This window comes from Xanthomonas arboricola pv. guizotiae (genome assembly GCF_002940205.1).
GTDB lineage: Bacteria > Pseudomonadota > Gammaproteobacteria > Xanthomonadales > Xanthomonadaceae > Xanthomonas > Xanthomonas arboricola_C.
The window spans coordinates 1-113,805 of sequence record NZ_MDSK01000014.1 but is presented as its reverse complement, the minus strand read 5'-3'; the positions used below and the strand labels follow the sequence as shown (position 1 = coordinate 113,805).

The following is a 113,805-nucleotide window of genomic DNA, read 5'->3' as shown; positions in this document are numbered from 1 at the left end:
TGCCAGTTGTCCTTGTGCAGTTCCATCAACTTCTGGGTCATGTCGACCGAGTCCTTGAAGAACACGTTGTCGTCGACCATGCCGTGCGCGATCAGCAGATGGTCGCGCAATCCGTCGGCGTAGTTGATCGGCGAGGAGGTCTTGTAGGCGTCGGGATCGAGCTCGGGCGTGTTGAGGATGTTGGAGGTGTACTCGTGGTTGTATTGCATCCAGTCGCCGACCGGGCGCAGCGCCGCGCCGGCCTTGAAGGTGCCGGGGCTGCGGAACAGCGCCATGTAGGTCATGAAGCCGCCGTATGAGCCGCCGTAGATGCCGGCGCGCGCGCGGTCGCCCTGCTTCTGCGTCACCAGCCACTCCAGCCCGTCCAGATAGTCTTCCAGCTCCGGGTGGCCCATGTTGCGGTAGATCGCCGTGCGCCAGTCGCGGCCGTAGCCTTCGGAGGCGCGGTAGTCCAGATCCAGCACGATGTAGCCCTGCTGCACCAGCAGGTTGTGGAACATCTGCTCGCGGAAATACGGCGTGTAGCGCTCGGAAACGTTTTGCAGATAGCCGGCGCCGTGCACGAACATTACGATCGGATATTGCTTGCCGGGCTCGGGGTTCTGCGGCCCGTAGTACTTGCCCCAGACCGTGCCGGCGCCATGCCTGGACGGTACCTGCACATACTGCGGCGCGATCCACGGCTGCGCCTTGAACGCGGGCGTGCGGGTGTCGGTCAGCAGCGTCGCCTGGCCGCCTGCGGCCGGCACCACCGCCAGCTGCGGTGGCAGGTAGCTGCCTGAGTAACGCACCAGCAACTGCTGCCCGTTCGGCGACAGGCTGAAGCCTTCCACGCCATTCAACGCAGTGACTTCGCTGAGCTGGTCGCTGCGCAGGTCCAGCTTGCACACCTCGTAATCGCCCGGCCATTTCTGGTTGCACAGGAAGAACATGCTGCTGCCGTCGGCGCTGGGCACCGGCATCGACACTTCCCACTTGCCGCGCGTGCGCTGGCGCGGCTTGCCGTTGCCTTCCACCGTGTACAGCTGCGAATAGCCGGATTCTTCCGACAGCAGCCACAGCGTGCGGTTGTCGGGCAGCCAGCCGAAATCGTTGAAGTCCCAGTTGATCCAGGCGCTGTCGCTGAGGCGGTGACGCGGCTGCAGCTTGGCGTTGTCCAGGTCCACGCTGGCGATCCAGCGGTCCTTGTTGTCCACCGCGCGGATCTCCACCGCCACGTTGCGGCCGTCGTCGCTCCAGTGCACTGACGGCCCGCTGCCATCGCCGTCGCTTTCCACGCGCACGGCGCGGTTGCCCTTGAGGGCGTCGCGCTTGGAGGCCTTGCGCAGCGCCGCCAGCGGGTCGGTGGCAATGCCTGGCAGGCTGTCGAAGGACAGCGGTCTTGCAGTGCCGGCGCCCACATCCACCAGCCACAGCGTGTGCGCCACCGGTGCGTTACGACCGACGCGGGTGCGCACTTCCTGGAATTCCTCGTAACCGGATTCGGTGACGTATTTGGGCATCTTGCCGGCCTGGCCCTCTTCGGCACCCTTGGCCTGGGTGACCACCAGCAGGTGGCGGCCGTCCGGCGACAACGCGCTGTCGACGATCTCCACCTCATCGCCCAGGTACACCGGCGCTGCCGCACGTGTGGCATCGGCGCGGCGCCAGGCGTCTTCCTGCGTGCGCAGCGCGTCGCGTTGCTGCTTGTCGCGGCGCAGGGTGGCCAGCGTGGCCAGTTGCTGCTCGCGCAGCACATCGGCCTTGGGAGCGGCGTTGGGGTCGCGCTCGGCCTTGACCACCGCCACCTGTGCGGTGCCGCCGTCGGCGCGCCAGTGGTACCAGTTGTTGCCAGCGCGCCAGATCGCGCCGCCGTCGCTGGCGAACTGCGGCCGCGATTCGACCTCGTTGCTGCGGGTCAGCTGGGTCAGCGCGCCGGAGCGCAAATCGCGCAGGAAGATGTCGCCATTGCGCGCGAACAGCATGCGTTGGCGGGTCGCGTCGTAGCTCGGGTCATCCGCATCCAGGCCGGCACGTGCAGTGTCGGCCACGCGTTCGGCGCCGCCGCCGCCGGCGCCCTGGCGATAGGTGTCGCGTACCGGGGAACCGTCGCGCTTGAGCAGGTATTGCGCCTGTTTGCCGTCCCACTGCCACCAGGCCTGATCCACCGACGGCCCGATCCAGTCCGGATCGGCCATCACCTGTTCGATGGTGAGCGGTGTGGCGGATTGCGCATGCGCGGTGACAGCCAGCAACAACAAGGACAGCGGCAACAATCTGGGCATCGGTAACAACTGCACGCAACGAGGAGCGCACAAGCCTAGCAGCTCGCTTCCGTCGGGGACTTGGGCCACAGGTCATGTGCGCGCTGGGCGAGTGCGTCATCGACGGGCAAGGCACGGGCCAGTGGCGAACGCGACCACAAGCAGGTGAGCGCACGTTGGCCCGCAGGCTGCGGACGCGCCTGCGGGCCAATGCACTCCAGCTGCGATGCGCAGCTGCAATGAGCTGGAATGCGCCTGGCGCACGGGCCTCGCCGAAGTTCCCGAGCGCGGCCCTCGTGACCCAGCCGGAAACCGCCCGACTTGCCAGCAGGGCAGGTGGCGGCCAAGCTAACGCGCTTTTGCGATCGTCGGTTCCCATGTCCAGCCTGCCTGTTGCTGCCTTTTCCCACCCGATGGCCGTCGGTGCGCCCGGCCGGCCGCTGGCCTGGCGCGCGGGGCAGGCGGTCGATCTGGCCACCTTCATCGCACACGTGCACGGCCTGGCGCAGCAGCTGCCGGACGCTCGCCACGCGGTGAATCTGTGCGAAGACCGCTACCGCTTCATGGTCGCGTTCTATGCGTGCGCGCTGCGCGGGCAGGTGTCGTTGCTGCCGTCCTCACGCGCGCCGGCCGTGGTCGGCGAAGTGCAGGCGCGGCATGCCGATGCATATTGCCTGGGCGATCTGGCAATGGAGTTGGCGCCGCCGCGGTATTGGCAACTGCCGGCCGAATTGCCGCAGGCCGCAGGCCCGATCCCGCAGCTGGCCGACGACGCCCTGGTGGCGATCGGCTTCACCTCCGGCAGCACCGGCAGCCCGCAGCCCAACCGCAAGACCTGGGGCAGCTTCCTGACCAGCACGCGCCAGGATCTGGTCGCGCTGGAGAGCCTGTGGGCGCACACCGACGGGGTGCCGCACGTGGTCGCCACGGTGCCGCCGCAGCATATGTACGGCATGGAATTGTCGGTCCTGCTGCCGATGGTGACCGAGCTTGCGGTGCATGCCGGCCGCCCGTTCTTCCCGGACGATGTGGCGCGTGCGCTATCGGACATTCCTGCCCCGCGCGTGCTGGTGACCACGCCGGTGCACCTGCGTGCGCTGGTGGAATCCGGCGTGGCGTTGCCGCCGCTGGTGGGCATCGTCTCGGCCACCGCGCCGCTGGCGCAGGAGGTGGCCGCGGCCGCCGAAGCGCGGTTTGGCGGCGAGGTGCGCGAGATGTTCGGGTCCACCGAAACCTGCGTGTTCGCCGTGCGCCGCACTGCGCTGGAAGCGGCATGGACACCGCTGCCGGGTGTACGCCTGGAAACGCAGGCGGCAGGCACCTTGGTGCACGCACCGCATCTGGCCACGCCGGTGCTGTTGGCCGACATGATGGACGTGGCTGCCGACGGCCGTTTCCAGGTGCGCGGCCGGCAGGCCGATCTGCTGGAAATCGCCGGCAAACGCGCCTCGCTGGCCGACCTGACCCGTCGCCTGCTGGCCATCCCGGGCGTCGTCGACGGCACCATCGTGCAGCTCGCACCCGAGCCCGGTCAGGCGGTCGGCCGCATCGCCGCACTGGTGGTCGCCCCGGCCCTGGACGAAGCGCAGATCCTCGCCGCCCTGCGCGTCGGCGTCGACCCGGTGTTCCTGCCGCGCCGCCTGCGCAAACTCGCCGCCCTGCCACGCAACGAAACCGGCAAGCTGCCACGCGATGTGGTGCTGGGCTTGCTCAACGGCTGAGCGCAGGCCTCGCCACCGAGCATTGCCGCTGCGTGGCTGCAGCGGGCATCAGTACTGATGCCCGCAATCGCTCACCCATGCACCCCATCGATCTCCACCGCCAGCTCGTCGCGGCAGATCACCGCGTGCAGCAGCAGACGCGGCACCGCATCGCCGAAGCGGGCGTCCAGTGCCTGCGCGACCTTGGGCAGGTCGTCCTGCTCGCGCACGTAGACCTTCAGGCGGGTACCGGCGCCGAACTGCGCGGGCAGCGCGGGGGTGTGCTGGCGGGCGGCGCCAAGCAGGGCGTCGAAGTTGGCGAAGGTCTCTTCCAGCTGCGCCAGCAACTGGCCGGTGTGCATCGAGGCATGCCCGACCACGGCGGCGGTGCCTGACAGCAGCAGCGGCATGTCGCTGCCGGCCGGCGGCAGCATGGCGCGCGCGAAACTCGGCGGTTGCGGGCCGTATTGGCGCGGGTAGTTGTAGGCGCTGACCTGGCGCGGGTTTTCCAGCGGGGTGCCGGCGTCGCTGGCGGCCAGCCAGTAGATCTGGATGATGCGTTCGGCATCGCAGCGTCCCACCGCGGTGGCGGCCGGCAGCTGCGCATTGTCGAAGGCGCCCAGGCCGCGCGCACGGCCCACGCAGAACTGCCGGTAGCGTTCGCGGTCGCCGCTGCCCAGGGTGATGGCGTCCAGATAGTTCCAGATACGCAGCAGGCGCGGAGTCCGGCTGCCGGTGACGAAGGCGGTGATTTCCGCATAGGCCCTGGCGGCGGCGGCTTCGATATCGACATCCTGCTCGTCGATTTCGATCACGCCGAACTGCAGGCGGCCGTCGCTGGCCCAGGCGATGTTGCCATCGCGGCCGCTGTGTACCGCCGCATCGCTGCGCCACACTTCCAGCACGTGGGCCTGATACGGCTGCAGCGGTACGCGCAGGTAGCGCGGGTCGTGCAGGCGCGGCGCCGCCGTGCCGAAGCCGAACACGGCCAGCACCTGTGGGTCGGCCAGCAAGGCCGATGGGTCGGTCTGATCGACATAGTCGACCTGCAGGCGGGGATGGCGCACAGGGTGCGTGGTCTGGGCCTGGGAAGCGGTCATCGCGTATCTCGTTGTTGCGTATCGTGTTGCAAGGTGTCGCCGTCGAAGCCGAGCGTGGCCTGACGTCGGCGTTGGCGCCAGGACTGCCAGGCGCGCGGCATCATCGACAAGGTGGTCAGCGCATAGATGGCACGGAACGCGCGCAGGCGCAGGCGCACCCTGGGGCTGTCGAACACGTCGCCGGCCAGCATCGCCACCACCGCTTGCTCGATCTGCCAGGTGTTCTGCGGTTGCGCGAACAGGGCGCGCATGGTCGGCGAGGTGAAGCGGTAGATGAACCACTTGAACTCGTCCACGCCGCGCTTGAGCTCGCGCTGCAAGGCGCGCTGCAGTCTTGCCTCGTGCTGCGGCATGCGCAGGGCCTGGTCCACCATCGCCGCGCCGCGCTCGGCGCTGTGCATGGCCAGGAACACGCCCGACGAAAACATCGGGTCGACGAAGGTGTAGGCATCGCCCAGCAGCGACCAGCGCGGGCCGGACATGCGCGTGCATTCGTAGGCGTAATTGCCGGTGGCATGCACCGGGGCCACGCGTTCGGCGCCGAGCATGCGCGCGCTCAGCTCGGTGTTGAGCGCAAGCGTGCACATGAAGAAGCCTTCGCTGTCGCCTTTGCGGGTCTTCATGTATTCCGGGTAACAGACCGCGCCCACGCTCATGATGTCGTCCGGCAACGGGATCAGCCACATCCAGCCGTGCGCATGGCGGTAGATGCTGATGTTGCCGGCATCCTCGCCCGGTCGGCGCGTCACGCCGCGGAAATGGCTGAACAATGCGGCCGATTGATGCCTGGCATTGGCGCGCTTGAGCTTGAGGCGGTTGCCCAGGAAGGTGTCGCGGCCGCTGGCATCGAGCAGATAGCGCGGGCGGAACTGCTGCATCCCCGCCACGCCCTGCGCCTGCAGCACCGGCTGCTGCCCGTCGAACTCCACCGCGTCGACCTTGACCTGGTCGCGCGCATCCACGCCCACCGCGCGCGCGCGTTCGAACAGCATCTGGTCGAACTGCGCACGCGGCACCTGGAAGGCGAAATCGGCCTTGGCCTCCAGCGCATGCGAGAAGCGGAAGGTGTTGTAGCCGCCGCTGTCGTTGGGGAAGTCCGCGCCGCGCTTGAGCACGCCGATGCCGCGCACCTCTTCCAACACGCCCAGGCGTTCGAGGATCGGCATGTTCATCGGCAGCAGCGACTCGCCGATATGGAAGCGCGGATGCTGCGCCTTCTCCAGCAAGGTCACCTGCCAGCCCTGCTGGGCCAGGACGATGGCGGCCGCGCAGCCCGCCGGCCCGCCGCCGATGATCAGGACATCCGGGCACTCGGGTCCGGGAGCCGGCCCGGCTGCCGGCTTGGCGGTCGGGGTAGGGCCAACAGCGGTGGAAGTCATCCTGGAACGAACCTGCAGCGGGCGAGCGTCATGCAGTCATGATAGCCTGACCGGCCGCCCGGACAGGTATGCCGGCCGCCGACTCGCTGTTGCACAACCATCGACATCCTCGCAATACGGCCTGCGCGGTCGGCGTGGCGGGTGCTCGGAATCGGCCGGCCCGGCAACGTACACTTGTCTGTACTCCGCAGCATCGCCGATGCCGACCTGACGGTTGTCTGCGCCGCTGTGGTGGTTGTTCTGCAATTTCGCTGTGAATCTATCGCCCGCCCCTGACCTGGAAGCTCTCTGGATGTCCTCGCAAACCGCTGCCGAACGTGAACTGGCCGAACTCCTGGTCGAAAGCCTGAACCTGGAAGACGTCCAGCCCGCCGACATCGACCCGGAGGCGCCGTTGTTCAACACCGGGCTGGGACTGGATTCGATCGACGCGCTGGAACTGGCGCTGGCGATCAGCAAGCGCTATGGCTTCCAGCTGCGCTCGGACAATGACGAGAACCGTCGCATCTTCGCGTCGCTGCGCGCATTGTCGGCGCATGTCGAAGCCAACAAGACCGTCTGAGGTTGCGACCGCCGCGCCCGGCGATGCGCCCCCGTGGGTGCTGGGGCTGGGCGTGTTGCTGGCGGTGGCGTATTCGCCGCTGGCGCATTGGGCCAACGCCAGCCATCGCCCGGAGTTGGCCGTCATCGCCGGTGGTTTGCTGGTGCTGATGGTGCTGATCGAACCGATGGTCGCGCGCCGGGCCTGGGCCTGGGCGCTGGCCGTGCTGACCCTGCTGGGCCTGAGCGCGTTGTGGCACTCGCCGTACGCGATGCTGGTGCTGGCCGCGCCGCCGGTGGTGTTCACCGGCTGGATTGCCTGGTTCTTCGGCCGCAGCCTGCGCCGTGGGCGCACCCCGTTGATCACGCGGATCGTCGAAGGGCTGTATCGCCAGGCCGGCATGCCGATCACCCCGGAGCAGTACCGCTACACGCGCCGCCTCACCCTGGCCTGGGCGCTGCTGCTGTGCCCGCTGACCCTGGTCAACCTGGTGCTGGGCCTGTGCGCCGAACCCGGTGGCGTGCTGACGCAACTGGGCCATGCCTCGCCGCTGCCGATCAGCGACGCGCGCGCATCGCTGTTTGCCAATCTGCTGGCGTACGGGGTGGTTGGCGGGTTCTTCGTGGGCGAATATCTATTGCGCGGCCGCTGGTTTCCACAGCGCCCCTATCGTAATCTGCCAGACTTCTTGCGCCAGATGGCGCGGCTCGGGCCGGACTTCTGGCGCGATCTGCTGCGCTGAGTGCGTGGCCAGGGGCAGCGACGTACGTGCACATTTTCGGGGACAAGACAAAGATGCCGCTGGCAAGGATGCCGTCGCGCCTGGCGTGGGCCGTGTTCAATCTGCTGCAACTGGCCTTTACGCTGACGTTTACCGCTGGCGGAATCGTCTACGCCCTGGCGTTGCTGGCGATCACGCGCGATACCGACCGCCTGCTGCGCATGGGCGCGTGGATGTGGGCGCCGGTGCTGTTTCGCGGTGCCGGCGCCACGGTGATCGTGGAAGGCCGCGAGCGCGTGGACTGGTCCAGGAACTATCTGTTCGTCAGCAACCACCAGTCGATCATCGATATCTGCGCGTTGTTCCACGCCTTGCCGGTGCCGCTGCGCTTCCTGCTCAAGGACGAAATGCTCAAGGTGCCGTTCGTGAACTGGTATGCGCGCGCCACCGGCATGCTGTTCCTGGACCGCGACAGCCGCCGTGCCGGGGCGATGGTGCGCCGGCAGGCTGCCGCGCTGCTGCGCGAGGGCAAGCAGTTGTGTCTGTTTCCCGAAGGGACGCGCAGCCGTACTGGCGCATTATTGCCATTCAAGGCCGGGCTACTGCAGGCCGCTATCGATGCTGGCGTGCAGGTGGTTCCTGTGGCGCTGGATGGCTGCGGCAAGGTGCTGCCGGTGGATGGTGTGTTCAGGGTGCGTCCCGGCATCATCCGGGTACGGATCGGCGATCCGATCGCGGTGACCGGGCCGGATGCGCCGGATCGCCAACAACTGACCGAGCAGGCCCACAAGGCCGTGGCTGCAATGCTTCAACCCAGGATCTGAGTTTCGCGCTTATGGATTTCGTCGTGCCGCATGATCATCCCTGCCTGCCCGGGCACTTTCCGGGGCGTCCCGTGGTGCCTGGGGTGGTCGTGCTCGACCATGTGCTGCAGGCCGTGGAAGCGCTGCATGGCCCGCGTGCGGCGGCACGCCTGCCGCAGGTGAAGTTCGTGCAGCCGCTGCTGCCGGGGCAGACCGCCTCGGTCACGCTGGATGGCGCCGGCCCACGCTGGCGCTTTCGCGTGCAGCGCGCCGACGAGCTGCTGGTCAGCGGCGAACTGGTGGCGGAGGCGGCGCGATGAGCAGTCAGTGGAAGCAGCGCCCGGAAGGGGGTGGACGTTTCGCGTTGTGGCTGATCCGCGGCATCGCCCGGCACGCCGGGCGCGCGGTGGGACGCGCGCTGCTGTATCCGATCACGCTGTACTTCCTGCTGGTGCGTGCGCCCGAGCGCAGCGCCTCGCGTGCCTATCTGACGCGCGTGCTGGAGCGCCCGGCCACGCTGCGCGATGTGGCGCGGCATATCCACACCTTCGCTTCGACGATTCTGGACCGCGTGTACATGCTGTGTGGGCAGATGCAGCGCTTCCGGGTCGACATCACCGGGCTGGACCAGCTGCATGCGCAGATGGATCGCGGCCGCGGCGTGCTGATCTTCGGCTCGCACCTGGGCAGCTTCGATGCGCTGCGCGTGCTGGCCACCGAGCGGCCGGACGTGCAGGTCAAGGTGGTGCTGGACAAGGCCCACAACCGCGCCATGACCGAGCTGCTGGGCGCGCTGAATCCGCAGCTGGCCGCCAACATCATTGACGCCGGCATGGACGCCACCTCGATCGTCATGGCGATCAAGGACGCCACCGACGCCGGTGCGCTGGTGGCGCTGCTGATCGATCGCCCGCGCGAGGGCGACCCGGCGTTGCCGGCGACGTTCCTCGGCCGCAACGCGATGTTCCCGACCTCGCCGTGGCTGATCGCCGCGGCGCTGAAGGTGCCGGTGGTGCTGGCGTTCGGCCTGTACCGCGGCGGCAATCATTACGAGCTGGCGTTCGAGACCTTCAGCGAGGGCCTGGACGTGCCGCGTCGCCAGCGCGCACCGGTGCTGGCGGTACTCATGCGCGATTACGCCGCCAGGCTGGAACATTACACACGCTACGCGCCGTACAACTGGTTCAACTTCTACGATTTCTGGAACACCCACCATGCCGATGTGCCGCACCCTGCCGTGGATGCTGATACTGCTGTTCAGCGCCGCACCGCTATGCGCCGCACCGCCTGAGGCGCTGGACGTCGGCCAGGTGCTGCAGCGCCTGGCACGCCCCGCACCGGTCAGTACCGAGTTCGTCGAACTGCGCGGCTCGGCGCTGCTGAAGACGCCGTTGCGCGTGCAGGGCCATTACCGTCGCCCGGACGCGCAGACCCTGGTGCGCGAGGTCAGCGCGCCGTATCGCGAGACCACCACGTTGCAGGGCGACGAGGGCGTGCTGGAACGCGAAGGCAAATCGCCGCGGCGTTTTTCGCTGAGCCGGGTGCCCGAACTGGCCGGCTTGAAGTCCGGCTTCGGCGCGTTGCTGGGCGGCGACCGCGCGCTGCTGGAGCAGCACTACCGCATCGGCGGGCAGGGCCAGCCGCAGGCCTGGCAACTGACGCTGCAGCCCAAGGACGCCGCCGTGGCCAAGCAGGTACGCGAGTTGCGGCTGTACGGGCGCAATGACGAGTTGCGCTGCATCGAAAGCGTGCCGGCCAAGGGCGACGTGCAGCGCACGCTGCTGGCCGGCGCGGCGCGCGAGGCGGCCAGCGTGACCGATGCCGCCGCACTGACCACGCTCTGCCACGGTGCGGGCGCGTGACTGCGCACAAGATGATTGCGTCGGTCGTCTCCAGAAAAATCACACCATTCGCAGCCAAAACGCGCGTGCTGCCGAAGACATCGCAAGCCGCGCGCGCGGCCGGCGGGCGTTCGGTCGTTGCTGCAGGGCATGCACACCATGGCGCTTGAATTGAACGCAAACCGCCGCATCGGCCTGGCGCTGCTGTGGCTGGCATTGCTGGCGGTGGCCGGGTTCTGGTTGAGCGAGACGCTCAAGGTCACCGGCGATCTGCGCAAATTCATGCCCGCCCTCAGAAAGAAGAAAGCGCCGTTGCAGCCCGATGCCGCGCGCGCGGCCGGTGGACGTTCCGCTGGCATAGCGAGGCTTGCGCATGGCGTTTAAGTTGAACGCAAACCGCCGCATCGGCCTGGCGCTGCTGTGGCTGGCATTGCTGGCGGTGGCCGGGTTCTGGTTGAGCGAGACGCTCAAGGTCACCGGCGATCTGCGCAAATTCATGCCCGCCCCGCGCACGCCGGCGCAAAAACTGCTGATCGAAGAACTCGGCGAAGGCCCTGGCTCGCGGTTGCTGCTGATGGCATTGTCCAACAGCGACCCGGCCGTGCTTGCCGAGCAGTCGCAGCAGTTGCAGCAGGCCCTGGCCGCACAGCCGCAGCTGTTCGAGCTGGTCGGCAACGGCGGCACTGCGGGGCTGGATGCGATCCCCGAGCGCCTGCTGCCGTATCGCTATCTGCTCAGCGACAGCTTCGACACCACGCCGCTGGATGCGCACACCCTGCAAGCGGCATTGCAGTCGCGCGTGCAGGATCTGGGGTCGCCGGCAGCGGCCATGGTGGAGCCGTTGCTGCCGCGCGACCCCACGCTGGAAGTGCTGCATCTGGCCGACACCCTGCAGCCGGCCGCGGCGCCGCAGACGCGCAACGACGTGTGGTTCGATCGTGCCGGTAGCTCGGCGCTGTTGATCGTGCAGACGCGCGCGGCCGGGTTCGACCCCACCGGCCAGCAGCTGGCCTACGACGCCGTGCAAGCGGCCTTCGCGAAGGTCAGCAAGGGCACCGCCACGCGGCTGACATTGACCGGGCCGGGTGCATTCGCGGTGGAAATCACCGCGCGCACGCAGGGCGAGGCACAGTGGATCGGCACGCTGGATACGGTGGGCCTGGTGCTGTTGCTGCTGGTCGCCTACCGCAGCTGGAAGATTCCGGTGCTCGGCGTGTTGCCATTGGCCAGCGCCGGCCTGGCCGGTCTGGCTGCGGTGGCGCTGCTGTTCGATGGCGTGCATGGCATCACCGTGGCCTTCGGCTTCACCCTGATCGGCGTGGTGCAGGATTACCCGATCCACCTGTTCAGTCATCAACGTCCGGGTCTGGATCCACGCGACAACGCGCGGCATCTGTGGCCGACGCTGGCCACCGGGGTGGTGTCCACCTGCATTGCCTATGTGACCTTCCTGTTTTCCGGTGTGGACGGCTTGCGGCAGCTGGCGGTGTTCACCATCGCCGGGCTGGCGACCGCCGCGATCACCACGCGGTGGCTGTTGCCGTCGTTGATTGACCCGGCACCGCGCGACTACGCCGATTCGCGCATGCTCGCCGCGCTGTGGCGCGGCATCGCGCGCCTGCCGCGGCCGCGCATCAGCCTGGTGGCGATTGCGCTGGTCGGCATCGCGGTGATCGCGTTCGCGCCGGGGCAGTTCTGGCAGAACGATCTGTCGAAATTGACCCCGGTGCCGCCCAAGGCACTGGCGCAGGACACGCATCTGCGCCAGGAGCTGGGCGCGCCCGACGTGCGTTACGTGCTCGCGCTGCCTGCAGCGAACGACGAAGCTGCGTTGCAGGCCAGCGAGCAGCTGCGCCCGCGCCTGGATGCGCTGGTGCGCGACGGCGCGCTGACCGGTTACGACATGGCCGCGCGCTATTTGCCCAGCATCAAGACCCAGCGTGCGCGCCAGGTCGCGTTGCCGGATGCTGCGCAGGCGCGCGCATTGACCGACACTGCGGTGGCCGCCACGCCGTTTCGCAGCGATGCGTTCGCGCCGTTCCTGCAGGACCTGGACACTGCCAGGCGCGCTGCGCCGCTGGTGCTGAAGGACCTGGCCGGATCGCCGCTGGCGACCTCGGTCGGCGGGCTGCTGCTGGGGCGTGGCGATCGCAGCACCGCGTTGGTGTCGTTGACCGGCCTGCGCGATCCGTCGGTGCTGGCCGCCGCCGTGCAAGGCAGCGGCGCACAGTTGCTGGATCTGAAGGATGCCTCCGAATCCCTGGTGGCCGCGTATCGCGGGCGTGTGCTCGGCGCGCTGGTGCTGGCCGCGCTGTTGCTGGCGGTGACGGTGGCGATCGCGTTGCGCAGCCCGCGCCGGATCGTGCGCGTATTGCTGCCGATGGCGCTGACCACGGTGCTGATCCTGGCGATCCTGCGCGGCATGGGTGTTGAGCTCAATCTGTTCCATCTGATCGCGCTGATCCTGGCAGCAGGCCTGGGCCTGGATTACGCGTTGTTCTTCGACCATGCCGGCGACGATCACGCCGACCAGCTGCGCACATTGCACGCGCTCATCGTGTGCAGCCTGATGACGCTGCTGGTGTTCGCGTTGTTGGCCGCTTCCAGCATTCCGGTGTTGCGTGCGATCGGCAGCACGGTGGCGCTGGGGGTATTGTTCAATTTCATCCTCGCCTTGCTGGTATCGCGCGAGCCGGCGCTGGAGCGCGCAAGACACGGAGATGTACATGCAGGGACGTGAGGCGATCGCCGCGCTGATTCCGCACCAGGGCAGCATGTGCCTGTGGGAAGCAGTGCTGGACTGGGATGCGCAGCGCATCGTGTTGCGCAGCGATGCCCATCGCAGCGACACGCATCCACTGCGGTGCAACGGACGCCTGCGCGCGCTGCATCTATGCGAATACGGCGCGCAGGCCATGGCCGTGCATGGCGGCTTGCTCGGCCGGGAATCGGGCAAGCCGGTGCGCCCGGGCATGCTGGTGGCGCTGCGTGCGGTGGACCTGCATGTCGCGTATCTGGACGACCTGCCCGATGCGATCGTCTGCGAAGCGCAGGTGTTGCTGCAGGGCGAGGACAGCCAGCAATACAGTTTTCGCCTGAGCCACGGCGCGCAGTTGCTCGCCGAAGGGCGCGCCACGGTGATGCTGGGCGCCGCGCAGGCCCCGTAGGAGCGCGCTTGCGCGCGATGAAGCGTCACCGCTAAAGCCTCATCGCGCGCAAGCGCGCTCCTACCGAATGTGGGCGATCAATGCGGGCGATCTATTCCTGTGCCTGCTGCGAGTCGTTAGGATGAGGCTCTTTCCGCCGTCGTGTCTGCGGCTTTCATCGAGGCTTCCATGCGCACTTCCATTCCACAGCGCCGCGCCCTGGTCACCGGCGGCAGCGGCGATCTTGGTGGTGCGATCTGCCGTCAGCTGGCGGCGCAGGGACGCCATGTGATCGTGCATGCCAATCGCAATATCGCCCGCGCCGATGACGTGGTTGCAGCGATCGTGGCCGACGGCGGCAGCGCCGAGGCGGTGGCATTCGATGTGGCCGATGCGCAGGCCAGTGCGGTGGCGCTGGCAAGCCTGCTGGAGGGCGGCCCGATCCAGATCGTGGTCAATAACGCCGGCATCCACGACGATGCGCCGATGGCCGGCATGAACGCCGAACAGTGGCATCGGGTCATCGACGTGTCGCTGCACGGGTTCTTCCATGTCACCCAGCCGCTGCTGCTGCCGATGGCGCGTACGCGCTGGGGCCGCATCGTCAGCGTGTCGTCGGTGTCGGCGGTGCTGGGCAATCGCGGGCAGACCAACTACGCCGCGGCCAAGGCCGCCTTGCACGGCGCCAGCAAATCGCTGTCGCGCGAGATGTCCAGCCGCGGCATCGCCGTCAACGTGGTCGCGCCAGGCGTGATCGAAAGCGAGATGGTCGGCGAAAGCTTCGCGCCGGAAGTGATCAAGCAACTGGTACCGGCCGGCCGGGTGGGGAAGCCCGACGAAGTGGCCGCATTGGTCGCGTTTCTGTGTTCGGAGTCAGCCGGCTACATCAACGGCCAGGTCATCGGCATCAATGGTGGGATGGGTTGAGCGCAGCGGATCTGCGACGTTCGCTGCAGGGCCCTTGCCCACCCACCATCGCGGGACACGCTGCAAGTACGTCCTTGTAAGCTCTTACGCGGCATCCATGCCGCGTAAGGTCCCGCGACGGTGAGCCGGCAAGGACCAGTCGAGATGGTCGGTGTGCATGGTTGCGAGCAGTGCAGACCGGCTTGGTTGCCGGTTTGGTCGATCTTCATCACCAGCTCGCGCTCGTGCAGCACGCGAGCGCCAAGCAAACAAACAGCAAGCAAAAACGCGCCGTTGCCGGCGCGTTCGATCAAGCTCACGCCGCGTCGGCGTACCAGGCGGCGGTGAGGATCGGCTCGCCGATGGCGTTGGCGGTCAAGGCGTCCAGCCCGTGGTCCGGCAGCGCGGCATGACGCTGGCGTGCCTGCTGCAGGATCTCGCGTGCCAGCACCGCCATCTGCGCCACGTTGCTGTGGATGCGTGCGGCAAAGGCATCGTCGTCGAGGGTGTCGTTCAAGGCGCCATTGAGTTCGTTGAACCAGCCGATCAGGTATTGATCGAGCAGGCGCCCATCGTCGGCGGCCAGGCCGCGTGCAGTGTTGTGCTGGCCCCAGTCGTGCAGCACGCGCTGCATGGCCAGATTCATGTCGCGCGCATAGAAGAAATCGGACTTCATGCGTGAGAGCAGGCTGAGGTCGGCGATGCGTCCGCTGCAGAACAGCGGCGCCAGCAGCGACCAGTAATAGGTGTAATCCCAGATCACCTTGACCGGCATCACCTGCGCATCGCCGAACAGCGCGTACTGGTCCTGGTACAGGGTCAAGGTGTTTTCGTAGAACGAAAAATACAGCTGCTGATACAGCTCGACATACGGGCTGAGCGATCTGCCGGCGCGGTCGCGGCCGATCAGTTCGCAGATGTAGGTGTTGGAAATCGCAATGAAGTCGCTGCCGGGCGAATAGAACGGGTCCAGGAACACGCCCGCTTCGCCGGTCAACGCCCAGCGTTGCGGCGAGAACACCTGCTTGCAGCCATAGGAGAAGTTGCGCAGGAACAGGAAGTCCTGCAGCCGGTAGTCGGCCTGGTCGAGCGTGGCGGCGACCTGCGGCTGATGCGTGCGCAGCCAGGTCATCGCCTTGTCGTGGGTGTTCATGGTGTCCAGCGGATGCATCGACGCATCGCAGACGATGCCCAGCGAATGCGCGCCGGACGACAGCGGAATCAGCCAGAACCAGTAGCCCGGCCCGCACATGTGGTTGGTCGAGCGCCAGCGGTCCGGCGGCGTGCAACGCTGCAGCCAGCTGCTGTCCTGCGACCAGCCATTGGGGTCGATCAGGCCTTCCACGCGCCACCACACCGCATTGGCGTCGTGTGCGTTGTCCTGCGCCAGGTCGAGCTTGCGCTTGAGCAGGCCGGCGCGGCCGCTGGCATCCACCACCCAGCGTGCGCTCAGCGTGCCGGCCTCGCCGGCGCACTCGTAGCGCACGGCGTGGTCGGCCTGGTCATCGGCCAGGTCCACCCCCTTGACGCTGCAACTGTCGAGGAAGGTGATGCCCTGCGCACGGGCGCGCTCGCCGAGGAAATTTTCGAAGCGGCCGCGGTCGATCTGCCACGACGGCGTCGGCAGGATCCGGCTGACGCCCAGCTCGGTGCAGCGGTCGATGTCCTCGCGCTTGTCGGAGAAGAAGAAGCGGAACCCGAACTTGCGGATCTGCTCGGTCTCCAGATGCTCGCGCAGGCCCAGCACCTCGGCAAAATAATGCGCGCCGATTTCCACCGTGGATTCGCCCACCTTGAACGCCGCCTCGCGCACCGGGTGCGCGCGCCGTTCCAGCACGGTGATCGCCAGCGCGGGATCGCGTTGGCGCAGCTGCAGGGCCAGACTCAGGCCGGCCAGGCCACCGCCGGTGATGACGACATCGGCACGCTGTGCATTCATGGGGACGGCTTGCTCCTGGTGACCGCCGGCACAGTAGCAAATTCGCCGTCAGCGTCGTCGATCAGCACCGGGTTGGCGCGCACGCGGCGGTACTCGCGCCAGATATGCCCGTAGCTCCAGGCCTGGACCACCACATGCGAGGTGATTTCCCACAGATCGCGTACCAGGCGGAAATGGCTCTTGCGGAACGCGCCCGGCGAGGTGCCGGCGTAGCGGGTTTCGATCGGCACCGCGACCACGCGCGCGCCGGCCTGGCGTGCGGCGGAAATCAGCAGCTGCGCCTCGAACACGAAGCCTTCGCCGGGCACGTCGGGCAGGGTGAACACCGAGGCCGGATACAGGCGCTGGCCGCTCTGGCTGTCGACCAGCTGGAAGCCGCAGGCCCAGGCGATGCCCCAGTCGCCGAAATCGTTGCCGATACGGCGGATGGTGGGCTGGGTGGCACGCTTGCGCATGCGGGCGCCGACGATGACGCAGCCGGGGTGGCGGTTGGCCGCGGCCAACAGGCGCGGGAAATCGGCGGCCTTGTGCTGGCCGTCGCCGTCCATGGTCATCACCGCGCGCATGCCCATCCGCTGCGCCTGCGCAAACCCGCTGCGCAGCGCGGCGCCCTTGCCCTTGCGCTGCGGGTGCCGGATCAAGGTGATCGGCAGGCCGGCGATGCAGTCGGCGGTGCCGTCGTCGGAGCCGTCGTCGATCACGATCACGTTGGAGCAATAGGTCAGCGCATCGTTGACCACTTCGCGGATGCGCAGCGACTCGTTCAGCGCCGGCACCAGGATCGCGGTGTCCTCGCGGGTCAGCGGCTGCCGGCTCACTGCTGGAGCTCCACGCGCAACACCCGCCCCGGGCCGGCGTACAGCGCCACGCTTGCGCCGCCAGTGGCGATCAGGTCGAACAACGGCAGCATCGGCGCCATCGCATTGGCGGCGACATGCCGCGCCAGCGGGCCGGCGCCCGGCGTCGGCGTGCCGTCGTCCAGCCGCGCCCGCAACTGCGGCTTGCCGGCCTGGCCGGGCGTGCCCAGCACCAGCGCACCGCCGAGCAGCCCCTGGCTGGGCGCGACCCGGCCCAGCGGCCCGACCGAGCGGGCGTCGTAGCCGGCCAGCAGCACCGCGTCCATGCCGGCGGCACGTTGGACCAGCGCCTCCAGCAAGCCCTGCGCAAAGCTGCCCAGGCTGGCGCTGATCGCGGTGGCCGGAGTCATCGCCCCGGCGCCGATGGTCCAGTAGCCGGCCGCGGCGTTGTGCACCGAGTTGTGGAACTTGGTCGGCGAGATCGCCGTGGGGTCGCTGGCCAGGGTGGTGCACATGTAGTCGGAGATGGCCAGGTCGCCGTACGTGGAAGTGAAGATCGACGGCAGGCTGGCCGGCTCGCGGCCGGCGGCGGTGCAGGCGGCCAGCGCGGCCTCCAGCGAGACCGCCACCGTGTCCGGTGCGCGACGGCGCTCGTTGGCGGCCAGCAGCTGCGGCGCCGGGCGTGCCCCGGTGTCCTGCAGCGCGCCGCCACGCACGAACGCCGCCGCGGCGTCCCAGCTCGGCAGGCCCTGGGTCCAGAAGCCGATCCCCTCGATGCTGGCAGCCAGCATCAGCGGGCCTGCCCGAACAGCAGCGAGCAGTTGTTGCCGCCAAAACCGAAGGAGTTGTTCATTGCGTAATCGATCTTGGAATGGGCATTGTCGAAACGGATCTGCGGGCCGCAGGCGGGGTCGGGCACTGCGCTGTTGAGCGTGCCCGGCAGCACGCCGTCGCGCAGCGCCAGCAGCGCGATCACCGACTCGACGATGCCGGCTGCGCCCAGGGTGTGGCCGGTCCAGGCCTTGGTCGAGCTGGCGTGCAGGGTGGCCGGGAAGATCGCCGCCACCGCGGCGGCTTCGACGCTGTCGTTGGCCGGGGTGGCGGTGCCGTGCAGGTTCAGATAGCCCACCGCGGCCGGCTCCAGGCCGGCGCGTTCGAGTGCGCCGCGCATCGCCAGCTGCGCGCCCAGGCCCTGCGGATGCGGGGCGGACATATGGTGCGCATCGCTGGATTCGCCATAGCCGTACAGCCACAGCGTTGCGTCCGGCGCGGCGGCGGTGCGTTCGAGCAGGGCAAAGCCGCCGGCCTCGCCCAGGCTCAGGCCGACCCGGCGCGCATCGAACGGCTGGCACAGCTCCGGCGCCACCACCTGCAGCGAGTTGAAGCCGAACAGCACGCTGCCGCACAAGGTGTCCACGCCACCGACCAGGGCGGCATCCACCACCCCGGCGTCGATCAGGCGCGCGGCCTGGGCAAACACCTTGGCGCTGGACGAACAGGCGGTGGCCACGGTCACGCTCGGGCCGCGCAGGCCGGTGGCGTGCTGCACGAAGTCGCCCAACGAGTGCGGGGTGTGCACGATCGGGCGATCCAGGTCGTCGGGGAAGCGCGCGCCGTCGGCGTCTTCGAGCAGCCGCGTGTAGGCCTCTTCGCTGGCACCGATGCTGGAGGTGGAGGTGCCGATGATCACCGCCACGCGCTCGGCGCCGTAGCGCTGCGCGGCGGCCTGCACCGCCTCGGCCATGCCGTCCTGCTGCAGGGCCAGCCAGGCCAGGCGATTGTTGCGGCAGTCCCAGCCTTGCAGGGCCTCCGGCAGCACCACGTCTTCCACGCCGTCGACGCGGCCGATCCAGCACGCCAGCGGCTGCGGGCCGAAATCGTTGCGACGCATGCCGCTGCGGCGAGCAATCAGGGCGGTGGCCTGGGCATCGAGCCCGGCGCCGAGCGCGGTGGTGGACGTAAAAGCGGTGACGGCGACCGGCGCCATCTGGGACGAATGCTGCGCGTGGCTCACGGTGGTCTGGCTGGCAAGAAGTGGGCTCAGTATATCGATGGCGGGTGCGGCTCCCGTCGATGGCGCAACTGAACGTGCCGGTCATGTCGCTGACGGGGCTGGAGTTTTCGCGCGTTGCCGCGCTTTCGCCATCGGCGCAATTGGGACACAATCCTGCGACACACTTGCCGATCGAGCGCGACCACGCGCGCATGCACGCCTACGTCTATAAAAGCCAACGCAAGCAGGACACCTTCGTCTATCTCGCCACGCGCGACGACTTCTCCGGTCTTCCCGCCGCCGTGCATGCGCAGCTGGCGCCGTTCGCGTTCGTGCTGGAGGTGGCGTTGACGCCGGAGCGCCGGCTGGCGCAGGCCGACGTGGCCACGGTGCGCGAAGCGCTCGCCAGGCACGGCTTCTATCTGCAGTTGCCCAAGACGGTGGTGCTGGCGGGCGAGTGCGACCATGACTGAGGCCGCGCGGGCCGCACGCTTGCGGGCCGCAGCGCTGGCCGGCCTGGCCGGCGTGGCGTTGTCGTTGCTGGGCGGCATCGGCGGCGGTGTCGCCGCGGTGACGCTGTGGCTGGCGCAGCCGGCCTTCGCGCTGGCGGTGTCGTGGGCGCGCGGTAGCCGCGCATTGCCCAGCCGGCCGCGCGCGGTTGCGCAGGCCTTGCCGCCGCTGCTGGCGATCTGGGGCGTGGGCCTGCTGGCGCTGGCCGCGCTGATCAGCTGGCCGCTGACCGCCCTGCGCGACAGCGGTAGCCTGGCCGCCGCGTTGGCCTTGAGTGTGGCGGTCAGCGCCGCGCTGCTCGGGCTGTGGCGGACCTGGCCGCTGTGGGGCGAGGTCGAACGCGATGGCGGCGCGCTGGCCCCGCGCTGGCATGCGCTGGCGACGCAGGAGTTGCACGCCTGGCGCGGCTTGCTGGCCGCAGCCCTGGTGCTGGCGATGTGCACGCTGGTGGTGGCGCTGGCCTGGCCGGGCTGGTTGACGGGCAGCCTGCGCTGGAGTCTGGCGATCGCCGCCAGCGTGCTGCTGCCCGCCGCCCACCTGCTGTTGCAACGCACCGCCATCCCGGCGCGCAGCGATGCGCCGGCGGCCTTGCAGGCGGCCGATTTCTTTTCCGAAGCGGCGGCCGAGCCGCGTCCGCTGGAGCCGGTGGCCCAGCACCAACTGGTGCCGGAACTGTTCGAGGCCGCGCGCAGCGGACGCGTGGACCGTGCGCTGCAGCTGCTCGACGCCGGCGCCGATCCGCAGGCGATGCCGCTGCCGGAGTGGCGCGACCAACGCAGCCTGCCCGCGCTGGCCGCGGTGTTGCCGGATCTGCGCCTGCTGCGCGAGTTGATCGTGCGCCGCGTCGACGTCAACCAGCCGCATCGCGGCATGACCCCGCTGCTGGCCGCCACCCGCGACAGCTGGCACGGCCGCCCGGACGCGGTGATGACGCTGCTGGCCAACGGGGCCGACCCGCGCGCCAGCGACAACGACGGCAACACGCCGCTGCACCACGCGGTGCGCAGTTCCGACCCGGGCGTGGCCGCGCTGCTGCGCGATGCCGCCGCCGAACTCGATGCGCTCAACAACGAAGGCCACTCGCCGCTGGCGATGGCCTGCCAGGTCGGCAACTGGCGGCTGGCCAAGTTCCTGCTGGAACGCGGCGCGCACTCCGAACCGGAGGGTGGCGCGCCGGTGCTGCTGGCCGCGGCCGGCACCGAGGAAGACGACCCGGCCGGCGTGCAGCTGCTGCTCAAGCACAAGGCGCGCGTGGATGCGCGCGACCGCCAACGCCGCAGCGCCCTCCACGAAGCGGCGTTGGCTGGACACGGCGACATCGTCGAGGCGCTGCTGGCAGCCGGCGCCAATCTGGAAGCGCGCGACCTGCTCGGCCGCACGCCGTGGCTGGATGCGGCGCGGCAGGCGCGCAGCGGCGTGCTCGAACGTCTGGTCGCACGCAAGGCCGATGTGCTGGCCACCGACGGCGAGGGTCGCAATGCGGTGATGCTGGCCTGCGCCGCCGACAGCGTGTCGCCGGCGCTGATCCGGCGCCTGCTCGAGCTGCAGGTGCCGGCCGACAGCGCCGACGCGCACGGCCGTCGCGCGGTGGATGTGGCCGCCGAAGCCGGGCGCTGGGCGATCGTGCAGTTGCTCGATCCCGGCTATCCCTTGCCGGCGGCGGTCAGCGACGCGCACGGCGAGACCCCCGGCGTGGCGGTGCTGCCCGATCGCCCGCCACTGGTGCTGCTGCGCGAAGGCCTGCAGTTCGGCCAGCGCGATGGTCTGGTCGCACTGGCCCGCCTGTGCGGCCCGGAAGAACTCGGCGGCCTGCTGCACGACGCGCATCTGGCCTTGAACGCCGATGCAGTGGACTGGCTGTTGCGCCACGGCGCCGATGCCGAAGTGCGCGATGCCTGCGGCGATGTGCCGATGTTTGCGCTGCTGTCGCGCGGCGTGGAGGCGGTGCCGGCGCTGCAGGCGCTGCTGCGCCATGGCGTGTCGCCGGCCGGGGCCGGCGGCCTGACGCGGCTGCTCAGCGCCTGCGTGCAGCACGATGCGGCGTCGCGCGGGCTGGAACAGTTCGCGCTGGAACTGCTCGAACGCGGCGCCGACCCGTTCGCCGCGTCGGCGGCCGGCGATCCGCCGTTGTCGCTGGCGGTGCGGCTGGGCTGGCTGCGCCTGCAGCAGTGGCTGCTGGAGCACGGCGTGGACCGCGAGGCACGCGACAGCCACGGCATGACCGCGCTGCACCTGGCCACCGCGCTGGGCCGCGAGGCGTCGCTGAAATTGCTGGTCAAGCAGGGCGCCTCGCCGGAAGCGCGCGCTGCCGACGGGCAGACCCCGCTGGGCGTGGCGCTGTCGATCGGCCGCCGCGACCTGGCCGACTGGCTGGACTGGCGCATCTGGTCGCTGCCGCAGCGCAGCCTGCGCGAGGCGGACGTGCCGGCCGCCGCGATGGTCGGCGACACCGATGCGGTGCGTCGCCTGATCGATCTCGGCCTGCCGGTCGATGCGATCGATGCCCAGGGCTGCACCGCGCTGCTGCGCGCCGCCGGTGGCGGCCATCTCGGCGTGGTGACGCATCTGCTCGGGCGCGGCGCCGACCCGCAACGCGCGGCCAATAGCGGCGCCACGCCGTTGTCGGCGGCGGTGAGCATGCGCCAGACCGAGATCGTGGCCGCGTTGCTGCGGGCCGGCGCGCAGATCGAACACCGCCTGCCCGGCGGCGTCACCGTGCTGATGCTGGCCTGCGCGCTGGGCCTGCCGGATATCGTGGCGCGCCTGCTCACCGCCGCGGCCGATGTGCACGCCAACGACGATCAAGGCCTGGCGCCGCTGCATTGCGCCGCGCTGTACGGTTTCACCGCGCGCGACAAGAGCCGTTTGCTGGCCTTGCTGGACACCTTGCTGCTGGCCGGTGCCGACCCGGACGACCTGGCCGGTGGCCGGGTCAGCCCCTTGCTGCTGGTGCTGGGTGCGCGTGCCGAGCCGGGCACCGCCTGCGACGAGCAGGTGGTGCTGGCTGGCGTGGAACGCCTGCTCGACGAGGACGTCTCGCTGGACGTGGCCGATCAACGCGGTTTCGGGCCGTTGCACCTGGCCGCCCTGCACGGCCTGCCGCTGCTGGTGCAGCGCCTGCTGCGTGCCGGCGCCGACGCCGACCGCCGCGATGCGCTCAACCGCACCCCGCGCGAGATCGCGATCATGCGCGGCTTCATCGATGTAGCCGGCCAGTTCGAACCCGCGCTGCCGGGCGTTTCCTCGATGGCGCGCTTCCTGCGCGAAGGCCGCTGAGCCAGCGCGCCGGCGCACCGCTGCGGGTGCTGTTCGTGTGCAGCCGCAACCGCCTGCGCAGCCCCACTGCCGAGCGCGTGTTCGCCGACTGGCCGGGCGTGCAGACGCAATCGGCGGGGCTGGCCGCCGATGCGGAGGTACAGCTCACCCCGGAGCTGTTGCAGGAAGCGCAGCTGGTGCTGGTGATGGAACGCCGCCATCTGCAGTTGCTGCGCAAACGCTTCGCCGCGCACCTGCGCCATTGCCGGGTGATCTGCCTGCAGATTCCCGACGACTATGCGTACATGGATCCGGCACTGATCCGTCGCCTGGAACACACGGTGCCACCGCTGCTGCGTCTGCCCGCGCAGTCGTAACCTGATCCCGACACCGCGCATGCAAAACTGCGCGCTCTTTCGCCGGAAGGAAGCGCCCCACCAATGAGCGTGCGTATCGAGGACCACGCCATGCTGGGCAATTGCCACAGCGCGGCCCTGGTTGACCACCGCGGCACCATCGACTGGCTGTGTCTGCCACGCTTCGATTCCGATGCGTTTTTCGCATCCCTGCTGGGCGACGAGCAGCACGGGCAATGGGCGTTGTCGCCGGCCGGCGACTTCCGCAGCGAGCGCGCTTACGAAGACGACAGCCTGGTACTGCGCACGCGCATGACCACCGATACCGGCACGGTGGAGCTGGTCGACTTCATGGTCGCCAGCGAAAACGGCGAGATCCACCAGCATCTGGTGCGCATCGTTCGCTGCGTGAAGGGCAGCGTGCCGATGCACATGCGTCTGACCTTCCGCTTCAATTACGGCCGCACGGTGCCGTGGGTGACGCGCATCGTCGATGGCATCCGCGCCATCGCCGGCCCCGATCAACTTGCATTGCGTTCGCCGCAAACGCTGCATGGCGAAGACATGGGCACCGAAACCGACTTCACCCTGGGTGAGGGCGAAAGCACCTGGTTTTTGCTCAGCCACGGCGCATCGCATCAGGCCACACCGCCATTGATCGATCCGGAACAGGCACTGCAACGCACGACCGCGTTCTGGCACGGCTGGGCGCGGCGCTGTACCGATGTCGGGCCGTGGACCGAGCAGGTGCGCCGCTCGCTGGTGGTGCTGAAGGGGTTGAGTTATCTGCCCACCGGCGGCATCGTCGCCGCGCCGACTGCCTCGCTGCCCGAGCACCTGGGCGGCAGCCGCAATTGGGATTACCGTTACTGCTGGCTGCGCGATTCGGTGTTCACCCTGATTGCGTTGTTGCAGGCCGGGTATCGCGACGAAGCGGCGGCATTTCGCGACTGGGTGCAACGCACCATTGCCGGTTCGCCGGATCAATTGCAGGCGCTGTACGGCATCGCCGGCGAACGCCGCCTGCAGGAATGGGAAGCGCACTGGTTGCCCGGCTATGAACATTCCGGCCCGGTGCGGATCGGCAACGGTGCGGTGGATCAGTTCCAGCTCGACGTCTATGGCGAGTTGGTCGGCGCCTTTCACTACGCGCGCGAAAAAGGCGTGCCGCCGCCGTCCGATGACGATGGCTCCTCTGCGTCGCTGCTGGAAAAGATCCTGGATACGCTGGAAACGCTATGGCGCGAACCTGACGAAGGCATCTGGGAAATCCGCGACGAGCGCCGCCACTTCGTGCATTCCAAGGTCATGGCCTGGCTGGCCTTCGATTGCGGCGCGCGCGACGGCATCACCAATGCAGATGCTGGGAAACGCGCGCACTGGGGCCGGCTTGCCGAAGAAATCCGCGCCGAAGTGCTGGAAAAAGGCGTGCACCCGGACGGCTATTTCGTACAGAGCTACGGCTCGGATCGGCTGGATGCCTCGCTGCTGTTGATTCCCGTCGTGGGCTTTTTGCCGCCGGACGATCCGCGTATCGCCGCCACCGCCGATGCGATCGCACGCGATCTGACCATCGACGGACTGGTCGAACGTTATCGCGCCGACGACAGCGCCGACGGCCTGCCGGCCGGCGAAGGCACCTTTCTGGCCTGCAGTTTCTGGCTGGTGGAAAACTATGCATTGATCGGCCGCACCGACCAGGCGCGCGCGCTGCTCGAACGCCTGCTCGGGTTGTGCAACGACGTGGGTCTGCTCGCCGAAGAATACGACCCGCGCAGCAAACGTATGCTTGGCAACTTCCCGCAAGGGTATTCCCACGTGGCCCTGGTCAATGCAGCACTGCGCCTGCATGGACGCATGGGCGAAAAGGAAACGCATCCATGAGTGAGCAAGAGACCACCCCGCCGTGCATCATCGTGGTGTTCGGCGCGCGCGGCGATCTGACCAAGCGCCTGGTGATGCCGGCGCTGTACAACCTGCGCCGCTCCGGTGCGCTGGGCGAGCAGTTTGCCATCGTCGGCATGGACCATGGCGATATCAGCGAGCGTTCGTGGCGCACGACGATGGGCCAGTCGATGACCGAGCTGCTCAGCAGCCGCGATGCCGAATTCCAGACCGACGAGTTCGACACCGACACCTGGGAATGGCTGCGCGAGCGCATGCATTATCTGCGCGGCGATTTCACCGACCTGGGCGCCTATCACACCCTGGGTGGCGCGCTGGAGAAGCTGCACAAGCGCTACGGCACCCAGGGCAACGTGCTGTTCTACCTGGCCACCGCCGCGCGCTTCTTCGAGCCGGTATTGCTCAACCTGGGCGAAGCCGGGCTGGTCAGGCAACGCGAGGGCGCGGGCTGGCGTCGGGTGATCGTGGAGAAACCCTTCGGCCACGACCTGCCCAGCGCCGTCGCGCTCAATGCCACCGTCGCCAAGGTGCTGCACGAGGACCAGGTGTTCCGCATCGACCACTTCCTCGGCAAGGAAACCGTGCAGAACATTCTTGCATTCCGTTTCGCCAATGGCCTGTTCGAGCCGGTGTGGAATCGCGACCGTATCGATCATGTGCAGATCACCGCCGCCGAAACCATCGGGGTGGAAGGGCGCGGACGCTTCTACGATCCCACCGGCTGCCTGCGCGACATGGTGCCGAACCATCTGTTCCAGCTGCTGGCGATGATTGCCATGGAACCGCCGGCCGCATTCACCACCGAAGCGATGCATCGCCGCCGCGCCGAAGTGATCGAAGCGGTGCGCCCGATCAAGCCCGAAGACGTGGTGCGTGGCCAGTACGCCTCCGGTGCGGTCAACCGCAGCGCCGTGCCCGGCTACCGCGAAGAAGACACGGTGCCGGACGATTCGGAAACCGAAACCTATGTGGCGATGAAGCTGCAGGTCGACACCTGGCGCTGGGCCGGCGTGCCGTTCTACCTGCGCACCGGCAAGCGTCTGCGCGAGCGCACCACCGAGATCGCGATCCGCTTCAAGCCGGCGCCGCTGGCGCCGTTCCGCAGCACCGAAGTGGGCGGCTACGGCCCCGACTGGCTGGTGCTGCACATCCAGCCCGACGAAGGCATCTCGCTGCAGTTCGACGTCAAACGCCCCGGCGCGCAGGTCAGCCTGGCACCGGTGCGCATGGACTTCCGCTATCGCGACTGGTTCCCCAAGGAATACACGGTGGGCTACGAACGCCTGCTGCAGGACTGCATGAACGGCGAGGCCGGCCTGTTCCAGGATGCGGCGATGGTGGAAGGTGCCTGGCGCATCGTGCAGCCGATCCTGGATGCCTGGAAACAACCGCCCAGCGATTTTCCCAATTACGCTGCAGGCAGCGCCGGCCCCTCGGCCGCCGACGCCTTGCTGGCCATGAACGGCGGCCACGCCTGGCGCGCGCTCACCCCCGGGCGCAAACCACCACCGCGGCGGCCGCCGGAAGCGCGTGCTGGCGCTGCCACGCCGATCAAGAAAGCCACCAAGAAGACCGCGAAGAAAGCGAGTAAGGCGACACCCAAACGTGCCGCCGCACCTTCTGCAAAATCCACTCAAGGCGCAGCCGGTTCGCCCGGCAAGGCGGCAAGGACATCGGTCACCAAGCGCGCGACGAAGAAGGTCGCAAAAGCAGCTGCAAAGGCCGTGAGCAAGGCTGCGGCTGGCAAGAGCGCAGCAAAGAAGTCGGCCAGCAAGACCGCAGTGCGCACACCGCGCAGCTGAGTGATGCGATCAACATGCAGCCGCTGCGATCGTGCGGCGGCTGTGTGTGCAGAACATCCCTGTAGGAGCGCGCTTGCGCGCGATGAGGGGTTGCCGATAACGCCTCATCGCGCGCAAGCGCGCTCCTACGCAGAGCTCAGCGATCGGGCGTTACCGGCGCCGGCTCAGTATCCACATCCGCCTTGACGTCGGCTTCGAACAGATGCATCAGGTCGGCGCGTGCGTCGCGTGAGGTCTGGATCACCTTGGCTTCGTCGTCGTAGACCAGGTGCTGGCGATGCAGCAATTCTTCATCGTGCTGGCGGAAGCGCTTGACGTGATCCTTGGCAACCGTCTCGTCCAGGCCGAGCGAGGTCAGCACGCGTTCGCTCAGTTCCAGGCTGGAGGCAAACACCTCGCGGAACGGTTCGGCGCCCAGGTCCATCAGCTTCCAGGCGTGCTGGCGATTGCGTGCGCGTGCCAGCACGGTGGCCTGCGGGTACAGGCGGCGGATCAGCCGTACCGCCTTGATGTTGGTGTCCGGGTCGTCCACCGCGATCACGAACACCTTGATGCGGTCGGCGCCGGCGGCGCGCAGCAGTTCCGGTCGCGTGGGGTCGCCGTAGTACAGCTGGCTGCCGAAGCGGCGCAAATCTTCCACGGTGTCCGGGTTGTGCTCCAGCGCCACGAACGGCACATGCCGCGCAGTGAGCAGGCGCGCGACCACTTGACCGAAGCGGCCCATGCCGGCGACCAGCACCTTGGGCGTCTGCGCCTCGATGGTGTCGAACGGGCGGTCGGACTTGGGCGCATGCAGCCGCAGCGGCCCGTTGAGGATGCGCTGCATGCCGAGCAGCAACAGCGGGGTCAGCGCCATCGACACGCCGACAACGGCCACCAGCCGATCGTGGTTGGCGCGCTCCAGCAAGCCGACCCGATCGGCCTCGTTGAACACCACGAAGGCGAACTCGCCGCCCAGCCACAACACGCTGCCCAGCATCAGGCTGCTGCGCAGCGGCAACTTCGCCACGCTGCCGATGCCGACCAGCAGCGAGAACTTCACCACCAGCAGGATCGCCACGCCGCCGGCGATCAGGCCTGGCTCGGCGGCCACCCGGTTCAGATCGATGCCCATGCCGACCGAGATGAAGAACAGCCCCAACAGCAATCCTTCGAACGGCTCGATCTGCGATTCGAGCTCGTGGCGGAATTCCGAATCGGCCAGCAGCACGCCGGCCAGAAACGCGCCCAGGCTGGCGCTCAATCCGGCTTCCTGCATGATCCAGGCGGTGCCCAGCACCACCAGCAGGGCGCTGGCGGTGAACACTTCCGGCATGCGCGTACGCGCCACCACGTTGAACAGGCGGCGCAGCACGAAGCGCCCGCACAGGATCACCAGCGCCAGTGCCGCCATCGCCTTGGCCACGTCCGGCCATGCCAGCGTGGCGTTCTTGCTGCCGCCCAGCAGTGGAATCGCCGCCAGCAACGGAATGGCGATCAGATCCTGGAACAGCAGGATGGCGAATGCCAGGCGCCCGTAGTCGCTATTGAGCGCCTTGCGCTCGGCCAGCAGCTGCAGGCCCACCGCGGTGGACGACAGCGCCAGCGCCACGCCGACGACCAAGGCGCTTTTCCAGCCCAGCTTGCCGAGCATCAGCAGGCCGCCCAGGATCAGCGCGGTCACCACCACCTGGGTGGCGCCGGCACCGAACACCGAATGACGCATCACCTTCAGGCGGGCCGGCGACAGTTCCAGGCCGATCACGAACAGCAGCATCACCACGCCGATCTCGGCCGCGCCGCTGATGCGCTCGGCATCCTGCACCACGCCCACGCCATCGGGCCCGAGCACCACACCGGCGACCAGATAGGCCAGCACCGCGCCCAGGCCGAAGCGCTTGAACACCGGTACCGCCACGATGGCGGCCAGCATCAGCACCAACGCCAGTTCCAGACCACCGCTATGCATGCACGTTCTCCGTTGAGGGTCTCATTATGCCGCCGGCGGTCGGCTGCTGGTCCGGATCGGCGTGTCCTGCCTGCAACTGTGTGGATTGGCGGTGTGCGCCGGTTCGGTGATGCAAGCCGGCAGCCTCTCGTCGCGGGCAGCAATTCGCCACGTCGTTCCACATCGCCAGGCGTGCAGGCGTGCACGCAGGCCACCGGTGCAGGCAATGACAGGCCGTCTCGGTGGGTAGCGCACGGCCGGTACCCGGGTGCACTGCAGTCGCTTGCCGACATGACAGACCGCGCGTTGCGGCGTCCGCCTGCACGCCCGCTGAGCATGGCCTGCGCAGGGCATTGACCGGGCTGGCGCAGGCGCGCAGACTGCGCCGCGCCGCCGCCCGGATCACCGGTCGGTGCGCACCTTTCGGAGCCCATCCTCATGTCCAGCGACAGTCACCCTAGACCCGGGTCGATGACCCCGCTGGCGCGCGCCTGAGGCTCAGGTTCGCCGGCTGTCATCGACGACGGTCGTCACCAGGCGAACCACCATGTACAACGAAACCCTGCGCCTTGCCCAAGGCGTCGATGCCCTGATCGCACCCATGGCCGACTTCAACACGGCCGATGCGGTGGAATACCTCAATACCCTCGACCGCGACGAGGCCGCACAGGTGCTGGCCGCGCTGCCGCAGCCGCGTGCGGTGAAATTGCTCGAACAGCCCGAGCTGCACGCCGCCAGCGCGCTGGTCGCGCTGCTGCCGGCCGCGCAGGCCGCCTCCCTGCTCGGGCAGATGGCCGACGACCGCGCCACCGACATCTTCCATGGCCTGGATGCCGAGCAGCGCCAGCCGCTGCTGTGGCTGCTCAGCGCCGAGGCGCGGCTGTCGATCCAGGCGTTGATGCGCTACCCGCCCACGACCGCCGGCGCGCTGATGACCACCGAGTTCGTGGCGGTGCCGGCCGACTGGACGGTGGGCCGCACCCTGCAGCACATCCGCGAGGTGGAGCGCAGCCGCGAGACGGTCTATGCGATCTATCTGCTCGACCCGCACAGCCGCGTGCTGACCCAGGTGGTCACCATGCGCCGGCTGATCACCGGCGCGCCGGAGGCGCCGATCCTGGAGGTGGCACAGGTCAACCCGCCGGTCACGGTGGACCCGGCGCTGGACCAGGAAGAAGTCGCCCGCCTGATCCGCCGCCACGACCTGCTGGCGATCCCGGTGGTGGATGCGCACGGCCATGTGCTCGGCATCGTCACCGTGGACGATGTGCTGGACGCATTGATCGCCGAATCCACCGAGGACGTGCACAAGTTCGGCGGCATGGAAGCGCTGGACAAGCCCTACATGCAGATCGGCTTCGGCCAGATGATCAAGAAGCGCGCCGGTTGGCTGAGCGTGCTGTTCCTGGGCGAAATGCTCACCGCCAGCGCGATGCAGCATTTCGAGGACGAGCTGTCCAAGGCGGTGGTGCTGACCCTGTTCATTCCGCTGATCATGAGCTCGGGCGGCAACTCCGGCTCGCAGGCCACCTCGCTGCTGATCCGCTCGCTGGCGTTGCGCGAGCTGCGCCTGGGCGACTGGTGGAAGGTGGCGCTGCGCGAGCTGCCGACCGGGCTCACCCTGGGCACCATCCTGGGCCTCCTGGCGATCGTGCGCATCACCATCTGGCAGACCGCCGGCCTGTACGACTACGGCCCGCACTGGCAGATGGTGGCGCTGACCATCGGCGCGGCGCTGATCGGCATCGTCACCTTCGGCTCGCTGTCCGGATCGATGCTGCCGTTCGTGCTGCAACGGCTCGGCTTCGACCCGGCCAGCGCCTCGGCGCCATTCGTGGCCACGCTGGTGGATGTCACCGGGCTGGTGATCTATTTCAGCATCGCCGCCGCCATCCTCAGCGGCACCTTGTTGTAGCGCAGCGGGCGGGGCGCGCGGAAGTTGCGCCCCGCCATGCCCTGGATGAGGACTGCGATGGTCGAGGTGCCGCAGGTGTTGCGGCACCTCTGACCTGATGACTGACTCCGCGGACCGGCACCCGGCGTAGCGCGGCGTGTGCAGGCTCAGGCCGTAGTGGCTGGTCCACCGCGCATCGCTGCACGGCAGTCCATGCAGCGATGCACAGCGGCGATCGCGTCAGAAGGTCACATACAGCGTGGCACGCAGGTTGCGCCCCGGTTCGCTGTAGCGGCCGATGCCGTCGTCGGTGGCATAGCCGTACAGGTAGAAATCGCCGCGGGTGACATTGCGGATGCGCGCCCACTGGTAGTAGCGCTTGTCGAACAGGTTGTAGACGCCGAGATTGACGCGCACGTGCGCGTTGACGCGGTAGCTGCCGAACAGGTCGACCACGCTGTAGGCGTCGCTCAGGAACGGCTCGGCCGCAGCGCCGAAGATGTCGTTATCGACATTGACGTCCTTGGCTTTCTTGGCCAGCGCGTGGGTGATGTTAGCGGTGACGCGAAGGCGCTCGTCCAGGCCCTGCCAGCTCAGGCCGAGCACGCCGCGATCCGGATTGATGCTGTCCAGCGGGCGGCCATCTTCCAGCTCGCCCTGATTGTGGGTCCATGCCGCGCGCAGCAGCCAGGCGTCGCCGAGCTTGAACTGCGCATCCAGTTCCACACCCTTGACCTCGACCTGGCCGACGTTGAGCAGCGTGGTGTAGGCGTAGCCGTTGCGCGTGGTGCACACGCCGCGGGTGCAGGTCTGGTAGAGCGTGCCGGCATCGGTGGTGACGGTCTCGCTCTGGATGAAGTCGTCGTAGCGGTCGCGGAACACCGACAGGCCGACGCGCGCCCAGTCGCTCTCCCAGCGCCAGCCCAGTTCCAGGTTGAGGCTGCGCTCGGCGTCGAGCGCGGGATTGGCGGCCACCGTCGGCACGTTGACGGTGGCGCCGGTGTCCAGCCGGGTCAGTGCGGTGATGCTGGTCGGGGCGTACATCTCGGCGGTGGTCGGCGCACGGAAGCCGCGCCCGGCCTGGAACCACAGCGTCTGCTGCGGGGTGAAGGCGTAACTGATGCCGGCCTGCCAGGTCGGTGCGGCGAAGGTCACCTCGCGCACCGTGCCGGTGACATCGACGAAGGTGGACGACAGCGTCGGCGCGTAGCGGTAGTGGTCGTAGCGCGCACCCAGGGTGAGCTGCAGGCGGTCGTCGAGCAGGCCGATGCGGTCGCGCAGGTACACGCTCCAGGTATCGGCATCGGTCTGGGGCACCTGCGCCGGGTCGACGGTGGCGGTGTCCAGCGTGCCGGCGTTGTTCCAGCGGTAGTCGATCGCGCTGAAGTCGATGCTGCGGCGCTGCCAGGCCGCCCCGTACAACAGTGCTTGCGACCAGCCGCTGCCATGCAGCTGCTTGTCGAAGCCGACCGCGAGGCGGTCCAGGGTCTGCTCGGTGTCGCGGTCCTCGGCACGGCGGCACGGCAGCGCCACCGTGCAGCGCGTGGCGGCGGCGGTGGCCGGCGTGCTCGAGCTGCCGCTCTGGGTGAGGATGCGGGTGGTGCCGCGGCTGTCGGTCTGCTGGCGGTCGAGCTGCGCCTCCAGGGTGTCGAACAAGGCGTTGTCGGCCTTCCAGAAGTAGCGCAGGCCGTAGCGGTCACGGTCGTTGCTGTCTTCGCCGATGCGCTCGGCGTAGCTGGGCGCGCTGACGCGGCTGAGGTTGTCGACCCGGTTCTGCGAGCGGTTGCGTTCGTACACCACGCCGAAGCGGTGCTGTGCGTTCGGCACCACGTCGAGCTTGGCCAGCACGTTGTCGCTCTGGCTGTCGACCGGGTCGGGCGTGCGCCGCGCGCTGCCGGTGTCGATGTCGGTGCTGGAATACCAGCCTTCCGATTCGTGGCCCTCGCGGCGGGTGTAGCTCAGCATCGATTCGACGATGCCGCTGCGGTTGGCGACGGTGAGGTTGCCGAGCAATTGGTCGTTATGCCCGGTGTAGCCGGTCTTCAGGCCGATATAGCTGTCGTTGCCCTGGGCCTTGAGGTAGTCGTAGGGGTCCTTGGTGGTGAACACCACCGCGCCACCGAGCGCGCCGCTGCCGGCGCTGATGGAGTCGGCGCCCTTGACGATGTCCACCCGCTTGAGCGAATCGACGTCCACGCCGCCGCGGCCGGCGCGGAAGAACTCGTAGTCGCGCGCGGTCTCCACGCCCTCGGCCATCGACAGGCCATCGATGGTCATCGCCACCCGGTCGCCTTCCAGGCCACGGATGTTGAAGCCGTTCTCGCCGAAGCGGCCCATGTCGGCGATGCTCACGCCGGGGATGTAACGCATCAGGTCTTCCATGCTCTCGGCCTGTTCCTGCTGCAGCTGCGCGGTGTCGAGGGTGGTGACGTTCTGGTTGCTGGAGGCGCGCTTGTCGCGCGCGGCCTTCACTTCGACCGGGTCGAAGGTGGTGGCGTCGGCGGGTGCCTGTTCGGCATGCAGCGGGAAGGCCAGGCCGGCGGCGATCGCCAGGGCCAGCAGGGTCGGTGTCGAGGTCATCGTGAAGTCCACAGTCAGGAAAGGGGAAGGGGCGCCGGAAGGCGCGGACCTGGCTGCGGGCGGCAAGAGCGGTCGCGTGGCTGGGTGGGCCCGCCGGTGGCGGGCCAGGGGCGCGGGCGGCAAGGCCCGCGTCGGGAGGTCAGTCGGCCCGGGCCGGCGTGGTGGCCGGCGCAGTCGCTGGCGCGGTCGCAGGCGACTGCGGCGGCAACGCGGCATCGCCGGCATCGACCACACCGTCGTGGTTGCGGTCGACGCGGGCGAAGGTGCGCAGGCCCGAGGCCTGGTACTCGGCAAAGCTCATGCGCTGGTCCTTGTCGGTGTCGAGCACGGTGAAACGCACATGCACCTGGCGGTCGTCGGCCTGTTCGAGCGCGGTGAGGCGGCGGTTGAGGCGGTCTTCGAATTCCACCCAGTACTCGTCCAGCGACAGTGCCGCGTTGCGGTCGGCATCGGCACTGGCGAGCTGCGCCGCGCGCAGGTCCGCGTATTCCTTGCGGCCCACCTTGCCGTCGCCGTTTTCGTCGTACAGCGCGAGAAAGCCCTCGGCCGAGCCGCTGTCGGGCAGGCCCGGGCGGCCGCCGTTGCGGTCGAAGGCCTGCGTCCGATCGGCAGGCGCATCCTTGGCTGCTGCCGCCAGCGCCGCCTGGCCGCGCGCCCAGTCCTGCGCACCGGCCGCGTCGAATTCGGCGCGCGACACCTGCCCGTCGCCATCGGCATCCAGGGCGGCAAAGCGGGTCCGGCCCTGTGCCGCCTGTGCGCCGCGTTCCTGCTCCAGCGCACGCTGGCGGCGCTGGCGGAACTCGGCCACGTATTCGTCCTCGTCGACGCTGCCGTCGTGGTTGCGGTCGGTGGCGTCGAAGCGGGCGCGGCGGAAGGCCGCAAAGTCGGCGGTGGTGATGCGGCCGTCGCGGTCGTCGTCATGCTGGGTGATGAAGGCCTGCACGTTGTTGCCGTGACCGCCGAGCAACGGGCGCGGGTCAGATTGGGCGAGAGCGGTGGCAGGAAGTAATAGCGCGCACAGATACGCGCCGGCCAGGGAGCCAGTGTTCATGGATTGCCTCTTGAGGGGAGAAACGGTGCCGGGCCGTGGCGCTGGCTGGGCCTGCAGGTGGAGTGCGGTGCCGGGCGGATGGCCGCGCCGGTAGTGTCATGCTGCCAGGGCGATGCAACCGCGGTTAGCGGTTGCGCAACGCTATTGTTCGAGCACCTGGAAGGTGAGCGTGGTGCTGTTGCTGTATTCGCGCACCGGGGCATCGGCCGGGGCCGGGGTGCGGTGACGGGTCAGCGCCAGCCAGGTGCCGGCGTGGTCCAGCTTCAAGGTCGCGCGGCCCGAGGCGTCGGTGGTCACGCTGACCTGCGTCGGCTTGCGGTCGGAGGTCCAGACCGCCTCGCTGATGTCCACGCTCTGCCCAGCCAGCGGCACGCCGTCGTACTGCACCGTGAAGGCAAAGCTCTCGCCGACATACAGATCGTTGGGGTGCGTCACCGGCACCAGTTCCAGCCCGCGGTTGCGCGGCGCCAGCGCGCGGCGATCAGGCTTGCCGACGCTCAGATAGGTTTGCGCCAAAGTGCGCGACTGGAAGCTGGAGATCAGCGTGGCGCCCTTGGGCATGGCTACGTTCGGGTCGCGCACGGTCTGCCGCTTGCCGTCCAGCTCCCAGGTGCGGAACTGCGCCCCCACGCGCAGGCCGCTGCTGACCCGGTAGGTGCCGGGCTGTTTGCCCAGGGTATGTTCGAGCACGGTGCGGGTGTCGAGCGCCTGCACCCGGGCCGGTTCCACATCGCGGCCGTCGGGCCCGGTGATGCTGAAGTGGCTCTGGTCGAAGGCCGCCTCCGGGACGAAAAAGGTCTCGGCGAAGGCTGCGTCCAGGGTCACCGTCTGGCCGGGCTGGGGCGCGAAGGTATTGGGTGCCAGATAAGGGGTATGCGCAGAGGCGGAGGCAGCGAGCAGCAGCGCCGACAAGGTCAGCAGTTTCATGGGGGGCCCTGTTCCGAGTAAGTCGCTGGCGGAGGGGCGCGGGGCGGCGCAGGAAGCTGGCTGACCACGGGATATTAACGAAAATGGGAATCGTTCACAACAATAGCAGGCGCTGCGTCGCGCTTCTCCGCCGCGTGATCGATGACGTGCGCTCGGGCCGACGTGTACCGTGTCCGTTTCCCGTTGTCTCTTTTAGCCATGAGTACCTACCACCTGCAGCAGGTCTTTCGTCCCGGCACCGTGGCGGTGGTCGGCGGCAGTCCGCGCGATCGCTCGGCCGGGCGGGCGGTGGTGCGCAACCTGCGCGCGGCCGGGTTCCCTGGTCAGATCGGCTGGGTCAGCCCGCGCTACAGCGAGATCGACGGCGTGCGCACGGTGGCGCGGCTGACCGATCTGCCGTGGGTGCCCGACCTGGTGGTGATCACCGCGCCGGCGCGCATCGTGCCGCGCATCGTCTCCATCGCGGCGCGGCGTGGCGTGGCCGCGGCGATCATCCTCACCGCCGGGCTGGGCAACGGCCCCGGCTCGCCGGCCGCGCGCATGGAGGCGGCCGCGCGCGCCAAGGGCATGCGCATCCTCGGCCCGCACTGCCTGGGCGTGATCGCCCCGCATGCGCGGCTCAATGCCAGCATCGCCGCGCATTGTCCGCAGGCCGGCGATCTGGCGCTGATCTCCGAATCCAGCGCCATTGCCGCCGCGCTGGTGGAGTGGGGCGTGGCGCGCTCGGTGGGGTTTTCCGCAGTGGTGTCGCTGGGCGATACGCTGGATGTGGATTTCGGCGATCTGCTCGACTACTTCGCCACCGACTACCGCACCCGCGCGATCCTGCTGTACGTCGAACGCATCGGCGATGCGCGCAAGTTCATGTCGGCCGCACGCGCCGCCGCGCGCGCCAAGCCGGTGGTGGTGGTCAAGTCCGGGCGCCAGTTCCGCATCAATCCCAATGCCGACACCCACGCGCAGGCGCTGGCCGGTTCGGACGCGGTGTATGGCGCGGCATTTGCACGTGCCGGCCTGTTGCGGGTGGGCGCGCTGGACGAATTGTTCGCAGCCGCCGAAACCCTGGGCCGGCTCGGCAGTTTTCCCGGCCGGCGCCTGGCCATCCTGAGCAACGGCGGTGGGGTGGGGCAGCTGGCGGTGGACCAGCTGGTGCTGCGCGGCGGCACCCTGGCCGAGTTGTCGGCCAAGACGCTGGAGCGGCTGGATCAGTCGCTGCCGCAGGGCTGGTCGCGCAGCAACCCGGTCGACATCATTGTCGACGCCGACGGGCCGCGCTATGCCGCAGCGATCGAAGCGCTGCTCGACGATTCGGAAAACGACGCGCTGCTGGTGGTCAACGTGCCCACTGCGTTTACTTCTTCAGCCGATGCGGCCAAGGCGCTGACCCGCGCGCTGGAGCAACGCAACCGCTATCAGCGCGAAAAACCGGTGTTTGCGGTGTGGCTGGGCCAGGACGATGCGGCGATCGCCGCGCTCAATGCCGCGCGCGTGCCCACCTATGCCACCGAGTCGGACGCGGTGCGCGGCTTCACCCACCTGGTGCGCTACCGCGAGGCGCAGGCGGCGTTGATGGAGACCCCGCCCAGCCTGCCGGAAGATTTCGTGGTGGATGCCGGCATCGCCCGGGCGGTGGTCGACGACGCCCTGGCCGCCGGTCGGCGCTGGCTGGACCCGGTCGCCACCAACCGCCTGCTGGCCGCCTACGGCATCCCGATCGTGCCGCTGCAGGTGGCTGCCACCGCCAACGAGGCCGCGTTGCTGGCCGACCCGCTGCTGGCCGTCGGCCGCACGGTGACCTTGAAGGTGCTGTCCAGCGACATCGCGCACAAGTCCGATGTGGATGGCGTGCGCCTCAACCTGTCCAGCGTGGCGGCGGTGCGCGAAGCGGCGACCGGCATCCTGGCGCGTGCGCGCGCCGCGCACCCCAATGCGCTGATCGAAGGAGTGATCGTGCAGCCCACCGTGCTGCGGCCCAAGGCGCGCGAACTGATCGCCGGCATCGCCGACGACCCGGTGTTCGGCCCGGCGATCGTGTTCGGGCGCGGCGGCACCGCGGTGGAAGTGATCAACGACCGCGAGCTGGCGTTGCCGCCGCTGGATTTGCGCCTGGCCCACGAGCTGATCGGGCGCACCCGGGTGTCGCGTATCCTCAAGGCCTACCGCGACGTGCCGGCCGCCGACGAGCGCGCGGTGGCGCTGGTGCTGGTCAAGCTGGCGCAGCTGGCCGCCGACATCCCCGAGATCACCGAGCTGGACATCAACCCGCTGCTGGCCGACCGCGATGGCGTGATCGCGCTGGACGCGCGCGTGGCGGTGGCGCCGGCGCGCAAGCTGCACAAGGGCCGCGGCCATCCACGCTTTGCGATCTTTCCGTACCCGAAGGAATGGGAGCGCCAGATCGGGCTGGGCGATGGCACGCATGCGCTGGTGCGCCCGGTGCGCCCGGAAGACGACGCGCTGTTCCGCGCGTTCTTCGCCCGCGTCACCGACGAAGACCTGCGGCTGCGCTTCTTCCAGTCGGTGAAGCATTTCAGCCACGAATTCATCGCCCGGCTGACCCAGCTCGACTACGCCCGTTCCATCGCGCTGGTGGCCATCGACCCCAAGACCGGCGACATGCTCGGCGCGGTGCGCCTGCATGCCGACGCCGATTACGAGCGCGGCGAATACGGCATCCTGATCCGCTCCGACCTCAAGGGCCACGGCATCGGCTGGCAGCTGATGCGCATCATGATCGAGTACGCGCGCTGGCTGGGCCTCAAGCAGATCGAAGGCCAGGTGCTGCGCGAAAACCGCACCATGCTGGCGATGTGCCAGAGCCTGGGCTTCGGGATACGCCCGGATCCGGACGATGCGACCCTGATGGCGGTGACACTCCCTATAATGGGCGAGCCACGCCCGGCCTGACCTAGCGTCACGCCGCGGTCCCCATCCTCCACCGCATGCCGGATCTGCCGGGCCTCACCCTGGCCGGTTGCTTCGGCTGTCGTCTCGGCCCGCCTGGGAGTGTCAATGTTCCGCGATTTCAGAATGTCGTTTTTGGTCACAGCGATCTGCCTGGGCCTGGCTGCCTGGTGGGGTCATACCTCCGCGATGGGCATCTGGCAGGCGCTGTGGCTGTGCCTGGTGCTGAGCGTGCTGGAGGTGTCGTTGTCGTTCGACAACGCGGTGGTCAACGCCGGCGTGCTCAAGCACATGAACGCGTTCTGGCAGAAGCTGTTCCTCACCGTCGGCATCCTGATCGCGGTGTTCGGCATGCGCCTGGTGTTTCCGATCGTGATCGTGTCGGTGGCCACCGGCATGGGCCTGGTGCCGGTGATGCAGATGGCGCTGAAGGAGCCGGACCGCTACAGCCAGGTGCTGACCGACAACTACCCGTCCATTGCCGCCTTCGGCGGCATGTTCCTGCTGCTGGTGTTCCTGAACTTCCTGTTCGACCAGGAGCGCAAGCTGCACTGGCTCGGCCCGGTGGAGCGGCTGGTCGGCAAGCTGGGCAAGGCCGACGCGATGTCGGTGATCGTGGCGGTGACTGTGCTGCTGTGCACCAAGCTGTTCCTGCCCGAGGCGATCTTCCAGAGCGTGCTGTTCGCCGGCCTGGGCGGCATCCTGCTGTATTTGCTGGTGGGCAGCGTGGATGCCTTGTTCGAGTCCGAAGAGAGCGAAGACGGCAGCATGGGCCCGGCCAAGCGCTCGGGCATCGCCGCCTTCCTGTACCTGGAAGTGCTGGACGCCTCGTTCTCGTTCGACGGGGTGATCGGCGCGTTCGCGATCACCCGCGATGTGGTCATCATCATGCTGGGCCTGGCGATCGGCGCGATGTTCGTGCGCTCGATGACGGTCTACCTGGTGCACAAGGGCACCCTGGACGAATTCGTGTTCCTGGAGCACGGCGCGCATTACGCCATCGGCGTGCTGGCGATCATCATGCTGGTGGGCACCGTCTACCACGTGCCGGAGGTGCTGACCGGCCTGATCGGCGTGGCGTTCATCGCCGCCTCGGTGTGGTCGTCGATCCGCTACCGCAAGCGCCATCATCTCGGCCCGACCGAGATCTGATCCTGCGCGGCCGCGCTCAGGACGTCACGCTGTTCACTTTAGAGCGGCCTGACAGCGCCTTCGCGGGCATCGGGCGGGCGTCGCTGACGGACGGGCGCCGCTGTTCTGCGGCTCGGCTGCAGGGCCCTTGCCCGCCCACCATCGCGGGACACGCTGCAAGTACGTCCTTGTAAGCTCTTACGCGGCATCCATGCCGCGTAAGGTCCGGCGACGGTGAGCGGGCAAGGACCAGTCGAGATGGTCGGTCTGCACGGTAGGGGCAGTGCTTAATGGGCGTTGTTCGATCATGACGCGCCGGATCAAGTCTGATGCGCAACGCGCTACAAGCAGCTTTCACGCGACCACCGACCAACTTTCTGGTGCGGTGTCCTTGCCGCTTGCGGGACCGTGTGGCGGCATGGATGCCGCCACCGAGCCCTCAGGGACGGGTTTACGGCGTGTCGCGCGAGCGGTGAGGGCACCGCGCACTCGACCTGGATTCGGCAGCGGCAAGTTCCTCTCACTGCCGGGCCGGGGCAGGCCCCCAAGGCGTGCGGTGCCGCCTGCGGCAGGGGCACAACTGTGACCAGCTTCAGTCTCGATGGGTGTCGCAGCCAACCCAACCGGACCCAACTGATCGACAGAATTGCCGGTTTGGGCCTTGACTGCGCAACCAAATTGGCGGGTTACAGGGAGCGGCATCGACCGTTCGTCAGACAGTGCTTTGTGCTGTAAGGGTTTTCGGGATTTTCCTACATTTGGTGTTGACCCCTCCGGGTGACCCCACTATCTTGGGGGAGTCGGTGGTTGGTCGCACAAGGCGGCCGGACCAGTGGGAGCACGTATCGCGGCAGGGCCGCGGTCGAAATGGCCTCCCTGCCGCAGTCGCAACGATGACTACAGCCATCCAGGCGTTGCCTGGAGTTGGCGGCGTGGTCTTGTTGCGCCGCGGTTGTTTCGCCACCGACCACTGCGCGACAGCACACCGCGCGGTGGCGGCCGTGGAATCTCCGGAAAGGAGATGGCTGGTGAAGGCGATGCCGCCGCAGACCGTGGGTCTTGCGTGCTGGTCGTCGCGCACCGCCATCGCTGTCCAGGGAGTCCGGATCCGGCCGCAGCCCGTCCCCAGCCGGGTTCGTGTGCCTACGCATGGAGGACGCATGACCACCAACGACACCCTTGCCGCGATCGCCGCCGGTACCGCAACACCCACCAGCGTTCCCGCCAGTGTCAGCGTGCCCGGTTGCGGCGCGCCGGAATTGACCGACCCGTCGGACATCGTGCCGCCTCCCCGCCAAGCCATCGCAATGCACGCACAGACCATCGAAGAACAAGCCGTCGCCACCTGGATCACCAAGGAAGCCGGCAACCGCCGGATCCCGTTCGAGCCGGAGCGCCTGGAGCGCGCCATCGACCAGATCCATGCCGAATTCCCGCAGCTGGACGTGGCCGACTACAAGCGCTCGGTGTTCGGCTTTGTCGAGCGCAAGGACAGCGTCAACGCCGACGACCTGGTCGACCACCTGATCCGCGAGGCCGAGGCCCGCGTCGATCTGACCACCCCGGAGTGGGAGCACTTTGCCGCGCGCCTGTACCTGCGCCGCCTGTACAAGCGCGCCAGCCGCAACCGTTTCTACGACGCCAGCCAGAAGTACGGCTCGTTCGTCGGCCTGCAGGAGAGCCTGGCCGACCGCAATGTCTATTCCAACGACATCCTGCGCCGCTACTCCAAGGACGAGCTGATCGAAGCCGGCAAGATGATCGAGCCCGAGCGCGACAAGCTGTTCGCCTACAACGGCCTGTACCTGCTGGCCACGCGTTACCTGGCCACCGACAACTCGCGCGGCGTGTTCGAGCTGCCGCAGGAGCGCTGGCTGACCATCGCGCTGTACCTGATGCAGGACGAGATCGGCACCGGCAAGGGCAGCCGCGAGCGCCGCATGCAGCTGGTGGGCGAGGCCTACTGGGCGCTGTCCAACCTGTACATGACGGTGGCAACGCCGACCCTGGCCAATGCCGGCAAGGTCGGCGGCCAGCTGTCGAGCTGCTTCATCGACACCGTCGACGACAGCCTGCAGGGCATCTACGATTCCAACACCGACGTGGCGCGCGTGTCCAAGCACGGCGGCGGCGTGGGCGCGTACCTGGGCTATGTGCGTTCGTCGGGTTCGGCGATCCGTGGCGTGTCCAACTCCTCCGGCGGCGTGGTGCCCTGGATCAAGCAGCTCAACAACACTGCGGTGTCGGTGGATCAGCTGGGCCAGCGCAAGGGCGCCATCGCGGTCTATCTGGACATCTTCCACCGCGACATCGAGGCGTTCCTGGATCTGCGTCTGAACAACGGCGACCAGCGCCTGCGCGCGCACGACGTGTTCACCTCGGTGTGCATCCCCGACCTGTTCATGGAAGCGGTCGAGCGTCGCGGCGACTGGTATCTGTTCGACCCGCACGAAGTGAAGCGGATCAAGGGCTGGTACCTGCAGGACTTCTACGATGAGAAGAAGGGCGACGTCAACAGCAGCTTCCGTCGCAAATACGAGGAAGTGGTCGCCGACGAGCGCATCACCCGCAAGACGGTCAAGGCGATCGAAATCTTCAAGCGCATCATGGTCAGCCAGCTGGAAACCGGCAATCCCTTCATGTTCTATCGCGATGAAGTCAATCGCAAGAACCCGAACAAGCACGAGGGCATGGTCTATTCGTCCAACCTGTGCACCGAGATCCTGCAGAACATGAGCCCGACGCGGATGATGCAGGAGATCATCAGCGGCAATCAGATCGTCACCACCAAGAAGGCCGGCGACTTCGTCGTCTGCAACCTGTCCTCGATCAACCTGGGCCGCGCGATCACCGTGCAGGCCGACCAGGCCGATCTGCTGGGCGCCGACGTGCTGGAGCGGTTGATCCCGATCCAGGTGCGCATGCTCGACAATGTGATCGATCTGAACCAGTTGCCGGTGCCGCAGGCCACCATCACCAACCAGAAGTACCGCGCGATTGGTCTTGGCACCTTCGGTTGGCACCACCTGCTGGCGCAGAAGTCCATCCACTGGAATGCCAAGGAAGCCGAGGATTACAGCGACGAGCTGTACGAGCGCATCAACTACCTGACCGTCCAGGCGAGCATGGAGCTGGCCAAGGAAAAGGGCACCTACAGCGTGTTCCGCGGCAGCGACTGGCACACCGGCGAATACTTCCGTGCGCGCGACTACAACAGCCCGCAGTGGCTGGAGCTGTCCGCACAGGTGGCGGTCAACGGCGTGCGCAACGCCTGGATGCTGGCGGTTGCGCCGAACATGAGCACCGCGCAGATCGCCGGTTCCACCGCCTCCATCGACCCGATCTACAGCGCGTTCTACTACGAAGAAAAGAAGGACTTCCGTCGTCCGGTTGCCGCGCCCGGCCTGTCGCTGGAAACCTGGCCGTACTACGAGAAGGGCGCCTACAAGGTCGACCAGTTCGCCAGCGTGCGCCAGAACGCGCGTCGCCAGCGTCACGTGGACCAGTCGATCAGCTTCAACTTCTACGTGCCCAGCACCATCCGTGCGAGCACGCTGCTGGACCTGCACATGACCGCCTGGCGCGAAGGGTTGAAGACCACGTACTACGTGCGCTCCAACGATATCGACATCAGTGAGTGCGAGTGGTGTTCGAGCTAAAGCGCATTCGCGCTTCAGCTCCCCACGGTTCGCCTTGCGAACCGTGGGCCCCGGCTCATTAGGATCCACACCCCGCGCCTTTGGCGCGCCCCCTGACTCAGGGGGCTTTCCTCCAGATTGATTTGTTGCGCCGCCGTTGCTGTCTGTACGCGCGACGCCTGTAACACGAGTGGAAACCCATGTCCGCAACACCGCTTGAACGCATCAAAATTCTTGAGCCGCGCCACCCGAACCGTTCGACCGGCATCATCAACGGTCAGACCTCGGGCATCCTCAACTGGAACGACATCCCGTACCCGTCCTTCTATCGGGCCTACAAGGAACTGTCGACCAACTTCTGGATCCCCGACGAGGTGGACATGAAGGGCGACGCGCGCCAGTACAACGAGCTGTCGGCGCGCGAAAAGAATGCCTACGATTCGATCATCGGCTTGCTGGCCACGCTGGATTCGCCGCAGACGCGTTTCATCTACAACGTCGCCGAATACATCACCGACCCGGCCGCGCATGCCAATGCCGCCATCATCGGCCAGCAGGAAGTGATCCATAACGAGAGCTACAGCTACGTGCTGGCCTCGATCACCGGCCTGGCCGACCAGAACCGCGTGTTCGAAATCGCGCGCACGCACCCGACCATCATCAAGCGCAACGCGCCGATCATGGGCGCCTACGAAGACTTCATGCGCGAGAAGACGGCCGAAACGCTGATCCGTTCGCTGATCCAGTCCTCGATCCTGGAAGGCATCAACTTCTATTCCGGCTTTGCGTATTTCTACAATCTGGTCCGCCAGAACCGCATGACCGGCACCGGCAAGATCATCAGCTTCATCAACCGCGACGAACTGGCCCACTCCAAGTTCATCAGCGAGCTGATTCGCGCCATCATCGGCGAGAATCAGGCGCTGCAGGGCGACCAGCTCACCGATTACGTGCACAAGGCCTTCGAGCACGCGATCGACCTGGAAACGGTGTGGACGGCCGAAGTGCTGGACGGCATCGACGGCATCGACGTCGACGAGATGATCCGCTACGTGAAGTACCGTGCCAACAAGATGGCCGGCATGCTCGGCATCGAGAAGCTGTACGAAGGCGCCAACGACAACGTGATGCCGTGGATCAAGGCCTACGCCGACAACTTCACCGAAACCAAGACCGACTTCTTCGAAATGCGCAATGCCTCGTACAAGAAGACCAATTCAGATAACGGCTTCGACGATCTGTGAGTAATAGAGAATAGGGAATCGGGAATGGTAAGAGCGAAAGCAGACGCGTCCCGCTGTTCCGATTCCCTATTCCCGACTCCCCATTCCCAGACTCCATGAACATCCTGCTCGCCCTGGCATCGTTGAGCGGCAACACGCGCGATGTTGCGCGCAGTGTTGCGTTGCGCTGCGAAGCGGCGGGGCATGTGGTGACCTGGCTGGAAACCGACGTGCAGCGGCTGGAACAGGTGCCGCATGCGCCGGGGCAGTACGAGCTGTTTCTGCTTGGTAGCTGGACCGACAACGGTGGGCGTACGCCGGCGGAGATGAAACGCTTCATCGTCGAGTTGGTCCAAACGCTGGGCAAGCCGCCGCGTGTCGCGGTGTTCGGCACCGGCGAAACGCAATGGGGCGAGGAGTATTTTTGCGGCGCGGTGCATCGCATCGCCCAGTTCTTCGCCAGCCCGTTTGCCCGTTTGACCATCGAACAGATGCCCCACGGCCAGCGCGACGCGCAGGCCATCGCCGCCTGGACCGACGAAGTCCTGGCCCAATGCAAGAACGATCCCAATGCAGACCATTACCGTCACGTCGCCTGAGCACTACACCCAGACCCTGGCCGCGCATCCGCGCGCGCTGGTGGATTTCTACAAGGACAACTGCCCCGGTTGCCGCATGCTCGACATGTCGCTGGACAAGTTCGCCAGCAGCGATGCCGCTGCGGGCGTGGCCTTGTTGAAGGTCAAGCTGGAAGTGGTGGGCGAGGAATTCTTCCGCGACCTGGGCCTGCGCCAGACCCCGACCCTGGCGCTGTACCGCGATGGCAGCGAGGTGGCGCGCCTGCCCGGCTTCCAGTCGCCCGCGCAGGTGGAAACCGCGGTCAAGACCAGCCTCTGAGCCAGCGTGGCTGCGCAGCCGGCTGCGCGCCTGCGGCTGCACGTCATCGCATCGGAAAGGTGGCTGCATGCCGCCGCCTTACCCGGTGATCGCGATGCCATCTTGATGCTCCCGTAGGAGCGGCCCCGGCCGCGACCGCCGTCCCGATAAACCCCATCACGCCTGCGACAGCCACGCCGCATGCCGGCCGCCGGCCACCCGCCCACGCCAGCCGCCCACGCCAGCCGCCCACGCCAGCCGCCCACGCCAGCCGCGCGCAAACGCAGTACAGCGCCCGCGTCGGCAAGATGGCTGCCCATCACCGCTGCGCGTCGTTCCGGCGTACGCCGCTGCGGCTGACCGCCTATCCTGTCTGCGCCGGGCTGCTGCAATCGCCCTGGCGCGACGCGCCCCCTTTCCCTGGAAACCCCTCATGTCAGACAGCCTGCAGACCCAGCCACCGATCGAAGTCCGCATGGCCGAGATCGTGTTCCCCAACCACACCAACCACATGGGCACGCTGTTCGGTGGGCAGGCGCTGGCGTGGATGGACAAGGCCGCCTTCCTGGCCGCCTCGCGCTATGCGCGGCGTGCGGTGGTGACCGCGCGCTCGGAGCAGGTGGATTTCAAGCTGCCGATCCGCCAGGGCCAGATGGTGGAAACCATCGCGCGGGTGGTGTCGGTGGGGCGCAGTTCGATCAAGGTGGAAGTGGAGCTGATCGCCGAGGATCTGCTCAGCGGCGCGCGCGAGCTGTGCACACGCGGGCACTTCGTGATGATCGCCCTGGATGCTGACGGCAAGCCGACCTCGGTGCCGCCGCTGCCAGCCGTCAGCAGCTGACCGCGCTTGAGCAACTGACAAAACGACTACGCTCACCGCCAGGCGGGCGCGACCGGTGCTCGGTGCGGCATATAACACTCGTACACTGCGGTTCCTCCGCGCCGCCCACTCCCACCTGACGACTGCTCGCTACGTTTTGTTAGCCGCTCTTATTCCTCGACCTCGCGGTCTTCGCGCTTGGTCTCTTCCATCGCTTCGGGTTCCGGCTCCTCGGCGCTGCGATTGAGCTTGACGAACACGCCCCAGGCGACCAGCAACAGCGCCGCGCACAGGCCCACCGCCGCCGCATACGGCAGCTTGGCCGGGTCGTCGTGCATCAGCTCGAAGATCGACACCAGCGTCTCGATCGCCAGCGCAATCACGATTACCACGAAGAACCGCGACAGGTAGCGGCGCACGCGGGTTGGGCCGCTGACCTTGACGTCGCGCAGGATCTCTTCCTCGAAGATGGTCTGGCCCAGTTCCAGCGTCACCAGCGCCACGGTGAGCAGGCCGATTGCCTCCAGCACCACGTTGAAGCGGTCGCGCACCACCATGTCGCCGCCGGGGGTAAAGCCATGCCACAGCTCCAGCCCGGCCATCGCCACCAGACCGGCCGCGCACAGTACGAAAAACGCCAGAATCACGAAATGACCGGCACGGAACAAGTGGCTGAGCAGCTTCATGGATGGCGACGCGGGCGATGGGACGCAGAGCATCGTGGGCGCCGCGTCGTGATGGCGCGAAGGCAACGACACGATGAGCGTTGTGTACTGCAGGCTTATACGTAGCCACCCGGGGGCGGATGGGGAAGTTGGTCGCGCCAGGCATGCGCGCGGCCATGCCTGGTTGCTGCAGTTTCCATCGCGCGCCTGGGGACGTGGACGGAGCCTTGTGCTGATCAACCCAGCCGGCCTCCACCCTCATCCGGCGCTGCGCGCCACCTTCTCCCGCATGCGGGAGAAGGGATTGGTGGTGTGTGCCTTGTGCGGTGATGGCACTGCGGTCATGCGTCGCGCGATGCGGTATCTCCGGCCGGCGTCCACCCTCATCCGGCGCTTCGCGCCACCTTCTCCCGCATGCGGGAGAAGGGATTGGTGGTGTGTGCCTTGTGTGGTGATGGCACTGCGGTCATGCGTCGCGCGATGCGGCATCCAGCGATGCAATCAATGCAATGGAACCACCCGTTCCCTTCCCCCGCATGCGGGGGGAAGGTGCCCGAAGGGCGGATGAGGGGCGCCGTCGCGTCACGCCGCCCACCAGTGCCGTCCCTCTGGCCGCGTCAGGCCTGGCGCAGCACCTGATATGCCTGCAGATGCACGTGTGCGGCCATCAACAACGGCGCGTTGCGGCCGGTCTCGCGCACGCGCCTGAGCATGTCGCCGACGATCTGCGCCGCTTCCACGTCCTGGCCGGCTTCCAGGTCGCGCAGCATCGAGGCCTTCAACGGCGAGTCGACCTGCAACAGCGTCTGCAATGCCTTGGCGCGCGCGGCTTCCGGAATCGACTGGCCGGCTGCATCGGCGGCCCACAGGCATTCGTTGTACAGGCCGTTGATCAGCGCACGGCCGTCGTCGGTGGCCACGATCGCCCCGACCGGCGCACGCATCAGGCAGGTGGCCGCCGCCAGCGCGGTGAGGAAGCTGTACTTGATCCACTGCTCCTGCGCGATCTGCTCGCTGGCCACATGATCGATACCGGCCTGCGCGCAGGCCGCCGCAAGCGCCTGCACGCGTGCCGATGCGGCGCTGCCATCGCGCTCGCCAAAGGTCATCGCCGCCGGCTTGCCCAGGTGCAGGATTTCGCCGTGCTCGCCCTTGGCGGCACTGATGAAGCACAGCCCGCCCAGCACCCGCGCCGCACCGAAACGCTCGTCCAGCGGCGCGTAATGGCGCAGGCCGTTGAGGATCGGCAGCACCGTCGTGTGCTCGCCCACCGCCGGTGCAATCGCCTCGATCGCGCTGTCCAGGTCGTAGGCCTTGCAGCTGAGGATCACCAGATCGAACGGCCGCTGCGCCACCAGGGCCGGCAGGTCCTGCGCGGTGACATGCGCCACCGGCAGATCCGCATCGCCGAGCGGGCTGCGGATGCGCAGGCCATCGGCCTGCAGCTGCGCCGCACGCGCCTCGCGCACCAGGAAGGTGACGTCCACGCCGGCCTGCGCCAGGCGTCCGCCGAAATAGCCGCCGGTGCCGCCGGCGCCGAGAATGAGCATGCGCATGAAGTGATCTGTCCTCAGTCAATCTGGTCTTGCCTTCCCCCGCAGGCGGGGGAAGGTGCCCGAAGGGCGGATGGGGGTTAGCGCGTCCGCCAGCCACCGGCGTTCCCAATGAAATCCGCGCCCGGCGTCAGCTACGCAGCCCGACACCGCGCCGCAGCAACCACAGCGCCAGCGCGCCGAGCACCGCGACAAAGCCCAGCATCAGCGCGTAGGCGACCCAGATCGGCACGTCGGAGCTGCCGAGCAGGCCGTAGCGGAACGCGTTGACCATGTAGAAGATCGGGTTGGCGTGGGTGGCCGCTTCGGCCCACGGCGGCAGCAGCTTTACCGAATAGAACACGCCGCCCAGATAGGTCAGCGGGGTCAGGATGAAGGTCGGCACGATCGCCACGTCGTCGAACTTCTTGGCGTAGACCGCGTTGACGAAGCCGGCCAGCGAAAAGATGGTCGCGCCCAGCAACACCGTGGTCAGCGTGACCAGCGGATGCGGGATGCGCACCGGGGTGAAGAACATCGCGATGATCAGCACCAACGCGCCGACCATCACCCCGCGCAGCACCGCGCCGGAGACGTAGCCCCACAGGATCACCCAGTTGGGCATCGGGCTGACCAGCAGCTCTTCCACATGCCGGCCGAACTTGGCGCCGAAGAAGCTGGAGGAGATGTTGCCGTAGCTGTTCTGGATCACGCTCATCATCACCAGGCCCGGCACGATGAACTGCATGTACGAGTAGCCGCCCATGTCGCCGACGCGCGAGCCGATCAGCCCGCCGAAGATCAGGAAGTACAGCGTCATGGTGATGGCCGGCGGCACCAGGGTCTGGCCCCAGATGCGCAGGATGCGCTGCACTTCGCGGCGCACGATGGTGCCCAGCGCAATCCAGTTGCGGCGCGCGTTGGTGGGTTCGGTCACGGTGCGGATCTCGTTCATGGCTGGCCTCCGCTGCGCGGCTGCGCGGGCGGTGTGCCGTTGGGGACGACAGGCGTGGGGGCAGTGGCCGGTACCGGGGCGTCACCGGTCAGGCGCACGAACAGCTCTTCCAGGCGATTGCTCTTGGTGCGCATCGAGCGCACCCGGATGCCGGCGCTGCCGAGCGTGGCGAACACGCGGTTGAGGTCCATCGCGCGCGGCATGTCCAGGTCCAGCGTGTGGCCGTCGATGGCGGTGAGCGTGGTGCCTTCGATCACCGGCAGTTCGGCCGGCAGGTCGCCGTCGATATCGAACAGGAAGCCTTCCACGTCCAGCTTGGCCAGCAGTTCGCGCATCGGCCCCTGGGTGACGATCTGGCCGTGGTTGATGATGGCCAGGTTGCGGCACAGGTGCTCGGCTTCTTCCAGGTAATGCGTGGTCAGGATGATGGTGGTGCCGGCGGCGTTGATCTCCTTGAGCACGCGCCACATGTCGCGGCGGATCTCGATATCCACGCCGGCGGTGGGCTCGTCCAGGATCAGCAGCCGCGGCTGGGTCATCATGGCGCGGGCGATCATCAGCCGGCGCTTCATGCCGCCGGACAGCGTGCGGCTCATCACCTGGGCCTTTTCCCACAGGTGCGAGCGGCGCAGCTCGGCTTCGGCCAGACGCTCGGCCTCGGCGCGCGGCATGCCGTAGAAACCGGCGTAGTTGACCAGGATGTCGAAGGGTTTTTCGAACAGGTTGAAGTTGACCTCCTGCGGGACCAGGCCGATCAGCCGCATCGCGTCGCTGCGTTGGCCGACCAGGTCGGTGCCGAACACTTCCACCTGGCCGGCGGACAGGTTCACCAGCGAGCTGATGATGCCGATCAGGGTGGATTTGCCGGCGCCGTTGGGGCCGAGCAGGGCGAAGAAATCGCCTGGCGCCACGTCCAGCGAGACGCCCTTGAGCGCCTGGGTGCCGTTGTCGTAGGTCTTGCGCAGATCGCACACACGCAGCGCGGGTGCGGTGGTCGGAGATGGGGAATTCAAGATGTTCCTTCGCGTCAGCGTGACGGCGCAGCGAGTTGCAGGCCGTTATTATAGAAGCCCGCGGGGGCAAGCCCCGATCACAGACTGTCCCAAATACGTTCGTGCCCGTTCAATTCCCCCTCAAGCTTGTCGACCGGCGCATGATTGCGCCCACCGTGGCCCACTGCCAGTTCCTGCGTGACGACGGGCAGCCGCTGGATTTCCAGCCCGGGCAGTTCATCCAGATCCATTTCGATGCCGCCGACGGTACGCCGACCAAGCGCAGCTATTCGCTGGCGACCATCCACGACCATGCACTCGGACCGGGCGAGGCGGTGGATATCGCGGTGAGTTTCGTGCCCGGCGGTTCGGCCACCGCGCTGTTCGAAGGCCTGCAGATCGGCGACCAGTTGCAGGCCAGCGGCCCCTACGGGCGCTTCTGCCTGCCGCCGGGCGACCACAACCGGCGCTATGTGCTGATCGCCACCGGTACCGGCGTCACCCCGTACCGGTCGATGCTGCCGCTGCTGGCCGAGGCGATCGCCACCCGCGGCGTGCAGGTGCTGCTGCTGCAGGGCGCACGCACGCCGGCCGAGCTGTTGTACGGCGACGACTTCCGCGCGTTTGCCGATGCGCACCCGCAGTTCCGCTATGTGCCGTGTTTTTCGCGCGCACTGCCCGAGCAGCCGCATGCGGATGTACGGCAGGGTTACGTGCAGCAGCAGCTGGCCGGGTTCGCGCCCGATGCGCAGGGCGACATCGCCTACCTGTGCGGCAACCCGGACATGGTGGACAGCTGCATCGAGGCGTTGAAGGCAGCCGGCCTGCCGAACGCGCAGATCCGCCGCGAGAAATACGTCAGCCCGGCCCCGGCAAAACCCTGAGTCAGTCGCACGCTGCCCGGCCGTCTTGCGCGGCCTCGCTGATCACGCCTGGTGCGCCTGCGCCGGCACGTTCAAGGCCCGTCGACAGCATCGCGATGCCCGCCGAACACGCGCCGGTATTGGGTTGGCGATAACGCCAGCGCGCGGCGGAAGTGGTGCCTGAGCGTCTCGGTCGAGCCGAAGCCGCAACGCGTTGCGATCTGTTCGATGTCGGCGCCGGAGGTTTCCAGCATCTCGCGCGCACGGTTGAGCCGTTCGTTGACGATCCATTTGCCCGGCGACATGCCGGTGGTGGCCTGAAACCGGCGCAAGAACGTGCGGCGGCTCATGCCTGCCGCGCTGGCCAGCGCGTCCACACAGTGGTTGGCGGTGAGGTCCTGGGCGATGCGCTCGAGCAGCGGCCCGAGCCGGGTGCTTTCGTGGATGGGTGGCACCGGGCGCTCGATGAACTGGGCTTGCCCGCCGTCGCGATGCACCGGCATCACCAGCCGTTTGGCGACCTGGTTGGCCACTGCCGGGCCAAAATCCGCGCGCACGATATGCAGGCAGAGATCGATGCCTGCAGCGCTGCCGGCCGAGGTCAGGATGTCGCCCTCATCGACGTAGAGCACGCCCGGCTCGACGGTGATTTGCGGGTAATGGCTGGCCAGCACCTCCGCGTTGCGCCAATGCGTGGTGGCCCTGCGCCCCTGCAATAGACCCGCCTGGGCCAGCACGAAGGCGCCGGCGCAGATCGAGACGATCCGGGTCTTGCGTTTATGCGCACGTTGCAGCGCCTTGATCAGGGCATCCGGTGCCGACGCACTGGTATCTCTCCAGCTGGGAATGACGATGGTGTGGGCGGCATCGAGCAGATCGAGTCCGCCATCCACCGCGATGCGGAGTTCGCCCAGCGCACGCAGCGGGCCGGGTTCGGCCGCGGCAATGGCAAACCGATACCAGCCCGGGCCCACTTCCGGCCGCGGCAGTCCGAAGATTTCAGTGGCGATCCCGAATTCGAACAGGCCGAGCTGGTCGTACGCGACCACCACCACCAGGGGCGGCGACGCATCGCGACGCAGGCGTTTTTTCGAAGTTGGCATGAAATGACCGATAGATGGCGTTTACGCCACTTTCACCCATTGCCTGCTGCTGCGCAACATGGCGCCTGGTCCTCGTCATGCGAGCTGAGCCATCGGCTGGTTCGCAGACACTCCCGGAGAGCGATCGGTGAGCAACCCGTTAGTGCGCGACACCTTATTCCTGGCCGACACCGCATTCGCGGTCGACGGCGCTGGCCCTTTCTACTGCGGCGACTGCATCGCCATCGAAGGCTTGCTCAGCATTGCCCCGGCCATTGCGCAGGGGCTGGAGATCCGGCGGCTGGCATTTCCGCGGCCAAGGCAGGTGCTGGTCGATCTGCTGGGCGAGCAGCACCAATCGCTGCCGGTGCTGGTGTTGGCCGCCACCGATGCCGAGGTGGTTGGCAGTAAACCCGCTGCGCATTACCGCGTGATCGACGACGAGGCCGCCATTCGCGCCTACCTCTCGCAGCGTTTCGCGGTTGCGCGGCAGCGCTGAGGTACGCACCCGGTCTTCCACCTGCCTCCCTGGAGAACGCGCATGACGTGCACGCAAGCCATGCTGCTGTCCTTGTCGATTGCCGCCGCACTGGGCTGCATCGGCGCCGCACGCGCGCAGCAGACAGCCACGGTGCAAGCCACCGAGGCGACCACGCTGGACCAGGTGGTCGTGAGCGGCCGCCTGCGTTCGCTGGAGCAATTCACCCCGACCGGCAGCCGGCTCAATCTGTCCGCGCGCGAGACGCCGGGCACGCTGGATGCGATCAACGCCGCCGCGATCGAAGCACGCGGCCTGCGCAGCGTGGAGAAGGCGGCCGAGAGTTTGCCGGGCATCAACACCGGCGGCTCGCCGGGAAATCCGGCGACCTTCTCGATGCGCGGCTTCACCGACGGGCAGATCACCATCCTGCACAACGGCCTGTATCTGGGGCCGTCGAACATGACCAACCGGCCGCAGAACAACTTCAACCTGCAATCGGTCGAAGTGTTGAAAGGCCCGGCGTCGGTGATCTATGGTCAGGGCGCGGTGGGCGGCGCGGTCAATGTGACCAACAAGGCGCCAACCTTCGGCCCCGGTACGTACGAGCTGCTGGCCGGGGCATCCAGTTATGGCGGGCGGATCTGGGGGCTCGGCGCCGGAGGAGGGCTCAACGACGACTGGGCCTACCGCGCCGACATCAGCCGGGTATCGTCCGATGGCTATGTGCATGGCGCCGATTCCAGCGCGCTCAATGCCACCGTGTCGCTGCTCTGGCGCCCGCGCGAGGATCTCAGCGCGCAGTTCTCGCTGGATTATGCAAAGGACCAGCCGTCGACGTACTTCGGCACGCCGCTGGTGCCGGCCACGGTGGCGCGCACTCCCCTCGACGGCATCCTGCGCGCGCCCGACGGCGATGTCGTCGATGGCTCCACCCGCCGCAACAACTACAACGTGGCCGATGCCGGTATCGATTCGCGTCAGCTCTGGCCGCAGGCCTATCTGAAATGGAAGCTCTCCGACGCCGTCACCTTGCAGAACATGGCCTATTACTTTCATGCCGATCGGCGCTGGCTGAACTCGGAAAGTTACAGCTACAACACGCAGACGAACCTGATCGATCGCGACCGGTTCTTCGTGTATCACGATCAGACGCTATGGGGGAATCAGACCAGCGCCACCTTCGACCAGCGCATCGCCGGACTGAACAATCGCCTGGTGGTGGGGCTGGATTACAGCCGCCTGGAGTTCGTCAGGAACCGCGGTTTCCCCGATGGCGACAGCGTGGCGCTGGCTGCGCGCGGGCCGAGCGGTGCGTTCGGCGAACGGGTGCGTCGGCGTAGCCCGACCACCTGGACCAACGCGGCGCTGTTTGTCGAAGACGCCCTGGATGTGAGCGACAAGGCCAAGCTGGTGCTCGGTGGGCGTTACGAATCTCTCGAACTGGAGCGCAAGAATTACGGCCCGGATGGGGAGTTTCAGGCAGCGTCGAGTTTCTCCAGGACCTATCGCCCCGCCAATGGACGCATCGGTCTGGTGTATGCGCTCACCCCGGCCATCACACCGTATGCGTCCTACACCACTGCCACCGATCCGGCCGGCTCCAATATCTTCATCGTCAATGCGGGGCAGGATTTTGCATTGAGCAAATCCCGGCAGGTGGAAGTGGGCCTGAAGGCCGCCACGCCGGACCAACGACTCAGCGGCACGCTGGCGCTCTACGACATCAAGCGCAACAACATCCTGGCGCTGACCGCGCAGGACGCGCTCAGCAATATCGGGCAGCAAACCTCGCGCGGGTTCGAACTCAGCGTGGATGCGCAGCTGGCATCGCAGTGGAGCGCCAGCGCCAACTACGCCTACGTCGATGCCGAGTACGCGCAGTTCATCGACAGCAATACCGGTCTGGACGCCTCCGGCAATCGTCCGGCCAACGTGCCCAAGTCGCTGTTCAATGCCTGGACCAGCGTGAGAAACGTGGCCGGCCTGCCATTGGAGCTGGGCCTGTCGGTGCGGCATGTCGGCACGCGCTACGGAAACCTGGCCAATACGCTGCGGCTGGAGTCGTACACCCTGACCAATGCGTACGCGACCTACGACCTGAATCCCGGGGTTGCGTTGTCGCTGCATGCCGACAATCTGTTCGACACCGACTACGTGCAATGGGCCGATGTGTTCTACCCGGGCCAGGTCATCCTGGGATTGCCCAGGACGCTGGAGCTGAGCCTGCATGCACGCTTCTGATCGGGCCGCGCGGCGCCGGCCGAAGATGTTCTGGCTCGTCTGGTTGCATCGCTGGACCGGGGTGGCGTTCTGCCTGATGTTTGCGGTGTGGTTCGCCAGCGGCCTGGTGCTGGCGTTCGTGCCGTTTCCCGCGTTGAGTCCCCAGCAACGCTGGAGCGACGCCGAGCGGATCGACGTGTCGCGGCTGACGGTTGCGCCGGCGCAGGCCCTGCGCAGCGTGCGCGATGCGACGGCCATGCGGCTGGTATCGATCGGTGGGCGCCCCGCTTATGTCGTCGGCAGCGCGACGGCGACGGTTGCCGTCGATGGCATCGATGGGCAGGTGCGTGGGTTGCTGAGTGCCGAGGCTGCCGGCGCGATTGCCGCTGCCTTCGGCCATGCCGGGGTGCGGCGACTGGATGGCCCGCTGGACTACGATCAATGGAGCGTGCACCAGAAGTTCGATCCGTGGCGGCCGTTCTATCGCGCGGCGCTGCAGGACGACCTGGGCACGGTGCTGTATGTCTCTGCGCGGACCGGCGAAGTGATGCAGCGCACCCGTGCCAGCGAACGGGCATGGAACTGGGTCGGGTCGGTTCCGCACTGGCTGTATTTCACCCAGCTGCGGCGCAGTTTTACCGCGTGGGATCGAACCGTCTGGTGGCTGGCGTTGGCGGCGTTGTGCAGCGCCGGCGCCGGCACGGTGCTGGGCGTGTATCGCAGCTGGCAACGCGCGCATAGCCCCAGGCCTGCGTGGTCGGGCTTTCGTGGCTGGCTTCGCTGGCATCACGGCCTGGGCCTGATCGCTGCAGTGTTCGTGCTGGGCTGGATCTTCAGCGGCTGGCTGTCGATGGACCACGGCAGGCTGTTCTCCAGAGGCATTCCGGACCCGGCCAAGGTCGCGCGCTATGCCGGTGCGCCCTTGCCGACGGTGCTGGCAGGCATCAATGCCGGCGCGCTGCGCTGCCTGTCGGGCGCCACCCAGATCGACTTCACCGCGGTCGGTGGGCGTCCTGTTGCGGTAGGACGCGGCCCGGCCGGTGCGGCGGTGAGCGAAGGCATGCCCGGGCGCATCACCGGCACCCGGCTATCGCCCGACGCGATCCGGCATGCGGCAGCGCATGCCTGGACGCTGGATCGCGAGCCGACGCCACCCGACAGTGCCGAGGCGCTGTACCGCCAGGCCGACGCGATTGCCGCCGATGCGCTGCGGCTGACGGTGGCAGCGCCTGCGCGCACTGCGCTGTACTTCGACCCGGCCAGCGGCGCACCGCTGCTGGCACTGGATGCCAGTCGCCGTACCTATGCCTGGCTGTATCTGGCCATCCATACGACCAACGTTCCGCTGCTGCAGTCGCATCCCGTGCTCAGGCGCGTGGTGCAACTCGGGCCACTACTGCTCGGGCTGGCATTCTCGCTGACCGGCGTGGTGCTCGGAGCAAGCCGATTGATGCGCAGCGTGGTCGGCAAGACGGCGCGCTGACCGGGCCGATGGTGCGCAGGAGCCGGAACATAAGTGTGCGACATGCCGGCTGCGTGCGTTGGCAGCGCCGGCGTGGCGAAGAGCATAGCTGCGTTTGGCCCCGCGCACGATCGGGCAGACGGTCATGCGTCGCTTGCACCATGCACACCGACGATCTCGACTGCTACCGAGCTGGTGTCTGCCGAGCATGGTCAGCCCGTGGATACCTGCCGGGGCCCGTAGCACCGGCTTGCGCACTGAAGACCGCAGGCCGACGAATGCAGCGCGCTGCGAACGCTAGACCGCAGCATGCCCCATTGGCGGGCGCTTCAACTCGACGGTGATGTGCACCAGTTCCTCGTGGATCTGCAGGGCAGTGCGGACCAGGTCCGCATCGATGTCGGCCGCCGTGACCAGACTGACGACGCAGGCATAACGATCGCTGCCCACGCGCCAGACATGCAGGTCGCCGATGTCGATGGCATGCGGCAGCTCGGCGATGACCTGCTTCACTTCTTCCACCACCGGTGCATCCATCTCCGCATCCAGCAGCACGCGGCCGGTGCTGCGCAGCAGTCCCCATGCCCACACGGTGACCAGCACCGCGCCGACGATGCCCATGATCGGATCCAGCCAGGTCACGCCCCAGTACATGCCGGCGAGCAGCGCGACGATCGCCAGGACCGAGGTCGCCGCATCGGCCACCACGTGCAGATATGCGGCACGCAGATTGAGATCGGCATGAGCATGACCATGGCCATGACCGTCATGCGCGTGGGCGTGGCCGTGGTGATGGCCATGCGCATGGCCATGCGAGTCGCGCAACCACCAGGCGCAGATCAGGTTGACCAGCAGGCCGATGACCGCGATGACGGTGGCCTCCTGGTACTGGATGGGCTTGGGCGAGAACAGCCGTTCCAGCGACTGGAACGCCATCAGGCCGGCCACGCCCAACAGCAGGATCGCGCTGGTATAGCCACCCAGCACTTCGATCTTCCAGGTGCCGAAGCTGAAACGCAGGTCGTTGGCATTGCGCCGCGCGAAGCGGTAGGCGAACAGTGCCAGCCCCAGTGCCAGCGCGTGCGAGCTCATATGCCAGCCATCGGCGAGCAGGGCCATGGAGTTGAGCGTCCAGCCGCCGACGATCTCCACCAGCATCATGACCACGGTCAGGATGACGGCCTTGCGGGTGCTGCGCTCGGCAAGCGGGTTGGCGCTGGCGAAGGTATGCGACTGCGCGCAGTGCGGCGCGGCGTGCGTGATCGACATCGGGAGGGGCTCTGGCTACGATACCCCCCTATGGTATCTCAGATACCCCCAGGGGGTATATGGCAATGGCACATCTGAATCAGGACAAATCCAAGCTGCTCGCCCGCGTGCGCCGGATCCGTGGGCAAGTGGAGGGGCTGGAGAAAGCCCTGGCGCAGGACGTGGACTGCACCGCGTTGCTGACGCAGGTGGCGGCGTTTCGTGGCGCTGCGCAGGGCCTGATGGTCGAGTTGCTCAGTGAGCACCTGAAGCACCACGTCGCGGCACCGGAGGCACTGGGCGAGCGCGAGTTGGCGGTCGACGACATCACCGCCATTCTCAAGACCTATCTAAAGTAAGGGCGGTTCTCAAAACGACTGCGCTCACCACCAGGTGGGCGCGGCCGGCGCTCGGAATCTGCATGCATCACTCGTGCCCTGCGGTTCCTCCGCGCTGTCCGCACCGGCTGGTCACCGCGCTAGGTTTTGTCTGCTGCTTCAAGTTCTGCACACCGGTCACGCCGATTCGCTTTCAACCTTGTGCGCTGCGCGGACTGAACGACGGCCCAGCGCGCCGGACCTTGATGAAGCCGTGCCTGCAGTGTCCTGCGGCGATGCGCGCGACATGCCGCAACGCACGCATGACGCACCCGACGTCACGAACGATGCACGGTCGGGACATCGCGCCGAACTGCGCGCATCGCTGCACGCATGCAATCCACCCGCAACGCCTCGCCTGATTGCAGGCGCAATGGCGTGCCGGGCGCTCAGCGCGCCGACGGCTCCAGCGTCATCAGCACCACATCGTTGCTGCGCATCGGCACGCGGATCTCCACCACGCCATCGGCGCCGACGCGCACGCGCCGGTCCTGCTCGGGCGTGTCGCGCGTGGCCTGCTGCAGCTGCGCCAGCTGCCGCGGCGCCAGCTCCTTGGGCATGCCCATGTCGATGTACAGCGACAGCGGATCGTTGCGCCGGTAGCCGGTCTTGCGCACCTGCAGCCGGTAGTTGCCGGCCGGCACCTGCGCCAGACGGAACACCAGCGCTGCGCTGTCGGTGGCCGGCAGCTGTTTGGTATAGAACGGGGTATTGCTCACCGCCTGCACCGGCTGCTGCCAATCCCAGGCCAGCGCGGCGATGCGCTGGCCATCCACCGCCGCAAATGCGTGCGCATCGCGCAGCGGAATAGTGCGGCCCTTGAGCGCGTTCAAGTACTTGTAGGCAAACCACGCCGGCTTGCGGATGCCCTCGCGATTCATCAGCCCGAAGCCGCCGTGGAAGGGCGTGGGCGGCGGGCCGGGTTCTTCGAACAGATCGGTGTAGGTCCAGTAGCTCATGCCCTGCACCAGGCCTTGCACCTGCTTGAGCTTGGTCAGGATGTAGGGCGCGTTGATGTAGCTGTCGTGGACGAAATCGCGCGGGGTATAGCTGCTGCTCCACTCGGTGAAATACAGCGGCAACTCCGGAAACGGCGAAGCCTGGATCTGCGCACGCACGCGGCGCACATCGCCGACGATGGCATCCGGCGAGGCCGACAGCTTGACGTCCTGCTTGCCGTCTTCATCGAGAAAGCTGCCCTCCACGCCATAGGTATGCGTGGTGACGAAGTCGATCGGCAGTTTGTGCTTGGCAACGAAGGCCAGCAGTTCCGGCACCCAGTCCGCACCGGCGGTGGAGGGGCCACCGACGCGCAGCTGCGGATCGATCGCCTTGATCGTGCGCGCGGTGTTCGCATACAGGTCGAAGTAGGCCTGCTGGTCGGCGTTCTCCCAGAAATCCCTGAGGTTGGGCTCGTTCCACACCTCGAAATACCACTGCCGCACTTCGTCGGCACCGTAGCGCGCACGGATGTGGCGCACGTACGCATCGATCAGCTGCGCCCACTTGGCCGGGTCCGGATGCGAGGTGTTGCCCTTCCAGTAGAAGAGCGTCTGTTCGGAGGTCTTCATCGCGGCGGGCGTAAAGCCCAATTCCACAAACGGACGGATGCGCTTGGCCAGTAGCGCATCGTAGAGCTGATCCAGTTTGGTCCAGTCGTAGACGAGCGTGCCGTCGACGTCTCTCACCGTGCCGAGCACGTCATGGAACACGTCGTGGAAGCGGATATAGCGAAACCCCAGCTCCTGCACCGCCGGAACCAGTTGCGCCTGGCTGTCGCTGCGGATCAAGGTGCCGGGAAAGTCCGAGCCGATCGACAGGTCGTAGAACCGGTCGACCGGCCCGGCGGCGCTGGCCAGATCCAGTTCGATCGTGCGAGGCGCCGCCTCCTGCGCCATGGCAGAGCTCGCCATGCAGCCGCTCAGTGCAATTGCCAACCAGGTCTTCAGACGCATCACCGCTCCCGCCAATGTTCGATCGCGCAGCGTAACCCAGCTCCGGCCCGGTGCTGCGGACCGGCGTGCTTGGTCATCCTGCTGCCAGCGTTGCGTGGCGATGGGCAGGGATTGCACGCGGTCGAACGTGTAAAGGGTGCTTGACAGTGGGCCGTGCCGAGCGCATCGTGCCTGTCAAGTTGACTTGACAGGCGAAGAGGATGCGTCAGCAGCATCGGCAATGGGAGTGCATACCGGCATGGTCGGCGCAGCGGCCGCTGCGCAGCGATTCCGGGATGGGTGGCACTGGCCTGCCAGTGCGTCCATCGGCGCGCGCGAGGCAACGCGCATGACCGGCTGCAGACGCAACGCGCTCCTGGCGCTCTGCCTGGGAGCCGGCCTGCTCGCCGTCAGCGCGCTCGGTCGTTGGCAGCTGCTGCCGCTGAGTGCCCACCTTGCCGGGCTCTGTGCCGGCGCGGGCGTGTCTTGCCTGGTGCTGTCGCTGCTGCTGTTGCTGTCGCGCGGCAGCCTGCGCGACAGCACGCGGCCGGCACTGGCACGGCGCTATCACCGCGAATTCGGCGTGCCGATGGGCTTGTATGTGGTGGTGATGCTGTTCTGGAGATACTTGCTTGCGCATGTGGATCCGCGCTGGGCGCGCGTGCTGATCGCCTTGTTGCCGGCCGTGCTGGTCGCCCTGGTGATCCGTGCGGTGGCGCGCTACGTGCGCGACTCGGACGAGATGCAGCGGCGCATCGAACTGGAGTCGATCGCCATTGCCGCCGGCCTGGTCAGCGGCGCGTATATGACCGGCGGATTCCTGCAGGCCGCCGAGCTGATCGACATCCCTGCGACGGTGGCGATGTTGTGGGTGTTTCCGATGTTGTGCGCCATCTACGGCGTCACCAAAAGCATCAATGCCCGACGGTTCGAATGAATAGCCGGGTGCGCGAATTGCGCGAGGCCAGCGGCTGGTCGCAAGGCGAGTTGGGCGAACGCCTGGGCGTATCGCGGCAGACCATCAATGCGCTGGAGACCGGCAAGTACGATCCCAGTCTGCCGTTGGCGTTTCGTATCGCGCGTCTGTTCGGGGAATCGATCGAGCACGTCTTTCTTTACGAAGACGGGCAGTAGCCGCGCCGGTCACACCCGACCGGATGCGGCGTCAGGGGACAGGAACTATCAGGAGAGATGCTGAACATGGTGAAGCAACCCACACTGGTGGCGGCGCTGCTGATCGCATTGCTGGCAACCGGATGTCAGCCTGCGGAGCAGCCGGCTGAAAACACGGCTGCCACGCCCAAGACGGGCACAGCCACGCCCGGCACCGCGCAGCCGCAGGCCGGCAAGCCGCAGACCGGCACCGCCGCAGGCAATCGTTACGGCACGCTGCAATTTGCACCGTGCACGCTGAGTTCCGGCAGCGCGGCCGGCAATATCGAGGCGCAATGCGCCAGCCTGCGCGTGCCGGAAAACCCGGCCGCGCCGACCGGGCGCAGCATCGACCTGAAGATCGCCTGGCTGGAAAGCGAGGCCGGCGCCGGCAGCACGCCGGATCCGGTGTTCTTCATTGCCGGCGGGCCGGGACAATCGACCACCCAGGTCGCCGCGATCGTGGACATGGGGCTGCATGAAGTCCGCAAGCGGCGCGACATCTTCCTGGTCGACCAGCGCGGCACCGGCGGTTCGCATCCGCTTGCGTGCCGCGATGCCGCCGGCAAGCCGCTGGTGCTGGAAAACAGCAGTGCCGCCACCGCCGAGCAATTGACCGATTACGCGCGCCAGTGCGCACAAGGGCTGCGCAACGATGCCGATCCGCGCTATTTCACCACCAGCGAGGCGATTGGCGATCTGGATGCGGTGCGCGCCGCACTGGGCGTGCAGACGCTCAACCTGATCGGCGGCTCCTACGGCACCCGGGTCGCACAGCACTATGCGGCGCGCTACCGGCAACACACACGCACGCTGGTGATCGATGGCGTGGCGCCGAACGATCTGGTGATCGGCGGCGAGTTCGCGCGCACGTTCGAAGATGCGATCGCGTTGCAGGCCACCCAATGCCGCAAGGACGCGGCATGCGCCAAACGCTTCCCGGTGGACACGCGCACGCAGCTACGGCAGGTGGTGGAGCGCTTGCGTCAGGCGCCGGTGGCGGTGGATTACCGCGACCCGCGCACCGGTGAACTGCACCACGAGCAGGTGACGGCCGATACCGTGGTTGGCCTGGCGTTCGGCTTTTCGTATGCGCCGCAAACCGCCTCGTTGTTGCCGCTGGTGCTGGACGAGGCGGCGGCAGGGCGTTACGCCTCGCTGATGGCGTTGGCACAGATGAGCGCCTCGGACATGTCCGACCAGATGAATCGCCCGATGCAATGGTCGGTGCTGTGCAGCGAAGACGCCGGCCGCTACACGCCGCCCGCCGGCAAGGACGACACCTTGCTGGGAGCGGAGGTGGCGCAGATGTTCTTCGCGCCCTGCAAGGCCTGGCCGACCAAGCCGACCCCGGCTGCCGACGTCGCACCGTTCAAATCCAACCTGCCGGTGTTGTTGCTGTCGGGCGAGCTGGATCCGGTGACGCCGCCGCGCTATGCCGAGCGTGTGCTGCAGGGCCTGCCCAATGGCCGTCACCTGGTGGCGCCGGGGCAGGGCCACGGGGTGTTTCGACTGGGGTGCATGCCCAAGGTGCTGGGCCAGTTCCTGCAGACCGCCGACGCCAAGGCGCTGGATGCCAGCTGCGTGGCCAGCCTCAACAACGTGCCCGCGTTTACCTCGTTCAACGGATGGGAACCATGAGCCGCACCGACCACGCCACGGAGGCGCACGCATGATCGTCGTCGACAACCTGCACAAATCGTTCAAGACCAAGACCGGGCTGGTGAAGGCGGTCGATGGGGTCAGCTTCAGTGCTGCCGACGGCCAGATCACCGGCCTGCTCGGCCCCAACGGTGCCGGCAAGACCACCACCTTGCGCATGCTCTACACGCTGATGTCGCCCGACCAGGGCAGCGTCACCGTGGACGGTGTGGATGCCGCCCGCGACCCGGTGGCGGTGCGCCGTGCGCTGGGCGTGCTGCCGGATGCGCGCGGTGTCTACAAGCGCCTGACCGCGCGCGAGAACATCGCCTACTTCGGTGAGTTGCATGGTCTGTCACGCGCGCAGATCGCGCAGCGCACCGACGTGCTGTCGAAAGCATTGGGCATGGACGACATTCTGGATCGCCAGACCGAAGGCTTCAGCCAGGGCCAGCGCACCAAGACCGCGATTGCGCGCGCATTGGTGCACGCCCCCCGCAACGTGATTCTGGACGAGCCCACCAATGGCCTGGACGTGATGACCACGCGCGCCATGCGGGGCTTCCTGCAGCAACTGCGGGCCGAGGGGCGCTGCGTGATCTTTTCCAGCCACATCATGCAGGAGGTGGCGGCGCTGTGCGATCGCATCGTCATCGTCGCCAAGGGCACGGTGGTGGCCTGCGGCAGCGCCGACGAACTGCGCGCCAGCACCGGCGAAGACAACCTGGAAGACGCCTTCGTCAAGGCGATCGGCTCGGACGAGGGACTGCACGCATGAGCACCACATCGTTGTTGTCCACGCTATGGACGGTGCTGCGCAAGGAATTGCGCGACATCGGCCGCGATCGCCGCACGCTCGCACTGGCCTTGCTGCTGTCGCCATTGCTGTATCCGGTGCTGATCCTGGGCATGGGCGCATTGAGCGAAAGCCGCGTGCGTACGCAGGTCGACAAGCCGTTGGAGATCCCCATGCTCGGCCGCGAGAACGCGCCCAATCTGGTGCGGTTCCTGGCCGCGCAGGGCCTCAATGCGGTCGATGCGCCGGTCGATCTGACCGCCGCGATCCGCAATCAGGATGTGGATGTGGCATTGCGCATCAGCGACAGCTACGCCGACGATTGGCGCGCCGGGCGCCCGGCGCTGGTGGAGGTCATCAAGGACAGCACGCGGCGCGAGGCCGACGTGCCGAGCCTGCGCCTGCAGGCCGCGCTCGGCAGCTATAGCCAGCAGGTCGGTGCACTGCGCCTGCTGGCGCGCGGCATCGATGCGCAGGTGGGCAGGCCGCTGGAAATCGCCGCGCAGGATCTGGCCACGGCCGACGCCAAGCGCGGGCAGATGATGGCGATGCTGCTGCCGGTGCTGCTGGTGATCACCTCGTTCCTGGGTGGCGCCTCGCTGATCCTGGATGCCACCGCCGGCGAGCGCGAACGCCAGTCGCTGGAACCCTTGCTGGCCACCCCGGCGCCGCGCAGTGCGATCGTCAGCGGCAAGATCGCTGCCGCCTGCGTGATCGGCATGGTGTCGCTGTTGCTGACCTTGCTGGCCTTCAAGGTGAGTGCGCAGCTGTCCACCTCGAACCTGGGCCGCCAGCTCAACGTCGGCTTCGTGCCGATGCTGCAGATGCTGTTCATCCTGGTGCCGATGCTGTTCATCGGCACCTCGCTGCTGACCTATCTGGCCGCCGCCGCCAAGAGCATGAAGGAAGCGCAGGCGCACATGACCTGGCTGTTGCTGCTGCCGATGCTGCCGGGCTATGCGCTGATGGCGTATCCGCTGAAGACGCAGCTATGGCATTTCGCGGTGCCGTTCCTGGCGCAGAACCAGATGCTGCTCAAGGTGATCCGCCACGAGCAGATCACTGCGCAGACCTGGGCGGTGTACCTGCTGGCGGGCTTTGGGGTTGCCGCGTTGTTGTGGTATGCGGCAGTGCGCCGGTATCACCAGGAGCGCCTGGCGATTTCGGGGTGAGTTTATTTGGCAGTTGGCTGCTTGCTGTCGGTACCCGGCGGCGCCGTACCCTCATCCCAACTTCGCTTCGCACCCCGTCCCGCGCTGACGGTGCGGGCGCACCAGGGCACGCGCGCCAGTGACGCGCAAGCCGTGCCGTCTCGCCCCGACGGGAGAGGGGCTTTGTTAGTGCGATGTTCCTTCTCCCGTCGGGAGAAGGTGGCGCGTAGCGCCGGATGAGGGTACGGGGTGCGAATGCACGTGCAACCATGCCTGCACCAGTGCACAACGCTCCACGCGCCGTTACGCAACTGCCACAACCCACTACCGCCACAACGCAAAAGCCCGCATCGCTGCGGGCTTTTGCGTTTCCTAAGTCATCAGCGCTGAAGCCATCAACCGCCCGGATTGAACGACAGCGTACGCCGCGTGGTCACCGGTGCGGCCACCGGTTCGAAGCGCCAGCGCTTGACCGCATTGAGCGCTTCGCGGTCGAACACGCGCGGCGGGGTGGCGCGCAGCACGCGCGAGGCGGTGATCGAGCCGTCGGTGCCGACCGTCAGTTCCACCAGCACTTCGCCGGAGGTGCCGGCGCGCAGCGCTTCCGGCGGATAACGCGGTGCCGGGGTGCTGATCGGGCGCAGCGACTGCGCGGCAGGTGCAGCTGCGGCAGTCGCCGGGGCCGGGCGCGGGGCGGCCGGGGTCGGAGCCGGCGTCGGGGTCTCGGCCTGACGGCGCGCGGCGGCCTGGCGTTCGGCCTCTGCGCTCTGCTGGCGGGCGGCTTCCTGTTGCGCGGCGATCTGCTGCGCAGCGGCCGCCTCGCGGGTCTGCTGCTCGGCCAGACGCTTCTGCTCGGCCGCCTGCTTTGCCTTGTCTTCGACCAGTTTCCTGGCCTGCTCGGCATCCTGCTCGGAGCGGCTGGCGGCGGTCTTCATGCCGGTTTCCAGGCCAGTCTTCAGCCGCGGCAGTGCCGGTGCCTTGGGGTCGACCTTTTCGATCAACGCGATCAGGCGCTGCGCTTCGGGGAATTCTTCGCGGCTGATGCCCTGTTCGGCGGCGATCAGCGTGTACGGCAGCAGATCGGTCAGCGCGCTGTTGACGGTGGCGTCCTGTGGCTGCTTTTCACGCAAGGCCAGGTAGTACTCCACCGCGTTGTCGCCGGCCGGGGCGTACATGCGATTGTCCTGCAAGGCCTTGGTGGCCGATGCGCGCAACTGGTCGGCGGCCATCGATTGCACCTGCGGCGACACTGCGGTGGCCGGCGTCGGCGCGGCGGCCGCTGCCGCAGGCGTGGTGCCGGTGGCAGGCGCGGTGGTGGCGGCCTTGTCGTCCTGCCTGGAGCAGGCGGCCAGGCCGACCAGCAAAATGACCGGCGCGATCCGGCGTGCCATACGGCCCTGTGTCAGATCCAACATGCGTCCCCCTTACCCCGATTGCGAAAGATGCTGCGGCGAGGCCGGCCATTGTTCCCGCAATGGACGGCAAAGCGGCAATCTAGCATTGCTGGGGCGGTCTAAGCCAAGGGGGGCGCCTGCCGGGCGCGAAATTCATCGCACTCCGGTGGCCAGTGCCGCGTCGGCCGGCAGCCGCGTGGCCGGCTCGGGCAGCGGCGGCGCAGGGCAGTAGCGGCGCAGGAAGTCCGCATGCGCAGGCAGGCGTGCCAATGCGGCATCGACCCGCGTGCGGATGGTCTCCAGGAAATGACGAAGCTCTGCATCGCCCATCAGGTCGGCCACCGGGTGGTGCTGCTTCGGCGTGATGCCCTGGCCCAGCATCACCTGCACCCAGGAGTTCTCGGCAAACAGCTCGTTGGCCTGGTGGAACACTCGCCCGCTCTGGCGGAACAACTCCACCCGGTGACGCAGCGTGTCGGGGATGTCCATCGCCGCGCAATCGCGCCAGAACGGCGTGTCGCGGCGGTCGGTGGCGTGGTAATGCAGGATCACGAAATCGCGGATATGGGTGATTTCGGCGGCGGCCTGGTGGTTGTACTCGGCGATGTCGACAGCGTTGATGACCTGCGGAAAGGTCTGCATCAGCCGGATGATGCCGCGCTGGATCAGATGGATGTTGGTCGATTCCAACGGCTCCAGGAAGCCGCTGGCCAGCCCCAGCGCCACGCAGTTCTTGTCCCATACCCGATGCCGCTGATTGGGCGTGAAGCGCAGTGCGCGCGGCTGGGTCAGTGCGCGGCCGCGGAGATTGCGCTGCAGTACCTGCGCGGCGCCGTCCTGGTCCATGTAGCGGCTGGAATACACGATGCCGTTGCCGACCCGGTGCTGCAGCGGAATGCGCCACATCCAGCCCGCCTGATCGGCGCGCGAGCGGGTGTAGGGCACCGGCGTGCCGACCGCTTCGGTCTGCACCGCCAGCGCGCTGTCGGCGAACAACCAGCGCGACCAATCGTCGCTGCCCACGCCCAGCGTCTTGCCGATCAGCAGGCCGGCAAAGCCGGTGCAATCCAGGAACAGATCGCCTTCCACGCGGGTGCCGTCCTGCAGCGTCAGTGCGGTCAGGAAGCCGCTTTCCGCATCGGTTTCCACCTGGCCGATGCGGCCTTCGATGCGCTTGACGCCAAAGCCTTCGCTGAAGCGGCGCAGGAAGCGCGCATAGAGCCCGGCATCCAGGTGATAGGCGTAGTTCATGCCGCCGTTGGGCAGGTGCGCAAAGCGGCCTTCCTGCGCCGCACGCAGTTCCAGGCAGTAGTCGCCGAAGTCGCGCGCGATGCCGCGCTGGCGCCCCTTCAACCAGAAATGCTGAAACCCCGCGCTCCAGTGATCGGTGCCGGTATGGCCGAAGGAATGGATGTAGTGCCTGTCCACATCGCGCCAGTGTTCGAACGCGATGCCGAGCTTGATGGTGGCCTGGGTGGCGGCCATGAAGGCGGCCTCGTCGATCTCCAGCAAGCGGTGGAAAGTGACCAGGCTGGGGATGGTGGCTTCGCCCACGCCCACCGTGCCGATCTCGTCCGACTCCACCAGGGTGATCTGCAGGTGCCGGCCCAGCAGCTTCGACACGGCCGCGGCGGCCATCCAGCCGGCCGTGCCGCCACCGGCGATGACGACGCGGCGTACCGGGCGCTGTTGCGGGTCCGAAGGCGTGGTGTCGGGCATGGCGAATTCCTCAGCGATTCAAGCGTTGCAGCAGCCGGGCGCGCAGGCTGCGCGCGCGGGCGTCGTCCATCGGTGCCAGCACACCGCGCGCGGCATCGGGCAGATGCGCGGCAGTGCTGTCGTCGGCCTCGAAGACATAGTGGCGAAACACCTCCTGCCAGGTGGCGCGTTGTTCGGCGGGCAGGTCGCGAATGCTCAGCAGCGCCAGCATCAGCGCGTTCATCGGCGAATCCATGTAGGCCGGGCTCTGCCGCCACCAGAAATTGACCAGCACGTTGAGGCCTTCCAGCGCTTCGATGTGATGCCACCACATGCTGGGAATGAACAATGCATCGCCAGGCGCCAGCTCGGCGACCAGGGCATGTTCCAGCGCCTGCGCATAGCGCGGAAAGCGCTGCAGATCCGGTGCGGTGACGTCCACCAGGCTGACCGGCTGCCCGGCTGGGGTCAGATCCAACGGGCCGATGTAGAGATTGGCCAGCTGCTCGGGCGGAAACAACGTAAAGCGCCGCCGCCCGGCGACCACGCAGGCCAGGTTGTCGGGCAGGTCCTGGTGCGCGGCGATGCGGGTGCGGTTGCCGATCCAGATGCTGGCCAGCGGCTCGCCCTGCGGCAGCGCGATCGGGTTGTGCGCGCGCAAGCCGGGCAGGTAGGTGTCCAGCGTGGTGGAGCCGACATAGATCGCCGGTGGCTGGGCGTTCGTGAGGTCGCGCAGCAAGGTGTCCAGTACCACGCCCAGCGGCACGCGCTCGGGGCGGAAATTGAAGCCGCTCATGTCCGCGTTGTAGAAGAAGCGCCCGCCGATGTCCGGCGGGCCGACCTGTGCCACCACCGCTTCGCCGCGATCGTAACCGCGCAGGTAGGCGGCCGCCGCCTGCGCCGAGGTCGCGCCGGCCTGCGCCAGTGGCCAGTCGCGCACCAGCCCGCGCAACACCAGCGGCGTGGTGGAGCGCAGCACGGCCGGGTCCAGCTGCTGCGGGTCCAGCCCGTGCCGTTCTTCGATGGCGCGCGGCTCAGCCAGCATGACGGCGCTGCATGCGGTCGAGCAGATGGCGGAACTGCGCGATCGAGGCCACCGCCATGTACAACGGTTCCAGATCGCCATGCTGGTGCAGATCGAGCAAGGCCGCATCGTCGAGTGCGCGCAGGCGTTCCTCGTGCACGGCGTAGAGCCCGGCCAGACGGCATTCCAGGCCGTTCTGCAGCGTGGCCTCGAACACGAACGGTTCGAGCAGGGCGTGCTCGAGCAGGCGTGCGACGAAGGCCTCGCTCGCGGCCAGGCCATCGTGCAGGGTGCGCAACACCTGGCTGATGTGGTCGAGAAACTCGGTGGTGCCGCCGTGTTCGCGAAACAGCACCTCGCCTTCGCTGCGGCTGATGCGCGGGCTGTCCAGGTCCACGTGCACCATCGGCCCGTCCGGCTGTTCGCCGATCAAAAACGGTTGCCGCTGGATCGCCAGCGGTACGTACGGCGCATCCCAGCGCGCGCCGTCCAGGAACAGGTTCTCGCCCAGGCGTAATCCCAGCAATGCCAGCGGCTGAAAACTGCGCTCGCCGCTGCGATGGAACACGATCGGGTACTGCGCCTGCAGTTGGCGAAACTCCTGCGGAAAGGTCGCGGCCGACATCACGTCGTCGCCGTAGGCGGCGCCGTGTGCGGTGATCACGCGCAGGTCGCGGTGGTCGAGATTGTTCAACAACACGGCATTGGTCATGGGGGATTGGCACAACACGCGGGGCGCGTGGCCCATGCTTGGACAGTTGCTTCGGCATGGCAAGTCCCGGATGCGACACATCCGGGAAACGCCACGAGAGAGCCGTGCGAAACGCCCCGGCAGACCCACTGCCGGGGGCGCTTAGAAGAACATCACTGCATGACCAACGCGCTGCATCACCAGAACTTGTAACGCACGCCCAGCATGTAGCGCGGGCCGGTCTGGGTGGCGTAGACGATCTGGTTCGGGTGACGGCCGTGCTGGCGCTGCACCTCGTCGGTGAGGTTGATCGCCTCCAGGCTCAGCGACAGGTTCTCGGTCCACTGGTAGCCGATGCTCAGGTCCAGCTGGCCATAGGCTTCGGTGTAGACCGGGTTGGGCTGGCCGCTGCCGTCGAAACGTGCAGCCAGGAACTCGTCGCGCCAGTTGTAGGCCGCACGCACCTGCCACTTGTCCCGATCGTAGAAGCCGACCACGTTGGCCGAATCGCTCAGCCCTTCCAGCGCGAACTGCTCGCCGATCACGTAGTTGTCGTAGGTCAGGCCGGAGTCGACCATGGTGTAGTTGGCCGACACGCCGAAGCCGCTGGCGCCGAACATGTGCTGCAGGTTGAATTCCCAACCGTCCAGCGAGGCCGAGCGCTGGTTGGCCGGCGCGGTGATGGCGAAGTTGGCCACCGGATCGCCCGGCTGCCCGCTGATCACGCCGGTGGCGTTGCCGTTGGAATCGTCCTGCCCGCGCACAACACCCGGCGCACCGCCGCGGTTGCGGAAGATGTAGTTGCGGATGCAGGTCAGGTCGGCCGAGGCGCAGCCGTTGCCCAGCGCTTCGTTCCAGTACGCACCACCCACCGGCGTGTTCAATCCCAGCGAGGTGTCGTTGCGCGTGGTCACGCCGATGTAGTTGTCGATGTTCTTGCGGAAGAAGCCCACCGAGGCGTAGCTGGCATCGCTGTAGTACCACTCCAGCGAAAAATCGATGTTGTGCGAAAGCAGCGGCTTCAGGCCGGGATTGCCTTCCTGGCCGGTGCCGCCTTCCAGGCGCGCGATCTGGTTGAGCGTCTGCCCGCCCTGGATATCGCCCCAGCCGGGCCGGCCGATGGTTTCGCCGTAGCTGCCGCGCAGCACCAGATCCTCGGTGAGCTTGAAGCTCAGGTCCAGGCTGGGCAGCCAGTATTCGTATTTGCCGCTACCGCTGGCGAACGCCGAGTCGGCCAGGCGGATCGGCAACTCGTTGTTGGCGACCCAGTCGATACCCACCGCTACCGGCACCAGTGCCTGCGCCTCCACCTTGGTTTCTTCGTAACGCACACCGGCGGCCAGGCTGATCGGCACGCGCAGATCGTCCCAGCTGTTGTTCCACTGCAGGTAGGCGTTCTTGGATTTTTCGGTCACGCGGCGGTCGGTGGTGAACACCGGCGAGGTGCGGTACAGCGCATCGTCTCCGGCCACCTGCGCGGCCGCCTGGCGGGCACGTTCGAAGTCGAACAGGAACAGCTGGTTGAACTGCGCCGGATTGCCGCTGCCGTCGATCGCATCGAAGTACTGCGCAAACGCACTGGGGATCCACAGATCGTCCGGATAATCGGCCGCGGTGCCGGCACCGCCCCAGGTGTCGCGCTGCACGTTGGAGAACGCCGAGCGGTTCTTGACCTCGGTGCTGCCGATACCGAACTTCAACTGCGAATAGTTTTCGAAGGTGAAGTCGCCGTTGACCTGGGCCTGGTCGATCTCCGACTTCATGTAGCTGTTGCGGAACGCCGAGCCGGTGACCAGCGTGCGCGACGGATCCAGCCCGGTCAGGCCGAAGCCCAGCTGCTGCTGCAATACCGGGAAATCCTTGCTGAAATCCACCACCGAGGTGCCGCGGTAGAAGCCGGACACGCCCAGCGAATTGCTCGACCCGTACGGGCTGTCCGCACCGGCTTCGGCGGTGGAGCGGTGGATGTCGAAGTTGAGCTTGAACTGGTCGTTCACCGCCCAATCCACGTTGAAGCCCAGCGACTTGTTCTGGTTGCGCGTGGCTGCGTTGGAGCCGGCGGTGGCCAGATCGCTGGTGGCCGGATTGACGATCTCCGAATAGGTGATCGGGCCGGCCACCGGCCCATTGGTCCAGGCGCTGGCCGACGGTCCGTAGTTGAACCACACCGACATCTCGTTGCGCTGCTGCTGGATCTTGTTTTCCGAATAGGTGTAATCCAGCGTGGTGGTGATGTTGTCCAGCGGCTTGTACTGCAGGGTCAACTGGCCGTTGGTGCGCTGGCGCTCGACGCCGACCACGCGGTAGTTGAGGTTCTGCGGCACCGAATAGATATCGTTCGGGCCGGGGCGGTTGACGATGTTCTCCGAGCCCGGCGCGCCCGGCTGCGGGATGGTGCCGTAGGCGGTGGAATCGCCGCGGAACGAACGCCAGCCGTTGGGCACGCCGACCTGGCTATAGCCGAAGTCGCGTTCCTGGTAGCTGCCGCTCAGCGATACGCCAAAGCGTCCATCGGCCGAGGTATTGCTGAAGATGCCGGAGATTTCCGGGGTCAGCGCATCGCCCTGCAGGCGGCCGGGCAGGTTCTCGTTGGACGCATCGTGCACGCCCTTGAGGCCGACATTGGCATGCAGGCCCGGGTTGTCCAGCGGCCGGCTGGTCTTGATGTTGATGGTCGCGCCGATTCCGCCGGTGGGCGTGCTGGCGCGGCTGGTCTTGAACACCTCGATGCCGGAGATCGACTCCGACGCCAGGTTGGCGAAGTCGAACGCGCGCGAGTTGGAGGCGTTGGATTCCTCGATGCTGGCGCCCGGCATCTGCCGGCCGTTCAACAGCACCAGGTTGAAGTCCGGGCCGACGCCGCGCACGGTGACGCGCGAGCCTTCGCCCAGCGAACGGTCGATCGACACACCGCTGATGCGCTGCAACGACTCGGCCAGATTGGTATCGGGGAACTTGCCGATGTCTTCGGCCACGATGCCGTCGACGATGCCTTGGGCATCGCGTTTGACGTTCATTGACGAGGTGAGGCTGCCGCGGATACCGGTGACCTGCACCGCATCGAGCGTGGCGGGGTCGGCCTGGCTCGCGCCGGGGACGGTGGATGTGGACTGCGGTGCCGGCGCGGTCTGCGCGGCCAGCGGCGTCGACAGGGCAAACAGCAGGGCAGACGTCAGACGCCGCGTGCGCGGCAGGGTGCGTGGCTCTCTCACGGTGATTCTTCCCCAAACAAATGATAAGGCCCGCCCCAGGCGGGACAGGCGAAGGTCGATCGAACAATCGAGCATTTGTTATTGCGGCCTTAACCAAGTCAATTTGCACTGCAGCATCGGCGGCCAGCCAATCGCGCCACACATCGTTCCACCGGGCAGGGTTTGCGACGTATCCGCGCGCGATCGCTTGCCCGTACCATCACTCTGCGATGGCGATTCGTACTCCCATCCATTGTCATTGACGTCGCGAGCGCAGGCGTTTGCATGCGCACAAGGCAAGCGGATTCGGCAGGTGCGCTAGACACCTTGCCGGCTCCCATGTCTGCACGCCGAAGACGGCCTGGCTGGTTGTGTCTGCCGTTACACCCCACTTTCGAACTGGAGCGCACGATGATCGATCTGTACTACTGGCCCACCCCCAACGGCCACAAGGTCAGCTTGTTCCTGGAAGAGGCCGGGCTGGATTACACGCTCAAGCCGGTCAACATCGGCAAGGGCGAACAATTCGAGCCGGCGTTCCTGCAGATTTCGCCCAACAACAAGATGCCGGCGATCGTCGACCACGCACCGGCCGACGGCGGCCCCGCGCAGAGCGTGTTCGAATCCGGCGCCATCCTGCTGTATCTGGCCGAGAAGACCGGCCGCTTCCTGCCGCGCGATGCGCGTGGCCGCATCGCCGCGCTGGAATGGCTGTTCTGGCAGATGGGTGGGCTGGGGCCGATGAGCGGCCAGATGGGCCACTTCAATGTCTATGCGCCGGAAAAGATTCCCTACGCGATCGAGCGCTACAACGCCGAGGTGCGCCGCCTGCATGGCGTGCTCGACAAGCGCCTGGCCGACCACGCCTTCCTGGCCGGCAACGACTACGGCATCGCCGACATGGCCAGCTATCCGTGGATCGAAGTGTATGGCGACCTCAAGCCGGACTATGCCGCCTTCCCGCACCTGAAGCGCTGGCACGACGCCATCGCCGCGCGCCCGGCCACGCAACGTGCGTACGCGCTCAAGGAACAGGTCAACCCCCACGCCGGCAAGCCGCTGAGCGAGGAAGAGCGCAGGCATCTGTTCGGCAAACGCTGAGGGTGCAGTAGCAAAAACAGCGCACGTACGGCAATTCAACAAGGCGCTCGAGCCCCTCTCCCCCCCGGGAGAGGGGTTGGGGTGAGGGTACGGTCCACGCACGCCATCACCCGCCGCGCTTCTCAAACACCCCACGCGCCCGCATCCTGTGCGTTATCTCAAGACAGGATCTTCGATGCGCGCCCTGTTCGCCGCCCTTGCCCTCATGCTCAGCACGATCACCACCGCCCACGCCGAAAAGCTCACCCTCGATGCCATCACCGGCCCGTTGCCGTTGTCCGGCCCGACGCTGATGAAACCCAAGGTCGCCCCCGACGGCTCGCGCGTGAGCTTCCTGCGCGGCAAGGACAGCGACCGCAATCAACTGGATCTGTGGGAGTACGACATCGCCAGCGGCCAGACCCGCCTGCTGGTCGATTCCAAGCTCGTGCTGCCCGGCACCGAAACGCTCAGCGATGTCGAAAAGGCCCGCCGCGAGCGCCAACGCATCGCCGCATTCGCCGGTATCGTCGATTACCACTGGGCGCCGGACGCACATGCACTGCTGTTTCCGCTCGGTGGCGAACTGTACCTGTACGACCTGCGCAAGACCGGCGCGGCGGCAGTGCGCAAGCTCACCCACGGTGAAGGCTTCGCCACCGACGCCAAGCTCTCGCCCAGGGGCGGCTTCGTCAGCTTCGTGCGGCAGCGCAACCTATGGGTGATCGATCTGGCCAGCGGCAACCAATTGCAGCTCACTAGCGACGGCAGCGAGACCATCGGCAACGGTGTGGCCGAGTTCGTCGCCGATGAGGAAATGGATCGCCACACCGGCTACTGGTGGGCGCCGGACGACTCGGCGATCGCCTTTGCGCGCATCGACGAATCCGGCGTGCCGGTACAGAAGCGCCCTGAAGTCTATGCCGACCACACCGAGGTCATCAGCCAGCGCTATCCGCAGGCTGGCCAGCCCAACGTCGCCGTGCGACTGGGTGTGATCGCACCGCGCGCCAACGCCGTGCCGCGCTGGATCGAGCTGGGCAACAACCCCGATATCTATCTCGCACGGGTGGATTGGCGCGATGCGCAGCGGCTGACCTTCCAGCGCCAGTCGCGCGACCAGAAGACCCTCGAGTTGATCGAAGCCACGCTGGCCAGCGGCAAGCAACGCGTGCTGATCACCGAGACCTCGCCGACCTGGGTGCCGCTCCACAACGATCTGCGTTTCCTCGAGGACGGCCGCTTTGTCTGGAACTCCGAGCGCAGCGGCTACGAGCATCTGTATGTGGCATCGGAAGACGGCCGCACGCTCACGCCGCTGACCTCCGGCGCCTGGGTGGTCGATGCGCTGCTCGCCGTCGATGAGCAAGCCGGCACGGTGTATTTTTCCGCCAGCAAGGAGTCGCCGACCCAGGCCCATATCTACGCCGTGCCGCTGGCCGGCGGTGCGATCGAAAAACGTTCGACAACCCACGGCACGCACGCCGCCAGTTTCGCCGGCAATGCCAGCGTGTATGTCGACACCTGGTCCAACACCACCACGCCGCCGCAGATCGAGCTGTTCCGCGCCAATGGTGAAAAAATCGCCACGCTGCTGAAGAACGACCTGACCGACCCGCAGCATCCGTACGCCAGATACCGTGACGCGCAGCGCCCAGTGGAATTCGGCACGCTCACCGCTGCCGACGGCACCACGCCGCTGCAGTATCGCCTGATCAAACCGGACGACTTCGACCCGGCCAAGCGCTATCCGGTGATGGTGTACGTGTATGGCGGCCCTGCCGCGCAGACCGTGCTCGATGCCTGGCCCAGCCGTGGCGATGCGCTGTTCGACCAGTACCTTGCCCAGCGCGGCTATGTGGTGTTCTCGCTGGACAACCGCGGCACGCCGCGGCGTGGCCGTGCCTTCGGTGGTGCGCTGTACGGTAGGCAGGGCACGGTCGAGGTGGACGACCAACTGCAGGGTGTGGCCTGGCTCAAGGCGCAGCGCTGGGTCGATCCCGCACGCATCGGCGTGCAGGGCTGGTCCAACGGCGGCTACATGACGCTGATGCTGCTGGCCAGGCACAGCGAGGCCTATGCCTGCGGCGTAGCCGGCGCGCCGGTCACCGACTGGGGGCTGTACGACACCCACTACACCGAGCGTTACATGGACCTGCCGGCCGGCAATGTCGAAGGCTACCGCGACGCACGCATCGCCACCCATCTGGACGGCCTGCGCGCCAAGCTGCTGCTGATCCATGGCATGGCCGACGACAATGTGCTGTTCACCAACTCCACCGCGCTGATGAGCGCGTTGCAGGCGCGCGGCAGCGCCTTCGAACTGATGACCTATCCCGGCGCCAAGCACGGCTTGTCCGGCAGCACCGCCTTGCATCGCTACAAGACCGCGGAGGCATTCATCCAGCGCTGCCTGATGCCCTGAGCGGCCGGCAATGGGTTTCCACGGGACACGCGAATTGCAGGGGCAAACGGCCGCCGACGCCTGGCATCGGCGACATTCACAGGACCGGTCGGGCAGCAGACGCCCGTCTCGGCGTGGGCCTGCACGGGCCGCGGCGAGGGAAGTCGGCGGCAGGTGGACGCCAGCCGCAGGCATGGGCGATGGCGCTAGCAAAATGCTGATATTCGCCAGCAGACCGGCCGATTCAAGCAACCTGGTAGCCGATCCGCAAGCGCCGCCGCATTCCTGCCGACCATGACCTAAGAGGCATTGCCGCAGCCGCTGCGGATGCGTAGGGTCGCGCTACTCAACTTGCGGATCCGCCCCATGAAACCACTCGTTCTCGCCGTTGCGCTGGCGCTCGCTGCTTCGCTGCCATTGCAGGCACAGACCGGTAACACCGCGCAGGCCCAAGCTGCAACGCCGGCCTGGGTGCAGACCAGCAACGGCTATGCACAGATCCTGCTGAACGCGCAGGCGCCGTTCCAGCCCGAATACGCCAGCTTCTTCGGCGTGCCCGGCTACGACGATCAGGTCGTCGATTTTGGCCCGGACAACGCCGCGCGCTATCGCGATGCCATGCGCAAGGCGCGCGCCACGCTGCAGACCAAGCTGGCCACCGAGCGCGACGTCGACGTGCGCCAGGACCTGCAGATCATGATCGGCGCGGCCGAGCAGAACATCGAAGGCAGCGAGCTCAACGAGCGCTACCTGCTGCCCTGGAGCGACGCTCCGGAACTGGTGTTCAGTGGCCTCAACGGCCTGCTCTCCGACCAGACCGTGCCCGAGCGCCGCGCCAAGGCGCTGGACCGCCTCAAGCGCTACGTCGGGCTGGTGCCGGGCAGCACGCCCACCACCACGCTGGCGCGCCAGCGCTACGAGGAAAAGCTGGGCAACAAGGCGCTGCTGCAGCCCACCCAGCGCGAAGTGGAGCAGGCGCTGGCCAATGTGGATACGTACGTGGCCGGCATCGGCGAGCTGTTCGCCAAATACAGGATTGCTGGCGCCGACGAAGCGCTCAAGGCGATGTCCACGCAACTGAAGGACTACGCCGCCTGGACCCGCAGCACCGTGCTGCCCAAGGCGCGCAAGGACACCCGCCTGCCCGAGCCGCTGTATGCCTACCAGCTCAAGCAGGTCGGTATCGACATCGCCCCGCAGCAGCTCATCCAGCGCGCGCAACTGGAGTTCATGGAAACCCGCTCGGCCATGCGCCAGCTGGCCCCGCTGGTGGCCAAGGCCAAGGGCGTGCAGGGCAGCGATTACGTGGAGGTGATCCGCGCGCTCAAGGGCAACAAGATTGCCGACGACCAGCTGGAAACCCACTACCGCGGCGTGATCGACCAGATCGACCCGATCATCCGCAAGCAGCGCATCGTCGATGTGCCCAACCGCCCGATGCAGATGCGCCTGGGCAGCGCCGCCGAAAGCGCGGCGCAGCCGGCCCCGCATTTCCTGCCGGCTCCATTGATCGGCAACACCGGCCAGCAGGGCCAGTTCGTACTGCCGCTGGGCAACCCGACCGCCGACGGCGCCAAGAAGGAGCAGTACGACGACTTCAACTTCGGCTCGGCCGCCTGGACGCTCAGCGCCCACGAAGGTCGCCCCGGCCACGAACTGCAGTTCACCGCCATGGTCGAACGCGGCGTCTCGCTGGCGCGCAGCATGTTCGCCTTCAACTCGGTCAACGTCGAAGGCTGGGCGCTGTATGCCGAAGCCGAAATGGTGCCTTACGAACCGCTCGACGGCCAGCTGATCGCCCTGCAGTTCCGCCTGCTGCGCGCCGCCCGCGCCATGCTCGACCCGATGCTCAACCTGGGCCTGATCGACCGCGAACGCGCACGCCAGGTACTGGAAGACGACGTCGGCCTCTCGCCCGCCATGACCCGCCAGGAACTGGACCGCTACACGGTCCGCGCCCCCGGCCAGGCCGGCAGCTACTTCTACGGCTACACCCGCATCCTCGAACTGCGCATGCGCACCGAACTGGCCCTGGGCAAGAAGTTCGACCGCCTCGCGTTCAACAACTTCCTGCTCGACCAGGGCCTGCTGCCGCCGGATCAGCTGGCCAAGGCGGTGGAGACGCAGTTCATTCCCGCACAGGACAAATAGAGACGGAGCGCCTGCAGGATTCAGTGCGCCTTGGCCTTGTGTTGCTCGATACTCCGGCGAACTCTCCGCTAGCCGGGGTATTGACTGCTTTGGTACCTGAGCATTGAAAGGTTAGGCAGTCGATGGAGATGCGTTTGCGCAGATATTCGTCAACGCGTCTTCGTCAACATCGCCTCTGGATTAGCGAGGCGAGATTTCTGTTTCATACCGCGCAGGTTGGAATCAATGCTTGAACGGCACCATGTCCGCAGGCTTTTTGCCCGTCCACTCGCCCGTCTTGTTCGCCTTCGGGCAGACACTTACGTACTGGAAATACGCCGTGAAGGCACGTTGTGACCAGCCTTTGCAGTAATTCGTATCCGCAGTCGTCGGAAACGGGCAATAGGGCGCAACGGGCTCTATGGTGGCCTGGATTGGGTCCAGCGGTGCCCAGTGGTGGTCAGGGTCCGCACAGCCGTCTGAGCAGAAAAGGAAAGGATCGTTCATGCGGCATACCAGCGTCACGCCCTTGGTCTGCGCCGTCGCCTGTCCAGCAAAGCATCCCGCCAACATCAACATCCCTATCCAGCTTTTCATGGCTATTCCTTAGGTGATTGAGATCAAGGGTTGCGCTTTGCCAAGTGCGAGTGATGTCTTGCGAATTAGCAGCAACCCTTTAGTGAACCATCGCCTGGCCGGCTCAACCTGTCTGCCGACGAAGGATACTGCATCCGATTTGGCGTTTCACTACAACCCGGCCCAGGGCGCTTTGTGACTAAAAAGCGTCAACAAAAGGGCCAGCCCCGTCCGGTGCTTGAGTGATGCTGGTCGAAAGCGCCCGAATCCAAGTCGAGCGGTTTACTGGCCAGGCGGCGAGCGAGCGGCATCGCTGGCCCCCGCCGGCACCCAGATCGCCATGCCCGCCGCACGCTTCTGGGTGGTCGGGATGCCGATGCCCAGGCCGCCGCCGACGCGGCCGCCGTAGCTGCCGCCGCCCACCGACAGGCCGCCGCCGGAGCGCTCGGAGCCCACGCCGACGATGACCACGCCGTTGGCGCCGAGCTTGGCGGCTTCGCGCTTGAGCCGTTGCACGGCCGCATCGGTCTGGCCCTGGGTGCCGAAACCGGCTGCGCTGGTGGATTCGAGCTGGGCGATCTCCACCGAGCCGGCCGGTGCATTGGAATACACCTGCACCTGTGCCGGGTCGATCGGCGCGCGCGCCTGGCCCAGCATCACCTTGGAACTGCTGGCGCAACCGGCCAGCAAGGCAACGGTGGCTGCCGCGATGGCGGCATTCCTGATCAGCGATTGCATGTACATGGTGGGACCCCCTGTGGGTAATGGCAACGATGATCCGGCGCCCGGACTGAATCGCTCTGGACTTTGCCGCACCCTAGCCATGCCCACGTGAGGCTACCGCCAAGCCGCCATTGGTCAGGGTGACCATCTGCCCACAGCGCCTTGGCGGGCGCGGCGCTAAGCTCGGGGCTTCTTTGAATGGCGAGGTGGCACGTGGGATTGATCAGCCTGCTGTGGGGCATTGTGGCGCTGCTGTGGATGATGCTGGCCTTCATCCCGTTGCTGGGCTGGGGCAACTGGTTCCTGATCCCGTTTGCGGCGTTGGGCGCGCTGATCGCGGCGATCGCGCTGCTGTTCACCTCGGCCGGCAATCGCGGACGTGCCAAGACCGGTCTGCTGCTCAACGGCCTGGTGATCGTGGTCGGGGTGATCCGCCTGAGCCTGGGCGGCGGCGTGATCTAGGGCGCGGCATTGCCTTCGAGGCAGGCCCTGCGATCTGGAACTGCCGGCGGCGGCAACCGATGAAGGTGATCGGCGCGCGCCGCCGCCATCCGGATGAATTCCCCGCATGGTGAGCCGATTCCGTTGCTCAACGGGATCGCGCTTGGATTGATCGCAGCGTGATCAGGCCCGTTGCACCGCTGCGACACTGCGTCGCAGCGCGTTCGGCGGCGGGTCGCGGGCGTAAACTTGCGGGCTGCTGACAGGAGCCCACGATGGCCCATCCCCATTACCGTCCCCGCCGCATGCGCCACGATGCGTTTTCGCGCCGTTTGATGCGCGAAAACACGCTGACCACCGATGATTTGATCTGGCCGGTGTTCGTACATGAGTTGTCCGGCCGCGCGCCCATTGCGTCGATGCCGGGCGTCGAACGCCTGTCGCTGGACGAATTGCTGCGCGAGGCGGAGAACGCCCTGGAACTGGGCATTCCGGTGATCGACCTGTTCCCGGTGATCGACCCGGCCGGCAAGAGCCTGGACGCGGCCGAGGCCTGGAATCCGGACGGCCTGGCGCAGCGTGCGGTACGTGCGCTGAAAGCGCGGTTTCCCGAACTCGGCATCATGACCGACGTGGCGCTGGACCCGTACACCACGCACGGCCAGGACGGCATCATCGATGCCAAGGGCTATGTGCTCAACGAGATCACCGTCGAGGCGCTGGTCAGGCAGTCGCTGTCGCATGCCGAAGCCGGTGTGGACATCATCTCGCCGTCGGACATGATGGATGGCCGCATCGGTGCGATCCGCCGCGCGCTGGATGCGCAGGACCATCTCAACGTGCGCATCATGGCCTATTCGGCCAAGTACGCCTCGGCGTTCTACGGCCCGTTCCGCGATGCGGTGGGCAGTGCCGGCAATCTGGGCAAGGCCGACAAGACCACCTATCAGATGGACCCGGCCAACAGCGACGAGGCCATGCGCGAGATCGCGCTGGACCTGGAGGAGGGCGCGGACATGGTGATGGTCAAGCCGGGCATGCCGTATCTGGATGTGGTGCGGCGGGTGAAGCAGGAATTCCGCGTGCCCACCTTCGCCTATCAGGTCAGCGGCGAGTACGCCATGCTCAAGGCCGCCGCCGCCAATGGCTGGCTGGACGAACGCAGGTGCGTGCTGGAAGCGCTGATGGCGTTCAAGCGCGCCGGCGCCGATGGCGTGTTGACCTATTTCGCACCGCAGGTGGCGCGTTGGTTGCGGGAAGGCTGAGTGCGCTGAGGCGGTGCTGTGACGCCCTCCAGGCCGCAATCGGCGCTTGCAGGCTTGGCGCGATTCGAACACCGCAATGATCCCGCAGGCCGTGGTCTCTCCCGGCCTGCGCTGCGTGCGGCGCGCTGAGGACTGCCGGACGAACAAGGATCGTGCAGCGCAGGTAGCTTTTGATCGCTCTGCTTCCCGCGGATCGGCGGGTGTCGGTGTTGCTGCAACGATCGAGTGACGCCGCAGCTGCAGCGCGATCGCTTTGCGGCAGTGGCGTGAGCCTCGCAAACCCGCGCAAACTGCGATAACGATTCTCATCTACAATAGCGAGCCCACTGTTCGAGGCTGCGCGCGCGTGCTCAAGACCGGCCTGTTCCAATTGCACTGGCTGCTCGGCATCACGGCCGGCCTGGTGCTGTCGGTGATGGGGCTGACCGGCGCGTCGATGTCGTTCGAAAACGAGATCGTGCGGCTGGCCAATCCGGCCATCGCGCAGCTGGCCCAGCGGCATGCGGCAGGCGAGCGGCCATTGCCGGTGGATGTGCTGCTGCGTCGGCTGGACCTGGATCAGCAACAGGCGGTCACCCGCATGCTGATCGATCCGACCGGCCAGCGTCCGTCCACCGCACGCCTGGCCGGCAAGGGGGGCGGCCGGGTGTATTTCGATCCGTATACCGGCGACAGAGTCGCCGCTCCGCGGCTGAGCGGCGCGTTTGCCTTCATCGAGGACCTGCATCGCCATCTGACCGCCGGCAAGCGTGGCCAGGCGGTGACCGGTGCGAGCACCCTGATCCTGCTGTTCTTCTGCGCTTCCGGCCTGTATCTGCGTTGGCCGAGACGCTGGTGGAGTCTGCGCACCTGGTGGGCGGTGGAATGGCGGCGGCAGGGGCGCAGTTTTCTGTGGAGCCTGCACGCGGTGTTCGGCACCTGGTGTCTGCTGGTGTATCTGCTGGTGGCGCTGACCGGGCTGACCTGGTCCTACAACTGGTATCGCGACGGCATGGTGGCCTTGCTCGGCACCGAGCCGGCGATGCGTGGCGACGGGCGCGATCACCGCCCGGCCACGGTGGACTTCGCGGCCGTGCAGCGCACCCTGGATGCCATCCCGGCCACGCACAGCACGGCACTGGACCTGCGTATCCCGCCGCGTGCCGGGCAACCGCTGAGCGTGCGGTTCCTGCCCGACCATCCCGATCACGATCGCGCCTACGACAATCTGGAGATCGAGCCGGGCAGCGGTGCGTTGCTGCGTCGCCAGGACTATGCACTGCTGCCGCGCGGCCAGCAGTTGCTGGTCAGCATGTTTCCGCTGCACTCGGGCAGCTTCTTCGGGCTGCCGGGCCGCATCGTGGTGATGCTGGCCAGTGTCGGCATGTCGGTGTTCTTCGTGACCGGCTGGATGCTGTACCTGGATCGCCGCCGCAAGAAGCGCGCACTGCGCGCCGCGCGCGATGTCCTGCATGGTGCCCCGGCGGCCTCGCAGGCCGAGCCGTGGTTGATCGGGTTCGCCAGCCAGAGCGGGTTTGCCGAACGGCTGGCCTGGCAGGCGGCCGGGCACCTGCAGGCGGCCGGCCTGCCAGTGCAGGTGCGCTCGCTGGCACAGCTCACCGCGCAGCATCTGCAGGGCACCCGGCATGCCTTGTTCGTGGTCAGCACCTTTGGCGATGGCGAGCCGCCCGATACCGCACGCAGCTTCGAGCGCGAGCTGTTGCGTCAGCGCATGACGCTGTCGCAGCTGACCTATGCCGTGCTGGCCCTGGGCGACCGCCAGTACGCGCAGTTCTGCGGGTTTTCCCGACGCATCGAACAGTGGCTGCAGGCGCAGGGCGCGCAGTCGTTGTTTCCGCCAGTGGAGATGGACAACACCGATCCGCAGGCCCTGGCGCAATGGCATGCGCAATTGGCGCAGATTGCCGGTGCGCCGGTGGCCGCGGTGCCGCTGGCACGCCCGACGCTGCTGCACTGGACATTGTCGGCGCGCACGCATCTCAACCCGGGCAGCGAGGGCGCACCGATCTGGCAGATCGATCTGCTGCCACCGCCCGGTACGCAATGGCAGGCCGGCGACATTCTCGAAGTGCAGCCGGCGCACGCCTACACGCATGTGCGCGCGTGCCTGGCCGCCTGGGGACTGCCGCCCGACGCGCTGGTGCATGTCGATGCGCAGTTGCTGCCGCTGCAGCAGGCCGTCGCCGAGCGCGTGCTGCCGGAGCCGCCCACGCGCCCGCCAATGCCGCATCCGGATCCGCAGACCTGGCTGGACGCCTGCGCCTGGCTGCCGACCCGCGACTATTCGCTGGCCAGCGTGCCGGCCGATGGCGTTGCGACCGCAGTGGTGCGCCTGACCACAGGTGCCGACGGCAGCCCCGGCCTGGGCTCGGGCTGGCTGATCTGCCACGCACCCGTCGGTGGGCAGATACGCGCGCGGTTGCGTACCAATCCCGGCTTCCATCGCATCGAACAGGCACCGATGGTGTTGATCGGCAACGGCACCGGTATCGCCGGCTTGCGCAGTCTGCTGCGCGAGGCCGAGCTGGCCGGCGTGCATGGACATTGGCTGCTGTTCGGCGAACGGCAGGCCGCGCACGATGGTCTGTTTGCCGAGGAACTCCAGGCCTGGCATGCGCGTGGCCATCTGCAGCAGCTGGACCGTGTGTTCTCGCGCGACCAGGCGCACAAGCGCTACGTGCAGCATCACTTGCGCGAGACCGGCGACACCTTGCGCCACTGGATCGATCGCGGTGCGGTGATCCATGTCTGCGGCAGCCTGGACAGCATGGCGCGTGAGGTCGATGCCACGCTGCGCCAATTGCTGGGCGAGACGCGGCTGGAGTCGCTGACCGCAGCGGGCCGTTATCGGCGCGATGTGTATTGAACGCGGTCATCGCCACTGCATCGCTGCGTTGGCGTGAAGTCGTATCCCGGGCAGCCCCTGGCAAGAGTCTGCGCATCCACGCACCCTCAACGGCAGCTCGTATCCCCCTCCACCGCCGGCGCCTTCATCCGGTAGATGTCCAGCTGCCCCGCACGTGGCGCGCGCGCGCTGCCGGTCACCAGCAACTCGCCCGGCTTGGCCGTATCCACCACCGCACCGAAGGTGCGTTCCCGCGGCCCGTTGAACGACAGCGGCAATGCCTGGCCCACGCGGTAATGGCCGTCGTTGCAGGTCGCCAGCAATAACTGGCTGGGACCATCCTGCCGGCCGCGGGCCCAGACCAGTCCCCGTCCATCGCCAAGCCAGGCCGCATCCAGTTCGTCGGCAGCGCTGTTGATGGCGCTCAACGCCACCGGCGCGATGAACGCCTGCCCGTCCCAGCGCGCCACGAACATGTCCATGCCGCCGGCGCCGCCGTGGCCGTTGCTGGCGAACAGCAGGCGGGTGCCGTCCAGCGACAGTGTCGGGGAACGCTCGTCGCCGCGGCTGTTGATCGCCGCGCCCAGCGATTGCACCGTACCGATCCGGCCCTGCGCATCCACCGGCGCGCGATACAGGTCGGCGCCGCCGGCACCGCCATGGCGAGTGGAGGCAAACAGCAGCCAGCGGCCATCGGCACTGAACAGCGGGGAGGTCTCGTCCTGCGCGGTGTTGATCGGCAGCACGTCTGCGTCCTGCCAGCGCCCGCCGCTCAACCGGGCCTGCCACAGATCCCAGCCCCCGCTGCCGCCGGCGCGGTCGCTGGCCCAGACGATGCGTTGCCCGTCCGGACTCAGCGTGGCGCGCGCTTCGTTGGCCGGCGTGGAGACCACGCCCATGCCTTCGATGCCGAATTCGGCAAGCCCCGACGCGGCCGGGACGCAGAGTAAACTTGCCGCCAGCGCGAGCAGTGTCCATCGAAGTTGCATGCGGGGTTCCTGCCTCAAGTCGCGCACAGTCTAGTCAACCAGAGAGCGTTTCATGCCCGTATCCCGTTATGCCGTGTTCGGTCACCCCGTCGCCCATTCGCTGTCGCCGGCCATCCATGCCGACTTCGGGAAGCAGACCGGCATCGCGCTGGACTACACCGCCATCGACGCACCGCCGGAGGCGTTCACTGCCGCGCTGGAGCGCTTCGCCGACGAAGGCGGCAAGGGCGCAAACGTGACCCTGCCGCTGAAGGAAGCCGCCTGTGCGTTGTCGGCCAGCCTGAGCGATCGCGCGCGTCTGGCCGGCGCGGTCAACACGCTGGTGCGCAACGACGGCCAGTGGCAGGGCGACAACACCGATGGCGCCGGCCTGGTGCGCGACCTCACCGACCGCTACGGGCTGGATCTGCGCGGCCGCCGTGTGCTGCTGCTCGGCGCCGGCGGTGCCGCGCGCGGCGTGGCGCCGGCGCTGCTGGAAGCGGGCATCACCGAGATGGTGGTGGTGAACCGCTCGCCCGAGCGTGCCGACGCCTTGTGCGATGCGCTCGGCGAGCCGGGGCGGGTGGTCTCGCGCTACATCGAAGACCTGCGCGACCTGGGCGACTTCGAACTGATCGTCAACGCCACTGCGGCTGGACGCGATCGCGACGCCGGTGCGTTCGCCATGCCGCTGGGCCTGGTCAACAGCCTCACCGCGGCGGTCGATCTCAATTACGGCGCCACCGCCATCGCCTTCCTGGCCTGGGCACGCGCGGCGCAATGCCGCTACGCCGTCGATGGCCTGGGCATGCTGGTGGAGCAGGCCGCCGAGAGTTTCGCGCTGTGGCACGGCGTGCGCCCGGACACCGACCCGGTCTACGCCGCGCTGCGCGCGCGCGAGGCCGTTCTGGTCAGTGCCGACTGAGGTGGGCAGCGTCACCGCCACCGATATCCTGCTGACCCTGGTCAGCAGCCTGCTGTCGCGCGTGCCGATGCTGATCGCGTTGCTGCTCGGGCTGGTTCTGCTGTGGCGTGCCTCGCAAAGTCCTTTGCGGCGTGCCGGGCTGGCCGCGCTCTGGCTGCTGCTGGGCTGCCTGTTTGCCGAGGTTGCCTTTCAGGCGATTCCGATGCTGTTGCTGCAGCAAGGCAATGTGCGTCAGATCAGCATGGTGGTCAGCATCGCCCACTTCGTGCTGATGGCGGTGCAAGGCGTGGGCATTGGCGTGCTGGTGTGGACGCTGGCAGGCAGCCTGCAACGCATGCCGCCCGCCGCCGGCCCGCGCCCATGATTCCGCTCAAAGCCATCGCGCTGGTGGTGGTGGGGCTGGTCAGTGCCGGGCAGGGCGGGTGGACGCTGCTGCATCCGCAGGCGCTGGCTGCGGTCAATCGCGGCGGCCTGCTGTATGAACGCTTCGGGCCCACTGGCGTGGGCGCCGGCATGTTGCTGATGGGTGTCGCAATGGTGGTCATCGGGCTGGTCTGGGCGCGCCATGCATGGCCGCCGCGGACGCAAGGCCGCTGACAGCGTGGAGCGACGCTGCCTGCTCGTTGCAGGCAGGGCAGGGTGATTGGGTCGGCATCCATTGCGCGACCCTTCGGGTCAGAACTTGCGGCCAGTGCCCGCCGGCGATGATCGGATCCGACGCATGCAGTGGCCGTGCAGCGTGCGCACCCGTGACCAGGCTGGCGGTGGCGCCGCCCCGCGCCAGCAACCACGTTCAGCCGAGTGCCACGCCGGTCGCAGGCGCTGCGCCGGTCCGTGCGAAAACAGCGCGATGAATGAAGTCGCCCCACCGGCCGCGCCGTCGGCGCCGGTTCCCACCCAGCGTGTTCTGACCGACCCGATCAAGGCCGGCATCCGCGAGGCCTACGCCAAGCTGCAGGCCAACACGCCCGGCTTTGCCACACGGCGGGCGCAGAGCCAGATGATCGGCCTGGTCTCGCGCGCGCTGGCCACCTCCGGCGGCATCGGCATTGCCGAGGCGCCCACCGGTGTCGGCAAGAGCCTGGGCTATCTCACCGCCGGCGTGCCGATCGCCCTGGCCACCAAGAAGAAGCTGGTGATCAGCACCGGCACCGTGGCGCTGCAGTCGCAGTTGGTGGAGCGCGACATCCCGGCCTTCCTCAAGGCCACCGGGCTGCAAGCCACGGTCGCGCTGGCCAAGGGCCGCACCCGCTACCTGTGCACGCGCAACGCTGCCGAGCTGCAGGGCGAAACCAGCCAGGAAGGCATGTTCGACGACGAGCAGGTGCTCTACGACCGCCCGCTCAGCCCGGCCGACGCGGATCTGGCCAAGCGCCTGGCCACGGCCTACGCCGAGCGCAGCTGGAACGGCGATCTGGACGATGCGCCCGAGCAGGTCTCGGTGCCGCTGCGCCTGCGCATCACCACGCCGGCCTCCGGCTGTGCCGGCCGCCGCTGCAGCTACGCCGCGCAATGCCCGGTGCTGAAGGCGCGCACCGACTTGCGCGAAGCGCAGATTGTGGTCACCAACCATGCATTGCTGCTGTCGTCGCTGTCGCTGGGCGATGCCGAGAATGGCCAGCCCTTGATCGCCCCGCCCGCCGACATGCTGCTGGTGCTCGACGAAGGCCATCACATCGCCGGCGTGGCGATCGACCAGGGCGCCGCAAGCCTGCCGTTGGACGAGATGGCCAAACGCACCGGACGGTTGCAGATCCTCATCGCCGCTGCCTACCGCGCGGTGGACAAGGACAAGATCGGCAACCTGTTGCCCAACGAGGCCATCGAGGTGGCTGCGCGCGTGTCCAAGCTGCTCAAGGCTTTCCACGCCGAGGTCGAACGCGTGTGGAAGCCCGAGCCCGGCGAGCGCGATCCCTTGTGGCGTGCGGCCAACGGCAAGCTGCCGCCGCAATGGGGCCCGGCGATCGAAGAGCTTGGCGAAGAAACCCGCGCGTTGTTCAACTGGGTGCATGCCGCGCACAGCGCGATTGCCAAGGGCAAGCAGGACGACTCGGCGCGCGAACGCCTGCAGCGCAGCCTTGGCCTGGCCCTGGAGATGGCCGAGCAGCAACACAATCTGTGGAGCGGCTGGCGGCGCGAAGACAAGGAAGGTCAGCCGCCGATGGCGCGCTGGATCACCCTCTCGCGCGACGGCGATCTGATCTGCCATTGCTCGCCGGTGTCGGCCGCGCAGGTGCTGCGCACGATGATCTGGAACGAGGTGGATTCGGTGGTGATGACCTCGGCCACGCTCACCGGTGGCGGCGATTTCCAATCCTTCGCCATCGACAACGGCCTGCCCGATCACGCCGAGATGGCCTCGCTGGCCTCGCCGTTCGATCTACCGAATCAGGCCGAATTGATCGTGCCCAATTTCCCGGTCACCCCAGACGATCGCGAAGGCCACCCGAAGGAAGTCGCACGTTACCTGGTGCGCGAACTCGACTGGACTTCCAAAGGCAGCATCGTGCTGTTCACCTCGCGCTGGAAGATGGAAAAGGTCGCCGACCTGATGCCGCTGGCGCAGCGCAATCGCGTGCTGGTGCAGGGCGAGGGCAACAAGTCGCAGCTGATCACCGAACACCTGCGCCGTATCGCCGCCGGCGAGGGCTCGGTGCTGTTCGGTTTGAACTCCTTCGGCGAGGGCCTGGATCTGCCCGGCGATGCCTGCACCACCGTGGTCATCACCCAGGTGCCGTTCGCGGTGCCGACCGACCCGCAGACCTCGACCCTGAGCGAATGGCTGGAAAGTCGCGGCCACAACGCCTTCAACCTGATCGCCATCCCGCACGCGCTGCGCACGCTCACGCAGTTTGCAGGCCGCTTGATCCGCAGTTCCAGCGACCACGGCCGCGTGATCATCCTCGACTCGCGCCTGCTGACGCGCCGCTACGGCAAACGCATCATCGACGCGTTGCCACCGTTCAAGCGGGTGATCGGCTAGTCCAGGGCAGCCCTGCGCCAGTCCCGTGCGGAGGATGGAACATCCGTCTCGCAGAGTGCCGCTGTCACACGTTTGCGGTGCATGACCGTGCCCGTCGCTGCGCGTGTGGTGTCGATGGCAGCGGTATCTTTCCCTGCCGTGCTTTATCGACGCGATGTCGTGACCTTTTCAGATACCGGAGGATTGCGGATGAAGACAGTGATGCTCGGGGTACTGCTATGGCAGCTGACGACTGCGGGATGGGCGATTGCCGGAGCCGATCGCACTCTGCAGCAAGGTCGTCCAGGCATGAACGCCTCTTACCGCGAACAGCTGCTGGCACTGGCTGATGCCGATCAGAAGATCCGCGAGCAGATTCGTGGTGCTTTCACGGCGCAACAGCTACAGGCCAACCAAGGCGCAGCGAAAGACATGGCCATGCGTCTGGTTGCGTCGCAACGGGAAAACCAGGCTGCGCTGTCTGCATTGATCGAGAAATTCGGCTTCCCCGATGTTGCGTCGGTTGGCGAAGACGGGGCGCACGCTGGTTTTTTGGTCGCGCAGCACTCCACTGACCGCACGTTTCGCGATGGCTTCCTGAAGAGCATCGAGGTCGCAGTGGCGCGCGGGTCTTACAGCACCGCGGACATGGCGTTGTTCGTGGATCGTAATCTGATCATGTCGGGCAAGCCGCAGCGCTACGGTACCCAGCGCAAGGCGGACGGCAGCCTGTTCGAGCTGGAGGATCCTGCGCGGCTGGCACGCAGACGGGCAGACGTCGGTTTGCCTGACGAACAGGGCGGTTCTGGGGGCCTTTGAACCGTGAGCGATCCAGGTGCGAGGCGATGATTACTGTTTAACGCATGGGTCGCGCGTGCATGCCTGCTTAAAGAAGACGTTGCAAGGTGTGGTGCCTTGGTTTCCACCAGGCGATGACACCCGGCCCTGTGCGTATCTTTCACCGCATGCTGTCGCTGGTTCCTGAGTGTGCCGATCTTCTGCACTGCAGTATTCTTGCAGTCGCCAACGCGCTGCGTGCGTCGCTGTGAGTCAACTTGGCCACCGCATCCGCGGCACAAGCGGCATGATCTTCAACGTGCCGCCGCTTTGTAACGCGATGCATATCACGCTCTGTAGTCATCATCATGTTCGTCTATCGCAGCGATCATAACTAACGACTTCTCACGCTTCGGTCCGCTGGCCATGATTCAGCTCCCTCAAACGAGCTGACGCCATGCGCCCTGGACCCCTCATGGTGCTAGCCCTGCTAGCCCCGACGCTGATCGCCCCGCCGGTCTTCGCCCAATCCGTCCTGACCCGCGACAACGGCGCCAAGGTCGGTGATAACCAGAATTCGCAGACCGCCGGAGCCAATGGCCCGACCCTGCTGCAGGACGTGCAACTGATCCAGAAGCTGCAGCGCTTCGATCGCGAGCGCATCCCCGAGCGCGTGGTGCATGCACGCGGCACCGGCGTCAAAGGCGAGTTCACCGCGACCGCCGATCTATCCAGCCTGACCAAGGCCAAGGTGTTCAGTGCCGGCGAAAAGACCCCGGTGTTCGTGCGCTTTTCCTCGGTGGTGCACGGCAACCACTCGCCGGAAACCTTGCGCGACCCGCACGGCTTCGCCACCAAGTTCTACACCAGCGAAGGCAACTGGGATCTGGTTGGCAACAACTTCCCCACTTTCTTCATCCGCGATGCGATCAAGTTCCCCGACATGGTCCACGCGTTCAAGCCGGACCCGCGTACCAACCTGGACGACGATTCGCGTCGCTTCGACTTCTTCTCGCACGTGCCCGAATCCACCCGCACGCTGACCCTGCTGTACTCCAACGAAGGCACCCCGGCCGGCTATCGCTTCATGGATGGCAACGGCGTGCATGCCTACAAGCTGGTCAATGCGCAGGGCGAGGTGCATTACGTCAAGTTCCACTGGAAGACGCTGCAGGGCATCAAGAATCTCGATCCCAAGCAGGTTGCCGCCGTCCAGGCCAAGGACTACAGCCACCTGACCAACGATCTGGTCGGTGCGATCAGGAAGGGCGACTTCCCGAAGTGGGACCTGTACGTACAGGTGCTCAAGCCGGAGGACCTGGCCAAGTTCGATTTCGATCCGCTGGACGCCACCAAGATCTGGCCCGACGTGCCGGAGCAGAAGGTCGGCCAGATGGTGTTGAACAAGAACGTCGACAACTTCTTCCAGGAAACCGAGCAGGTGGCGATGGCGCCGGCCAACCTGGTGCCGGGTATCGAACCCTCCGAAGACCGTCTGTTGCAGGGCCGCATCTTCTCCTACGCCGACACGCAGCTGTATCGCGTCGGTACCAACGGCCTGAGCCTGCCAGTCAACCGCCCGCGCGTGGCCGTCAATAACGGCAACCAGGATGGCGAGGCGAACACCGGGCACACCAGCAGTGGCGTGAACTACGAGCCGAGCCGTCTGGAGCCGCGTCCGCAGGACACCGCTGCACGCTATAGCGAACTGCCGCTGTCGGGTACCACCCAGCAGGCCAAGATCACCCGCGAGCAGAACTTCAAGCAGGCCGGTGAGTTGTATCGGTCCTACAGCAAGAAGGATCGCGCCGACCTGGTGCAGAGTTTCGGCGAGTCGTTGGCCACCACCGACACCGAGAGCAAGCACCTCCTGCTGTCGTTCCTGTACAAGGCCGACCCCGAGTATGGCACTGGCGTGACGCGTGTCGCCAAGGGCGACCTGGCCCGGGTCAAGCAGCTGGCCTCCAGCCTGCAGGACTGATCCACCCACGGCATCGCGGCCTGTGCCGCGGTGCCGTCTCGCTATCGGGAGAGCCGTATGCGCACCCTGTTGTTTCTACTGCTTGGCACCCTGTCTGCGGCTGCCAATGCCGCCTCGCCTGCGCCGACGTCCAGCAGCGCCACCACTGCCAGCGCCGACCCGGCGCAGATCAAGCTGCAGTTGCGCGCGTACTTCTTCGACGCGGCACGCGAAGGGCGGCAGGACATGCTGGCCGAGTTCATCCGCTCGCACTACGACCTCAACACCCGTGACGAGAAGGGCTACACCGCCCTGATCCTGGCGGCCTATCACGGCCAGCGCCCGGCAGTGGAGCAGTTGCTCAGCGCCGGTGCCGACCCCTGCGCGCAGGACAAGCGCGGCAACACCGCGCTGATGGGCGCGATCTTCAAGGGCGAGCTGGGTATTGCCAAGCGGCTGATGCAGGCCGACTGCGCGCCGGACCAGCGCAACAATGCCGGTCAGACCGCCGCGATGTACGCGGCACTGTTCCAGCGGACCGACGTGCTCAAGGATCTGGCCGCCAAGGGCGCGGACCTCAGCCTCAAGGACGGGCAGGGCAACGATGTGACCAAGCTGCAACGCGGCGAGTTCGCGACGTCCCCGGCGCGCTGAGCGCGCCACTCATGTGTGGCGAGCCTGGCATGCGTAACGCCAGGCGTCAGCAAGCTCGCATAGGCGCCATGCGGCCGATGCAGGTGCCAGTCCGGCCACCGATGCCGGCGAGAGCCATCGGTGATGCTTGCTGCAGCGTGCCGCACCGTTATCCACCGGCCAGCCGCCTGTAGGCCCCATCCGGGCGGGTTGCACGCCTCGCGCTCCGCCATCTTCGACGCGCTGTACGTGGTTGCGACGCCAGCTCCGTCACAGTGACCGTTGGTTAGTCGCTGATCGCCATCGCCTGAGTCCTGCACCTCTCGATACCCGGAGCCTCGATGGCCTCGCTTGCAGCGCCCCATCGCGCGCTGACGCCACTGGTGCGTACTGGCGACTATGACCACCGACGTGGTTCGGATGTCAGCCATTGCGCACCTAGCGCACCGCATCCTCGCTCTTAGATCGGCTGGTCGCGCGTCGACTTATTCAATCTGCCTTCAGCACATCCCGAGAAGCGCAGCCATCGCCCCCGCCAGGTTCGGAGGTCAGCCATCGTGCACCGAGCGCAGTGAATCGTCGCTCCCGGATCGGCTAGTTGCTCGCCCACCTGCTCAACTTGCCTCCACGACCCGCAGAAAAAGTGCAGCCATCGCCCCGCCGGTTTTCTGCCACAGGCGCGTTGGGTCTCTGGCGGAAGTGGTGATTTTCCCGCCACTGCGTCAGGAGTCTCCTGACGTGGAAACCCTTGTGCGCCAAGGGTTTGACATAAATCTGAGCGCGCGCTGACTTGCTGGAAGTCTGTTTGGAAAAACCGCAAAAAACAGTTCAAGAAAGCGCTGCGAACGCCGATGCTTCCGCTATCGCACACTGGAACCCCCGGACCATGAAGCTCGATCCCTCCATCCCTTTCCTGATGTCCCTGCTGGCGATGGTGCTGTGCACCGCCACCGCCGTGGTCGCGCTGGTGTTCGGTCAGGTACATGTGCTGGCCACGTCGTGGAGCTTCTACACCGTGCTGGGCACCGCCCTGATCACCCTGGTCGCCTCGTACCATGCGCTCGGCAAGCCGCTGAGCGCCGAAGAGCGTGTGGGCTTCCGCAACCCGTAACTGCAGATCCTGTCCAGGCGCAGTGCGCGACGCCAGCCCTGGACGACACAAGCTCCGCTCGTTACTGATCATGCACCGCGTTCGCTCGACATGGGCGAACGCCCAGGCACTGCGCAGCCTGCAGCGATGCCGCCCGATAACGCGCGCACCTGGCGAGCGAGGGCAACGACAGCAGCGCCAGCGCAGTGTCGTTCGTCTCTTTCGGTGGCAGTGATAGCCGCGATGCCGGACGCCGAAGCGCCCCATCAACGCATTTGATCGACGCGCGTCATGCCCGAATCCGGCAAATCCGTCTCGGTCGATCACATGGCGCAGTGAACGGCTAATCGACCAGAGGGCTCCGGCAGGGCAGCCTCGCAGGATGCCGTGCCGCGCTGCGGCAGATTCATCGGCACCCGTGTAAGCTGTTGATCCTGTTCCGCATTCCGATGGCTGCCCGCTGCGGCCACATGTCGATGACCGCTTCCGCCGATCGTTACGCCGCCTCCCTGCGCCTGTCCGTCGCCCCGATGATGGACTGGACCGACCGCCATTGCCGGGTCTTCCATCGCCTGCTGGCACCCTCGGCACGCCTGTATACCGAGATGGTGCACGCCAATGCGGTGATCCATGGCGATCGCGCGCGGCTGATCGGGTTCGATCCGGTCGAACATCCGCTGGCGCTGCAACTGGGCGGCAGCGAGCCGGCACTGCTTGCGCAGGCCGCGGCGGTCGCGCAGGAGTGGGGCTACGACGAGATCAACCTCAATTGCGGCTGCCCGTCCGATCGCGTGCAGGCCGGGCGCTTCGGTGCCTGCCTGATGCGCGAGCCGGGCCTGGTCGCCGACTGTGTTGCCGCCATGTGTGCGGCGACCACGCTGCCGATCACGGTCAAATGCCGCCTCGGTGTCGACGATGATGACGACTATGCCGTGTTCGCCGGCTTCGTCGATCAGGTGGTCGCAGCCGGTGCCGCCATGGTGGTGGTGCATGCCCGCAACGCGTGGCTCAAGGGCCTGTCGCCCAAGGAAAACCGCGAAGTGCCGCCGCTGCGTTACGACTGGGCGTATCGTCTGAAGCAGGAGCGTCCCGCGCTGCCGGTGGTGCTCAATGGCGGCATTGAGGCGGTGGAGGCCGCGATGGAGCATCTGCGCCAGACCGACGGTGTCATGCTCGGCCGCGCGGCCTATCACGACCCCTACCTGCTGCATCGCCTGGATGCAGCCCTGACGCATCGTGCGGAGCAGCCGCGCGACCAATTACTGCGCGCCTTGCGGCCCTACGTCGAGTCCCAACTGGAGCAAGGCCTGGCATTGAAGCACATGACCCGGCACGTATTGGGGCTATTCCATGGCCAGCCGGGCGGACGCGCGTTCCGGCAGGTCCTGAGCGAGGGCGCACACCGGCCCGGTGCCGGTTGGGAGCTGGTGGAGCAGGCCTTGCAGCGCACCGACACCCAGGGCTGGCGCGTGGTGGCCTGAACTGGCCTGCCGCTTGCATTACCTGAACCGCGATCGGCCTTGCCTGCCTCTGACCGGGGTACCCACTGCCGGACGCGGCTGCGGGATCCAGCGACAGGCGCCATTCCAGGCGTCCAGAATTCATTTCACTGAACAGCGTTAACACAAAGCTAAAAAGTTCAGATGGGATTCACCCCAAAAAATCAAGAATTCGGGCCTATTCCCGGGTCCGGTCTTGCCATCACTGGTGGCCGGCTTCACGAATTTTGAATGTTCCTGAACAACCCGCTAGGATTCATTGTGACCCAGCCGTCCTGCCGCGCTTGCCATGTCGTCCTGGTTGCTCTCGGGCTAGCCATGGCAGCGCCGTTGGCGTGGGGGCAGGCATATCCAATGTCGCATGCGGGGCGCGATCCATTGCCGCCTTCCGCACGCGGCAACGGGCGCACGCTCTCGGACACCATTCGACAGGTGCAGCGGTCCACCGGTGGACAGATCCTCAGCGCCGAGCGCGTGCCGTTCGACGGCGGCAATCTCAACCGGGTCAAGTACATGAAGGATGGGCGCGTGCACACCGTGTACGACTCCGAGCAGCCGCAGGCCGCGCCGCCGCGCAGCCAGGCGCCGCCGGATGCGCCACCACGCAACGATAACCACTAAACGTAGATAGTTCTGCGTTAAGTCTTATAAATTCCCCGGCCATGGGCCGACAACGTAACTAGGGAGAGTGCATGCGTATCCTTTTGGTCGAAGACGAAGCTCCGCTGCGCGAGACCCTTGCCGCGCGCCTGAAACGTGAGGGCTTTGCTGTCGACGCTGCACAAGACGGCGAAGAAGGCCTGTACATGGGCCGCGAAGTCCCGTTCGATGTCGGCATCATCGACCTCGGCCTGCCCAAGATGTCGGGCATGGAGCTGATCAAGGCGCTGCGCGACGAGGGCAAGAAATTCCCGGTGCTGATCCTGACCGCGCGTTCGAGCTGGCAGGACAAGGTCGAAGGCCTCAAGCAGGGTGCCGACGATTACCTGGTCAAGCCGTTCCATGTCGAGGAGCTGCTGGCGCGCGTCAATGCGCTGCTGCGGCGCGCGGCGGGCTGGAGCAAGCCGACGCTGGAATGCGGCCCGGTCGCGCTGGATCTGGCAGCGCAGACGGTCAGCGTCAATGGCGCCAACGTGGACCTGACCAGTTACGAGTACAAGGTGCTCGAGTACCTGATGATGCATGCCGGCGAACTGGTCTCCAAGGCCGATCTGACCGAGCACATCTACCAGCAGGATTTCGATCGCGATTCCAACGTGCTGGAGGTGTTCATCGGCCGCCTGCGCAAGAAGCTCGATCCCGATGGTGAGCTCAAGCCGATCGAGACCGTACGCGGCCGCGGCTACCGTTTCGCCATCCCGCGTACCGAAGGCTGAGTCCGCGCGTCGGCAAACAGGAAGATCAGGTGCCGGGCCGCTCCAAGTGGTATAGACGCTGGCGGCCACGCTCGCTGCAGGCCCGCCAGCTGCTGGCCGCCAGCCTCAGCCTGGTGGCCTTCCTCGCGCTGGCGGGGTATGCGCTGGATGTGGCGTTTGCCGACACCGCCGAAAAGAACCTGCGCGAACGGCTGAAGAACTACGCCTCTGCGTACGCCGCCAACATCGATTTCGTGCGCGATGGCTCGCTGTACATCGGCGGCCAGCCGCCGGATCCGCGTTTCGATGTGCCCGGCGGCGGGCTCTATGTGGAAGTCGTGCGCCCGGACGAAAGCTGGACCTCGATGTCGGCCGAGGGCCCGAACATTCCGCACGGGCGCATGCTCGAACCGCGCCAGGAAGAGTTCATCGGCCCGCTGGAGATGACCCAGATCGACGGCAGCGTGGGCCAGCTGTATCGCTACGGCCTGGGCGTGAGTTATGTCGAGCGCGAACACGGCGGCGAGATTCCGTACACCATCTACGTGATGGAAGATGCGCGCTCGATGGGCGCGCAGCTGCGCGTGTTCCGTGGCGCGGTGTGGTTCTACCTCGGCAGTGCCGGTGTGGTGCTGCTGGTGCTGCAGGCCTTCATCCTGCAGTGGAGCCTGCGTCCGCTGCGGCGGGTCATCAACGAGTTGACCAAAGTACAGCGCGGCGAGATCCAGCGCATGAGCGAGCAGCATCCGCGCGAGCTGGAGCCGCTGACCGAAAGCATCAATGCCTTCATCGAGAGCGAGCGCGACAATCTGGACCGCCAGCGCAATACGCTGGCCGATCTTGCGCACAGCCTCAAGACGCCGATCGCGGTGTTGCGCACCCAGCTCGATAGCGGGCAGTCCGAGCGCGATCTGCACGAGGAAATGGATGTGCAGTTGCGCCGCATGAACGATCTGGTGTCCTACCAGCTCGCACGCGCGGCCTCCAGCGGGCACAAGCTGTTTGCCGCGCCGCTGCCGATCGAGCCGACCGCCGAAGAAATCGTGCGTGGCTTGGAGAAGGTGTACTCGGTCAAGGGCGTGCTGTGCGAATTCGATATTTCGCCCGATGCGCGCTTTCATGGCGAGCCGGGCGATCTGCAGGAACTGCTGGGCAACCTGCTGGAAAACGGCTTCAAGTGGGCGCGCAGCCGCGTGCTGCTGACCGCCCAGCCTGGTCCCACCACCGGCAGCCGTCGCGCCGGATTGATCCTGTCGGTGGAAGACGATGGCCCCGGCATCGCGCCGGAAGACGTGGCCAAGATCCTGCAGCGTGGCGTGCGTGGCGACGAGCGCGTGCAGGGCCACGGCATCGGCATGTCGATCGTGCAGGACCTGATCAAGGCCTACCGCGGCGAGCTGCAGGTGGTGCGCTCGCAGGAACTGGGCGGCGCCCGCTTCGACGTGACCCTGCCGCCGGGACTGTGACCGGCGTGGGGTGCGGAATGAACCCGTGGTCAACGCTGCAGCGCACTCCGACAACCGTTTAACGTCCCGCGCGTTGGCTTGACCATACTGGGCCGGTTGCAGGCGGTTGCGATGGAGAGCTGCATGTTCGAGCGCAATGCACAGATGCACGGGCTGAGCGCATATCCAGTGGGTACGCGCTTCCATCGCCGATGGCAGCTGGCATGGCTGCTGGCGGGTTGTGCCTTCGCCATGTCGTGCAGTGCTGCCAACCCGGCACTGACGCCGGCGCAGACGCGCTGGCTGCAGCGTGCGACCTACGGGGTGGATGCCGACAGCGCCGCGCAACTGCAGCGGCTCGGTCGAGAGCGCTACGGCAGGTCGCTGTTGCAGGCCAGCGACGATGCGGCGTTGCCAGCGCCGATCCGCGCACAACTGCAGCACTTCGATGCGCTGCACACGCCCTTGCTGACCTTGCTGACGCAGTACGAGGCCGACAAGATCCGCCTGCAGGACATGCCCGATGGCGAGGAAAAGACCGCCTTGCGCAAGGCATGGCAGGCGCGTGGCGGGCAGATGCTGACCCAGGCGCGTCAGGCGCAGCTGTTGCGTGCGGTGTATGCGCCGGGGCAGACGCGCGAGCAGCTGGTGTGGTTCTGGCTCAATCATTTCAGCGTGTACGCCGACAAGGGGCGGGTGAAATGGATGGCGGCCGATTACATGGAAAACGCGATCCGCCCGCATGCCACCGGCAAGTTCGCCGACCTGGTGATGGCGACGCTGGAAAGCCCGGCGATGCTGGAATATCTGGACAACGCCAAGAACGCCAAGGGCAAGGTCAACGAAAATTACGCGCGCGAACTGATGGAACTGCACACGCTGGGCGTGCATGGCGGTTACAGCCAGCAGGACGTGCAGCAACTGGCGCTGATACTCACCGGCGCCGGCCTGGTGCCGGTCAAGGCCGAGGGCGCTCCGCCCTTGCCGACTGCCGCGCCGGGGCAGCCGCAGGTGGTGCGCGAGGGGCTGTTCGAGTTCAATCCTGCGCGCCATCAACCCGGCGAAAAGACCTTGCTGGGCCAGCGCATCGCCGCGGGCGGCCTGGATGAGATCGAGCGTGCGGTGCAGCTGTTGGTGCGGCAGCCGGCATGCGCACAGTTCATTTCGCAGCGCCTGGCCGAGTACTTTGTCAGCGACAAGCCGCCGGCCGCGCTGGTCGAGCGCATGGCGAACACGTTTCAACGCAGCGATGGCGACATCGCCAAGGTGATGCAGGCCATGCTGGACGCGCCGGAATTTGCGCAGGCGCAACCACGCAAGTTCAAGGATCCGAATCGGTTCGTGGTTTCGGCCATGCGGCTGGCGTACGAGGGCCAGCCGGTGGTCAATGCCGCGCCGATGGCGAGCTGGCTGCAGCAACTCGGCGAGCCGCTGTTCGGGCGCATCACCCCTGATGGCTGGTCGCTGCAATCGCAGGCATGGACCAGCTCCGGGCAACTGGCGCGACGCTTCGAGGTGGCACGTTCGCTGGGTAGCGGACCCAAGCAACTGTTCCGCTTCGATGGCGATAACGACACGCCACTGCCGGCGCTGACGCAGATCGACACGCGTCCATCGTATCGCTGGGTGGCGCCGTCGCTTTCCAGCGGCACGCGCGATGCCTTGGCGCAGGCGCGTTCGCCTGCGGAATGGAACGGATTCCTGCTGTCATCGCCGGACTTCAACTATCGCTGATTCGAGGGTCGCCGATTCGACGGCTGCCGATTCAAACCCGCTGTTTCAACGTTCGACCAGCGACCACCGCCACAGGAGCGCGCCATGCAACGACGTCAATTTCTGCTTGCCTCTGCTGCGGCCGCAAGTCTGCCCTGGAGCGGTCGCCTGTTTGCTGCGCCACGCGACAGCGCGCGCATGCTGGTGGTGTTCCTGCGCGGCGGCTACGACAGCAACAATCTGCTGGTGCCGCACGCCAGCGATTTTTATTATCAGGCGCGTCCGACCCTGGCGATCGCGCGGCCGGATGCGGCCAACCCGAACAGTGCCGTTGCGCTGGACACGCAATGGGGTCTCAACCCGGTGATGCGCGATGCGCTGCTGCCGCTATGGCAAAGCCGGCAGCTGGCGTTCGTGCCGTTTGCCGGTACCGACGATCTGTCGCGCAGTCACTTCGAAACCCAGGACGATATCGAATCCGGTCAGGCCGGCCGGCAGCGCCGCGATTATCGTTCCGGCTTCATGGCGCGCCTGTCGGGCGTGCTCAGCGGAGTGCCGGCGATTGCCTTCACCGATTCCTTGCCGCTGACCTTCCAGGGCGGCGGCGACTTGCCCAACGTGTCGTTGCGGGGCATCGGCAAGGGCGGCCTGGATGCGCGTCAGGCACAGATCCTGTCGCAGATGTACGACGCAACGCCGCTGGCGGCGGCTGCGCGCGAGGGACTGGCACTGCGTCAGCAGGTTACCGCGCAGCTGCGCGAAGAGATGGAGCAGGCCGGTCGCGGCGCCGCCAGTGCGCGCACCTTCGCCGACGAAACCCGGCGCATGGCAAGCCTGATGCGCGAGCGTTATCGACTGGGCTTTGTCGATGTCGGCGGTTGGGACACGCACGCCAATCAGGGCAGTGTCGAAGGCGGCCTGGCGAACAATCTGCGCAATCTGGGCGAAGGGCTGGCGGCGTACGCCGACGCCCTGGGACCGGCATGGAAGGACACCGTGGTGGTGGTGCTGTCCGAGTTCGGCCGCACCTTCCGCGAGAACGGCAGCAAGGGCACCGATCACGGGCACGGCACCACCTATTGGGTGCTGGGTGGCAGCGTGCATGGCGGCCGGATCGCCGGCGAGCAGGTAGACGTTGCGCAGGCGCGGCTGCTGCAGAACCGCGATTATCCGGTGCTTACCAATTACCGCAGCCTGTTCGGCGGTGTACTGAGCCGGTTGTGGGGATTGTCGCCTGCGCAGCTGGAGCGGGTGTTTCCCGGTGCCAGGCCGCGCGATCTTGGGTTGGTGTGAGAGTGCGTGGCAATGCGCTGCCGATGGCGATCCGTCTCGCGTGCGGCATCGCGCATTGTTGTGGTCAGTCGGTTGAACGCGTGCGATTGATGCGCGCGACAGCGTCGCATGACGACAGCCTAATTCATGCAGACGTGTCACCCCACCCTCAGCGCTGCGTTGACGACGCAAACGGCGACGGCCCATAGAAATACGTCAGCTGTGCAGCGACATCCGGCATGACGCGCGCCAGCAGCTGCGGCGCGGAGAAGTGGTATTCGCTTACGACCGCGAAGAACTCCTCCGGCGCTTCGGCGGCATACGGGTCGATCTCGGTGTCTTCGCCCGCATCGACGCGTTGGCAGAACGTATCGAAGGCGCGCTGGAAATCGCGTGCCCAGGCGCGCTGCACAGCGCGCGGCAGCGGCGGGGTGCCGTCGAGCGCGCCATCGAGTGCATCGAGCTTGTGCGCCATCTCATGCACGATCACGTTGAAGCCGGCCTGCGGGTCGTCCAGGTCGGCCTGTACGTCGGCCCAGCTGACGATCAGTGGACCTTGTTCCCAGGCTTCGCCGGTCAGGGTGTCGTCCCAGGCATGCATCACCCCGGCCGCATCCACATGCGTACGCTGCACGCGGAATGCATCCGGGTAGACGATCAACTGCGACCAGCCACGCCAGCCGGCCGCGCCGATGTTCAGCAGCGGCAGGCAGCAGGTGGCAGCCAGCAGGACGTGGTCGTACGCTTGCAGCTGCAGCCCGTCGAGCGGGGAAATGGTCTTTTGCTGCAGGAACTGCGCGGCCAAGGCACGCAGTCGGTGCTGGCGGGGCGGATCGAGCGCAGCGACCCAGGCGCAGCGGCGGCTGACCGGCAGCCATAAGGCATCGGGAATATCGGCCGGCGGCCGGCGCAGCCGGCGCAACAACCACTGGATCAGCGGAACATGCCCGGCAGGAAGCTATGCCAGCGCGGCATCGTGCGCATGCGGGGGAACAGTCCATCGCCGTCACTGCCACCACCGCCGGTGGCCGGCGCGGGCTTGTGCGCGGGAGCACGTGGCGGGGTTGCCGGCTCGCCGTTGGGGGTTCTGCCGCGTGCCGCCGAGTTGCTGCTGATGCAGCTCTCATGATCGCCATCGGCCAGCTGGTCCGATGCCAGCGCGGCAAGCGGAGCCAACAACAGGAGCAGGCAAACCGTGATTCGGCGCATCGTCCACATCCAGGGCAAGCGGCGTGAGTGGCCGATCATAACGTGCTTTTCACTCCATCACGCAAGCCAGGCTGGGCGGGCGCGGACGCTTGGCGCATACTTTCGCGGATCGATTTGGGGACCTGCCGTGGATGACCGCGCCTTGCTGGCCAAACTTGCGAGCGGCCGGCTATCCGGCGATGCGTTGGCGCGCGATGCCGGGTTGACCCGTGCGGCGGTGTGGAAGCGGATCCAGAATCTGCGCGCGGCCGGGGTCGAGATCGAAGGGCGGGCCGGGGACGGCTACCGCCTGGCGGCGCCGCTGGACCTGCTGGACGACGCGCGCATTCGTGCGGCGATGGCGGCCGATGCGCTGGCAGGCCTGGCTGCGCTGGAGATTGCCTGGACCCTGGAATCCACCAACACCAGCTTGCTGGCGCGCCCGGCGCCGGAGCAGGGCGTGGCGGTGCTGCTGGCCGAGCGGCAGACCGGCGGGCGCGGCCGGCGTGGGCGTCAATGGACCTCGCCACTGGGTGCGCACATCTATCTGTCGGCCTCGCGCCGTTTCAGCGGCGGATTGGGCCAGCTGGCCGGGCTCAGCCTGGCCGTGGGCGTGGCGGTGGCCGAGGCCCTGCGCGGTTGTGGCTTTGCCGATGTCGGGTTGAAGTGGCCCAACGATCTGCTGGCGCGCGAGCGCAAGCTGGGCGGCCTGCTGATCGAAGGCGGCGGCGAAATGGCCGGCAACGCCCGCGCGGTGATCGGGTTGGGTTTGAACGTGCATATGCCGGCGGCAGCGGCCGCTGCGATCGACCAACCGTGGGTGGATCTGGATACGCTGGCCGGCCACGCGGTGTCGCGCGATACCGTGGTGGCTGCAGTGTTGTCGGCGCTGCTGCCGGCGCTGGAGCTGTTCGAGGCGCAGGGGCTGGCCCCGTTCCTGGGCCGCTATGCGGCCCTGGACGTCCTGAGCGGCCGCGCGGTGCAGGTCGAGGAGGCCGGCACTCGGCATCACGGCATTGCGCTTGGTCTGGCGGCCGACGGCGCGTTGCGGGTGCAACTGGGCGAGACGGTGCGGCTGTTCCATTCCGGAGAAGTGAGCGTGAGACCTGCATGAGCGAGTGGTTGTTCGACCTGGGGAATTCGCGATTCAAGTACGCACCGCTGCAGGGCGACCGCGCCGGCGACGTGCAGGCCTGGCCGCACGGTGCCGAGGCGATGGATGCGGCCGCGTTGTCGGCCTTGCCCACCGGTCGCATCGCGCATGTGGCCAGCGTGGCTGCGCCGGCGTTGACGCAGCGCATGCTCGGCTGCCTGCGCGAGCGTTTCGAACAGGTGCGCATCGTGCGGACCGCGGCCGAATGCGCCGGCATCCGCATCGCCTATGCCGACCCAAGCCGCTTCGGGGTCGATCGCTTCCTGGCGCTGCTGGGCGCACGCGGCGACGCACCGGTGCTGGTGGCCGGCGTGGGCACCGCGTTGACCATCGATGTACTCGGCGCCGATGGGCGGCACCACGGCGGTCGCATCGCCGCCTCGCCGACCACCATGCGCGAGGCGCTGCATGCGCGCGCGGTGCAGTTGCCGGCCAGTGGCGGGACCTATGTCGAGCTGGCCGACGATACCGACGACGCGCTGACCTCCGGCTGCGATGGCGCGGCGGTGGCGCTGATCGAGCGCAGCCTGCAGCACGCGCAACGCAGTCTGGGCGTACCGGTGCGGCTGCTGGTGCACGGGGGCGGCGCGCCGCCGCTGCTGCCGTTGTTGCCCGATGCCAGCTTCCGCGCCGCGCTGGTGCTGGATGGGCTGGCGACCTGGGCGAGGTCTGCTTCGGCGCCTTGAGCGGCGAGCCATGCGATCGTGCGGCCACGCGGCGGGCGCGGCCGGAAGACGGAATCGGTCGGCAGCGCTCGTACACTGTGCCTACCGCCTGGCGTGGGCAGCGAGCCGACCAGCGCTCGCCGGTTGTGACTGCCCGCGCTTAGAATCCATCGCATGTATGTCCGCGCACTCATCGTCGTCCTGATCGTCCTCAATGCCGGTGTGGCCTTGTGGTGGGCATTGCAGCCGGCACCGGCAGCGGTGGCGGCACCGCCGCAGCCGGCCGGTGTGGCGCGCCTGGAGGTGCTGCCGGGCACTGCGCCAGCATCACCAGCAGGGCCAGGCGAGGCGAGCGAGGCAGGCATGGACCCGGCAGCTGCGGTCACCGCACCATCGGATGCACCGACACCGACACCGACATCGACATCGACATCGACTGAGGCTGAGGCTGAGACGGCAGCAGCGGCAGTGTCTTCTCCGGCTGCTGCGGTCGCCGGGAAGGTAGTCGCAACGTCGCAGACGTCGGCACAGGTTCCTCCACCAACCAAGGTCGCTCCGGCACCGGCCGAGGTTGCAGCAGCGGCGATCAAGCCATCGCCAGCGGTACCTGCTCCCGCCGCTGCGCCGGAGCGCTGCGCCAGCCTGGGGCCGTACGCGGCGCGCGCCGATGCCGATGCCGCGCTGGCACGCCTGCGTGGCCAGGCCACGCGCACCCGCGTGCGCGAGGACAAGGACGCCGGGGTCAGTACGTTCCGGGTGATGCTGCCCAATGTCGGCGATCGTGCAGCGGCGCAGGCCTTGGTCAAGCGCATCGCCGCCGCCGGCATGAGCGACTATTACGTGATTGCCCAGGGCGAGGACAACAGCATCGCGCTGGGGCAGTACCAGAGTCGCGAACGTGCCGAGCGCCGTCAGGCCAGCCTGGTCGGTGCGGGGTTTCCGGCACAGTTGCTGCCCAGCGGCACCGGGCAATCGCGCTGGTGGATCGATGTGCGCAGCACGGCGGCGATCGGCACATTGCAAGGCACCGCAGGTGCAACGCGTCAGCGGTCGCTAGATTGCGCCGCGCTGCGCTAGAATGCGCACCGGCGCGCAACGCGCCTGCCTTTGCCGGCATAGCTCAGTTGGTAGAGCAACCGCCTTGTAACTCGGACGCGGTTGTTGTGGTGACGAGCCAGAAGGCTAAGCGCGGCAAGGCTTTAGGCTCGCCAGCGCGTAGACTGCGGGACAAGCCGGTCACGGTTTGAGCAAGAGAAGTACGACATCGCCGCTTTAGCTCAGTCGGTAGAGCAACTGATTTGTAATCAGTAGGTCGTCCGTTCGATTCGGACAAGCGGCACCATCCCTGCGGTCAGCGTCCCTTCGCGCTGCTCTTTCTGGACTTCGGCCGCAGCTTGGCCGCGCGCTGCTCCAGGTACTCGCCCAGCAGCCTGAGCGGCTCCACGCCGAGCGCCTCGGCGAACTCGACCAGCTCCACGGCGTCGATGCGCCGCTCCCCGCGCTCGCACTTGGACACGAAGGTCTGCGTGTTGCCCAGCCGTTCGGCTAGATCGACCTGCGACACGCCTGCCCGCTTGCGGGCCGCCTTCAGGACGGTCAGCAGTAGCTGATAGTCGGGGTTGTGGGTCGATTGGGCCATCGCGCGGTGACAGGCAGGTCACCGCACGCTAGAGTCCGTATTGGATTAGTCCAAAACAGACTATTTAATGGCGTTGCCCAGGGGGAGTGCATGAAGCGGATAGGGGTTCTTCTGGTCGTCCTGGTAGCCCTGGCTTGGGCCGGGTCGAAGCTGGTACCGCGCAGCAAGCCCGCGGCTGCTAATGCGCCCGCAGTAGTGGCCGAGGTGCTGCAGGAGCAGGCCCAGCAGCCGGAGGCACCGAAGCCAGAGCCGGAGCGCCCAATGACGGCAGCGGAGAAGAAGGCGCAGCAGGAGAAGTGGTTCGGCGCCGAGACGATCGTGGCGGCCGAGCGCGCGGTGAGGGGCGAGCTGAAGGACCCGGACGCCGCGCAGTTCCGGGACGTGCGCGCCAACTACACCGAGGAGTTCGGCGTGGTCGCTTGCGGCCGGGTCAACGCCAAGAACGAACTCGGCGGATACACCGGCTTCCGGCGCTTCGTGTCGGGCGGAAAGAGCGTGATCCTTGAGGGGCGAGACAACATTGCCGACGCATGGGCAGGGGCGTGCAACTAGTCGAGCATGCCCCAGCCTGCATTACTCGCTTTGTAGGTTGCGTTTGATCCTGCGCAACTGCAGTTCAAGCCAATCGCTGAGATCTTGGAAGCTGGTTTCGCTGAGTCGGTCAGGCCACTGCAGGACGACCTGGCCTTCGTCGAGCGATAGAGCGTCCTGCCTCATCCTCTTTGGTTCGCCGCCGCCGGCCGGCTTGCCGCTAGATACCAAAGCAATAGTTGGCTGATCCGTGCCGGATGAGATGCGATTAACAGATGCAGGCTCGATGGGCGTCTCCGGCAGCGCCGTATCCTGCTCCTCGTCCTCTGAGCTAAGTGCAGAAGAGGTCCCAGCGTTCGCCGAATGGGTCGCGTAGATGCGCGCGAAGTCCGCTGTGGTGCGCAACTGGCTGATGAAGTCATCCACGCTGTTCTCGTTGAACTTCTTCTCGATCAGAAGGTAGTGACGGAGATTCGGGTTGGAAGGCAGCTCGCTAGGCCACTTGGAAAACAACTCGGAGTGGATTTTGGGCAATAGCGCCGCCCTCCGAATGGCGTCAGCCCGTTCGATGGAGTCAGGCCGATCGTCCAGAAGGATGCGAAGTGCGAGGTCTGACAGCGTGACGGAGCGCTGATCGCCGCTGCCCTTGTCTTCAAGAAGACCATAGGAGATGAGGGCGGCCAGTGTCTGCCTGCCTCCGCTGCTGGACGGCGAGTAGCCCCAATGCTGGACGGCCACCGCGACGTTCGCCGACGACCGCTTCTCATGATGGTAGAAGGATCGCGCACGCTCGATTGCCGCCTTGAGGTCCAAGCCGGGGTAGGCGGGGCTGCGATGCTTGGCACTCTTCTTAGCCGGGCCGGGGGCACTCTCGTTCATTGCTGACTCCTGTGACGAACGGGGTCATCCTACCAGCGGAGGCTGGATAAGTCTATTTGAGCCTTGCGCGAGGCTAGAGGGGTGTGTATTCTAGCCTCCGACATGACAAGGCTGACTAAGAGGCGGCGCCCGGATAGGCCGGGCGGAAACGAAAAACCCCGGCGGAATCGCTCGGTCAGGAGCGACGACGCCGGGGCTTGTATGGCGAAGGTGAAAGAGGGCGACCCCGCCACCTACGACTGTCTTGTGAGGACAACTCGACATTCTACCGTCGAGGGTCGCGGGCAACAACTGCTCTCCAATTACTCAGATTGGAGGTGCGCCTATGGGCAGGCTTTCCGAGATGAGGTCCGTCTTCGTGCGGGCATACACGCGATTCCGGTTCGGCCGGACTGAGCACGTGTGCCAACACTGGCGGTCCCATCCCGGTCAGTTGAACTTGTTCGACTGATGCTGGGGCAAAGGTGTGGGGCATTCGTGCCCCACGCCATCTTCAGCCCGCCCAGTGAAGCGTTTCAGATGTGCAGATTGACCATTAGCCCATAACTCACGAGGTAACCCGCAATGAGCAAGAACGAGAAGTCCTCCAAGGAACTGTCCAGCCTGGCTGGCAAGGTTCTCCAGCAGAAGTCCTCCACCACCGCGGCGAAGAAGCTGGCAGGGTCCGTCCTGACGCAGGCACCCGACCGCAAGCCTGCTGGTGGCGGCAAGAAGAAGTAGTAGCAACAGATCTGGTGGATGCGCCTCCGGTATGAGGCGCATCCACGACTCCAGGATTGAGCCGTGTCGCGTCCGGGCGCATCGGCCTTGGTGCTCGGCAGCCCGGACCGCCCCGGGCCTCCTGGGCTCACCGGGTCGACCGCACAAACGTTGGCATATTCGTGCGCCGGCTTGTTGCATCATGTGTCGTGTCGGCGCCACCAGCCGCCGGCACCCAGGCTTTCGGCGGCCCAAACAGCCGAGGCCCGCCCCGCCGACTGAGGGGAATAACGGATCCATCTCTGCGACGCACAGCAGGCAGTCCCGACGCGGCACGTCGCCGCGCCGGGAGCCTGCCCGGAGTCACAAGAGATGGAAACGAACCTGCTCGCGGAGCTGCACTCGCTGCCCGACGACGCCCTGCTCACCGCCGACGAGGCCGCGCAGTTCCTGCGCCTCAAGTACACGACGCTCGCCTGGTACAGGTGCCAGGGCGTCGGCCCAAAGTTTTCCCGCGTCGGCCCGAAGCTGATCAGCTACCGCGTGGGCGACCTGCGCGACTATGCGAGCGGCCAGGCGATGGGGGACGGCGTGCAGCGCGCCGCCCAGGCCGCGCTCGCCGGCCGCCGCCGCGCCGCCAGCCTCCGCAAGAAGTCGGAGGGCTGACCGATGTCCGCACAAGAGAACGCCCAAGGCGTGCTAGACCGTGGGCGCAAGGTTACGACTGACCAGGAGACGGAGCCTGCCAGAGCTCACGGGATCAATGATGCCGAGCGGCGCCCCGCCGATACGCCATCATTCGACGACGCCGAGTTCCTGATCCGGGCCGGCTACGAGCTGATCCCCCTGAGGGGAGGCAGCAAGGCGCCTAGGGACAAGGACTGGCCCAACCGCCGCTACGACCCCGCTGCCGTGCTGGCAGAGGCGCGAGCCCGCAACGGCAACTTGGGCGTGCGGTTGCGCGCGACCGACTTGGTCGTGGACGTGGACCCGCGCAACGGCGGCGACGACTCGCTCCGCGCGCTGGTCGCCAACTGCGGCCTGGACCTGGGCGCATGCCCGCACGTCGCCACGGGCGGAGGCGGACACCACTACTACCTGCGCAAGCCGGAGGGGCTCGCCACCGTCGGAAGGCTGCCGCGATACCCCGGCATCGACTTCAAGAAGCAGGGCGGGCAGGTCGTCGCGCCTGGATCGGTGCACCCAGAGACCGGGCGCAGGTACGAGTCGGAGTTCTGGATGCTCGGCCCCGACGAGACGCCCGAAGCCCCGGTCGCGTTGCTCGAACTGCTGCGCGTCCGCCAGGTCGAGATGCCTGCCGGGACGGGCGACGCCGACAGGTGGGGCGAGGTCGCGCCGTCGCAGCTTGCCGCCGCGCTGGCCGACCTGCCCGCCGACGACTACGGCGAGGGCACGCACGACGACTGGTTCCAGCTCATGTGCGCCTGCCACCACGGGACTGCGGGCGCTGGCCGGGAGGAGTTCATCGCCTGGAGCACGCAGGCCGCGGGCTACGTTGACCACGCGGAGTCCATCGGCTACCGCTGGGACTCGCTCGCGTCCCGCACGGGCCAAGGCGGCAGGCCGACGACGGTGCGCCACCTGCACCAGGTGCTCGCCAGGCACGGCGCGGGCGTCCCGCACGCCGCGCCAGAGGACGACTTCGACGCCTACGAGGACCTGGCCGAACTGGGCCGGGGCGTTGACGATGCGGCGCTACGCGAGCCGCCCAGGCCCGAGGGCAAGGCCGCCGTGCTGGAGGAGATGAACGCGAGGCACTGTGTCGTGATGGAGAACGGCAAGTTCCGCGTCTTCACCGAGATGTTCGACCCGGTGCTCAGACGCCACTTCTACCAGCGCTCCACGAAGGAGGACTTCCAGAACCTGTACTGCAACAGCTTCGTGGAGCAGGTGAACGACAGGCCGACGACGCGGGCGCAGTTCTGGCTCAAGCACCCGCAGCGCCGCCAGTACGACGGCGTCACCTTCGACCCGTCGGAGAACCACGAGGGCTGGCTGAAACTGTGGCGCGGCTGGGCCGTCGATCCGGCGCCGGGCGACTGGTCGCTGCTGGATCAGCTCATTCGCGAGGTGCTGACCGACGGCGACCCGCAGGGCTACCGCTACGTGCTGAACTGGATCGCTGCCATGTTCCAGCGGCCGTCGCAGCCCGCGGAGGTAGCGATCGCCTTTAGGGGCGCGAAGGGCACCGGCAAGGGCACGCTGGGCCGCGTCCTACAGCACATCGCTGGGGCGCACGGCCTGCACATCAGCTCGCCTGAGCACATCACGGGACGCTTCAACTCGCACCTGCAGAACTGCATCTGCCTGTTCGCCGACGAGGCGTTCTGGGCGGGCGACAAATCCGGCGAGGCGAAGCTCAAGGCCCTAGTGACGGAGCCGACGGTCGCCTACGAGGGAAAGGGGCGCGATGCGGTGATGGGGAAGAACCTTATCCACATCGTCATGGCCTCCAACTCCGACTGGGTCGTGCCCGCCGGACTGGACGGCGAGCGGCGCGTCGCGGTGTTCGAGGTGAACGACTCCCGCAAGGACGACCACGAGTTCTTCCGCGCGCTGAACCGCCAGCTAGACGAGGGCGGCCGCGCCGCCTTCCTGCACGACATGCTCGCGCGCGACATCCGGGGCTGGCACCCGCGCAACGACATCCCGCAGAACGGCGCGCTCGCCGAGCAGAAGCTGCGCGGCATGGAAGCGGAGTTCGCGTGGTGGCACTCGCTGCTCTACACAGGCGAGCTGCCGGGCTACGACGAGGACAGGGACTGGCAGGCCGGCGCGGTCGAGCTCGACAAGGCCGACCTGTACGAGAGCTACCTGGCCTTCGCGCGAGGCCGCACCAGCCACCCGAGGCCGCTGCCCGGCCTGGCGAAGGTGCTGCTCGCCAAGGTGGGCGTCACCACGCGGCAGATCAGGAGCGGCGCCCGCAAGGACAGGTGGGTGTACGTCGTCCCCGCGCTCGACCAGGCGCGCGCCAAGTTCGCGGCGATCGCCGGGATGACGTCGGCGCAGCTCTGGGTTTGAGGGAGCACGGAATCAAGGCCGTTCGACGCGCGACGTGTCGAACGGCTTCTTTTTGCTCGTTTCGCTTTACGAATCATGCGCTTAGTCGTCGGCGAACGACATGAACGAGGTTTGCGGCTCCGAAATCGTTTTAGGATTTTCGACGCCGCCCCGACCACGCCGACGCGCTGCACTGGTGCGGGGAGACATTCGATTCGTCGTCGGTGAGAAATAAACTGTGCAAGTTGTTCAAGTTGTTCATAGATCAATAAAGCTAAGAAAAACAAAGAAAAAACAGCGAACAGCTTTACGCACGGCTTCCGAGCTGAACCTGAGAACGTCGTGCTGCGTGTCGAGTGAGGGATTCGGCGCGGTCTGAGCCTGGCCGAGCGCGGCGGCGTGGAGACCGATGCGGGGAACGCGGCCGGGTTGCCGTCCGACCTCGCGCCAGACCTCTCCCTCGCGCGCGTGGACCGTCCCGGAACCGTGGCCCGCTAATCAGCAGGCAGAAGGCGGGGCCACTCCAAGCCGATGATCCCGAAGGAGAAACGCTGGCTTCCTGCGCGCGCCTAACACGACACGATCACGTCGTAAGCCATTTTCTCGGGAGCCGGCCGTGGCCGCAAAGAAGTTCACCCCCGAGGTGCAGGAGGTCTTCCTCCAGGTGCTCGAGGACACCGCGTCGCCGACGCAGGCGGCCCAGGCGTGCGGCATCTCCAGGCGCCTCGCGTTCGAATACAAGCAGAACGACGTCGAGTTTCGCACCCGCTGGGGGAAGGCCATCGACGTCGCGATGGACGCGCTCCTGGACGAGGCGTACCGCCGCGCCTGCCTCGGCGTGGAGGAGCCCGTCATCTACCAAGGGCAGCTCTCCACGATCAGTTCCTCGCCTCAGTCGACTACTGGTCTCTCTTAATCTGAGAGATTCGCCCAGCAGACAGACCATACTTTGCCGCTACATCCTTGTTGGGAGTGCCAAGGCGCAACTCCGCAGCGATGGCAGCATTCCGCAGTTCCATCACATTCCGTTCCAGCGTATCGATCTGCAGTGACTGCACTGCAAGTATCTTCTCGTGACGATTCACGTCAGAGCGGATCTGCTCTTGAGCCTGCGCGAGCTTGGCAACTGCTTCCGCAATCAGGCTCTCAGTGGACTTCTTCTTTCCCATATCTCTAATTTCCTGTGTGAACTGCTGCCGGGATGGCAAATTGAGTGTAATTAAATTAAATAACTGAAGTCAACCACCCGACGTTCCATCGGTGGGTGGCGCGATGCCACGCCCATGATTCGCAAGCCGCAGCGACCGCGGCAGATCCGAGGGAAACACGTCCGGGAAACGATGGCGTTCGCGCCCAACGCTCCGCGACACATTGCAGGCATCCGGTCAGCGCATTGGCGCGCAGACCACCCCACGGCTGGGGATGCGCTCGTGACAGGCGACCGGAGGACTACAACCTCACAGGAGCCAACGAGCATGAAGATCACCCTCAGCGACACCCCCCTCCTCAGCACCCAGCAGATCGGCGAGCTTGCCTCGACCCTGGACCTGCTGCACAAGCGCACCCTCGCCGCGATCGAGCGGCTCAACAAGGACATCGCGACCCGCAAGCAGCAGATCGCCGCGCGCTGGAAGAGCGCCCCCGGCATCGGCATGGCCGACGTGGCGCGCTTCGCCGAGCACGAGACGCTCGCCAGCGTCCGCGAGATCAAGGACAACTCAAAGGCCGAGCTGGACAAGATCCTCAAGGAAGCCGGCGCACCGCACGCGCAGCTCGTCGGCCAGCGAGAGTTTTACGACTCCCCGGCGAAGGTCTTGGCCCGCGCCGCACTGGGCGACCCGAAGCGCACCGAGTACCTCCAGCAGCTCCAGCACGCGGGTCCCGCCGAGCTTGGGCACATGGCCCAGGTCGCCGTCGGCACGGCCAACGTGGCACTCGCGTCCGCCGTACTCTCCCTGATCGACAAGCTGCCCACGAAGGACCGGCCTGTCGGCCCCGCCGAGTTCGCGGGGGCCATGAGGCAGGACGACTACCTGAAGGTGCGGGAGTACATCAAGCTGGGCGACGCTCGCCTCCAGGGCATCCTGGTAGCCATCCGCGCCTGGACCGCCGGCAAGGCGAACCCGCTCAGCACGGTCTCGCTGGCCATGCGCGAGCAGCAGATCGAGCGCGCACTGATCGGGGGCGACGGCGATGCGTAGGCTGGCCCACTACTCAGCGGACCACCCGGCGGCCATTGCGCTCGCAGGCATGGTGTCTGCCCTGCGCACCGGCGGCGACATACTCGCGTGCCTGGCCGAGCGGGCAGAGGCCGCGGGCGTCCGGCCATACTCCGACTACTTCGACGACGCGGCGCGCCTGGCTGGCATGCAGTACTGCCGCGCGCTGGACCTGTACGTAGACCAGGCCACGAAGCGCCGGGCCGACCGACTTGGCTACCACCAAGCGCACCTTGCGCTCTGCTCAGCCTGACCGCGCAAACCCGGCCGGGTTGGTTAGGTGCGCAGAGGGCAACGGGTGGCCCGGCCGTGTTTCGGAGGGGATGTCCCAAGGGCATCCTCTTCTTTTTCATGTGCCTACGGAGTGCCGCGCCCAAAGAACCAGTTAGGGGGCTGTTGCGAACCCGTTGCCGCCCACGTGCGCGAATGCCACCCTGCTATCAGAGATCGTCTCGTCGTACCGCTCCACGAACTTCGCGAACTTGCCTCGATCGTCGTTGTAGCTCTCTATCCAGCGAGCCTGAGCTTGAGCGAAGGCCTGCACCAAGCCAAGGAAGTCGAAGTAGTAGACCCCTCCAGCATCGCGCGGGATTTCCGGGGCATCTCCAACTCTGAACGATATCCGGCGAACCTGGTTCTTTCGCACCTTGGAAGAACTGAGATTTGTCATATGGAGTATGCCGTTCCTCAGTTCCCACAACTCCGCGGCGGTTATGCCCAGTGGTGCTAGATCGCAATACGCCTCCATCCATTTCGCGAAGGCCTCTCGGTCGTCTCCGTACTCGATATACGCCAAGCTGTCGATGCAGCAGACAAGAAGCTTCATTGCGGAGACATAGAGGCCTGCGTTGAAGGTCAACTTGATTGCCAAGAAGTAGTCATCGTGGATGAGCTGGGAAAAGTTGATTCCTTCTTCACTGGTGTACTTTCGTAGCCAGTCCACCATGACGCCGGGTTCTCCCAACTTTTCCGAAACATCGTTCACATCCAGATCCCCATGCTCGGAGCTGTAATTGAAGTGAGCGTTTCCATTTAGAACGGGCGTGGATATGAAAAGTGGAGAAGCACCTGCGCTCACTTGTACGAACAACTCTTCGTAAAGATAATGCCCCTCTCCAAGTCGGCATCGTGCGTTGTACTCGGACCTAGTGAACGGTTTCGACAAGGGCACCTTATGAGCAAGGCCAAGGTCCGCGTCTAGCAGGCTGCTGAAATACCAGCCGCGACGCGAGGCGCAACCAGCGGAATTTTCCAGTACATGTCAGAAGTGGCGAACAATTGACCATGCAGG

At 66.9% G+C, this 113,805-nt stretch carries 96 protein-coding genes, 1 tRNA gene and 2 other RNA genes (1 of these 99 only partly in view); 66 read left to right on the top strand and 33 right to left on the bottom strand.

What is annotated here, in order from left to right; all coding sequences use genetic code 11:
* Positions 1-2,255: the 5' portion of a S9 family peptidase gene (locus XarbCFBP7408_RS10850; protein ID WP_181106454.1), read on the bottom strand. Its footprint begins 106 nt before the window's first position; only the first 2,255 of its 2,361 coding nucleotides appear in the window; it begins with the start codon at positions 2,253-2,255; its stop codon lies off the left edge, out of view.
* 365 nt (positions 2,256-2,620) lie between these two features.
* On the opposite strand from XarbCFBP7408_RS10850, the gene XarbCFBP7408_RS10845 reads away from it, so the two are divergent.
* On the top strand, positions 2,621-3,964 hold the full coding sequence (locus XarbCFBP7408_RS10845; RefSeq protein ID WP_181106429.1) for an AMP-binding protein: 1,344 nt from the start codon (positions 2,621-2,623) through the stop codon (positions 3,962-3,964).
* 71 nt (positions 3,965-4,035) lie between these two features.
* On the opposite strand, the gene XarbCFBP7408_RS10840 is transcribed toward XarbCFBP7408_RS10845, so the two are convergent.
* Positions 4,036-5,043, bottom strand: a complete 1,008-nt coding sequence (locus XarbCFBP7408_RS10840) for a pteridine-dependent deoxygenase (protein ID WP_181106431.1) — start codon at positions 5,041-5,043, stop codon at positions 4,036-4,038.
* Complete coding sequence (locus XarbCFBP7408_RS10835; protein WP_104562947.1) at positions 5,040-6,422, bottom strand: NAD(P)/FAD-dependent oxidoreductase; 1,383 nt, start codon at positions 6,420-6,422, stop codon at positions 5,040-5,042. The genes XarbCFBP7408_RS10840 and XarbCFBP7408_RS10835 overlap by 4 nt, the downstream gene beginning before the upstream one ends.
* Before the next feature lie 292 nt (positions 6,423-6,714).
* Here XarbCFBP7408_RS10835 and xanC point away from each other — a divergent pair, with 292 nt between their 5' ends.
* The 10 genes from xanC to fabG all read left to right on the top strand — a co-directional run bounded on the left by xanC (position 6,715) and on the right by fabG (position 14,401).
* Positions 6,715-6,984, top strand: a complete 270-nt coding sequence (gene xanC, locus XarbCFBP7408_RS10830; protein ID WP_011260626.1) for a xanthomonadin biosynthesis acyl carrier protein XanC — start codon at positions 6,715-6,717, stop codon at positions 6,982-6,984.
* Positions 6,985-7,021: 37 nt separating this feature from the next.
* Positions 7,022-7,705, top strand: coding sequence for a ketosynthase (locus tag XarbCFBP7408_RS10825; protein ID WP_181106456.1), 684 nt, complete (start codon positions 7,022-7,024; stop codon positions 7,703-7,705).
* Positions 7,706-7,758: 53 nt separating this feature from the next.
* The gene (locus XarbCFBP7408_RS10820) at positions 7,759-8,508 is read left to right on the top strand and encodes a lysophospholipid acyltransferase family protein (protein WP_104562945.1); all 750 of its coding nucleotides are present in this window, start codon (positions 7,759-7,761) and stop codon (positions 8,506-8,508) included.
* A gap of 71 nt (positions 8,509-8,579) precedes the next feature.
* Positions 8,580-8,807, top strand: a complete 228-nt coding sequence (locus tag XarbCFBP7408_RS10815; protein WP_258072106.1) for a hypothetical protein — start codon at positions 8,580-8,582, stop codon at positions 8,805-8,807.
* Positions 8,804-9,778, top strand: a complete 975-nt coding sequence (locus tag XarbCFBP7408_RS10810) for an acyltransferase (protein ID WP_104562943.1) — start codon at positions 8,804-8,806, stop codon at positions 9,776-9,778. The genes XarbCFBP7408_RS10815 and XarbCFBP7408_RS10810 overlap by 4 nt, the downstream gene beginning before the upstream one ends.
* Entirely contained in the window at positions 9,702-10,349 is a 648-nt protein-coding gene (locus tag XarbCFBP7408_RS10805) for a LolA-related protein (RefSeq protein WP_104562942.1), read from the top strand. Before XarbCFBP7408_RS10810 ends, XarbCFBP7408_RS10805 begins: the two co-directional genes overlap by 77 nt.
* Before the next feature lie 138 nt (positions 10,350-10,487).
* A complete protein-coding gene (locus XarbCFBP7408_RS10800; protein WP_104562961.1) occupies positions 10,488-10,712 on the top strand; it encodes a hypothetical protein in 225 nt (74 codons plus the stop codon).
* On the top strand, positions 10,702-13,068 hold the full coding sequence (locus tag XarbCFBP7408_RS10795; protein ID WP_104562941.1) for an MMPL family transporter: 2,367 nt from the start codon (positions 10,702-10,704) through the stop codon (positions 13,066-13,068). Before XarbCFBP7408_RS10800 ends, XarbCFBP7408_RS10795 begins: the two co-directional genes overlap by 11 nt.
* On the top strand, positions 13,055-13,495 hold the full coding sequence (locus tag XarbCFBP7408_RS10790) for a phosphotransferase (protein WP_104562960.1): 441 nt from the start codon (positions 13,055-13,057) through the stop codon (positions 13,493-13,495). The genes XarbCFBP7408_RS10795 and XarbCFBP7408_RS10790 overlap by 14 nt, the downstream gene beginning before the upstream one ends.
* A 168-nt stretch (positions 13,496-13,663) precedes the next feature.
* Positions 13,664-14,401: a 3-oxoacyl-ACP reductase FabG gene (gene fabG, locus XarbCFBP7408_RS10785; RefSeq protein ID WP_104562940.1), complete on the top strand. Its 738-nt coding sequence runs from the start codon at positions 13,664-13,666 to the stop codon at positions 14,399-14,401.
* 295 nt (positions 14,402-14,696) lie between these two features.
* Here fabG and XarbCFBP7408_RS10780 read toward each other — a convergent pair whose 3' ends face one another.
* Genes XarbCFBP7408_RS10780 through XarbCFBP7408_RS10765 form a run of 4 tightly spaced genes read right to left on the bottom strand, consistent with a single transcriptional unit; the run spans position 14,697 to position 19,103 of the window.
* A complete protein-coding gene (locus XarbCFBP7408_RS10780; protein ID WP_104562939.1) occupies positions 14,697-16,319 on the bottom strand; it encodes an NAD(P)/FAD-dependent oxidoreductase in 1,623 nt (540 codons plus the stop codon).
* A complete protein-coding gene (locus XarbCFBP7408_RS10775) occupies positions 16,316-17,137 on the bottom strand; it encodes a glycosyltransferase family 2 protein (RefSeq protein ID WP_104562938.1) in 822 nt (273 codons plus the stop codon). Before XarbCFBP7408_RS10775 ends, XarbCFBP7408_RS10780 begins: the two co-directional genes overlap by 4 nt.
* A complete protein-coding gene (locus XarbCFBP7408_RS10770; protein ID WP_104562937.1) occupies positions 17,134-17,907 on the bottom strand; it encodes a beta-ketoacyl synthase chain length factor in 774 nt (257 codons plus the stop codon). The genes XarbCFBP7408_RS10775 and XarbCFBP7408_RS10770 overlap by 4 nt, the downstream gene beginning before the upstream one ends.
* Complete coding sequence (locus XarbCFBP7408_RS10765; protein ID WP_104562936.1) at positions 17,907-19,103, bottom strand: beta-ketoacyl-[acyl-carrier-protein] synthase family protein; 1,197 nt, start codon at positions 19,101-19,103, stop codon at positions 17,907-17,909. The genes XarbCFBP7408_RS10770 and XarbCFBP7408_RS10765 overlap by 1 nt, the downstream gene beginning before the upstream one ends.
* 218 nt (positions 19,104-19,321) lie before the next feature.
* Between XarbCFBP7408_RS10765 and XarbCFBP7408_RS10760 the strand changes: the two genes are divergently transcribed.
* From XarbCFBP7408_RS10760 to zwf, 5 genes are all read left to right on the top strand, one after another.
* On the top strand, positions 19,322-19,582 hold the full coding sequence (locus XarbCFBP7408_RS10760) for a YcgL domain-containing protein (RefSeq protein WP_104562959.1): 261 nt from the start codon (positions 19,322-19,324) through the stop codon (positions 19,580-19,582).
* Positions 19,575-22,895 (top strand): ankyrin repeat domain-containing protein, encoded by a 3,321-nt coding sequence (locus XarbCFBP7408_RS10755; protein WP_104562935.1) that lies wholly within the window; start codon positions 19,575-19,577, stop codon positions 22,893-22,895. The genes XarbCFBP7408_RS10760 and XarbCFBP7408_RS10755 overlap by 8 nt, the downstream gene beginning before the upstream one ends.
* Positions 22,896-22,921: 26 nt before the next feature.
* A complete protein-coding gene (locus XarbCFBP7408_RS10750) occupies positions 22,922-23,251 on the top strand; it encodes a low molecular weight protein tyrosine phosphatase family protein (protein ID WP_104562934.1) in 330 nt (109 codons plus the stop codon).
* Between the two features lie 63 nt (positions 23,252-23,314).
* Positions 23,315-25,114 carry a glycoside hydrolase family 15 protein gene (locus tag XarbCFBP7408_RS10745; RefSeq protein WP_181106433.1) on the top strand — a complete coding sequence of 600 codons (1,800 nt, stop codon included), beginning with the start codon at positions 23,315-23,317 and terminating at the stop codon, positions 25,112-25,114.
* A complete protein-coding gene (gene zwf / locus XarbCFBP7408_RS10740; protein ID WP_181106435.1) occupies positions 25,111-26,937 on the top strand; it encodes a glucose-6-phosphate dehydrogenase in 1,827 nt (608 codons plus the stop codon). Before XarbCFBP7408_RS10745 ends, zwf begins: the two co-directional genes overlap by 4 nt.
* Positions 26,938-27,073: 136 nt before the next feature.
* Here zwf and XarbCFBP7408_RS10735 read toward each other — a convergent pair whose 3' ends face one another.
* Positions 27,074-28,885 carry a monovalent cation:proton antiporter-2 (CPA2) family protein gene (locus XarbCFBP7408_RS10735; protein WP_104562932.1) on the bottom strand — a complete coding sequence of 604 codons (1,812 nt, stop codon included), beginning with the start codon at positions 28,883-28,885 and terminating at the stop codon, positions 27,074-27,076.
* Between the two features lie 526 nt (positions 28,886-29,411).
* Here XarbCFBP7408_RS10735 and mgtE point away from each other — a divergent pair.
* Positions 29,412-30,779 (top strand): magnesium transporter, encoded by a 1,368-nt coding sequence (gene mgtE, locus XarbCFBP7408_RS10730; protein WP_104562931.1) that lies wholly within the window; start codon positions 29,412-29,414, stop codon positions 30,777-30,779.
* Positions 30,780-30,998: 219 nt separating this feature from the next.
* On the opposite strand, the gene XarbCFBP7408_RS10725 is transcribed toward mgtE, so the two are convergent.
* From XarbCFBP7408_RS10725 to XarbCFBP7408_RS10715, 3 genes are all read right to left on the bottom strand, one after another.
* Positions 30,999-33,338, bottom strand: coding sequence for a TonB-dependent hemoglobin/transferrin/lactoferrin family receptor (locus XarbCFBP7408_RS10725; RefSeq protein ID WP_104562930.1), 2,340 nt, complete (start codon positions 33,336-33,338; stop codon positions 30,999-31,001).
* A 139-nt stretch (positions 33,339-33,477) separates the two neighbouring features.
* Positions 33,478-34,389, bottom strand: a complete 912-nt coding sequence (locus tag XarbCFBP7408_RS10720) for a hypothetical protein (RefSeq protein ID WP_104562929.1) — start codon at positions 34,387-34,389, stop codon at positions 33,478-33,480.
* Positions 34,390-34,530: 141 nt separating this feature from the next.
* On the bottom strand, positions 34,531-35,316 hold the full coding sequence (locus tag XarbCFBP7408_RS10715) for a DUF4198 domain-containing protein (RefSeq protein WP_104562928.1): 786 nt from the start codon (positions 35,314-35,316) through the stop codon (positions 34,531-34,533).
* Positions 35,317-35,514: 198 nt separating this feature from the next.
* On the opposite strand from XarbCFBP7408_RS10715, the gene XarbCFBP7408_RS10710 reads away from it, so the two are divergent.
* From XarbCFBP7408_RS10710 to XarbCFBP7408_RS10665, 8 genes are all read left to right on the top strand, one after another.
* Entirely contained in the window at positions 35,515-38,223 is a 2,709-nt protein-coding gene (locus tag XarbCFBP7408_RS10710) for a bifunctional acetate--CoA ligase family protein/GNAT family N-acetyltransferase (protein ID WP_104562927.1), read from the top strand.
* A 105-nt stretch (positions 38,224-38,328) separates the two neighbouring features.
* Positions 38,329-39,372, top strand: coding sequence for a DUF475 domain-containing protein (locus tag XarbCFBP7408_RS10705; protein ID WP_104562926.1), 1,044 nt, complete (start codon positions 38,329-38,331; stop codon positions 39,370-39,372).
* A gap of 1,139 nt (positions 39,373-40,511) precedes the next feature.
* Entirely contained in the window at positions 40,512-43,010 is a 2,499-nt protein-coding gene (locus tag XarbCFBP7408_RS10695) for a ribonucleoside-diphosphate reductase subunit alpha (protein WP_104562925.1), read from the top strand.
* A 179-nt stretch (positions 43,011-43,189) separates the two neighbouring features.
* Positions 43,190-44,233, top strand: coding sequence for a ribonucleotide-diphosphate reductase subunit beta (locus XarbCFBP7408_RS10685; RefSeq protein ID WP_104562924.1), 1,044 nt, complete (start codon positions 43,190-43,192; stop codon positions 44,231-44,233).
* 95 nt (positions 44,234-44,328) lie between these two features.
* A complete protein-coding gene (locus tag XarbCFBP7408_RS10680; protein ID WP_104562923.1) occupies positions 44,329-44,811 on the top strand; it encodes a flavodoxin in 483 nt (160 codons plus the stop codon).
* Positions 44,783-45,109: a thioredoxin family protein gene (locus XarbCFBP7408_RS10675; protein WP_104562922.1), complete on the top strand. Its 327-nt coding sequence runs from the start codon at positions 44,783-44,785 to the stop codon at positions 45,107-45,109. The genes XarbCFBP7408_RS10680 and XarbCFBP7408_RS10675 overlap by 29 nt, the downstream gene beginning before the upstream one ends.
* Before the next feature lie 412 nt (positions 45,110-45,521).
* Entirely contained in the window at positions 45,522-45,929 is a 408-nt protein-coding gene (locus XarbCFBP7408_RS10670) for an acyl-CoA thioesterase (RefSeq protein ID WP_104562921.1), read from the top strand.
* Positions 45,930-45,998: 69 nt separating this feature from the next.
* Positions 45,999-46,074, top strand: a non-coding RNA gene (locus tag XarbCFBP7408_RS10665) — sX9 sRNA.
* A 4-nt stretch (positions 46,075-46,078) separates the two neighbouring features.
* On the opposite strand, the gene XarbCFBP7408_RS10660 is transcribed toward XarbCFBP7408_RS10665, so the two are convergent.
* From XarbCFBP7408_RS10660 to XarbCFBP7408_RS10645, 4 genes are all read right to left on the bottom strand, one after another.
* Complete coding sequence (locus XarbCFBP7408_RS10660; protein ID WP_181106437.1) at positions 46,079-46,594, bottom strand: hypothetical protein; 516 nt, start codon at positions 46,592-46,594, stop codon at positions 46,079-46,081.
* Positions 46,595-47,190: 596 nt separating this feature from the next.
* Positions 47,191-48,129, bottom strand: a complete 939-nt coding sequence (panE, locus tag XarbCFBP7408_RS10655; protein WP_104562919.1) for a 2-dehydropantoate 2-reductase — start codon at positions 48,127-48,129, stop codon at positions 47,191-47,193.
* A 127-nt stretch (positions 48,130-48,256) separates the two neighbouring features.
* A complete protein-coding gene (locus tag XarbCFBP7408_RS10650) occupies positions 48,257-49,060 on the bottom strand; it encodes an ABC transporter permease (protein WP_104562918.1) in 804 nt (267 codons plus the stop codon).
* Positions 49,057-50,073, bottom strand: coding sequence for an ABC transporter ATP-binding protein (locus XarbCFBP7408_RS10645; protein ID WP_104562917.1), 1,017 nt, complete (start codon positions 50,071-50,073; stop codon positions 49,057-49,059). Before XarbCFBP7408_RS10645 ends, XarbCFBP7408_RS10650 begins: the two co-directional genes overlap by 4 nt.
* A gap of 35 nt (positions 50,074-50,108) precedes the next feature.
* On the opposite strand from XarbCFBP7408_RS10645, the gene XarbCFBP7408_RS10640 reads away from it, so the two are divergent.
* On the top strand, positions 50,109-50,936 hold the full coding sequence (locus XarbCFBP7408_RS10640; protein ID WP_181106440.1) for a ferredoxin--NADP reductase: 828 nt from the start codon (positions 50,109-50,111) through the stop codon (positions 50,934-50,936).
* A gap of 71 nt (positions 50,937-51,007) precedes the next feature.
* On the opposite strand, the gene ftrA is transcribed toward XarbCFBP7408_RS10640, so the two are convergent.
* Positions 51,008-52,018, bottom strand: a complete 1,011-nt coding sequence (ftrA, locus tag XarbCFBP7408_RS10635) for a transcriptional regulator FtrA (protein ID WP_104562915.1) — start codon at positions 52,016-52,018, stop codon at positions 51,008-51,010.
* A gap of 127 nt (positions 52,019-52,145) precedes the next feature.
* Between ftrA and XarbCFBP7408_RS10630 the strand changes: the two genes are divergently transcribed.
* From XarbCFBP7408_RS10630 to XarbCFBP7408_RS10620, 3 genes are read left to right on the top strand one after another with little or no spacing between them, the layout of a single operon-like run.
* A complete protein-coding gene (locus XarbCFBP7408_RS10630) occupies positions 52,146-52,496 on the top strand; it encodes a DUF3088 family protein (protein ID WP_104562914.1) in 351 nt (116 codons plus the stop codon).
* A gap of 42 nt (positions 52,497-52,538) precedes the next feature.
* Complete coding sequence (locus XarbCFBP7408_RS10625) at positions 52,539-54,719, top strand: TonB-dependent receptor (protein WP_104562913.1); 2,181 nt, start codon at positions 52,539-52,541, stop codon at positions 54,717-54,719.
* A 25-nt stretch (positions 54,720-54,744) separates the two neighbouring features.
* Positions 54,745-56,181: a PepSY domain-containing protein gene (locus XarbCFBP7408_RS10620; protein WP_104562912.1), complete on the top strand. Its 1,437-nt coding sequence runs from the start codon at positions 54,745-54,747 to the stop codon at positions 56,179-56,181.
* A gap of 276 nt (positions 56,182-56,457) precedes the next feature.
* On the opposite strand, the gene dmeF is transcribed toward XarbCFBP7408_RS10620, so the two are convergent.
* Positions 56,458-57,429 carry a CDF family Co(II)/Ni(II) efflux transporter DmeF gene (gene dmeF / locus XarbCFBP7408_RS10615; protein ID WP_104562911.1) on the bottom strand — a complete coding sequence of 324 codons (972 nt, stop codon included), beginning with the start codon at positions 57,427-57,429 and terminating at the stop codon, positions 56,458-56,460.
* Between the two features lie 65 nt (positions 57,430-57,494).
* Between dmeF and XarbCFBP7408_RS10610 the strand changes: the two genes are divergently transcribed.
* Positions 57,495-57,767, top strand: coding sequence for a metal/formaldehyde-sensitive transcriptional repressor (locus XarbCFBP7408_RS10610; RefSeq protein WP_039514053.1), 273 nt, complete (start codon positions 57,495-57,497; stop codon positions 57,765-57,767).
* Positions 57,768-57,829: 62 nt separating this feature from the next.
* Positions 57,830-57,902, top strand: a non-coding RNA gene (locus XarbCFBP7408_RS10605) — sX9 sRNA.
* 272 nt (positions 57,903-58,174) lie between these two features.
* On the opposite strand, the gene XarbCFBP7408_RS10600 is transcribed toward XarbCFBP7408_RS10605, so the two are convergent.
* Complete coding sequence (locus tag XarbCFBP7408_RS10600) at positions 58,175-59,740, bottom strand: GH39 family glycosyl hydrolase (RefSeq protein ID WP_104562910.1); 1,566 nt, start codon at positions 59,738-59,740, stop codon at positions 58,175-58,177.
* Between the two features lie 328 nt (positions 59,741-60,068).
* Here XarbCFBP7408_RS10600 and XarbCFBP7408_RS10595 point away from each other — a divergent pair, with 328 nt between their 5' ends.
* Genes XarbCFBP7408_RS10595 through XarbCFBP7408_RS10575 form a run of 5 tightly spaced genes read left to right on the top strand, consistent with a single transcriptional unit; the run spans position 60,069 to position 64,480 of the window.
* Entirely contained in the window at positions 60,069-60,656 is a 588-nt protein-coding gene (locus XarbCFBP7408_RS10595; RefSeq protein ID WP_104562958.1) for a hypothetical protein, read from the top strand.
* The gene (locus XarbCFBP7408_RS10590) at positions 60,653-60,853 is read left to right on the top strand and encodes a helix-turn-helix transcriptional regulator (RefSeq protein ID WP_016903655.1); all 201 of its coding nucleotides are present in this window, start codon (positions 60,653-60,655) and stop codon (positions 60,851-60,853) included. The genes XarbCFBP7408_RS10595 and XarbCFBP7408_RS10590 overlap by 4 nt, the downstream gene beginning before the upstream one ends.
* 60 nt (positions 60,854-60,913) lie before the next feature.
* Positions 60,914-62,512 carry an alpha/beta hydrolase gene (locus tag XarbCFBP7408_RS10585; protein ID WP_181106460.1) on the top strand — a complete coding sequence of 533 codons (1,599 nt, stop codon included), beginning with the start codon at positions 60,914-60,916 and terminating at the stop codon, positions 62,510-62,512.
* 31 nt (positions 62,513-62,543) lie between these two features.
* Positions 62,544-63,290: an ATP-binding cassette domain-containing protein gene (locus XarbCFBP7408_RS10580; RefSeq protein ID WP_104562908.1), complete on the top strand. Its 747-nt coding sequence runs from the start codon at positions 62,544-62,546 to the stop codon at positions 63,288-63,290.
* Positions 63,287-64,480, top strand: coding sequence for an ABC transporter permease (locus tag XarbCFBP7408_RS10575; RefSeq protein ID WP_104562907.1), 1,194 nt, complete (start codon positions 63,287-63,289; stop codon positions 64,478-64,480). The genes XarbCFBP7408_RS10580 and XarbCFBP7408_RS10575 overlap by 4 nt, the downstream gene beginning before the upstream one ends.
* Before the next feature lie 374 nt (positions 64,481-64,854).
* Here XarbCFBP7408_RS10575 and XarbCFBP7408_RS10565 read toward each other — a convergent pair whose 3' ends face one another.
* The 5 genes from XarbCFBP7408_RS10565 to XarbCFBP7408_RS10545 all read right to left on the bottom strand — a co-directional run bounded on the left by XarbCFBP7408_RS10565 (position 64,855) and on the right by XarbCFBP7408_RS10545 (position 72,478).
* Positions 64,855-65,874, bottom strand: coding sequence for an energy transducer TonB (locus tag XarbCFBP7408_RS10565; RefSeq protein ID WP_104562905.1), 1,020 nt, complete (start codon positions 65,872-65,874; stop codon positions 64,855-64,857).
* A gap of 132 nt (positions 65,875-66,006) precedes the next feature.
* On the bottom strand, positions 66,007-67,572 hold the full coding sequence (locus XarbCFBP7408_RS10560; RefSeq protein WP_104562904.1) for a tryptophan halogenase family protein: 1,566 nt from the start codon (positions 67,570-67,572) through the stop codon (positions 66,007-66,009).
* 10 nt (positions 67,573-67,582) lie between these two features.
* Complete coding sequence (locus XarbCFBP7408_RS10555) at positions 67,583-68,596, bottom strand: cupin-like domain-containing protein (protein ID WP_104562903.1); 1,014 nt, start codon at positions 68,594-68,596, stop codon at positions 67,583-67,585.
* Entirely contained in the window at positions 68,586-69,287 is a 702-nt protein-coding gene (locus XarbCFBP7408_RS10550; protein WP_181106442.1) for a SapC family protein, read from the bottom strand. The genes XarbCFBP7408_RS10555 and XarbCFBP7408_RS10550 overlap by 11 nt, the downstream gene beginning before the upstream one ends.
* 176 nt (positions 69,288-69,463) lie before the next feature.
* A complete protein-coding gene (locus XarbCFBP7408_RS10545) occupies positions 69,464-72,478 on the bottom strand; it encodes a TonB-dependent receptor (protein ID WP_104562902.1) in 3,015 nt (1,004 codons plus the stop codon).
* Positions 72,479-72,868: 390 nt separating this feature from the next.
* On the opposite strand from XarbCFBP7408_RS10545, the gene XarbCFBP7408_RS10540 reads away from it, so the two are divergent.
* From XarbCFBP7408_RS10540 to XarbCFBP7408_RS10530, 3 genes are all read left to right on the top strand, one after another.
* Positions 72,869-73,558, top strand: a complete 690-nt coding sequence (locus XarbCFBP7408_RS10540) for a glutathione binding-like protein (RefSeq protein WP_104562901.1) — start codon at positions 72,869-72,871, stop codon at positions 73,556-73,558.
* Between the two features lie 175 nt (positions 73,559-73,733).
* Positions 73,734-75,962, top strand: coding sequence for a S9 family peptidase (locus XarbCFBP7408_RS10535; RefSeq protein ID WP_181106444.1), 2,229 nt, complete (start codon positions 73,734-73,736; stop codon positions 75,960-75,962).
* 345 nt (positions 75,963-76,307) lie between these two features.
* Complete coding sequence (locus XarbCFBP7408_RS10530; protein WP_181106446.1) at positions 76,308-78,092, top strand: DUF885 domain-containing protein; 1,785 nt, start codon at positions 76,308-76,310, stop codon at positions 78,090-78,092.
* Between the two features lie 222 nt (positions 78,093-78,314).
* On the opposite strand, the gene XarbCFBP7408_RS10525 is transcribed toward XarbCFBP7408_RS10530, so the two are convergent.
* Together XarbCFBP7408_RS10525 and XarbCFBP7408_RS10520 are read right to left on the bottom strand one after the other, a co-directional pair.
* Complete coding sequence (locus XarbCFBP7408_RS10525; protein WP_104562899.1) at positions 78,315-78,668, bottom strand: hypothetical protein; 354 nt, start codon at positions 78,666-78,668, stop codon at positions 78,315-78,317.
* Positions 78,669-78,929: 261 nt separating this feature from the next.
* Complete coding sequence (locus tag XarbCFBP7408_RS10520; RefSeq protein ID WP_104562898.1) at positions 78,930-79,391, bottom strand: hypothetical protein; 462 nt, start codon at positions 79,389-79,391, stop codon at positions 78,930-78,932.
* 198 nt (positions 79,392-79,589) lie between these two features.
* On the opposite strand from XarbCFBP7408_RS10520, the gene XarbCFBP7408_RS10515 reads away from it, so the two are divergent.
* The 3 genes from XarbCFBP7408_RS10515 to XarbCFBP7408_RS10505 all read left to right on the top strand — a co-directional run bounded on the left by XarbCFBP7408_RS10515 (position 79,590) and on the right by XarbCFBP7408_RS10505 (position 83,942).
* The gene (locus XarbCFBP7408_RS10515; RefSeq protein WP_181106462.1) at positions 79,590-79,832 is read left to right on the top strand and encodes a hypothetical protein; all 243 of its coding nucleotides are present in this window, start codon (positions 79,590-79,592) and stop codon (positions 79,830-79,832) included.
* A 254-nt stretch (positions 79,833-80,086) separates the two neighbouring features.
* Entirely contained in the window at positions 80,087-81,076 is a 990-nt protein-coding gene (gene hemB, locus XarbCFBP7408_RS10510) for a porphobilinogen synthase (protein ID WP_104562897.1), read from the top strand.
* A gap of 346 nt (positions 81,077-81,422) precedes the next feature.
* Positions 81,423-83,942 carry a PepSY domain-containing protein gene (locus XarbCFBP7408_RS10505; RefSeq protein WP_104562896.1) on the top strand — a complete coding sequence of 840 codons (2,520 nt, stop codon included), beginning with the start codon at positions 81,423-81,425 and terminating at the stop codon, positions 83,940-83,942.
* An 86-nt stretch (positions 83,943-84,028) separates the two neighbouring features.
* Here the strand turns inward: XarbCFBP7408_RS10505 and XarbCFBP7408_RS10500 are convergent, their stop codons facing one another.
* Positions 84,029-84,910, bottom strand: coding sequence for a TolB family protein (locus XarbCFBP7408_RS10500; RefSeq protein ID WP_104562895.1), 882 nt, complete (start codon positions 84,908-84,910; stop codon positions 84,029-84,031).
* Positions 84,911-84,962: 52 nt separating this feature from the next.
* On the opposite strand from XarbCFBP7408_RS10500, the gene aroE reads away from it, so the two are divergent.
* The 14 genes from aroE (at position 84,963) to XarbCFBP7408_RS10430 (ending at position 100,541) form a co-directional block, all read left to right on the top strand.
* Positions 84,963-85,814 carry a shikimate dehydrogenase gene (aroE, locus tag XarbCFBP7408_RS10495; protein WP_104562894.1) on the top strand — a complete coding sequence of 284 codons (852 nt, stop codon included), beginning with the start codon at positions 84,963-84,965 and terminating at the stop codon, positions 85,812-85,814.
* A complete protein-coding gene (locus tag XarbCFBP7408_RS10490; RefSeq protein WP_181106448.1) occupies positions 85,804-86,178 on the top strand; it encodes a hypothetical protein in 375 nt (124 codons plus the stop codon). Before aroE ends, XarbCFBP7408_RS10490 begins: the two co-directional genes overlap by 11 nt.
* Positions 86,175-86,411: a hypothetical protein gene (locus XarbCFBP7408_RS10485; protein ID WP_024939078.1), complete on the top strand. Its 237-nt coding sequence runs from the start codon at positions 86,175-86,177 to the stop codon at positions 86,409-86,411. The genes XarbCFBP7408_RS10490 and XarbCFBP7408_RS10485 overlap by 4 nt, the downstream gene beginning before the upstream one ends.
* Before the next feature lie 253 nt (positions 86,412-86,664).
* The gene (gene dinG, locus XarbCFBP7408_RS10480) at positions 86,665-88,797 is read left to right on the top strand and encodes an ATP-dependent DNA helicase DinG (protein ID WP_104562893.1); all 2,133 of its coding nucleotides are present in this window, start codon (positions 86,665-86,667) and stop codon (positions 88,795-88,797) included.
* Positions 88,798-88,986: 189 nt separating this feature from the next.
* Positions 88,987-89,595 carry a DUF6624 domain-containing protein gene (locus XarbCFBP7408_RS10475; RefSeq protein WP_104562892.1) on the top strand — a complete coding sequence of 203 codons (609 nt, stop codon included), beginning with the start codon at positions 88,987-88,989 and terminating at the stop codon, positions 89,593-89,595.
* A 433-nt stretch (positions 89,596-90,028) separates the two neighbouring features.
* Positions 90,029-91,534, top strand: a complete 1,506-nt coding sequence (katB, locus tag XarbCFBP7408_RS10470) for a catalase KatB (RefSeq protein ID WP_181106464.1) — start codon at positions 90,029-90,031, stop codon at positions 91,532-91,534.
* A gap of 57 nt (positions 91,535-91,591) precedes the next feature.
* A complete protein-coding gene (locus XarbCFBP7408_RS10465; RefSeq protein WP_104562890.1) occupies positions 91,592-92,167 on the top strand; it encodes an ankyrin repeat domain-containing protein in 576 nt (191 codons plus the stop codon).
* 865 nt (positions 92,168-93,032) lie between these two features.
* The gene (locus XarbCFBP7408_RS10460; RefSeq protein ID WP_016902784.1) at positions 93,033-93,257 is read left to right on the top strand and encodes a hypothetical protein; all 225 of its coding nucleotides are present in this window, start codon (positions 93,033-93,035) and stop codon (positions 93,255-93,257) included.
* A 455-nt stretch (positions 93,258-93,712) separates the two neighbouring features.
* Positions 93,713-94,717 carry a tRNA dihydrouridine(20/20a) synthase DusA gene (dusA, locus tag XarbCFBP7408_RS10455; protein ID WP_104562953.1) on the top strand — a complete coding sequence of 335 codons (1,005 nt, stop codon included), beginning with the start codon at positions 93,713-93,715 and terminating at the stop codon, positions 94,715-94,717.
* 336 nt (positions 94,718-95,053) lie between these two features.
* Positions 95,054-95,356 (top strand): hypothetical protein, encoded by a 303-nt coding sequence (locus tag XarbCFBP7408_RS10450; RefSeq protein WP_104562889.1) that lies wholly within the window; start codon positions 95,054-95,056, stop codon positions 95,354-95,356.
* Positions 95,357-95,427: 71 nt separating this feature from the next.
* Complete coding sequence (locus tag XarbCFBP7408_RS10445) at positions 95,428-96,111, top strand: response regulator transcription factor (protein WP_002808458.1); 684 nt, start codon at positions 95,428-95,430, stop codon at positions 96,109-96,111.
* A 74-nt stretch (positions 96,112-96,185) separates the two neighbouring features.
* Positions 96,186-97,556 (top strand): ATP-binding protein, encoded by a 1,371-nt coding sequence (locus tag XarbCFBP7408_RS10440; RefSeq protein WP_181106466.1) that lies wholly within the window; start codon positions 96,186-96,188, stop codon positions 97,554-97,556.
* A 123-nt stretch (positions 97,557-97,679) separates the two neighbouring features.
* Entirely contained in the window at positions 97,680-99,269 is a 1,590-nt protein-coding gene (locus tag XarbCFBP7408_RS10435; RefSeq protein WP_429001381.1) for a DUF1800 domain-containing protein, read from the top strand.
* An 84-nt stretch (positions 99,270-99,353) separates the two neighbouring features.
* The gene (locus XarbCFBP7408_RS10430; protein WP_104562886.1) at positions 99,354-100,541 is read left to right on the top strand and encodes a DUF1501 domain-containing protein; all 1,188 of its coding nucleotides are present in this window, start codon (positions 99,354-99,356) and stop codon (positions 100,539-100,541) included.
* A 148-nt stretch (positions 100,542-100,689) separates the two neighbouring features.
* On the opposite strand, the gene XarbCFBP7408_RS10425 is transcribed toward XarbCFBP7408_RS10430, so the two are convergent.
* Complete coding sequence (locus tag XarbCFBP7408_RS10425) at positions 100,690-101,445, bottom strand: zinc-dependent peptidase (RefSeq protein ID WP_104562885.1); 756 nt, start codon at positions 101,443-101,445, stop codon at positions 100,690-100,692.
* An 8-nt stretch (positions 101,446-101,453) separates the two neighbouring features.
* On the bottom strand, positions 101,454-101,768 hold the full coding sequence (locus XarbCFBP7408_RS10420) for a hypothetical protein (protein ID WP_104562884.1): 315 nt from the start codon (positions 101,766-101,768) through the stop codon (positions 101,454-101,456).
* A gap of 73 nt (positions 101,769-101,841) precedes the next feature.
* Between XarbCFBP7408_RS10420 and birA the strand changes: the two genes are divergently transcribed.
* From birA to XarbCFBP7408_RS10400, 4 genes are all read left to right on the top strand, one after another.
* Positions 101,842-102,822: a bifunctional biotin--[acetyl-CoA-carboxylase] ligase/biotin operon repressor BirA gene (gene birA, locus XarbCFBP7408_RS10415; RefSeq protein ID WP_308632314.1), complete on the top strand. Its 981-nt coding sequence runs from the start codon at positions 101,842-101,844 to the stop codon at positions 102,820-102,822.
* Complete coding sequence (locus XarbCFBP7408_RS10410; protein WP_104562882.1) at positions 102,819-103,547, top strand: type III pantothenate kinase; 729 nt, start codon at positions 102,819-102,821, stop codon at positions 103,545-103,547. Before birA ends, XarbCFBP7408_RS10410 begins: the two co-directional genes overlap by 4 nt.
* Before the next feature lie 153 nt (positions 103,548-103,700).
* Complete coding sequence (locus XarbCFBP7408_RS10405) at positions 103,701-104,603, top strand: SPOR domain-containing protein (protein ID WP_104562881.1); 903 nt, start codon at positions 103,701-103,703, stop codon at positions 104,601-104,603.
* 189 nt (positions 104,604-104,792) lie between these two features.
* A tRNA-Thr gene (locus XarbCFBP7408_RS10400) sits at positions 104,793-104,868 on the top strand.
* 9 nt (positions 104,869-104,877) lie between these two features.
* Here XarbCFBP7408_RS10400 and XarbCFBP7408_RS10395 read toward each other — a convergent pair.
* Complete coding sequence (locus XarbCFBP7408_RS10395; protein ID WP_042805925.1) at positions 104,878-105,165, bottom strand: helix-turn-helix domain-containing protein; 288 nt, start codon at positions 105,163-105,165, stop codon at positions 104,878-104,880.
* A gap of 90 nt (positions 105,166-105,255) precedes the next feature.
* Between XarbCFBP7408_RS10395 and XarbCFBP7408_RS10390 the strand changes: the two genes are divergently transcribed.
* Positions 105,256-105,717, top strand: a complete 462-nt coding sequence (locus XarbCFBP7408_RS10390; protein ID WP_104562880.1) for a hypothetical protein — start codon at positions 105,256-105,258, stop codon at positions 105,715-105,717.
* 21 nt (positions 105,718-105,738) lie between these two features.
* On the opposite strand, the gene XarbCFBP7408_RS10385 is transcribed toward XarbCFBP7408_RS10390, so the two are convergent.
* On the bottom strand, positions 105,739-106,575 hold the full coding sequence (locus XarbCFBP7408_RS10385; protein WP_104562879.1) for a hypothetical protein: 837 nt from the start codon (positions 106,573-106,575) through the stop codon (positions 105,739-105,741).
* 564 nt (positions 106,576-107,139) lie between these two features.
* On the opposite strand from XarbCFBP7408_RS10385, the gene XarbCFBP7408_RS22745 reads away from it, so the two are divergent.
* From XarbCFBP7408_RS22745 to XarbCFBP7408_RS10370, 4 genes are all read left to right on the top strand, one after another.
* Entirely contained in the window at positions 107,140-107,295 is a 156-nt protein-coding gene (locus XarbCFBP7408_RS22745; RefSeq protein ID WP_181106450.1) for a hypothetical protein, read from the top strand.
* A gap of 351 nt (positions 107,296-107,646) precedes the next feature.
* Positions 107,647-107,940 (top strand): helix-turn-helix transcriptional regulator, encoded by a 294-nt coding sequence (locus XarbCFBP7408_RS10380; RefSeq protein ID WP_104562878.1) that lies wholly within the window; start codon positions 107,647-107,649, stop codon positions 107,938-107,940.
* 3 nt (positions 107,941-107,943) lie between these two features.
* A complete protein-coding gene (locus XarbCFBP7408_RS10375) occupies positions 107,944-110,316 on the top strand; it encodes a bifunctional DNA primase/polymerase (RefSeq protein WP_104562877.1) in 2,373 nt (790 codons plus the stop codon).
* Between the two features lie 595 nt (positions 110,317-110,911).
* Positions 110,912-111,211, top strand: a complete 300-nt coding sequence (locus XarbCFBP7408_RS10370; protein WP_258072104.1) for a hypothetical protein — start codon at positions 110,912-110,914, stop codon at positions 111,209-111,211.
* On the opposite strand, the gene XarbCFBP7408_RS10365 is transcribed toward XarbCFBP7408_RS10370, so the two are convergent.
* Complete coding sequence (locus tag XarbCFBP7408_RS10365; RefSeq protein WP_104562876.1) at positions 111,195-111,464, bottom strand: hypothetical protein; 270 nt, start codon at positions 111,462-111,464, stop codon at positions 111,195-111,197. The two genes, XarbCFBP7408_RS10370 and XarbCFBP7408_RS10365, sit on opposite strands and share 17 nt — an antisense overlap.
* Before the next feature lie 306 nt (positions 111,465-111,770).
* Between XarbCFBP7408_RS10365 and XarbCFBP7408_RS10360 the strand changes: the two genes are divergently transcribed.
* Positions 111,771-112,496: a hypothetical protein gene (locus XarbCFBP7408_RS10360; protein ID WP_104562952.1), complete on the top strand. Its 726-nt coding sequence runs from the start codon at positions 111,771-111,773 to the stop codon at positions 112,494-112,496.
* Positions 112,497-112,509: 13 nt separating this feature from the next.
* On the opposite strand, the gene XarbCFBP7408_RS22740 is transcribed toward XarbCFBP7408_RS10360, so the two are convergent.
* Together XarbCFBP7408_RS22740 and XarbCFBP7408_RS10350 are read right to left on the bottom strand one after the other, a co-directional pair.
* Entirely contained in the window at positions 112,510-112,746 is a 237-nt protein-coding gene (locus XarbCFBP7408_RS22740; RefSeq protein WP_181106452.1) for a hypothetical protein, read from the bottom strand.
* 153 nt (positions 112,747-112,899) lie between these two features.
* Positions 112,900-113,679: a hypothetical protein gene (locus XarbCFBP7408_RS10350; protein ID WP_146093759.1), complete on the bottom strand. Its 780-nt coding sequence runs from the start codon at positions 113,677-113,679 to the stop codon at positions 112,900-112,902.
* Positions 113,680-113,805 lie beyond the last annotated feature (126 nt).

What these genes read in the sequence shown, in the direction of transcription:
- XarbCFBP7408_RS10745 (WP_181106433.1), top strand. Translation starts at nt 23,315, where the DNA reads ATGAGCGTGCGTATCGAGGACCACGCCATGCTGGGCAATTGCCACAGC.
- XarbCFBP7408_RS22745 (WP_181106450.1), top strand. Translation starts at nt 107,140, where the DNA reads ATGAGCAAGAACGAGAAGTCCTCCAAGGAACTGTCCAGCCTGGCTGGC.
- XarbCFBP7408_RS10715 (WP_104562928.1), bottom strand. Translation starts at nt 35,316, where the DNA reads ATGAAACTGCTGACCTTGTCGGCGCTGCTGCTCGCTGCCTCCGCCTCT.
- XarbCFBP7408_RS10735 (WP_104562932.1), bottom strand. Translation starts at nt 28,885, where the DNA reads ATGCATAGCGGTGGTCTGGAACTGGCGTTGGTGCTGATGCTGGCCGCC.
- XarbCFBP7408_RS10650 (WP_104562918.1), bottom strand. Translation starts at nt 49,060, where the DNA reads ATGAACGAGATCCGCACCGTGACCGAACCCACCAACGCGCGCCGCAAC.
- XarbCFBP7408_RS10840 (WP_181106431.1), bottom strand. Translation starts at nt 5,043, where the DNA reads ATGACCGCTTCCCAGGCCCAGACCACGCACCCTGTGCGCCATCCCCGC.
- XarbCFBP7408_RS10660 (WP_181106437.1), bottom strand. Translation starts at nt 46,594, where the DNA reads ATGAAGCTGCTCAGCCACTTGTTCCGTGCCGGTCATTTCGTGATTCTG.
- XarbCFBP7408_RS10695 (WP_104562925.1), top strand. Translation starts at nt 40,512, where the DNA reads ATGACCACCAACGACACCCTTGCCGCGATCGCCGCCGGTACCGCAACA.
- XarbCFBP7408_RS10540 (WP_104562901.1), top strand. Translation starts at nt 72,869, where the DNA reads ATGATCGATCTGTACTACTGGCCCACCCCCAACGGCCACAAGGTCAGC.
- mgtE (WP_104562931.1), top strand. Translation starts at nt 29,412, where the DNA reads ATGTACAACGAAACCCTGCGCCTTGCCCAAGGCGTCGATGCCCTGATC.
- XarbCFBP7408_RS10805 (WP_104562942.1), top strand. Translation starts at nt 9,702, where the DNA reads ATGCCGATGTGCCGCACCCTGCCGTGGATGCTGATACTGCTGTTCAGC.
- aroE (WP_104562894.1), top strand. Translation starts at nt 84,963, where the DNA reads ATGCCCGTATCCCGTTATGCCGTGTTCGGTCACCCCGTCGCCCATTCG.
- XarbCFBP7408_RS10765 (WP_104562936.1), bottom strand. Translation starts at nt 19,103, where the DNA reads ATGGCGCCGGTCGCCGTCACCGCTTTTACGTCCACCACCGCGCTCGGC.
- XarbCFBP7408_RS10620 (WP_104562912.1), top strand. Translation starts at nt 54,745, where the DNA reads ATGTTCTGGCTCGTCTGGTTGCATCGCTGGACCGGGGTGGCGTTCTGC.
- hemB (WP_104562897.1), top strand. Translation starts at nt 80,087, where the DNA reads ATGGCCCATCCCCATTACCGTCCCCGCCGCATGCGCCACGATGCGTTT.
- XarbCFBP7408_RS10365 (WP_104562876.1), bottom strand. Translation starts at nt 111,464, where the DNA reads ATGGGAAAGAAGAAGTCCACTGAGAGCCTGATTGCGGAAGCAGTTGCC.
- XarbCFBP7408_RS10390 (WP_104562880.1), top strand. Translation starts at nt 105,256, where the DNA reads ATGAAGCGGATAGGGGTTCTTCTGGTCGTCCTGGTAGCCCTGGCTTGG.
- panE (WP_104562919.1), bottom strand. Translation starts at nt 48,129, where the DNA reads ATGCGCATGCTCATTCTCGGCGCCGGCGGCACCGGCGGCTATTTCGGC.
- XarbCFBP7408_RS10520 (WP_104562898.1), bottom strand. Translation starts at nt 79,391, where the DNA reads ATGTACATGCAATCGCTGATCAGGAATGCCGCCATCGCGGCAGCCACC.
- XarbCFBP7408_RS10760 (WP_104562959.1), top strand. Translation starts at nt 19,322, where the DNA reads ATGCACGCCTACGTCTATAAAAGCCAACGCAAGCAGGACACCTTCGTC.
- dmeF (WP_104562911.1), bottom strand. Translation starts at nt 57,429, where the DNA reads ATGTCGATCACGCACGCCGCGCCGCACTGCGCGCAGTCGCATACCTTC.
- XarbCFBP7408_RS10680 (WP_104562923.1), top strand. Translation starts at nt 44,329, where the DNA reads ATGAACATCCTGCTCGCCCTGGCATCGTTGAGCGGCAACACGCGCGAT.
- XarbCFBP7408_RS10430 (WP_104562886.1), top strand. Translation starts at nt 99,354, where the DNA reads ATGCAACGACGTCAATTTCTGCTTGCCTCTGCTGCGGCCGCAAGTCTG.
- XarbCFBP7408_RS10450 (WP_104562889.1), top strand. Translation starts at nt 95,054, where the DNA reads ATGGCAGCGCCGTTGGCGTGGGGGCAGGCATATCCAATGTCGCATGCG.
- XarbCFBP7408_RS10755 (WP_104562935.1), top strand. Translation starts at nt 19,575, where the DNA reads ATGACTGAGGCCGCGCGGGCCGCACGCTTGCGGGCCGCAGCGCTGGCC.
- XarbCFBP7408_RS10770 (WP_104562937.1), bottom strand. Translation starts at nt 17,907, where the DNA reads ATGCTGGCTGCCAGCATCGAGGGGATCGGCTTCTGGACCCAGGGCCTG.
- xanC (WP_011260626.1), top strand. Translation starts at nt 6,715, where the DNA reads ATGTCCTCGCAAACCGCTGCCGAACGTGAACTGGCCGAACTCCTGGTC.
- XarbCFBP7408_RS10550 (WP_181106442.1), bottom strand. Translation starts at nt 69,287, where the DNA reads ATGACCAATGCCGTGTTGTTGAACAATCTCGACCACCGCGACCTGCGC.
- XarbCFBP7408_RS10445 (WP_002808458.1), top strand. Translation starts at nt 95,428, where the DNA reads ATGCGTATCCTTTTGGTCGAAGACGAAGCTCCGCTGCGCGAGACCCTT.
- XarbCFBP7408_RS10530 (WP_181106446.1), top strand. Translation starts at nt 76,308, where the DNA reads ATGAAACCACTCGTTCTCGCCGTTGCGCTGGCGCTCGCTGCTTCGCTG.
- XarbCFBP7408_RS10485 (WP_024939078.1), top strand. Translation starts at nt 86,175, where the DNA reads ATGATTCCGCTCAAAGCCATCGCGCTGGTGGTGGTGGGGCTGGTCAGT.
- XarbCFBP7408_RS10525 (WP_104562899.1), bottom strand. Translation starts at nt 78,668, where the DNA reads ATGAAAAGCTGGATAGGGATGTTGATGTTGGCGGGATGCTTTGCTGGA.
- ftrA (WP_104562915.1), bottom strand. Translation starts at nt 52,018, where the DNA reads ATGCCAACTTCGAAAAAACGCCTGCGTCGCGATGCGTCGCCGCCCCTG.
- XarbCFBP7408_RS10500 (WP_104562895.1), bottom strand. Translation starts at nt 84,910, where the DNA reads ATGCAACTTCGATGGACACTGCTCGCGCTGGCGGCAAGTTTACTCTGC.
- XarbCFBP7408_RS10725 (WP_104562930.1), bottom strand. Translation starts at nt 33,338, where the DNA reads ATGACCTCGACACCGACCCTGCTGGCCCTGGCGATCGCCGCCGGCCTG.
- XarbCFBP7408_RS10845 (WP_181106429.1), top strand. Translation starts at nt 2,621, where the DNA reads ATGTCCAGCCTGCCTGTTGCTGCCTTTTCCCACCCGATGGCCGTCGGT.
- XarbCFBP7408_RS10410 (WP_104562882.1), top strand. Translation starts at nt 102,819, where the DNA reads ATGAGCGAGTGGTTGTTCGACCTGGGGAATTCGCGATTCAAGTACGCA.
- XarbCFBP7408_RS10705 (WP_104562926.1), top strand. Translation starts at nt 38,329, where the DNA reads ATGTTCCGCGATTTCAGAATGTCGTTTTTGGTCACAGCGATCTGCCTG.
- XarbCFBP7408_RS10380 (WP_104562878.1), top strand. Translation starts at nt 107,647, where the DNA reads ATGGAAACGAACCTGCTCGCGGAGCTGCACTCGCTGCCCGACGACGCC.
- XarbCFBP7408_RS10565 (WP_104562905.1), bottom strand. Translation starts at nt 65,874, where the DNA reads ATGTTGGATCTGACACAGGGCCGTATGGCACGCCGGATCGCGCCGGTC.
- XarbCFBP7408_RS10670 (WP_104562921.1), top strand. Translation starts at nt 45,522, where the DNA reads ATGTCAGACAGCCTGCAGACCCAGCCACCGATCGAAGTCCGCATGGCC.
- XarbCFBP7408_RS10595 (WP_104562958.1), top strand. Translation starts at nt 60,069, where the DNA reads ATGACCGGCTGCAGACGCAACGCGCTCCTGGCGCTCTGCCTGGGAGCC.
- XarbCFBP7408_RS10360 (WP_104562952.1), top strand. Translation starts at nt 111,771, where the DNA reads ATGAAGATCACCCTCAGCGACACCCCCCTCCTCAGCACCCAGCAGATC.
- XarbCFBP7408_RS10720 (WP_104562929.1), bottom strand. Translation starts at nt 34,389, where the DNA reads ATGAACACTGGCTCCCTGGCCGGCGCGTATCTGTGCGCGCTATTACTT.
- XarbCFBP7408_RS10590 (WP_016903655.1), top strand. Translation starts at nt 60,653, where the DNA reads ATGAATAGCCGGGTGCGCGAATTGCGCGAGGCCAGCGGCTGGTCGCAA.
- XarbCFBP7408_RS10780 (WP_104562939.1), bottom strand. Translation starts at nt 16,319, where the DNA reads ATGAATGCACAGCGTGCCGATGTCGTCATCACCGGCGGTGGCCTGGCC.
- XarbCFBP7408_RS10475 (WP_104562892.1), top strand. Translation starts at nt 88,987, where the DNA reads ATGAAGACAGTGATGCTCGGGGTACTGCTATGGCAGCTGACGACTGCG.
- XarbCFBP7408_RS10465 (WP_104562890.1), top strand. Translation starts at nt 91,592, where the DNA reads ATGCGCACCCTGTTGTTTCTACTGCTTGGCACCCTGTCTGCGGCTGCC.
- XarbCFBP7408_RS10820 (WP_104562945.1), top strand. Translation starts at nt 7,759, where the DNA reads ATGCCGCTGGCAAGGATGCCGTCGCGCCTGGCGTGGGCCGTGTTCAAT.
- XarbCFBP7408_RS10535 (WP_181106444.1), top strand. Translation starts at nt 73,734, where the DNA reads ATGCGCGCCCTGTTCGCCGCCCTTGCCCTCATGCTCAGCACGATCACC.
- XarbCFBP7408_RS10685 (WP_104562924.1), top strand. Translation starts at nt 43,190, where the DNA reads ATGTCCGCAACACCGCTTGAACGCATCAAAATTCTTGAGCCGCGCCAC.
- XarbCFBP7408_RS10795 (WP_104562941.1), top strand. Translation starts at nt 10,702, where the DNA reads ATGGCGTTTAAGTTGAACGCAAACCGCCGCATCGGCCTGGCGCTGCTG.
- XarbCFBP7408_RS10385 (WP_104562879.1), bottom strand. Translation starts at nt 106,575, where the DNA reads ATGAACGAGAGTGCCCCCGGCCCGGCTAAGAAGAGTGCCAAGCATCGC.
- dinG (WP_104562893.1), top strand. Translation starts at nt 86,665, where the DNA reads ATGAATGAAGTCGCCCCACCGGCCGCGCCGTCGGCGCCGGTTCCCACC.
- fabG (WP_104562940.1), top strand. Translation starts at nt 13,664, where the DNA reads ATGCGCACTTCCATTCCACAGCGCCGCGCCCTGGTCACCGGCGGCAGC.
- XarbCFBP7408_RS10560 (WP_104562904.1), bottom strand. Translation starts at nt 67,572, where the DNA reads ATGCCCGACACCACGCCTTCGGACCCGCAACAGCGCCCGGTACGCCGC.
- XarbCFBP7408_RS10575 (WP_104562907.1), top strand. Translation starts at nt 63,287, where the DNA reads ATGAGCACCACATCGTTGTTGTCCACGCTATGGACGGTGCTGCGCAAG.
- XarbCFBP7408_RS10835 (WP_104562947.1), bottom strand. Translation starts at nt 6,422, where the DNA reads ATGACTTCCACCGCTGTTGGCCCTACCCCGACCGCCAAGCCGGCAGCC.
- katB (WP_181106464.1), top strand. Translation starts at nt 90,029, where the DNA reads ATGGTGCTAGCCCTGCTAGCCCCGACGCTGATCGCCCCGCCGGTCTTC.
- XarbCFBP7408_RS10435 (WP_429001381.1), top strand. Translation starts at nt 97,680, where the DNA reads ATGTTCGAGCGCAATGCACAGATGCACGGGCTGAGCGCATATCCAGTG.
- XarbCFBP7408_RS10580 (WP_104562908.1), top strand. Translation starts at nt 62,544, where the DNA reads ATGATCGTCGTCGACAACCTGCACAAATCGTTCAAGACCAAGACCGGG.
- XarbCFBP7408_RS10405 (WP_104562881.1), top strand. Translation starts at nt 103,701, where the DNA reads ATGTATGTCCGCGCACTCATCGTCGTCCTGATCGTCCTCAATGCCGGT.
- XarbCFBP7408_RS10625 (WP_104562913.1), top strand. Translation starts at nt 52,539, where the DNA reads ATGACGTGCACGCAAGCCATGCTGCTGTCCTTGTCGATTGCCGCCGCA.
- XarbCFBP7408_RS10710 (WP_104562927.1), top strand. Translation starts at nt 35,515, where the DNA reads ATGAGTACCTACCACCTGCAGCAGGTCTTTCGTCCCGGCACCGTGGCG.
- XarbCFBP7408_RS10555 (WP_104562903.1), bottom strand. Translation starts at nt 68,596, where the DNA reads ATGCTGGCTGAGCCGCGCGCCATCGAAGAACGGCACGGGCTGGACCCG.
- zwf (WP_181106435.1), top strand. Translation starts at nt 25,111, where the DNA reads ATGAGTGAGCAAGAGACCACCCCGCCGTGCATCATCGTGGTGTTCGGC.
- XarbCFBP7408_RS10800 (WP_104562961.1), top strand. Translation starts at nt 10,488, where the DNA reads ATGGCGCTTGAATTGAACGCAAACCGCCGCATCGGCCTGGCGCTGCTG.
- XarbCFBP7408_RS10810 (WP_104562943.1), top strand. Translation starts at nt 8,804, where the DNA reads ATGAGCAGTCAGTGGAAGCAGCGCCCGGAAGGGGGTGGACGTTTCGCG.
- XarbCFBP7408_RS10460 (WP_016902784.1), top strand. Translation starts at nt 93,033, where the DNA reads ATGAAGCTCGATCCCTCCATCCCTTTCCTGATGTCCCTGCTGGCGATG.
- XarbCFBP7408_RS10675 (WP_104562922.1), top strand. Translation starts at nt 44,783, where the DNA reads ATGCAGACCATTACCGTCACGTCGCCTGAGCACTACACCCAGACCCTG.
- XarbCFBP7408_RS10610 (WP_039514053.1), top strand. Translation starts at nt 57,495, where the DNA reads ATGGCACATCTGAATCAGGACAAATCCAAGCTGCTCGCCCGCGTGCGC.
- dusA (WP_104562953.1), top strand. Translation starts at nt 93,713, where the DNA reads ATGACCGCTTCCGCCGATCGTTACGCCGCCTCCCTGCGCCTGTCCGTC.
- XarbCFBP7408_RS10420 (WP_104562884.1), bottom strand. Translation starts at nt 101,768, where the DNA reads ATGATCGGCCACTCACGCCGCTTGCCCTGGATGTGGACGATGCGCCGA.
- XarbCFBP7408_RS10375 (WP_104562877.1), top strand. Translation starts at nt 107,944, where the DNA reads ATGTCCGCACAAGAGAACGCCCAAGGCGTGCTAGACCGTGGGCGCAAG.
- XarbCFBP7408_RS10395 (WP_042805925.1), bottom strand. Translation starts at nt 105,165, where the DNA reads ATGGCCCAATCGACCCACAACCCCGACTATCAGCTACTGCTGACCGTC.
- XarbCFBP7408_RS10600 (WP_104562910.1), bottom strand. Translation starts at nt 59,740, where the DNA reads ATGCGTCTGAAGACCTGGTTGGCAATTGCACTGAGCGGCTGCATGGCG.
- XarbCFBP7408_RS10790 (WP_104562960.1), top strand. Translation starts at nt 13,055, where the DNA reads ATGCAGGGACGTGAGGCGATCGCCGCGCTGATTCCGCACCAGGGCAGC.